Raw genomic sequence first — 113,985 nt, forward strand, 5'->3', positions numbered from 1 at the left:
CCGTTCCTGGTCGTGCTCGACGAGCCCAACTCCAACCTCGATCATAACGGTGATGAAGCCCTGACGCGGGCAGTGATCGGCGTGCGCGAGCGCGGCGGCATCGTCATCGTCGTCACGCACCGCCAGACCGCCATCGCCGGGGTCGATCACGTGGCGATGATGGCGGAAGGCCGCATTCAGGCCTTAGGACCGAAGGAGAGGATCCTGCAAAAGGTGCTCCGTCAAGGCGGCCTCCCCAGCGTCCAGCGCCAGACGGTGGCATCGTGAGCCAGGCATCGGAGACCATTCAGCCGGATCACGGCCGAACCTTGCGACGCCTCGGGCTCGTCGGCGGGGCCAGCGTCGCGCTCTTTGCCGGTACGGTCGGCGTCTGGGCCGTCGCGACGACCTTGTCGGGCGCAGTCGTTGCCTCCGGCCAGTTCGTGGTCGACGGCAATGTGAAGAAGGTCCAGCATCAGACCGGCGGTATCGTCGGCGAGCTCAAGGTCAAGGAAGGCGACCGGGTCGAGCAAGACCAGGTGCTGATCCGGCTCGATGATACGGTGACACGCTCCAATCTCCAGATCGTCACCAGGCAACTCGACGAGTTCACTGCTCGCCGTGGCCGCCTGCAGGCCGAGCGCGACCGCAGGCCGGTGATCACGTTGGCTCCTGAACTGATCGCTCGCCGGAACGAACTGGAGATCGCCGAGCTCATCACCGCCGAGCAGAGTCTGTTCAAGGCGCGACGCTCGGCCCGCGATGGCCAGAAGGCACAACTGCTCAAGCGCGTCGGCCAGCTGCGCGACGAGATTCTGGGATTGAAGGCGCAGGAGGTGGCGCGGGATCGCCAGGCCGGCTTGATCGAGGAGGAGCTTGCCGGCGTTCGCGGGCTCTACGAGAAGAACCTCGTCGCCATCAGCCGCAAGACTGCGCTGGAACGGGAGGCAGCCAATCTTGACGGCCAGAAAGGGCAGCTGATCGCGGCGGTCGCTCAATCCGAAGGCCGTATCGCAGAGACCGAGCTCCAGATCATTCAGATCGACGAGGTCCTGCGTGAGGAGGCGATGAAGGAGCTGCGCGAGATCCAGGGTCGCATCGCCGAATTGACCGAGCGCCGCGTCGCTGCCGAGGATCAGCTCAAGCGTGTCGAGATCAGGGCACCGAGCGCCGGATTTGTCCACCAGCTTGCAGTTCATACCGTCGGCGGCGTGATAACCCCGGCTGAACCGGCCATGCTGATCGTCCCGACCGAGGACGCCTTGCAGCTCGAGGCCCGGATTAACCCGCCGGATATCGACCAGATCGCGCTCGGCCAGGCAACGCAGGTCAAGCTTCACGCCTTCAACCAGCGCACTACGCCCGAGCTTAATGGGCAGGTCAGCCGCATCTCGGCCGATACCAGCCGCGACCAGCACACCGGCGCGACCTTTTACACGATCCGCGTGACGATCCCCGCCGAGGAATATGCCCGCCTCGCGCCGCAACATGTCGCGGCCGGCATGCAGGCCGAGGCCTTCGTTCAGACCGAGGACCGCACGCCCTGGCAATACATCATCAAGCCACTCAGGGATCAGATTGCGAAGGCGTTCCGAGAAAGATGAGTGTTGCGTGAGACAATCACGTCAGAGCCGGGAAATCGTGCTCGGGCTCACGTTATAACCGCGGGCGATTTCGAGGACTGGCTCGCCCCTTCCCTTTACGAGCAAGTGCTTCCCGCCGTTGATGGTGGGCCATTCCGAATGGTCGGCCAAGATTCACCTCTCGTGCCCTGGCTCGGCTGATACCTTCGCTGTTTCAAGCTGCGTGCCATAGCTGCCGGCCTCCGATCCGGCAGACAGTTTGAAACAGAACACACGCCCCTTGGGAATCCTCAACGATTTAGGCTCGACCAAAAAACGCTCTAGTGGCTTGATTACTTCCGGGGCTGCAAGAGCAGCTACACGGCGGCGTTGGTGTTGGCGGCCAGAACCGCCTCCTTGATCGCAGCGAAAAATCGATCCGCCTCCGACTCCCAGTTCAGCGTCTTCGCTGCCTCAAGCGCATATCGCTTGCAAGCGTCGATCTCGTCACGATCAAAGCCGTTGATCGCGTCCGCAATGGCCTGTGGCGTTACATCGGGTATCAAATGGCCAAGACCATGCTGACGTAGCAATGCACTCATCTCGGGTAAATCCGAGACGCACAGCGCAAGCCCCGCCATGGTGTATTCGAAGAACTTGTTGGGCAGAACATGAAGATTCTGCTTCGAATGACCTGGCAGCGCGAACAAGCCAATATCGAAGCTGGAAGCTTCTCTCACCAGGTCAATCATTGGCACGGGCGGGGCCAGCACGACACGTTCACCAAGGCCTTTCGCCTTGATAAGAGCAGCCAATGCCTCGATGTACTCGGCTGGCCCGGGACCTCGGATCGTCAGATGAAACTCGGGGCGCCAGAGCGCGACGCTGTCGATGCAGACTTCGAGTCCCCGACCGACGTTGACCACACCGTGATAGAGAACACGAATTTGCTCGCCGCATGGCCGCAAAGGATGCGCTTCGTAACGCGGCATATTGCGGATCAGCAACGGCTTTTCCGGCAAGGCATAAAGAGCGTGCAAGCGGTCGGCAATGCCCTGCGACACGCAACTGGTAACAGCAGAATCTGCGATACCCTCCCGTTCGATGGCCGCGATGACGGGACGTTGGGTTAGGCGCCAGAGCAGGCGGTGTGCATATTCGTCGACCGCGAGTTCGTGCGTATCGTAAACGTAGGGAACTCCCTGTTCTGCCGCAAGCCGCCGTGCAATCGGCAGCGCCGTCCAGTCGTTGGCGAGCCAAATATCGACCTTGTATCGACTGGCAAGATCGTAAAGTCTTTCGAAGCGATCGTTCAGCGTCCAGTATGTATTGTCGGCATGCTTCGGATCGATGTAGATCAGAGTCAGATCCTTAGCGCGCTTCGCCCGACGCAGAATGGGCGCGAGCATACGCCAATAAATCCAAGACAACGCCTTGTGAAACGACGGAAACCTAGCCGGCGACAGCACAGGTGACAGGTCATCAAGCGCATCAGCAGTTGCCTGCCCGCGCACCATTTGAGAACTACGGTCGGCTGCGCCTCTTCCCGAGGGGTCAGCGTTAGCGGTCTCTTGCTCGCACTTAACGGGAGAGAGACTGTTGTCAGCGTTGACCGATAGGCAGAGCCATTCCGGTGGACGTGATCGCGCAGCCGGCAAGCCGACTGCAATCACGTCCCACCCACGCGAATAAAACAGATCGCCCTGGCGCCGGACGCGCGGGTCGTCCGGAATAGCCGAAAAACAAATCAGTCCGATCCGCGGCTGTCGCGCCGCCGAAAGTAGCATGATCGAAGCGTCCCCCAAAAACATCGTCCCGCAACGCTGCAAGGCCAATTTCGGTCCCGGCGCCATGGATCGTGCGCTCATGACATCAGCACCGGAGCGTGGAATGAATACCTACTAAATCATGTCGGCAGTCCGGTTCGGCACGCAACGCGACGAGCCAGCGATTTGAGGCCGGGGATAGCAACAAATAAGCGGCGTGCAGTTGGAGAACTAGCCGCTCGACGCAGCACATGTCCACCCATCGCCCACAGCCGCATCTTGAGCAACATAAGTCGCATAGAAAGACGTTGCTTCGGGTTCAACCCAGGCAGAACCATTGCCTCCAGCTCAAAAACCCTCTTGCGAAAGGCGCGCTCCATATTCAACCGATCGGTGTCATAGGACTCGTTCAGCCGCCTGATCCATTCAATGAGATGCAAGTAGCCGTCTTTTTCGCGCTGCCACATATGCCGGAGCGCCTCCAAACCCGTATCTTCGATACCGGTCGAAAGCGCCGCTCCGAATGCCGCACGTGCGATCTCGCGTTGCTGCGAGGCCGATGCGATTTCTGCCTCATATTCGGTGAGCAGGCGAGGCATTTCGCAGTCTGACAGTGAGAAAAACGGAGAAATCTCGATCTCCGCAAATCGGATCACGCGGTCGAACGCTGCGGCAAAACGGCCGAGCAACCGCTCGATCTCTGATTGGAAGATCGAACGAAGACGGTCGAATTCTTCCATCAACCTGTGAACTTCGCTTCGGTAAACCGCCGCATCCGCAGCCTCAACCCGCAATAGAAAATCCTTGGAGCCCAATGGAACGGGCGTTGCCGGCTCCTCGATTCTACCAAATCGATAAATCGGCACAGTCGGGAGCATCGGCAGAGCCTCCTGCCCACTGCTGCGCTGCGGCTTTTGGGCAAGCCGCTCCCCGATCGCGCCGGCTACACCCTCGTAAAATGCCTGGTAGGTGAAACGGCCCGATCCGACCAGATGATCGAAAGCGCGCTGCGTCATCGCTTCCAGAGCCGGCAGGTCATTCAGGCGCTCGAGCACTTCATCGATGTTAGAGAAATCCTTCTCCAACCGTATGTAGTGCCGGTCGGGTACGATGGCGTCCGAATAGCGTCCCTTGAAGAGAACCATGGGCGTGCGCATCATTGCGCATTCGAAAACACGCGGAGAAATCTGCCCCATCTCGATTTCGCCGTCGCGGTCGACGACGGTCGGCAGGAAATCGGCATAACTCGGCGGAACGCCGCCATTGGCCGCCGTCATCTCCTTGAAACGGGCTTCAATACTGCCGTCGAAATCGAACACATTGGAGCCCGATTCCGAGCCGAGCATGGCTCGGCAATTTCCAATGAAATCGAACCACGCCGTGCCATAAATGCGACTGGCTTCGTCCATCGCAATATCGGTCGCGATGCCGCGGGCATCGCAAAGTTCTTTCATGCGCCGCCCGATCTCGAACTTGTCGAAGCCGAGGCGGCCATAACGGCCCCCGATATCCCGCCCACGGTAACCAATGAAGATCGGGCGCGAGGCCAGCGGCTTGGCAGCAGGCAGTTCCGCCATAAGGGTTTCTGGGACATAGCCCGTAAAGACCGTGATGAAGGTCACGCCCGGAAATTCCGACCGTGGATATACATATTCGAGGCTGTCCTGCGGAACGCACGTCAGGACGATATCAAAACCCAGGTCCTTGATCGCCGCCTTGAGTGTGTCTGTTTGATCGTATTCATCTTGGACAGCTAAGATTTTTACACCGGTGAATGCCGATAATTTTTTTCGATAACTATCAGAAACATAACCGTCAAAGCAAAGCCTAGCACAATAACTATGGAAAACAATGTCATATCCATCAAAATCGAATTCGAGAGACGCGTTATGCGTGACATGAACGAAATCGCTCTCGAAACCGGAGAATCTTTTGAACGCAATCAGATAGTCGAACGTCGTCTGAACATGCGTGCTCGACATCGAGTACGCGACCAACGCTCGTTTCACGCTCGACAAATGGAGGCCCTCTTTTCCGCGTTGGCGTGAGATAGGTGGAAGCGAGATCGACGGTCAAGCGTCGAACACCAATCCCTGAAACGGTGCTGCATTACGGCATCGTCAGCTCTGCCGCCGCCGAATTCGCGAACCTAGCCGAGGCGGAATTGCTTTGTAGGCTCGCATCTTCTATTCGCAGCATAGCATAGGGGCGCCCGGGTGGCTGCCCAGCATCGGAACGATCATGTCTCAGATTTTCACCGTCCTGGGCGCCAGGCCACAGTTCATCAAGGCAGCTCCTGTCAGTCGCGCGATTGCGGAAGCAGGCATGACGGAAGTCATCGCCCATACCGGCCAACACTTCGATGCACTGATGTCAGACGTGTTCTTCGAGGAACTGGAGATTCCGAAACCCGCCTACAATCTTGAGATCAACAGCCTCGGCCACGGCGCCATGACCGGCAGGATGCTGGAGAAGCTTGAAGAGGCCATGTTGGCCGAGAAACCCGATATCGTGCTTGTCTATGGTGACACCAACTCGACCGTGGCCGGTGCCTTGGCCGCAGCGAAGCTACACATTCCGGTAGCACATATCGAGGCCGGTCTACGCTCCTTCAACCGACAGATGCCGGAAGAAATCAACCGTGTCGTCACCGACCATGTCAGCGCCCTGCTCTTCTGCCCGACGCAGACCGCCGTCCACAACCTGACGCAAGAGGGCATTGTGGCTGGCGTCCATGCAACCGGTGACGTCATGTTCGACACAACAATCGCCGCGACCGAACGGGCGAAAGGGCGCTCGACCATCCTGGCCGACCTCGCAGTCCAGCCCAAGCGCTATGCCGTCGCGACGATCCATCGAGCGGAGAATACCGACGATCCCGCACGTTTTGCCCGTGTCGTTGCGTGGCTAGAGGAGGCGGCTCGGTCCATCCCCATTGTCATGCCGGTGCATCCGCGCACCCGGAAACTGCTTACGCAGCGCGGCGCAATGCCAACCGGACTGAAGCTGATCGACCCAATCGGCTATCTCGACATGGCTTGGCTGGTGAACCAGTCCGCGGCCACGTTCACGGATTCGGGCGGCCTGCAGAAGGAGGCCTATTTTCATCGCGTCCCCTGTGTCACGCTACGTGACGAAACGGAGTGGGTCGAAACGGTCGATGCCGGCTGGAACCGCCTCTGGACCACGTCAGACTATGCGCCCCGGCGTGATATCCCCGACTATGGCGACGGGCGATCGGCAATCACGATCGCGGAGATCCTGAAAGCGGCGATCTGAAGCACCCAGCCTTCAGGGATAGCGGCGGTGCGTCATGTGCACCTCATCGTTGACTCAGGCTGTCCGCCGGCAATAGGCGATCAGGTACAGCCTGCCGTCATGCTCCGCGAAGAACTCCGAGAGCGACGGCGCTGCCTTGGCGAGCGCGTTCAACAGCGTCGCCTTGGCGTCGTCGTAAGGATCGATCAGAATCGAAGCAGGCGTCGGCTCGGCTTCGGTCGGTACCGTGATATCCCAATGATCACCGGTGCTCGGAAAGTGCAGCAGGTCGAAGGCAGCCGGCCCGGCCTGTTCGATCCGATCGAGTTGCAACCCCGGCAGCCGCTCCATCAGGCGGCGCAGCGCCTCTTCCCCGAACAGCGAAGTATGGAAGGGCGGCACGACGTTCGGTGACGAGCCCTGGGAAATCTCAGCGTTCAGTCTCGTAAACTGCGGCACGACCGTCACCAGCCACCCGCCCGGCCTCACGAGCCCGGCATAACTCGTCAGAAATGCAGCAGGGTCCGGAATATGCTCCAGGACAGCGACGGACGAGACGACATCAAACAGCAGCCCCTGCGCCCGCAACGTCTCGGGGTTGCCGTCGAGAACCTCCAAATCGAACAGACTCTTGGCGATCGCGCCCGACTCGGGGTTGAGTTCGTTCAACGCCACCGTCCAGCTCGGGCGTTTGCTCTTGACCAGACCTGCGAAGGCGCCAAGCCCGCCGCCGACATCGAGCCATCGGCCCGCGGTAACATCCCCGGTCGCCTGCTCGACGATCTGCCCCAGCACGTCGGCCGGCGCAGAAAACGGCGTCATCCTGCCGCCCTGCCGCAGCAGCGGCAGTTCGAAGAGCTGACGCGTACGTGTGTAATAGGCGCCAGAATACAATTCGGCGAGGACGTGATCGGGGGGAAAAGGATCGACGCAGACAAAACCGCACGCTGCGCAGCGTGAGTGATTGAAGCCATATTTCTCGAAGAGCGGAGCAAGCGCGCCCGATCCGCAGGCCGGGCAGTTTTGGTGGTGAAGCCATGCGTCCGGATAGCCGCCGCGACCGATGCAGACAGCCTCGACCTCCTCCCGCAAGGTCTTGTAGCTCATGCTGGGTGGCGCGAGATCTCGCGGAAGAGGTCCGTTGGTCGAAACCGCCTTCGCCACGGTTCGGCCGCCGACGTCGCCAGCAGCCGGGACAGCTTCATACGAGACGCTCGCATCCAGGAAGACCGGTGCGCCGACATCCATGCCGGCGTCGTCGACACTGAAGATGTAGTGGAAATGGCGATACTCATAGAACTCCCAGCTTCCCGGCGTATTGGGTAGGAGTCCTAGCGACAGAAAATACTCCCCCTTGCGGAAAGGCACCGCGGGAAAGTGCAGCGTCAAAGCCCCGCTGCCGGCGGCTTTCCTGCGATCCCCGGCATCGGCGTAGCTCTCCCGGGTCTCGGTCGGCCTGATATTCTGTGTGAAGAACTGGGCGACCGGCGCGAGATCGTGACGCCCGTTCACAGCAACTGCCACGCCCAATGTTACCTCGGGCAGGTCTCCCTCGACGCGATAGCGGACACGGATTGAAAAGGACTTCAGGAGCGTCAGACGCGTGCTCGGCTCTCCAGCGGCATCGAACATCTCGACACTTTCGATGAATACCGGTCCACGGCGGAACACCTGTTTCGTCGTGCCACTCCCCTTTACGATCTGCTTGATCGTACTCGGCTCGTCCGCTTTCGCGGCGGAGAGGTCGTCCTCGACCGTGTCGAGCCAGCCGGCCGAATCGGCCTGCTCGTGCGCTGCCAGATCATAGGCCTGGACGACGTTGATAGCCGGGCCGACCATCTTGACCCGCCCCTTCTCCATCCACATCACCCGCTGACACAGTTGAGCGAGCAGGCCCGTGCCGTGCGAGACAAGAAGTACGGTACGGCCATTCGAGCAGAGCTGGCGGATGCGACGCATGCACTTCTGCACGAAGGCTGAATCGCCTGCGGCCAAGGCCTCGTCGATGATCAGGATGTCCGGATCAACCGCAGTTGCAATGGAGAAGGCCAGCCGCGAATGCATGCCACTCGAATAGGTCTTGACCGGCCGCTCGATGAAGTCTGCAAGCCCGCTGAAATCGATGATATCGTCGATCTTCCGGTCGATCTCCTGGCGATCCATCCCGTAAAGCAAACCGCTCAGATAGATATTCTCTCGACCGGAATATTCTGGATTGAAGCCGAGCCCCAACTCAAGGATCGCAGTAACGCGGCCCTCGATATCGACCTGGCCGGAGGTAGGCTCCAGCACGCCGGTGACGAGCTTCAACAGCGTCGACTTGCCGGCACCGTTCGAGCCGATGATACCAAGCACCTCGCCGCGCATGACATCGAAGCTCACGCTGTCCAGCGCCCTGAAAATCTGATGACGCGGGCGACGTGTCAGGACCTCGAGCGCCAGATCGATCGGCTTTGCGTAGACTTCATATTCCTTGACCAGGTCACGGACCTGTATAGCAACGTCGCTCATCGCGGAACCTTCAGACGACGCTCGAGAAGTGATGCCGGAGCCTGGAGAACACATAGGAGCCGGCAAGCACTGCAGCCCCCGAAAAGGCGATCAGCCCGAGCCAAGCAGCCGGTCTGCGGATGTTCTCGTAATAGATGATCTCCTGATAGCACCAGATCAGATAGCTGAACGGATTGAGATCGACGACGAATCTGAGCGCACCCGGGACCATGTTCGGAAGGTAGACGATCGGAACAAGATAGATGTTGATCGTCACGAAGATACGGACGAGCTCCGGTACATCGCGAAAATAGGGTGTGAGGGAAGCGAGCAGTATCGCCAGTCCCCAAAGCAGAGCGAGATGGATTCCGAAAACCACCGGCAGAAGCAGGAAGCTCCAAGGCAGATAGCCGCGCGTCACCACCGCGTAGACGACGACACAAGCAAAGAGCAGCCCCTGAACCAGAACCGAAGCGAGGACAGTCTTCGCGATCAGGACTTCCGTCGGGAAGGTGACCTTCTTCACGATCGCGGCGTTCGAGACGATGACGTTCGAGGAACGTGCCAGGACATCGGCGGTCATCAGCCAGGGCGCAAGACCGGAAAAGAGGTAGACGAGATAATCCGTCGGGCCCTTTTCCCCGATGCGCATGCTGAAAACGACCGAGAACAGAAATGCATAGACCGCGAATAGGAAGAGCGGATGCACAACGAGCCAGATCACGCCGGCCGCCTGCCCAGCATGCATGTCCGTCAGTTCCCGGTGCGTCATCTCGCGCACAAGCGCACGGTTGCGCCAAACCGATCTCAAGATGCGGCAGGCGCCGATACCCCCCTCGCTCGGGCTAGCAGTTCGGCGTATGTGTTGTGGCCCCTCCGTCTCGTCGCTCATCAGTTCCGCCGCTATCTCGCGCTATAAGAACGGGCCGGCATATCAGGAGTAGCGCTTCACGTCAGGCACGAAATGCACGTGGCTCATCATGCAGCGCATGATCGTCTCGCGATTGGCCTTCGTCCACTCGACGGTGCGGCGAACTCCCTCTTCGTGAGGTACTTGCTCGACGAAACCGAGCTTCTCGCGGGCTTTGTCGGTCGAGGCAAAGCGCTGGCCCGAGCGGTCCCAATCGCGGGCCGGGGTCAGGGCGATCGGCGTCGCGTTGCCGGTCGCGGCATTGATGCGCTCGGCCAACTCGCGGATCGATATCTCGGCGCCGGAGCCGAGATTGTAGATCTCGCCCGCCTCGCCCTTCAGTCCGCAGGCCATCAGGCCGCGCGCCATGTCCTCGACGAAGATGAAATCGCGGGTGGCGATGCCGCCGTTCTCGACCGGCAGGGCCTCGCCGTGCAGCGATTTCCAGATGAAGGTCGGCGTCACATTGCGCCAGACCGTCGCCGGGGTCCCGCGCCAGCGGCCGGCACCCAGGATTTCGCCGGGGCCGTAGACGTTCTGGAAGCGTGCCTTGACGAAGGGCATGCCGTGCCGCGTGAAGTAGTAGTTTCCGTACATCTCGCCGATCAGCTTCGAGATCGAATACGGGCTGTCGTGGAACAGCGAGACCGGCGCCTCTTCGGTTGTCGCCGTGGCGCCGTCGAAGGTCTTGGCCGCGACGGCGCAGCCGGCCGCGGAATAGACCACCTTCTTCAGCGACTTGATGTCCTTCAGCCGCTCGAACAGCTTCAGCGTTGTCAGGGTATTGTTATCGTGATCCATCAGCGGGTCGTGGATCGACGACTGGTTCCCGTGGAAGCAGGCAAGGTGGTAGGCGTAGTCGAGATCGCCGTCGAGCTCGGCCAGGATGCGATCACTGGTGATCGGACCCGAAACCAGCTTCACCGCCGGATCATCCGGGACGTTCACTGGGTCAGCCGAGAGGAAGTTGTCGACGATCGTCAGCTTGCGGGGCTTCTCGCGCAGAATCTGCTTGACTAGATTGGAGCCGACGAAGCCGGCGCCGCCGACCACCAGCACGTTCTTGCCAGCGAAGCTTTCGGTCATAGGAAATGTCCGTTTGGAAGAGGGAGGCAGAGCGAACCAGTCAGGCGAAGGCGGTCAGGCCTTCGCCGGCGGCGCCTTGAGGTGGCTGTAGATCGCGGTGACGCCGTGCTGGTCGTACCAGGCGAGCATCCGCCGGATGGTCTGCTCGAAGGAGTAGCGCGGCTTCCAGCCGAGGGTCTCGATCGTCTTCGATGGGTCGAGCACGACAGCGGGCACGTCGTCGGCGCCTGGCTCTACCTCCGGCACCGGCTCCGAGGGCGTAATGCCGAGATGGTCGACGACGATGTCGAAGATCTCCTTGATCGTATGGCCGGTGCCGGTCGAGACGTTAAACACACCGGACGGTGCGCCGTCCGCCATCACCATGTCCATGACCGAGAAGAAGTCGTCCATGTCGACGAAGTCGCGCACGGTCTTGGAGCAAAAGCAGCCCTTGCCGGCCTTCAGGCGGGTGTAGAAGGTCGGGATCGGGCCGATCGCGAGGCGCGGGCCGGTCACATTGGCGAGCCTGAGCGAGACGAAAGGCAGGCCGGAGACCGCAAGATAGTTCTCGCCGGCCTGTTTCGAGATGCCGTAGCTGGTGAAGGGGCGGGCCGGCGCATCGGCCGGGATCGGCAGCGTTTCGGGCCGGCCATAGCCAAGCGCAGTATGGAAGTTCACAAAGCGCTGGACGCCGGCCGCCTTCGCCGCCTCGACAACCTGGATCGTGCCCTCGACGTTGGTGCGCGTATCCTCGAGCCAGTCGTCCGGATCCTTGTAGGCCGCAGCCGAATGGACGACGTGGCTCGGCCTGAATTCTGCGAAGAGCCTGTCGACCAAGGCGCGATCCTGGACCTTGCCCTCGACGATGGCCAATCCCGGATGCGCCTCCGGCAGCGAGCCGCGATGGCCCGTGGCAAAATTATCGAGGATGAGCACCTCGTGCCCGGCTTCGAGATAGCGCTCGGTCAGGTTCGAGCCGAGGCAGCCGGCGCCGCCGGTGATCAGGATACGCATCGTCGCCTCAGCCCTTGGCCGCGGTCTTGATGTCGGCGCGAGCTTCCTTGAGGTGGGTGTAGCCGCCGACAACGCCTTCCCGCTCCCAGCGCTCGACCGAGAGCCGCGCGATCTCGTCGAGCGGCGTGAACTCGACGTCGCCGAAATCGGCGAAGGTGCGCGAGGGATCGAGCAGGATCGAGGCGGCATCGTCCGGACCGAGCGGCTTCACCTCGGGCTCCGGATAATCGTTGAGCTTCATCGCCTTCACGACGGCGTCATAGAGCTCCTTGATCGCCACGTCCTTGCCGGACGAGAAGTGATAGGTGCCGTTGCCCTTGCCGTTGGCGGCCTGGACGACGACCTTGGCGAGGTCGCCGGCATAGCAGAAGTCGCGGCGGGCCGGCGTGACGAAGCACTTCTTCCCCTCGGCGAGGCGGCCGTAGAAGATCGGCAGCGGGCCGGAGACGTTGCGCGGACCGATGACGTTGGCGAGGCGGAAGGTCACCCAATCGACGCCCGAGAACTGGACATAGTGCTCGCCAGCGGTCTTCGAGATCGCATAGCTCGAATTCACCGGATCGATCGGATGGTCGAGCGTGATCGGCTGCTGCAGCGGCTTGGTGCCGTAGCAAAGAGCCGTCTGGAAATAGATCAGGCGCCCGACCTTGTGCAGCTTGCAGCCCTTGGCGATGTTGGCGCCGCCAACCGCGTTGACCAGGGCGTCGGTCTCCCAATCCTCCGGATCCTTGTAGGAGGCGGCGGTATGCACGACGACGTCAGGCTTGAAGTCGGAGAAGAGCTGGTCGACCAGCTTCCAGTCGGTGATCGAGCCCTCGACTTGGATCAGACGCTCCTGATCAAGCAGGTTGTCGCGCCGGCCCGTCGAGAAGTTCTCGAGCGACATGACCGTATCGCCCCGCGCCAGAAACATGTCCGCCGCCGTCGAGCCGACCTGGCCTGAGCCACCCGTAATGAAGACCTTCATCGTCTGGTTCCCGTGAGTGCTGGAGTTACTGGGCCGCGACCTGCGCGGGCTCGACCTCGTCGAGCATGCGCCGGTACGAAGCAGCCCGGTCGTGGAAGATCTGCTGCCAAAGCTCGAGGCTGAGCAGCCCCCAGGTCTTGCGCGAGAAGCGCTCGGCCTTGTCGAAATTGGCAAGGATGGCATCCGAGTTGAAGAACTCGCGATGGCGGTTCTTCTGCGTCGCGAAGATGTCGGCGACCATGTCCTTGAGCTCGCCCGATAACCACTCCTTCAGCGGCACCGGAAAACCCATCTTGTCGCGGCGCTGCGCCAATTCCTGCGGCAGGTCGGCGGAGAAAGTCGACTTGATGAAGTGCTTCATCTGGCCGCCCTTGAATTTGAGGTCCGCGGGAATGGTCGCGGCAAACTCGACGACGGAGTGGTCGAGCAACGGCACGCGCGATTCCAGCCCATGCGCCATGGACATCCGGTCCTCGACCTGGAGCAGGGCAGGCAGCAGACACTTGAAGTCGAAATGCGTCATCGAGTCGAAATAGGCTTCCCTCTTCACGTTCCGCTCGGAATTGAAGACGGCCTGGAAGCGCGCGAAGACGCCGGAACGGTCGAGGGCCGACCAGTCGACCTCGTTCTCCATGTCGGCGGAGCGGTCGATGAGACGGAAATAGCGCTCGTCCAGCGGCCCGAACAGTCCCTTGGAGAAGAGCTGGCGGATCAGCGGCTTGTATTCCTGCAACACGGTCAGGTGCGGAATAATCGATTCCGGCGTCACGACGAAATTGCCGTTGCGCTGGGTGCCGTCGATCGATGCTTTCAGAGCCTGCTCGAGATAGGCGATCAGATAGCGCGCATAGCCGCCGAAGATCTCGTCGCCGCCCTGGCCCCCAAGGACGACCTTGACGTGGCGGGCGGCCAGCTCGGAGACCATGTATTGCGGAAACGAGCCGGGCCCGCCCACCGGCGTGTCTAGATGGTAGAGCACCTTCTCGATATTATTGCGGAAGTCGCTCGCCGTGATGTCGATCTGGTGCAGGTCGATGCCGCCGTCGCGGCAGGCCGCCTCGGCATAGACGCTCTCGTCATAGCCCTCGAACTCGGTGAACTTGCCGTGGAAGCCGATGCGGCCGGAGGCCTCCTCGCGGCCGGCGAGGATGCCGATCAGGCTGGAATCGATGCCGCCCGAGATATAGGCGCCGACGGGCACGTCCGAGCGCAGATGCACCTTGATCGAATCCGATAGGCGGGCCCGCATCTCCTCGCCGAACCAGCGCGGCGTATGGTCCCAATCGATATCGTAATGGACATCCCAATAGCGGAAGACCTTGACCTCGCCGTTCTCCACCGTCAGCGCATGGCCGGGGAGCAGCGCCTGAACATGCTTGAACAGCGTATTCTCGCCGATCGTGTACTGGAATGTCATGTACTCGGCGAGCGCGTCCGGATCGGTCGCGATCTCCGGCAGCACCGGCAGCAGCGCCTTCATTTCGGAGGCAAAGTAGAGCACGCCGTCGATGACCGCATAGTAGAACGGCTTGATGCCGAAGCGGTCGCGCGCCGCGAAGAAGCGGTCGCCGTCCCAGAGGGCGAAGGCGAACATGCCGCGCAGATGGCTCAAGCAGTCGACGCCCCATTTGGCATACGCCGCCAGCACGGTCTCGGTGTCGGAAGACGAGCGGAAAGACCAATCGGCCTTCAGCTCGTCCATCAGCTCGACATAGTTGTAGATCTCGCCATTGAAGGTGATGACCGTGCCGTCATTGCCGATCATCGGCTGGTGCCCCGCCGGCGACAGGTCTATGATCGCGAGGCGCCGATGGGCGAGACCGCAGACATCCGAAGGTGCGCGCCAGAAACCATGGCCATCCGGACCACGATGCGCGATCAACTGGTTCATGGCGGCCAGCGCACGGTCGAGTTTCGGCACAGGCTTACGCGCCAGAGAGACGGCTCCCGCGATTCCACACATGATAAACTTTCTGACCTCTGGAGCCCTGAGCGGAACGATGCCGCCGGAGCCGACAACCCGATCCTCAAACGCTGGGGCGGTCTTTAACAGGGCGATATGATCTTGTCATGCTAGCAAACCGGACCAGTTCCTTAGAGAGAGACGCCGACGCGGTCGCCCCATATGCCCAGGTTCACGATCCGCCACAACGTGAAGTCAAGCGGCCTCCTGCCGTCCAGCATATCCCTGGCCAGGGCACGCACCCCGTCCGCGTTCATCAATCCCGGATATCGTGCCAGCGTCTTCTCAATGCCATCCTCGACTAGGCCGCGCAACGGCCCCCGGAACCAGATCTGCTCCGGGGTCGCGAAGCCGAGCTTGTCACGCCGCTCACGCACGCTTTCCGGCAAGACATGCGCCATGCCGCGCCTGAGGACGCGCTTGGTGTCGCCGCCGACGATCTTGTGGTCATTGCCGAGGGCAAGGTCGAACTCGACCAGCGGATGGTCGAGGAAGGGTACGCGCGCTTCGATGGAATGGGCCATCGAGTTGCGGTCCTCCCAATGCAGAAGCATGGCGAGATTGGAACCGTAAGTCAGCGTCAGGCACAGTGTTCGCAGGTCCGTGACCGACGGCAGGCCGAGCTCGTCGCTGGCCAGCTCGAATGCCGTGCGCGGATTACCCTTCTGGCGCAGCAGATCAGTCCCCAGCCAGTCGTGCTGGGTAAGTGCGCGGTGCTGTCGCCGCAGCAGACCGCCAAGCCCGCGCGGCAGCAGGGGCACGAGATGGTGCTTGATCTGATCGGCGATCGACGTGCCGTGGTAGCGGTTGCGCTCAAGGATTGTGGTCAGCAGCTGTCCAAACTGGCGCCGCCGAGTCAGGTCGGCCATGTAGTAGGAAAACCCGCCATGGTAGCCGGCGAGCTGCTCGTCGGCCCCCTGCCCGTCCAGCATCACCTTGACGCCGACGCGCTTCGCTTCCTCGAACACACACCATTGCGCGAAAATCGAGGTCGAGCCGAAAGGCTCGTCCTGATGCCAGGTAATGTCCGAGGCGCGCTGGAACACGTCGTCAGCCTTCGGGAAGATGTAGTGCGGTTCAGTGTGCGCGTGAGCAACGACCGCATCCATGAACGGCTTCTCATCGACACTCTTCTCGGCATAGCAAGCCGAGACGGTGTTGACCTTCGCACCACCAGCGCTAGAGCCCATCATCTGCGCCATCAAGCCGACGATGGAGGATGAATCGAGACCTCCCGACAGGCAGGAGCCGACCAGAACATCCGAACGCAGATGCAGCCGCACCGATTCGGTTAGAAGCTCCCGAAAACGAGCGGCCGCTTCATCTTCGGGCAGAGAGATGTCCCCGGCCGTTGCCGGATACCAGCGGCGCGACCGCGCATCGATAGCGCTATCGCGGCTCGCATCGATCGCAACGCGTTCGCCGCCCCGGAGTTGAAACACGCCCTCGAACATCGTCTCCGAGGTATGATCGGATATGCCGGAGGCCAGGAAATCATGGACCCGGGCGATATTCATCCGGCGCGAAACGCCGGGAAGACCGAGCAACTGCTTGATCTCAGAGCCGAACGCGGCACCACGCGGCGTGGACACGATGTAGAGGGGCTTGATCCCGTAGCGGTCACGGGCTGCGAAGAGCTTCTTATCGCGATCGTCCCATATCAAAAAGGCAAACATGCCACGCAGCCGCGGCAATGCATCCTCACCCCAGAGCATATAGGCACGCAAAAGCACCTCGGAATCGGACTCGGAGACGAAGACCTCGCCCTTGGCCCGCATCTCCTCGCGCAGCTCGATGTAATTATAGATCTCGCCATTGAAGACGAGCCAATAGCGGCGCGCCGCATCGCACATCGGCTGCAGGCCGGCGTCGGAAACGTCGATGATAGCGAGACGGCGATGACCGAGGGCAACCGGCCCTTTCGGACTGGAATAGGTCTCCCAGCCGCGCCCATCGGGGCCGCGGTGAGCAACAATATCAATCCGTTGAGGGTCGGGCTCGAAGCCGATCGACCCGAATATGCCACACATGACCCAAGCCTCATCGCTACGGCCTCGAGCGATCTCGAAACGCCGGCAAAAACAATCTCGTGGTGCGTTATATTGACGGCACCGCCATCGGTCGAGGCCTGGAGTTGCCTCGGTTTTGCGGCCCCCTAGAAGCCAATTTCTGAAATGGGCGATGCCGTGCTTTCGAGCTGCGCATCCACCGGAGCTCCGGCGGCAGATGGTCAGGTTGGCCGGGTCGTGGCGAGCGCCTGAAGAGCTGTCGCGAAAACTTGAACCAACGCAAACCAATGCCCGCGGCAGTAGCGTGGTGCCCTGTCAAAAGCGACAGCCTGTCTCGCACGGGAGAGCTAAGGAGAAGGCAGAACACGCATCCCGATGCAATTGCTATGAGTGCAAGTTGCAGGGTATGACCTGCGGCCATCCTAGCCCTTCCGCTCGTGATACTCGGGCGCACGAAATGCGGTATCCAATGATCGATCCGACCCTCTACATCCGCGATCCGCTTCGCATCGAAGAAGGCATACCCATCTTCGATCAGACCGACGAATATATCGACAACTACGAGCGGATCGCCAAGGAGCATCTGGCAGCTCTTGCTACCGAAAACGGGAATCCGTTCATGGTATCACGTCAAATCGTGGAAACGATCGATACTATGCGCGAGCTCGTGGCACGGCACGTGAAGGTAGGGTCTCGCATCCTCGATGTAGGCGTCGGGACCGGGACGATGCTGGCACCGCTCGAGGGATACGAGCGTTTTGGCCTCGACGTCTCGCTGGCCTATCTCAAAGAAGCTAGAAGTCGCCTTGAAGAAGTCTGCCTCTCGCGGATCGAGACCGCACCTTTCTCCGATGCGAGTTTCGATGCGATCGTGACGACGGATGTTCTGGAACATGTTCTCGGCCTGGACCGTGCCGTTGAACAGCTGCACCGCATGTTAAAGCCGGGCGGTATCTTGATCGTAAATGTGCCGAACATGGAGCCGCTTGACAGTTACGTCGGCGGCACGTTGCCATACAAATTCGTCCATTTGCGCAACTTCAGCCTGAGCGGTCTGCGCCTCTATTTTGAGACGATCTGCGGCTACACATATGTGCATCACAGCTACAGCGGCTGGCTCTTCAACGCCGCCGCGTCGTTGAAAATGCGGATTCCCAAGAAGTCGGATCCGTTACGAGAAGCGCTACAGCGTCCCGAGGCGGCGATTGCAGAGCTCGACAGATTGAAAGCCTGCCTCACCTGCACCGAAGAGGAATTGGTTGATGACCTCATCGCCGTACGGGATCAATACCCCGACGTCGCCGATATCATTTTTCCACTCCTCATGCAGCCAGCCGAACTTGCCTGCGTCTTCCGGAAGCCCAACACTTAAGCAATTATGGGCTAACCTACGAGTGGCGCTTCGATTCTTCTGCCACCTGAGTTCCAAACACCCGTTGCAAGGACATAGAAGGCCCTACGCCTCGCCTTCTGGTATCGGCTTGATTTTCGTCCGTCCTGGAAATGTCGCAGCGCTTATCGAGCGGGGGGGTGGCGCCTGTCGTCCGCGGCCGAAACGCAGAACTGAGCCGACGCATATTGAACCAAACGTCGTCGACGATGGCGCATCCGATCACGAAACCGGCCTGAGGCGCCGGAAAAGGAATCTAGATTGTGAAGGTCCTCGTTGTTTCGAACATGTATCCGACGTTGGAGAACCCGATCGGCGGCATATTTGTCCATGAGCAGGTCAAAGCACTTCGTCTGACCGGCATCGATGCGAGGGTTGTTTCCGGCAAACCGCTATGGCTCTCGGGCCGTAGGCCACAGGCGGCATTGCGGCGTCGGCAGGATGAGATCGCCAAACGGCGCCATAGTTTCACTTGGCGCACGTATGACGGTGTGCCGGTAGCAGAGTTCCGCTATTTTGCCGGCGCCTTCGCACGGCCTTGGCTCTATCCCTGGATATATCGTAACGCGCTCTCCGCGTGGCTACCAGAGCTCGCCAACGATTTCCCTTACGAAGTGGTGCATACTCACACCGCCTTTCTGGATGGCCGCGCCGGCATATCCGCTGCCACGCATCGCGGCGTGCCGATGGTGCTGACGGAACATACGGGACCATTCTCCCTGGTAACAAAAGACTCGCTTTTCCGCGCCCACACATTGGCAGGGATGAGAGGGGCCGACCGCGTGATTGCCGTCAGCCACGCCCTTCGCCGCGAAATCGCTCGGAATCTGCCGCAGATGCGCGAGGAGGCAATACTCGTCTTACCGAACGGGGTCGATACGGGGTTTTTCGAACCTCAGTCTGAAGTTGACCAACCAGCGGCGAGCACGCTCGGTTCGACGCAGAACCCCAACCCAACGAATTTCCAGGGCGTGCTGCAAACGGCCAACCGTGAGCCGGTCCTCGCCCGTTTCATTGCCAGTCTGCGTGAGAGCCTTGCAGAGATCGGTGACAGGCCCATCACCGGCCGCGAGTTCGCGCGGTGCATCGAGACGGCGACGCTGATCGGCTTCGACGAAGAAGCCCGTCAAGCAGCCTTCGCGGCTGTGGGCCTGCCGGAGAGCTCCAGACGAGAAGAGGCGGGTGAGGAGCAGAGCGACGCAGCGGAGGATACGCCAACGATCACTGCACTGTGGGTTGGGCATCTCGTCGAGGTGAAGCGGGTTGACCGATTGCTGGATGCCCTCGCGGTGGCGATCCGGCGCAAGTCCAATTTGCGCTTGCGCCTTGTCGGCGGCGGCGAGCTTGAGACCGTCCTGCGCGCACAGGCCGAAACGCTCGGCATCGCGCGCTTCATCACGTTTTTGCCAACCATAGATCGCGAGGGCGTTCGCCGCGAAATGACACACGCCGATTTCCTCGTCATTTCGAGCGAAACCGAGACTTTCGGCGTTGTAGGTATCGAAGCAATGGCCATGGGCCTACCCGTGCTCGCAACCGATTGCGGCGGGCCGGCTGACTATATCACTGGACGCGAACTCGGCGAGCTCGTTGGCAACTCGACCGAAGATATCGCTATAGGTTTGCAGCGGATGGTCGACCGCATCGGCGAATTCGATCGTTCGGCAATACGCCGCCATGCCGTCGACGGTTTTGATTTCTCGGGCGTGGCTGCACGGTTGCAGGCGCTCTACGCTGAGCTCCTCGCCGGGAGCGGCTGTGAAAAGCTCGCGGCCATTTAACAGCGTTCAAGGGTGGGGCCCTTGGTATTCGCTTTTGAGGGTTCTGTAGGTTTCAGGTTTTACGTACACCTTCACCGCTGGAACCTGCTCATCTTGCCGATGTCAGCAGCAATGGTGGAGGGAGTGGGCCCAAGAACCTGTAGCACCCCCTGTACGACGGCGGGCGGATTGTGCGTCACGCGATGACAAGGTGTTGCTCGAACAAAACGGTGAACTGAGATTTAGCTGCAGCCCTTGCGCCGCGCCCCTGTGACGGGCATGGAAAGCATCTGCCAAGTCCTGCCTTCCCGCTGCTTCGAGCTCGAGATGAAAACGAAACCAATCTTCGGCGCCAGACCTTTCGGAAAGCGCGACAAGAGGATTCTGCTAGCCGCTTATTTTGACCCGAACGGCATTGAAACGATTCCAGAGAGCATTGTCGCTTGGCAGTCGCTGAGTCGGCATGAGATCGTACTGTGCAATCTATGGCCCGGCCGCGCAGGGACCCTGCGCTTGCCGGAGGCGCTTCGCCTGGACGATTTCGACGGGCTGATCATCCATCCCACGGTGAGTTATTCGCCAACAACCGTCGCTGACCTCGATGCGGGCCTCGAACGCGGGCTAGCCGCGTTCGAGGGGGTCAAGATCCTCATGAAGCAGGACGAACAGGTAATGGCTGGCCTCCTGCCTGAGCTGGTGCGGGGCAAGGGCTTCGATCTCGTCCTGACTTGCCTGCCGCCAGGCGAGCAGGAAAAGGTCTATCCGCGCAGCCAGATCGGCGATTGCCGGCTTACGCAGATGCTGACCGGTTACATCTCGCCCAAAATGCGTCAGGGGTTCTCAACTGCGACGCGCGATATCGACGTCAGCTATCGCGGCTCGATCCAGGCGCTCGCTTTTGGCCGACTTGGCTATGAAAAGCGCGGGATCGGATATGATGTAGCCGCCGCTCTCGCTGGCCGCGGCGAGATCACTTACGACATTTCAAGCCGATGGGAAGACAGGTTGTCGGGCGCCGCCTGGGACAATCTCCTCGCTCGTTCCGGCGTCGTCCTGGGCGTCGAGTCAGGCGCGAACCTGTTCGATTTCGACGGAGAGGTTGCGCTGCTATGCGAGGACTATGCGCGACGCCATGCCGGTGAGGATCAGGCGAGTTACGCTTATTATCAGCGTGCGCACGAAGAATTCCTGTATCGGAATGAGGGAAATGTCGACTACGCGCAAATCTCGCCGCGCCACTTCGAGGCTGCAGCGGCTGGCGCGGCCCAGCTCCTTTACGAAGGACGCTACTCGTCTATATTCCGTCCACACGAACATTTCTTTCCTTTGAGACGCGACCTCCAGGACTTCGACGCGGCAGTTGATTTCATCCGCGATCCCATTGCGCGTGCCCGCATGACCGAGCGCGCCTTCGAGGAGATCATTCTCGAACCCACCTATTGGTATGAGAGTTTCGTCACAGCAGCCGACGATGCGATCGACGAACGGCTGGCGACCAAGGGGCGGCAACCGGCGCCGGCATCCCGCGGCGCCCGACGCCCACTAGCCTATCTCCTCGCAGCGCATGATCCGACGATCGATCCACGCATCGGCTGGTTCGCGGCCTCGCTCGCAGCAACGCATGAAGTTGTCGTCCTTGGAACTTACCGCTTCAACGAAGTCGGCGACGGACCTTCTCTGGAGGAAGGGCCGGATGGGATCAAGTTGCTTCGCGTCGAGCGCACCCGCCACGAGGCGGGGTGGCTGCCGACCGCGCGCGCGCTTCCTCACGCCGTTTCGGAAGCGCGTGCGTTGCTGGCGACGCTTGTCGGTTACGCGGCTGCGCCTCAGGCGGTCCTGGCTGAACGGCTCGGCGCGCATGTGGCGGTGGAAGGTGAAATCCTACGCTTTCGCGAACTCTGCGGCTACATGGTCGACACAAACGCCGCGCTCCTCGACGCGATCGATGACCTCGGCCCTCCTGACCTTGTCGTGGCGGCCGACCTGGAGGCACTCTTCGCCGCGGTAGCCTGCGGCGAGGATAACGGCTGCCCCGTCGTCTTTGATGCACACGAGTATTGGCCCTTTTCCTTCACCGATTTCCAACATTGGGAGATTGCCTTCTGGCAGGCGGTCGAGACACGTCTTTGCGCCTCGACCGCGCTTCGGATCGCCGTCACGCCCCAGTTGGCCGAGTTGATGAGCCATGAATACGGCCGCGATTTTGCCAGCCTGCCAAACGCCGCCCTCCGCCAGGAAGGCGAGGGGCTCGACCTTGAAGCTGCGTTTACGCGCAGAGCATCTTCTGCCCGCCCACTTGTCGCGCTTTATCAAGGCGGCTTTGCGATGGGGCGCGGCCTCCCTGCGATCATCACCGGCTGGGCGCAGACGACATCTAACGCAATTCTCGTGCTGCGCGGGCCTGACAATCCATTCCGTCAGCAGATGATCGCCCTTGCCGCTTCGCTCGGCCTCGGCGAAGACCGCGTGTGCTTTCCGGAGCCGGTGCCGGAATCCGAATTGATTGAAGCCGCGCTCGAAGCGGATATCGGGCTTGTGCCTTACGATCCGGCCTATTTCGGCTATCGTTACTGTTCGCCGAACAAACTTTCCCAGTATGCTGCGGCGGGCCTGCCGATCCTATCGAGTCCGACGGCGTTCGTAGCGGATGTCGTTCAGAAGGAAGGCATCGGATTTGTCTCAGACTTAAACGACCCTCAGATATTCGCTGGACTCATCGATGATCTAGCTGGCCGCCGCCATGAACTGGTCGAACGCGGCAGGCGCGCGCGCAGCTTCTTCGATCAGCGCTTTAACTGGAACGTTCTCGCGGCGCCAATTATCGCGCGCATTGGCGAACTGCCCGCGCCTGCGCCATGGCACGAGCCGGACCTGGCTCGCTTCCTCACGTTGCGCGTAGCAAGCGGCCGCGATCGGAACGTTGCCGCCGTTTCGCCCACGCTGTTCGGCGGCCGGACGAAGGGGCAGGACATGCTCGTCGATGTCGCCGACGCTGAAGAAGGCGCTTCGATCATCGCGTGCTCGCCTCACCACCCTCGCCCACATGATGCGGATGCGATTCTGCGCGCCACGCGGCCTGGGGCCTATGCCGCCGCCTTGCAGGACACTCCGATGCCACATTGGTTCGAGGTGGATTTCAGTCGGCCACGCGTGATTGACCGGGTCGAAATTGGCTGGTTCAGCCCGGACCTTCTAGCGACCGACTATAAAATCCTCAGCCGACTCGGGCCCGGTGATGAATGGACGCCGCTCGTTGACATCACGCGTGCCGATGCTGTGGAGGTGCGCCACGGCTTTAGACCAGTTTTAGCGCGGTTCTTGCGCGTAGAGGCGTCGGCGTTCAAGGGAGAGCAGCAGCGAATGCTGGTCCGCTCGCTGCGGGCTTTCGAGCGCAACGGCCCACCTGTAACACCGGTGGAGAACGTTGAAAAAGCACCTGCCGAACCTGAGAAACCGGAGCTCATCGACGTCGCGAGCGTCGCGGCCGGCGCTCGCGTGATTGGCTCCTCGCCTTTTTTCTCCGCGCCGTACGATCCCTCCGCTGTGTTAGGTGAGCCAGGCCCGGACATTTACGCTGCCGCTCTCGCTGATACGCCAAAGCCGCATTGGTTCGAGGTCGATCTCGGATGTGTGCGCGCACTCGAGGGAATCATCGTCGAATGGTATGACAGCGAGCACGTCGCTCGATCCTGGCGCATCGCCGGGCGGGCACATGCAGAAGCGGGCTGGTCGCTTCTTGCCGAGGCGACGGCTAGTGAAGCGCGCATAACGGCTCTCGATCTTGATCCGGTCGAAGTACAGTTCCTGCGATTGGAGGCGGACAGCTTCACCGGGCAGGACCGCCTCCTCCTGCGCGGCTTCAAAGCATTAACACGACCCATGCTGCAATAAATAAGGTCATGCAGCAGCACTTGGAGCATTTCTAAAATTTCCTGAATCGCAGAATTGCTCCAAATTTTACTTTAACGCATTTTCCTCATGCCAGATGATGCCCATTTCACTGAAAATTTCTATCATCCAATCGTTAGCGGGCGTAGATTCGGCACTCATGACCTGACATGCCGATCTTTCTCCAGATTTGAATGGTGCCGTCACTGAAGGAGACAGACGATGCGCCCTTAGCGGGTTCACGGAGGAGCAGATTATCGGATGCTGAAGGAGCGGAGGCCGGAGCGGCGACGGCCGACCTTGAAGATCGACCGCTCAACGGTGCGCGACATGAGCAGGGTCATCACGTCATGGACGGAGCATTGAATCGGCCCCACTCCCTCTCGGCGCTCAGCAACATCACGCCCGCCGAGTTCGCCCTCAAATCTTCGCTGGAAAAACAGGCCGCCTGAGGCCAGAAATGAAACCCAGGACTCTCCCTCAATCCGGAGAAGAAATGGATCTCAGGTCACTCTAAGAAACCCCAATTTCTGTTTCAAAATCTATGCTTTGAAAACGGCCAGCTCGCCGACGAAGGCATACTCCACAGTATTTATTACTCAACTTCGGCCGCAGAGAGGCCGTAGAGTGAAAGAAACGCCCGTTCCTCATGTGACCAACACATCTGCGGCGCAAGTCGTCGTGCAGCCTCGCGCATAGCAATCTTATCGTCCGCTGCAATTCGATCTATTCCCGCAGCAATCGCCCGCGCATCAGTCATTGCATGAACAAGGCCAACGCCACCGTCGACCACGAAGCGGCGCAATTCAGGCAGGTCGTTGGCCAGGATCGGCACACCGGCTACGATGAAATCGAACAGCTTGTTAGGCGAGCAGTAGATCGTGTTCTTATCGACGCCCGGGTACGGAATAATACCAATGTCCGCCGAAGCAACCAACGCAATAAGCTCATTTTGGGGTACGGTCGGAAGAAAATGAACGCGACGACCGAGCAGATGGCGGGACTGCGCAAGCCCTTTCAGCGCCTGTTTTTCCTCTCCATCCGGCCCCATGAGCACGAGCATGCAGGCGGGGTCGCGCACATACGACATCGCCTCGATTAGCGTCTCGAGATTACGGTTTCCGAAAAAAGCGCCGTGGAAAAGAATGAGTTGGGGCTGCTCCCCGATCCCGAGCTTCTCGCGGAGACCACGTCCGCGCTGCTCTGTTCTGCTGGCTGTGACATCCGGTACGTTGAGAATGATGCCTGGCCGCGGGATATGGTTGCGGCGTGCCATTTCGTCCGCAATGGATTGGTTTACAGTCGTAACTATGTCGGCGAGCGGGGCCAGGCGCCGCTCCAGCGCGCGATAGATGATTCGTCGCCAAACAGGCAGGCGGCGCTGCTCAGCAAAAATTTCATGAGCGTCAAAATGCAACCGCGCACCTGTCAAATCCGCCACGGTGAGCGCAGTCGCGAGGACGGGCAGATCATGTGCGACCACGAGGTCGGCTGGGCGCATCATCGCCGCTTCCAGGAAGTGAGCGTGATGGACGAACAGCGCATCGGCCAGCGCTCCCAACGCGCCGAGGCGAGTAACCGTCGCGTCGAACGATGTCTGCGTAGGCATCTCCGGCCGTATGCGCAGAATCTCGATCTCCGGCCAGGCCAGCGCATCGAGATCCTGCGCTTCCTCCGCCGGATGGGGGCTCGCAACTACGGTGACACGCATCCCGGCTCGGACCAGGCTGCGCGCCTGAAGCAGGACACGCCGGTCGATCCGGTCGTCTGCAACGAGCATCGTGATAATGCGCGGCGGCTGCACGGGTTGCCGGCGCGGGGGTATCAATCCTCGTGCTTTCAGCCTCGTCGCAGCAGAGTGAAGGACGCCGCGGATGGCCCTCCGCACGATCCGTCCCAGCGCGAGCGCACCTTGCCAGCGAGCGGACAGAGGCTGAAAAATTCTCCACATCGCGGTTATTCCGCAGCGATCTGGTCGTCGGGTTCAGAACCAGTTCTAGCTTTCGCCGGCAGGGTCGCGTTGTGAAACTCCCATTCACAGGAATGGAAAAACCCAGCGCTTGCGGCGCGCAGACTGTCCGGCAATTCGATGATGATCGAGAAGCTGCGGCTCAGCAGATCGTGACGAAGTGCCGCATCGGCGTCCTCGACCATCGTCTCCCCCAGGATCGAAATCCCGACAGTGTAAGTGCCAGGGCCGAGCTGATTCGGATTAAGCAGCAACTCGACGCGGCGTCCGTCGCCAGCTTCGGCCTGGAAGCGGTCAGGGGGACTATAGAGCCGCGTGATCGCGCGACCCTGAAGATCGTGAATTGCAACGCCATAGGTGCAGGCAAACATCCCGCCAACAGCCGCCTCCAGGAACAGCGTGAACTTCGCGGGTTGAAGCGAGGTAAGGCGTTCGGTAGGCCCATTCGGTCCGCTGGCTGTAAACCCGACCACGGACAACTCGCCCGAACCCGCCCAGCGCGAAAGGCCGCCGGGCGCCGTGTTGCGGAAGGACCGCCCGTCTTCGTCGGGCACGGCCGGCGTCTCGCCCGGGATCGCATGAGGCAGAAAGCGAGGAAGCTGAAGCTGTAGTGTACGCGCGGCTGCCGACGGCGGCTCAGCGAATATCTTGTTCACATCGGAGTTGTCGGTTGCCTCGTGCGCCTTCAAGGCTTTCGGGGCCTCGACAAGATTGCCACCGCGGCTCACCTGCCGTCGCGTCGCAGATGGGTCGCCGCTGCCCGGCATCGCACCATATACCGCCTCCTCATAGGCTTTCACCACGTGAAAAGCCTCTCCCATAGCGGCCACGCGTCCGCCTTCAAGCCAGATCACTTCGTCGCAGAGCTCCAGAACCTGACCCATCGAATGCGAAACGAGCAGCAAAGTGCAGCCGCGCGAGATGATCTGCTCAACGCGTTGCTTCGATTTGGCCAGGAAATAGGCGTCGCCTGCTCCGAGCACCTCGTCAACAACCAAGACGTCCGGTCGGATCGCGGTGGCGGTGGCAAACATCAGCCGAGCTTGCATGCCGCTCGAATAAGTCTTGAAAGGCTGCTCAATAAATGAACCGAGTTCACAGAAATCAACAACATCGTCGAAAGCCTCCTCGGCCTCAGATCGAGAAAGACCATTGTAATACAGCGATGCGCGGATGTTATCGCGGCCGGTATAGTCAGGATGAAAGCCTTGCCCCATGGTCATCAACGCTTGGATGCTGCCGTTGACCTCGACGCTACCTTCGCTCGGACGAAAATTTCCCGATATGAGCTTCAAAAGCGTGGTTTTACCCGCCCCATTGCGCCCGATCAGGCCCATGCGTCGACCGCGACCCAGCGTGAAGGATACATCGTCGAGAGCAAGGAACTCGGCTGCCGGCGTGTTACGCCGCGTCAGCCAGACAAGGCCGAACGCGTCAAGCAACTGTTCGCGCGGCCCGCCGCCGAGCTTGTAGCGCTTCGTGACATTCTTGAAAGAGATTGCCGACGGCTCATCCATCTGCATGTCAGGCGTAATCCACGAAAGCAAAACGGGCGCGCCGGAAGAACGCGCGGCCGAGGAAGAACGTCCCCACGCCGAGGCACAGCGCCCCAATCATAGCCGAGGGCGCCGGCCACGAACCGAGCGAAAGTGGCGCCTGCAGGCACAATATGAAATAGGTTAGCGGGTTAAACCAGAGGATGAACTTCAACTGATCTGGCACCATCGCAGGTGTGTAGGCCATCGGGCTAAGTACCATCACGGCCATGTTCACGATGCCGACGGCCTGCTGGATGTCGCGTACGGCGAGCGCGATCAGCGAGAAGATCCAAACGAGCCCGATCAGGAACATGGTGAGTAGGATCCAGGTCATCGGCACCACGATGAGGGCGATGGGCGAGGCGGAGCCGAGATAGATTGCCGCCATGACGGTCATCGTCAGCGCGGCAAGCGAGGGAACCTGGCTCGCCAGCACCGAGCGCGGCGGCAGGAGTTCGGCGGGAAACACAGTATTCATAAGAAGCGCGCGCTGCCCGGCAATAACGCCGAGACCATTCGATAGACTCTCAGAAAACATGATAATCGGCGCGAGGCCGCTCATTACCAGAACGGTGTAGGTTTCCGGTGTCAAATTAGGGGCGCGAACGCGGAAGATCACAACATAAATTGTCGCATAAAAGCAAAGCATCGCGAGTGGGTAGAGGATCGCCCAAAGGCTCCCCAGGATTGAGCCCGCATAGCGCTGGCGAACGTCGTGTTTAACGGCGTTATACAGTCGTGGACCATACAGGCCGATCCAGCTGGTTCCGTTGTCACGCGACGAAAAAACTTCAAACATTCTCTAGTCCATTGCTGACGACGGACCGGTCACGGCCTCAAACCTTCATCCATTAACTCGGCTAATACGAGCTTAGCCGAACTGGGTCAAATAGCTCGCCACACGCTGCGTACATGGGCTACTCCTTTTGCGAGCAACTCACAACCCATATGGAGCTATCGCACAACTACTCAAATCGCTAGCTTTTGCTCTCGAAACCACAAGCATGAAACCGCACAGCATTCTCGAGCGAGGTAGACACCGGTTCGCGTGACGAAAATAGGGTGAACCAAAGGCTTGGGACGATTCCGCGTTTCGGAGATTGTGGAATTGCTCCAGAAAATGAGGGATCGCCTTGACGGCGGCGATCCCAAAAGTGCTGCGCCGTCAGTCGGGGCGCCGCACATTCAGAGCCGACTGGCTTCGACGAGGTCCCGCCATCGTCGCGATCGTGTCATAGATAGCAACGAGTTTGCGGCCTTCGACCGTCCAGTTGAGTTCCGCGAACGCTTTCGGAAGCTTGCGTCGCGCGGCCGCCAAGCCGGTTGCGTCGGCGCGAATTTCGCGCATCAGCCGCGCAATATTTTGGGCCGAACCGAAATCGCCGAGCCAGCCAATTTCATAGCCCGCAACGATATCACGTAGATATGGCAGGTCGCTGGCAAGAATCGGAATCTCGGACGCAATGAACTCAAACAGTTTATTTGGGCTGCAGTAACGATGCATCTCGTCAACGGCTCGATAGGGAATAATCCCGACGTCACAGAGCTGTGTTATTGTCGCCAGATCAGCACTTTCAACGCGCCCGTAGAAGATCACACGCTCGCTCACGCTGTGCGTCTTTGCCAACTCCTTCAGGGTGGCGACATATTCGCCGTAACCGACGACGAGCAGCACCGCGTCGCTATCGAGCCCCGCCATTGCCTCGATCATTGGCTCCAGGTTGCGTTCAGGTGAGAGCCAACCCTGGTATAAGAAGATGAATGCGTCGGGCGGCAGCCCTCGTTCTTCGCGCCCCTTGCGGCGCGCCTCGGCGCTTAGATCGGCCGACGTCTGTGCAGGGGCCTCGGAAGCGTTCAGGATTACCATTGGCTCAGAGATCCCGTGCGCCTCGGCGATCATTCGCGCCAGATAGGGGTTGACCGTGATGACCTGACTACAAGCGCGGACAAGCACTCGCTCCATCGCGAGATAACGCTTCTGTTCCTCAGGCGTAAAGCAGGACTGCACGGGATAGAATTCATGAGAATCATAGACAATGGGCACATTGCGCGCTTTTGCCGCCATGATGCCGACGCGTAACATCGGGAAATCATGGACATGAATCACATCGAATTCGTGTTCCAATACCTTTTCGAGAATGAAAGCCTCGAAGGCGTTGGCGCCGCCTCGCATCCGGTTGATGAGTCGGAGAGCCGGCCAAGCCAAGCGGCCTAAACGCTGCCCGAAGCGCTCGTTGAGCTTGCTCCGACGGCGATCTCGCCAATCATAGGTGTAGCGCTTAACCACGATCCCGCGATCCTCGTAGGCGTCGGGCTCGCGGCATTCGAACCCGCTGAGAAGGACCACCTGATGACCCGCGTCGATGAGGGTGTGCGCCTCCTGGAGAATGCGCCGATCGATCATCTGCGCATCCGGTGAGAGCATGAGAATACGCAACTTGAGACCGCGCTCCGTCATTTTCTCATCGTGACGAATTTGCGCTGATCGGCGAGACTGTCTTCGATGGACAGCACCTTCAATCCATTCGCCTCCGCCGTCTCAATGACATCCTTGTTCGAGAAGATGAAGGCACATGACGCGTATTGCGGATCGAGGGGTGAACGCGCCGGATGCAGAACGCCCTGCGGGATCGCCTGGTTCGGTAGATAGAAGTCGGCTGCCAGTACACCGCCGGGCTTCAGCAAATGAGCCGCCAGCCGCACGACCCATTGCGCGTTGTCGAAATTCTGATGGATGAAGAATTCGCGACCGACCACGGTATCGTAGCCGCCCTGCTGGGCCAGGATCTCATCGCGCTCGCCGAGATGGAAATACTGGCAGGTGCGCGGCGAATTTCCGCGCGCGATCGCGACTGCGAGCATACTGACGTCGATCCCAAGATAGTTGGCGCTAATGAGGCCCAGCTGCTTTCCGAGGAACCCCGCGCCGCAGCCAATCTCCGCGACGCGCTTGCCGACGAGGCGATCACCCTCGACCCATATCCGCAGAGAACCATTTAGGTTTCCGCTGGGGACCGTCGTCAGCGCCGAGTCGAAAACCTGCCGTCTGCCAAGCTGCGAGATGTCGGCAATAACCTTGAGACTTTCACTGCGGATCAGATGCGGCAAGCGGGCCTCGGTCGAGAGATAGAGCATCCACTCCCTGTCCCACTTATCGACCTGAGCATCGTCCGGAAGTGGATAGATGTCGAAATTCGCCATTTGTTCGCCGCGCCCTGCGGCCTCCCTCGATCCATGAGTACCGCGCAGAAAGCCAAGCTTGGCAACTTCGCGCCTGGGAGGTTGCCTCCCTTGTCTAGAATTGCGGTCCCTTTCCAGCCCAAGTGCGAATGATGGCGGCGATCGCCGCGCCTGCTTCGCCCTTCCCGTAGTCCGCGACATTAACGCTGGGCGCGTAGTTCGCCGGTTGAAAGACCGCTGTCCCGCTTCGATACGGCCGCTGGAATACGAAGCATCGCGACTGCGAGCATCGAGTTCGTGTCGGCATGAGCGAAGACCGTGCCGGGGTTTTCGTCCAGGAGCGCCCCTCGAAGCGCTCTATCCTACGCTCGGTCATGGCGTCGTGGACAACGAAGTCATGGCGAGATCATGTGTAGGGGAGGGAATGTCGAGCTTGTCGAAGACGACATCCAACATTGCCGCATCATAGCGCTGCCCCATGCGAACGAGAATTTGAAGGTGTCGTGGTCCTTCGCGCTGCACGCTCCGCAATGGTCGGAGATCGTTCGCGCTGGATAAAATTGCGGATGCACCGATCTAACTCTCCTATTGCAAATTGAAGTGCCAATCGATGCGGGTGTTGCGGCGGGGTGCCGGAAAAATCTGCTTGCGAATCTAAAAGGCCGTCCTCATCGACAGCAGAGCTAACTCACCGGCCCCAATCTTCAGCTGCCGATCATAGCTGCCTCGCTTCGCGCGCTCCAATCATTCGTTCTGTTCATACAAGAGCGAACAGACTGGGCGGCCATTTCGATCAAGGCCATACTGGCGGCTGTCGGAGAGATCAAGCCAAAATTCCATCTCCAGAAGTTGGGCCGGGCTGGGTCCAATCCTTCGAGATCTTGATGCCATATCCCCTGTAAGCCTCCAGCTCTGGCCACAGATCTTTCACCACCGCCCTATGCAATACCGGCGCATGCTCGACGAGGTCGAGCCCCGCCAGGTCCCGACTCAGCATATAGCACTGCCTTCAGAGCTCCCCTTTCAACGCGACGCTGGACCTCTCCGCCGCTGTTTCGACGCCTGCTTCCTCGAGGGCGAGTTTGATCCCCCGCAGATTGTTGTGGGTTGGCACGCGCCTGCCCTTTTCGAAGTCGCGGACGGTTGAAAGGCCGAGATGAGCGGCCTTGGCAAGGTCCTGCTGGCTCCAATCGAGGAACGCGCGGGCGGCGCGGCACTGGGCTGGTGTGATCATAATGTCAGCATAGCTTGATCAACGCTTTTCGTCGAGTGTCGACTATTCCAGTTGTCTGGTACCCCGACAGGAAGGGAACCGTCCGTCACCGACGATTTTCATCGCTGAAGGACGATGATGACCCTGATCCTGGAGTTCAAGCACAAGCTCACTTTCTACAAGCCGGGCATCCTGCGCTACGCGAATGAGGCTCCCGCGACCGCCCTTGCCCGTCAGCAGTTTCACTGAGGGGGCGCGATACACCGCACTTTGCCTCTTCCGCTCATCGTAGCTTCACAGGCGCTCACCTACGAGGTGCTCCTGGAGCTCCTGCCTTCGACCTCCCGGCTCAGCGCGGCCGAACTTGCCCAGGCATATCGAGCCTGGTGGTTCGGACGGCTTCGTGCTGCGTCTTGCTCCGCTCTCAGCGGGAGGGCCAGGCGATGACCAGCGCAGCGCGTTACCGGCGCTCAGCCGCAACCATTTCGGCCAGCCGGTCGGGGCCCTGCCCCCACGATCACCCCACTGAGCCAGTTGAGTTCCGCGCTCGATCGCGGTGTCGACGATCATGTGCTGTCTCAGTTGATCGGTCTGCACGAGCGCGGCCGCGTCGAGGATGCGCGCCGCGCGTTCGAGGCTGCCCTAGGCTCGCGGATCCCTAATAATTCCCTGTTACCAGAATAATTCCCTGTTACCAGGGAATTTGGAGCGATGGTGGCCGCCGACGAAGGGCGCATTTCCGCGCGCTGTCGCCCCATGCCGAGCTATGCCAGATTGCCTATCGGCCGCGACGATAGATGGCCTCTTGATCGTGCTACCGGAAACGCCATGCCTGACTCCGCCTCCCCCGACCGTCGCCTGATCGGCACCTTCGACTATGTCGTGATCGGGGCGGGTTCCGCCGGCTGCGTCGTCGCCAACCGACTGGCGGCCGATCCGGAGACCAAGACCCTGGTGCTCGAAGCCGGCGGCCTGGACGACTGGATCTGGTTCCACATCCCGGTCGGCTATCTCTTCGCGATCGGCAATCCCCGCGCCGACTGGCTGTTCCAGACCGAGCCACAAGCCGGCCTCGGCGGGCGGGCGCTGGCCTATCCGCGCGGCAAGGTGGTCGGCGGCTCCTCCGCGATCAACGCCATGGTCTATATGCGTGGCCAGGCCGCCGATTACAACGGCTGGCGCCAGCGCGGCCTTTCCGGCTGGGGCTGGGACGACGTGCTGCCCTATTTTCTTGCGCATGAGGACCATATCGCGCCGCCGCCCGGCGGGCTGCACAAGGCCGGCGGGGAATGGCGCGTCGAGCATCCGCGCGTGCGCTGGGCGATCCTAGATGCGATCCGCGATGCGGCGGAAGCCACCGGAATCGCCAAGATCCCGGATTTCAACACCGGCGACAATGAAGGCTCCTCCTATTTCCAGGTGAACCAGCGGCGCGGACGGCGGCTCAGCGCCTATCGCGCCTTCCTGAAGCCGCTGCTCGAGCAGAAGGAGCGCCATAACCTCCGACTCGAGACCCGCGTCCATGTCGAGCGCATCGTCTTCGAGGATGGTCGGGCGAAGGCGGTCGAATTCACCCATGGGCTGGGCACGCCGAGCGAGGAAAAGCTCCGGGTCGAGGTCAATGGCGAGGTCGTACTCTGCGCCGGTGCCGTCGCCTCCCCGCTCCTGCTCGAACGCTCCGGCATCGGCGGCGGAGCGCGATTGCAGAGCCTCGGCATCGAGACGCTGGTCGATGCGCCCGGCGTTGGCGAGAACCTGCAGGATCATCTCCAGATCCGGCCGGTCTACAAGGTCCAGGGCGTCAAGACGCTGAACAGCGACTATGCCAGGCTCTGGCGCCGGCCGCTGATGGCACTGGAATGGGCGGCTTTGCGCACCGGCCCACTCACAATGGCCCCATCGCAGGTCGGCGCCTTCGCGAAATCTTCGCCGCAATACGCGACGGCGAACCTGCAATATCATTTCCAGCCGCTCTCGCTCGACAGCTGGGGTTCAGGGCTCCACCCGTTCGACGCCTTCACGGCCAGCGTCTGCAATCTCAGGCCGACCAGCCGCGGCAGCGTGCATCTGCGCTCGGCCGATCCACGCGATGCTCCGGTGATCTCGCCGAACTATTTCGACACCGAGGAGGATCGGCAGGTCGCGGTCGACGCGATGAAGCTGACGCGCCGCATCGTGGCGCAGACGCCGCTCGCCCGCTTCCGGCCCGAGGAATACATGCCGGGCGAAGCGGTCCAGTCGGACGACGCCTTGCTCGACGCCGCCGCCAAGCTCGGGACAACGATCTTCCATCCGGTCGGCACGGCGCGGATGGGCAGCAACGATGATCCGGGCGCGGTTCTCGACGAGCGGCTGCGCGTGCGCGGTGTTTCGGGCCTGCGCATCATCGACGCTTCGGTGATGCCGGCGATCACATCCGGCAACACCGCCAATCCGACGATGATGATCGCCGAGAAGGGCGTAGCGATGCTCAAGGAAGACGCACGCCGGTAGGGGTTGTCGCGCCGGGCGGCATGGAATTGCCGCAAATCCCGGCCTATGAATCGGCTGCGATGACCGAAGATCTTCCGCCCCCATCAGCACCGGAGCGTGGCCCGCTCACACGTGGCTTGCTCGCGGTCCTGCGCGCCGTCATCACCGTCTTCGTCGTCCTCGACGAGCTCCTGCGGCCGCTCTACCGGCCGCTGCTGCGCCGGCTCGCGGAATTGCGCGTCATGCGCCGGCTCGAGGAGAGCATTGCTGCCCTGCCGCCGCCGCTCGTCCTGCTGGCGCTGGCGGTCCCCTTCGCCATTGCCGAGCCGCTGAAGCTCTTCGGCCTCGTGCTGTTTGCGCGCGGGCAGTTCTGGCCCGGGCTGGTGGTCACCGCCTTCGCGCATCTGATGAGCTTCGTCTTCGTCGAGCGGATCTATCATGCCGGCCGCGAGAAACTGCTGCGCTATCGCTGGTTCGCCTGGATCATGGGACAGGTGGTGCGCGTGCGCGACGGCGTGCTTGCCCGGGTCAGGGCCACGGCTGCCTATGGCTTGGCGATGCGGACACGCGATGCCGTGCGCCACTGGTGGCGCACGATGCTGGCCTAAGTCTTTTTGCCGCATTTTCTTCACGCGAACCGGTGTCCACTTCGCTCGAGAATGCTCTAGCGGCTGCGCGCCAGCAGGAAAAGCGCGCCGGCGGCAAGCGCCGAGAAGGCGATCAGCAGCAGCGTCGAGAGCATGACGCCGCCGCGCTCCAGCGAGACGGCGAAGACGAGCGGCGCCGCCGCCTTGATGACGAGCCCCGGCGCCGAGAGCTTGCCCATGGTTGCTCCAAAGCCAACCGGACCGAAGAGCTGGAGCGGCACGGTGCCGCGCACGATCGAGCTCAGCCCCATGCTGATGCCGAAGGCGATGGCGAAGAGCCCGGCGACGACCGGAAGCGAACCGCCGAGCAGCAGCAGGGCAAGGCCGAGCGGCATCAGGCAGCCCGAGACCCAGGCCGTCGTGACCGGCGAGACGGCGCGGCCGAACAGCATCTCGACAAGGCGACCTGCGACCTGCGACGGCCCGAGCATCGCGCCGATGCCGACCGCGACGGCCGCGCTGAGCCCGAAGCCCTGGAGCAGCGCGAGCATATGCACCGCCATAGCCGAGACGACGAAGCCCTGGAGCGAGAAGGCCAGCGCCAGCAGCAGGAAGGCGCGGCGGCGCGCATCGCCATGGAGATAAGCCAGCTCCGGCTCCTGCGGGGCTGGCGTAGCCGCATCCACGGCCTGCGCGACGACCGGCCGCTTCACCCGCCCGGGCAGGAAAAACAGGTGCAGGGGCAGGCAGACCAGGAACTGCGAGAGGCCGTAGAGCCGGTAGACGCCGCGCCAGTCGAACATCCCGAGCAGGCTCGAGGTCAGCGGCCAGAACAGGGTCGAGGCGAAGCCGCCGATCAGGGTGAGCTGGCTGATGGCGCGGCGCGCCTGGCTGCCGCGCGCCTGCGTCAGCGCGGCGAAGGCAGCGTCGTAGAACACGGCGGTGGTCACCGCCTGCAAGGCGACCATCGCGAGCGTGTAGCTGACGATGCCGCGCGCCTCGGCCAAGGCGAAGAGCGAGAGGCCGGCCAGCGCGGAGCCGATCGTCATCACCAGCCGCGTGCCGTAGCGGTCGATCAGGCTGCCAGTGACGGGCGCGACGGCGCCACCCAGCAAAAGGCCGATCGCGAAACCGCCGAAGGTCCATTCCGGCGCCCAGCCGAAATCAGCGGTCATACGCGGCGCCAGCACGGTGAAGGCATAGAACAGCGTGCCGTAGCCGAAGACCTGCGTCACGCCGAGCGCGGGGATCAGCGAAGGGCCGCCCGGCCGGAGGAATCTGGGCGAAGCCATCGCCGCCACCTGCTGTCGCTCAGACGATCTGGTTGCGCAGGTTCGCTTCGCCGCGTTCGAGGCGACCCAGATTGTCCAGGAGGATATCGACGACATTGCCTTCATAGGCGCGCGTCTCGCCAGCGCTGTGCGGGGTGACGATGACCTGCGGCATGCGCCAGAACGACGAGACCGGCGGCAGCGGCTCCTCATGGAAACAGTCGAGCCCGGCCCCCGCGATGCCGCTGTTGCCGAGCGCATCGAGCAAGGCCATCTCGTCGACGACGCGGCCGCGCGCGACATTGATCAGGAAAGCGCTCGGCTTCATCGCGCCGAGGATGCGGGCATCGATCAGCCCCTCCGTCTCCGGTGTCAGCGGGCAGGTCAGGGCAACGAAATCGGCGCCGGCCACAGCCTCTGCGAGCTTGCTCGGATGGATGACGGCCTCGACATGCGGTTGCGCCTCGGCGCTTCGGCGCACGCCGATGACGCGCATGTCGAAGGCGGCCGCCAATTTCGCCAGCCGCAGGCCGATGCGGCCGAGCCCGACGATGACCAGCGTCTTGCCGCCGAGTTCATCCTCGCGCAGCGCCCTGTCGCCGATCATCGGGCGCCAGAACTGCTTCGCCTGGTTGTCGCGGGCGAAATGGATCTGGCGGGTCAGCGCCAGGATCAGCGACATCGCATGCTCGGCGACCGCCCGCTCATTGCTGCCCTGGGCGCTGGCGAGGCGAATGCCGGCGGCGCCGATCGCCGGTTTGTCGAACTGGTCGGTGCCGGCGCTGATCGACTGGATGAAACGCAGCTTCGGCAATCGCGGCAGCAGGTCGTTGCGCCAGAGCCCGGAGACGACGAGCACATCGGCTTCCGGCGCCCGCTCGCGCAGATCGTCGAGGCTGTTGACCTCGAAGCTTTTCGCAGTGCGGCCGCGCGTCAGGAACTCGTCCCGAAGCTGATAGGCGGCATGGGCGAAGCCGATCGTCAGGTCGCCTTCCGGCGGCAGGAATGCCATGCGTCGTCTCTCCCCGATTCCTTGTTCGGCCGACGTTAGCCGCCATACCGGCTCCTGTCCCCGCATCCACCGCATGCAAGCTTCACGCTGATGGCGATGCTTCCGGGGCATCGACGGCCAGCGCGGCATGCAGGCGCGACCATGAGGCCGCGTCGCCAGGCAAACCGAAGCGCAGGCGATCCGGCGCATTCTGGAAGCGGCGAACATAGATGCCGTGCCGGCCGAGCCAAGCGAAGAGCGCCGCCGCCTGCGGTGTTTCGAGGAGGCGGAACAGGGTCGTGCCGCCGACGATCCGGCCATGCGGGGCGAGCAGGGCGTCAAGGCGGGTGGCATCGTGGGCACGCTGCGCGCCGGTTTCTGCGAGCCAACCGCCATCGGACAGCGCCATGGCGCCGACATGGAGCGCGGGACCGGCGACCGACCACGGACCGAGCGCTGCCTTGAGCCGCGCCATCGGCTCGGGCGCGCCGATGGCGAAACCGAGTCGCAGCCCGGCAAGGCCATAGGTCTTGCCAAAGGAGCGCAGCACGATCGTGCCATCAGGCAAACCCGGCACGATGCTGGCTTCGGGCGTGAAATCGGCGAAGGCCTCATCGATGACGAGGAGGCCGGCGCGGGCGGCGCAATGCGCGGCAAGGCTCGTGATCTCGGCCAGCGACAGCACGCGCCCATCGGGATTGTTCGGGTTGACCACGACAATGGTCGCAGCCACCTCGGCAGGCGTAGCGGCTTCGCTGACGGCATAGCCCGCCTTGCGCCAGGCATGGCCGTGCTCGGCATAGGTCGGGCCGAGGATCATGACCGGACCGGAGGGCGCCAGCCGCGGCAGCAATTCGATCAGGATCTGCGTCCCGGGCGCCGCGACGATGCCGGCTTGAGCCGGGACGCGATAGGCGGTGCGGGCAGCCGCGATCAACGCCGCCTCGTCATCCGCGCCCGGCAGGCGCGTCCAGAGGCTTAACGGCAGCGCCGGAAGCGGATAGGGGATCGGATTGATCCCGGTGGAGAGATCGATCCAGGGCTCAGGCGCTTCCGGAAAGAGCGCGCGGGCCGTGGCGAGATCGCCGCCATGCCAGATACCGTCCTCAGCCACGACCCTGCCCGCGCCCCCGCATGAACCTCTCCACCAGCCTGCCGCTGCTCGTGCTCGCCCTGACGATCGAGGCGGCGTTCGGCTATCCCCAGCGCTTCTATGCCGTGATGGGCCATCCCGTCACCTGGATCGGCAGGCTGATCGGCTGGCTCGACCGAGGACTGAACCGGGAGACTGGATCCTTCGCGGCCCGCAAGGCGATGGGCGTGCTGGCGCTCCTGCTTCTGCTCGCCGTCGTCATCGCGCTGTCGGCGCTGGTCCAGCACCTGTGCCTCTCCTTCGGGCTTCTCGGCCTGATCCCGCTCGCGCTGCTCGCTTCGACCTTGATCGCCCAGCGCAGCCTCTATGAGCATGTCGCCCGCGTCGCCCAGGGACTGGAGCGCGATGGGCTCGAAGGCGGGCGACGCGCCGTCTCGATGATCGTCGGGCGCAATCCGCAGACGCTGGACGAAGCCGGCGTCTCGCGCGCCGCCATCGAAAGCCTCGCCGAGAATTTTTCGGACGGCATCACCGCGCCGGCCTTCTGGCTGGGTGTTGGCGGCTTGCCGGGCATCGCCGCCTACAAGGCGATCAACACCGCCGATTCGATGATCGGCCACCGCACGCCGCGCCATCTCGCCTTCGGCTGGGCGGCGGCGCGGCTCGACGATCTCGTCAACCTGCCGGCATCGCGACTGACGGCACTGCTGCTGGTGGTCTCGGCGGCACTCGATCCGGCGGCGGATGCCGGCGGCGCCTGGCGGGCGGTGCGGCGCGATGCCGGCAAGCACGGCTCGCCCAATGCCGGCTGGCCTGAAGCCGCGATGGCGGGCGCACTGGGCCTGCGCCTCGCCGGGCCGCGCACCTATGGCGAGACCCGCGTCGACGACCATTGGATGGGCGATGGCCGGGCCGAGGCCAATGCCGTAGATATCCGCCGGGCGCTCGCGCTCTACAACCGCTCCTGCGGCCTGCTCTGGGCGCTGGCGGCGCTGTTCGCGGCCTTGACGCTGCTCTGAAAGCTCAGTTCGGCACCGGCACGGCCCGCCGCGCGATCGCCTGCAGATCGGCGCCCTGCGGCAGCGAGCCGAAATGACCGGACCAGCCGCCGGCCAATCGCGAAGCGACATAGGCGTCGGCAACCGCATGCGGCGCGTGACGGATCAGCAGCGAGGCCGACAGGGCCAGTGCCATGCGCTCGACGAAGCGCCGCGCCAGATGCTCGTGGCGGAGCACATCGACGAGGTCGGTTTCCAGTTCGGCGATAAACGCGTCGTAGCGGGGATCGCTGCCGCGGGCGGCGCGCAACTCGTCGAGCAAAGCCGGCACGCAATCCGGATAGCGGCGGATCGAGCGGAGCACATCGAGGCAGACGACATTGCCCGTGCCTTCCCAGATGCCGTTGAGCGGCGCCTCGCGATAAAGCCGCGCCATCAGATGGTCCTCGATGAAGCCGTTGCCGCCATGGCATTCGAGTGCCTCGACCACGACCGGCGTGGCGCGCTTGCAGTTCCAGTATTTCGCGATCGGCGCGCCGATGCGGCCGATGAGCTTCTCCGCCTCACTGTCGCCCTCGCGGTCGAGCGCATGGACGAAGCGGAAGGCGAGCCAGGCAGAAGCCTCCGCTTCGAGCGCGAGGTCGGCAATGACATTCGCCATGATCGGCTGGTCGATCAGCGCCTTCTGGAAGGCGCGGCGGTGCGCCGTGTGATGCGCGGCCTGCGCCACCGCATGACGCATCAAACCGGCCGAGCCGATGGCGAAATCGAGCCGCGTATAGTGATTCATCTCCAGCCCGGCGCGGATGCCATGGCCGGGCTCGCCGATGAGATGGGCGATCACGCCGCGGAATTCGACCTCGGAGGAAGCGTTCGACTTGTTGCCGCACTTGTCCTTGAGCCGCTGGATCTGCAGGCGATTGCGCGACCCGTCCGGCAGCCAGCCCGGCACAACGAAGCAGGAGACGCCCTCTTCCGTGCGCGCCAGCGTCAGGAAGACGTCGGAATGCGGAACGGAGAAGAACCACTTATGGCCGGTCAGCGAATAGGTGCCGTCGGCATTGCGGGTCGCCACCGTCTGGGTCTGGCGCAGGTCCGAGCCGCCCTGCTTCTCGGTCATCGCCATGCCGACCGTACCACCCCGCTTCTGCGCAGCCGGCAAGGGGCGGCCGTCGTAATCGGAGGAGGTGATCAAACGACCGAACTCGGCCCAGCGCGCGGGATCGCGCTGCAGGACGGGGATCGCCGAATAGGTCATGCCGAGCGGGCAGCAAATGCCGTTCTCGCCCTGGTTCCAGAGATAGGAGACCGCCGCCCGCGCCGCCTGTGCGCCGGCTCGTGGCTTGGTCCAGCACAGCGAATGGAACTCGTCGCGCATCGCGAGCTCCATCAATTCGTGCCAGGCGGGATGGAACTCGATCTGGTCGACGCGCCGACCCCAGCGGTCATACGTGCGCAAATCCGGCAGGCTGCGATTGGCCTGCCGCGCCAGATCCTGCACCGCTTGCGAGCCGACATGACCGCCGACTACGCTCGCCTGCTCGCGGAACCAGCCGGCGCCGAAGGCGTCGAGGATCGGCCCGAGCGCCGGATCGGCGGCGAAGGCGTCGTAATCCGCCAGCGCCGGGGCCTGATTCAGCACCTCATGCGTGTCGTAGCCGTAAGCATCGAGCGTGGTCATGCGGCCTGTCCTTCACGGGAGATCAATGCGGCGAGGGAGAGATCGGCGAGAGCCGCAGCGATCTCGCGACCGCGCTCGGGCGTGATCGGACGGTCCGGCGAGAGCGGACCTATCAGCGCCTCCATGAAGCCGCCGACGATCATCGCGGCGGCGGCATCGGGATCGACGGGCCGAAAGGCGCCCTGCCCTTCGCCCTCGACGACGAGCGCGCGAAAAATGCCGGCGATCTCGCGCCGGTAGTCGAGCCGCGTCGCATCGACGGCCGGATCGGCGGGCTCGGCGATCATCGACCAGGCAAGGCGGCGATTGGCGAAGGCGCGCCGGGCGAAGGCCTCGACGGCGGCGGTCAGGCGTTCGGAGACAGGCGCGTCGTTCGATGCGATCTCACGCAGCACGGCAAGCTCGCGCGAGGATACGGCCGCAACGATCTCGGCCATCAATTCGGCTTTGGAGGCGAAATAGGAATAGACGCTGCCGGTCGAGACACCACTGGCCGAGGCCACCGCGGCGATCGACGTCTCGTGGAAGCCGACCTCCGAGACGATTCCGCGCGCAGCGGCGAGGATGGCTTCCCGCTTTCCAGCCTTGCGCGGTTGTTTCGGTGCGATACCGGCCATACACGGTCCCGATATTGAATTTGAATTCGGATTCAATTTGAAGAGATAGCTAACCGCCGTCAAGGGCGGCAGTCGGGGGCCAGCAGCAGCGCAGAGCAACCGGAGGCTCAGGTCGCCGACGGCATGCTCCGGCGAGTCCTGATGTCGGGATTCGAGTCAGCCCAGCACTCAGGAAGGCGGCGCCTCGCCGGTTCCGGCTGCCTCGCCGCGGCCGGCCCAGCGCTCAACCGAATGATCGATGGCGAGCAGGACGAGCGCGAGCAGCGTTGCCGACGCCACGATGGCATAATCGCCGAGCCCGGCGGCGCAACCGAGCGCGGCGGTGACCCATATCGCCGCGGCCGTGGTCAGGCCCGTCGGCGTCGAATCGCCCCGGCGCAGGACGATGACGCCCGCACCCAGGAAACCGATCCCGGTCAGCAAGCCCTGGACGACGCGGCTGGCGGCGTCAGCCTCCTGCGGTTCGCTGAAGATCGTCGCGGCAGCGGCCGTGCCCAATCCGACCAGACCGAAAGTGCGGATCCCAGCCGCCCGCTGCTTGTTGGTCCGCTCCCAGCCGACGACGATGCCGGCAGCCATACCAGCCAGCAACCGGAGCAGCAGATCCAGCTCTCCCCACAGAAAACCACTCATGGCCCACCCCCGAAAACGATGATCGAGGGCAAGAACGCATGAGAACCGCTCGCGTTCGTTCCGTTGCGGAGAGCCGGCAGCCAGTGAGATATCGCTTTTAGAACTCGATCCCCTCCTGCGCCTTCACGCCGGCGGCAAAATGATGCTTCACCAGCGTCATCTCGGTGACGAGGTCGGCAGCCTCGATCAGCTCCGGCTTGGCGTTGCGGCCGGTGACGACGATGTGCAGGTCCGGCCGGCGGGCCGCCAGCGTCGTCACGACCTCGGCCAGCGGCAGATAGTCGTAGCGCAGGGCGATGTTGAGCTCGTCGAGCACCAGCAGCCTGATGTCGGGATCGGCCATCAACTCCTTCGCCTTGGCGAAGGCGCGCTCGGCGGCGGCGATGTCGCGGGCCTTGTCCTGCGTCTCCCAGGTGAAGCCCTCGCCCATGCTGTGCCAGCTCACTTGATCGCCGAAGGCTTCCAGCGCCTTGCGCTCGCCGGTCGACCAGGCACCCTTGATGAACTGCACCACACCGATCCGCCAGCCATGGCCGAGCGCCCGCAGGATCAGGCCGAAAGCCGCCGTCGATTTGCCCTTGCCGGGGCCGGTATTGACGATCAGCAGCCCCTTCTCGAGCGTCTTGGAGGCGACCTCGGCGTCCTGTACCGCCTTGCGCTTCTCCATCTTCGCCTTGTGGCGGGCGGCGTCTTCGGTGTTGGTCATTATCTAATCCGCATCATTTCACGCGCATCGGCAATCCGGCGACCATGAAGACCACGCTGGCCGCACGCGCCGCAAGCGCCTGATGCAGCCGCCCGGCTTCGTCGCGGAAGCGGCGGGCGAGCGCGTTCTCCGGCACGATGCCGAGCCCGACCTCGTTGCCGACCAGGACGAGCGGGGCGGAAACGCGCTCGCAAGCGGCGATCAGAACTTCGCGCGCAGCGGCCGTGTCGCGCTCCGCAAGGATGAGGTTGGTCAGCCAGAGTGTCAGGCAATCGACCAGAACCGGCCGGCCCGCCGGCTGGGCGGCGATCGCCTCGGCTAGGTCGAGCGGCGCATCGACCGTCTGCCAGCCGGCCGGGCGGCGGGCGCGATGCTCGGCGATGCGCGCGCGCATCTCGTCGTCATAAGCCTGGGCGGTGGCGATATAGCTCCAGGGCGCTCGACAAGCCTCGATCAGCGCCTCGGCATGGCGGCTCTTGCCGGAGCGGGCACCGCCGAGGACGAGGGTGAGGTGGGAAATTTCGTTCGGCATCGTGGAAGCAGGGTTCAAAAGACCATCCTGCATTGCACAGCGGCACGGCGAAGGCTAATGATCGTCGCTGACGGTGCCTCCGCGAGGAGGTGAAAAGGGAACGCGGTGCGAGACCGCGGCTGCCCCCGCAACTGTAAGCGGATGTCCTTCGCCATCGGCCACTGGAGCGCCCGCTCCGGGAAGGCGGCAAGGGACGCGAAGTCCGTGAGCCAGGAGACCTGCCGTCAACCCGCAGAGATCCAACCGGCTGCCGGCGGGGCGGCCACGGAGAACGCATATGAACACCGTTTCGGTTTCCACCCCCACACTCAGCGTTTCGGAACGCGTCAAGGCGGTTGCAGCCGCGCTCGTGATCGGCGTCGCGCTGATTTACACGACCGGCTTCGCGGCCTCGACCAATGTCCACAACGCCGCGCACGACACCCGTCACGGCCTCGCCTTTCCCTGCCACTGAGGGAAAGCATCCATGATCACGCGTGTTCTCACGGTCAGCATCCTGGCCGGGCTTCTGGCTGGCTTGATCGTCGCCGCCCTGCAGCATGTCACCACCACCCCGCTGATCCTCAAGGCAGAGACCTATGAGGCAGCACTCGCGCTGAAAGCGCCGGCGCTCGCCGCGATCGACGGCGAGGCGAAGATCATCCTCGCGCATGGCCCGGCCGGCGACGCCCCCGGCCACGACCATGCCGAATGGAAGCCGCAGGACGGCTTCCAGCGCACCCTCTTCACCGGCGCGGTGACGATCGCGACCGCGATCGGCTTCGCGGCGCTGCTGCTGGCCGGCATGATCGCGGCCGGCGACGGCATCGACCAGCGCAGCGCGCTTGTCTGGGGTGCCTGCGGTTTCCTCGCGCTCGGGCTCGCTCCGGCGATGGGTCTGGCACCGGAACTGCCAGGCGCGGCCTCGGCTGCGCTGGAACAGCGCCAGCTCTGGTGGCTCTGGACCGCCATCGTCACCGGGGTCGGGCTGTTCCTGTTCCTGCGCTTCGATCAGCCTTGGCTGAAGCTCGTGGCGATCGTCCTGATCCTGCTGCCGCATGTCGTCGGCGCCCCGCATCCGGCCGCGCCGGAGAGCAAGGTTCCGGCCGAGGTCGCCGCCCATTTCGCGTCGCTCTCGCTCGGCATCCAGGCCGCACTCTGGCTCGTCACCGCCTTCATGGTCGGCGTGCTCTGGCCACGGGCGACCCGCCGGGCCGCCGAAGCCTGAAGGCAAACCAATGTCCGAGGGTGACCTCACGATCCATGTCTGCACGGCCTGCCGCCGTGCCCGCGCCGATCTCCCGGAGGGTTACGACCAGCCGGGTCTGGCACTGGCCGAGCGCCTCGCCGCACAGCTCAAAGCCAAGGGCAGCACGATCCCCGTGCTGCCCGTCGAGTGCCTCTGCGTCTGCAAGCGGCCCTGCACCATCGCGCTCAGCGCCGACGGCAAATGGACCTATCTGATCGGCGATCTCGACACCGACACCCATCTCGACGAGATCGTCGGCGCGGCGGAGGCCTATGCCGCCAGCGCCAACGGCATCGTTCCCTGGAAAGAGCGGCCGCAGTCCTTCCGCAAGGGCGTGGTCGCGCGCGTGCCGCCTTTGCCGGCGCGCCAGCAAGGATGACATCATGAACGCTCCGCAGACCACGAACCTGGGCAAGACGCCCTGCACGATCATCACCGGCTTCCTCGGCGCCGGAAAGACGACGCTGGTGCGCCATCTCCTCGAGAATGCGCAGGGCAAGAAGCTCGCCGTGCTCGTCAACGAATTCGGCGATCTCGGCTTCGACGGCGAATTCCTGAAGGGCTGCGGCATCGCCGGCTGTAGCGACGAGGACGTCGTCGAATTGCCGAACGGCTGCATCTGCTGCACCGTCGCCGACGATTTCGTGCCGGCGCTTGAGAAGCTGCTGAACCGGCCCAACCCACCCGAGCATATCCTGATCGAGACCTCCGGCCTCGCCTTGCCGAAGCCGCTCGTCACCGCCTTCAACTGGCCGGCCATCCGCTCGCGCGTTACCGTCGACGGCGTCATCGCCGTGGTCGATGGCCCGGCGGTGGCCGAGGGCCAATTCGCGGATGATCCGGAAGCTGTCGCGGCGCAGAAGGCCGCCGACGCCTCGGTCGATCACGACAACCCGCTGGAAGAGGTGTTCGAGGACCAGATCCTCTGCGCCGACCTGATCCTGCTCAACAAGAGCGATCTCGTCGACGAAGCCGGCCGCGCGCGGGTGAAGGCCGAGATCGCCGAACACCTGCCGAAGGCGATCAAGATCGTCGAGACCGCCCATGGCAAGGTCGAGCCGGCACTGATCGTCGGCCTCGGCGCTGCCGCCGAAAGCGACCTCGCCGCGCGCCCTTCGCATCATGGTGAGGGCGAGCATGATCACGACCATGACGATTTCGACTCGGTTGCCCTGCCGCTGCCGGCCGGCTTGTCGCCGGAAGAGCTGACGGCGCGCGTCGCCAAGGCCGCCGAGGCCGAGGGCGTGCTGCGGCTCAAGGGCTTCACAGCCGTACCGGGCAAGCCGATGCGCCTCGTCGTGCAGGGCGTCGGCCGCCGCGTCGGTCATCATTTCGACCGGGCCTGGGGTGCGAGCGAGCCGCGCGACGGCCGCCTCACCGTGATCGGGCTCAAGGGCTTCGATCTCAAGGCCGTGGAAGCGGCTCTCGCGGGGGCGTAACATCGGCCGATGCACCTCCTCCCGACCAGCGAGATCAGGCTCGACGACGGCGAGGACGCCGTCGATCTCGCCCTGCCGCCGGGAGATGTGCTCGTTCTGTCCTTCACCGACAGCGACCTCTCGGCGCTGGCGGTGGCGGCAGGTGACAGCAACCTGTCGGTGCGGCTAGCGCCGCTCCGACGCCTGAAGCATCCCCTCTCGGTCGATTTCCTGATCGAGAAGACGGCTGCGCAATGCCGCTTCGTGCTGGTGCGCTGCCTCGGCGGGCTCGATTACTGGCGCTACGGCATCGAGCAGCTCGGCGCGGCTTGCCGCGAGCGCGGCATTCCGCTTGCGATCCTGCCCGGCGACGAGCGCGACGACCCGCGCCTCGGCGAGCATGCGACGGTGCCGGCGGGTTTCGCAGCCGAACTGCTGGCCTATTTCCAGGCTGGCGGCGGCGCCGCGAACATGCGGCGGCTGCTCGAGCAGACCGGGCGATACCTGGCCGCGTCGCACGACGCTCAGGACCTCGCTCCGCTCACGCTGCCCTCCTTCTTCGCGCTCAGCCGCAACGGCACGCCCCTGCCCTGGCGCGAGGCGCTCGCCGCCCTTTCCGCCGACAAGCCGCTCGTCCCAGTCCTGCAATATCGCTCCGGCGTCGCGGCCGGCGATACCGCCATGGGCGAGGCGGTCGCCGCCGCCCTCGCCGCCCGCGATCTCGCCCCCCTCCCGCTCGCGCTGACCAGCCTGAAAGACCCGTCGGCCACGGCCGAACTCGCGGCGCTGATCGCAATACGCAAGCCGGCTCTGATCGTCACCACCACCGCCTTTTCCGCGCGTGGAGGTGCCGATTTCGTGCTCGACGGCGCCGATTGCCCGATCCTGCAAGCCGTGCCGGTCGGCAGCCCGCGCGAAGCCTGGGACGCCTCGCCGCGCGGGCTTTCCGCCGCCGATCTCGCCATGCAGGTGGCACTCCCCGAATTCGACGGACGCATCGGCGCCGTGCCGGTCGCCTTCAAGGCCGAGGAGACCGACCCGGCGACCGGCCTGTCCATCCGCCAGCTCATACCGGATGCCGACGGCATCGCGGCACTGGCCGATCTGGCTAATGGCTGGATCGCGCTGGCCCGGAAGCCCGTCGCCGAACGCCGGCTCGCGCTGGTGATGTCGGATTATCCCGCACGCGGCGGCCGGGCCGGCTTCGCCGTCGGTCTCGACACGCCCGCAAGCGTGATCGCGATCAGGGACTTGCTGGCAGGCGCGGGATATGAGGTTGGCTCGTCCACCAACACCCCCTCGCCGGCCATCCCGGGCGACCAAGGGGAGACCCGGGATCCATGCCTGAGCCTTTCCGAGCTGCGTTCCGGCGTGGATCCCGGATCGGCGCCGCTGACGCGGCTTGTCCGGGATGACGATGAGGGACTGACGGAGGGGGCCTTGCTGATGGCCTCGCTCACCGCAGGCCCTGCAAGCCTGAGCCTCCCGCTTGCGGCCTATCGCGACTGGCTCGCGACCATCCCCGCCGCAGCGCGCGACGCCCTCGCCGCCAGCCACGACGAGCCCGAGACCGACCCGGCTTGCCGCAATGGCGCCTTCCATTTCCGCGCCGTGCGCTATGGCCACCTCACCGTCGCCTTGCAGCCGCCACGCGACGCCACGCCCGACCGCAAGGCGCGCTATCACGACCCCGACGCCCCGCCTGGCCACGGCTATCTCGCCTTCTATCTCGCGCTCCGCCAATCCGAAGCCATCGATGCCCTGATCCATCTGGGCACGCATGGCACGATGGAATGGCTGCCGGGCAAGGCGGTCGCGCTTTCCGCCGCATGCTGGCCACGGCTCGCGGTCGGCGGGCTCCCGGTGATCTACCCTTATGTCGTCGATGACCCCGGCGAGGCCGCGCCGGCCAAGCGCCGGCTGTCGGCCATCACGCTCGGCCATCTGCCGCCGCCTTTGGCTGAAACGGGAACCGCGGGTGAGACCGGCCTGCTGCGTGACCTCGTCGAGGAATTCTCGCAGGCGCAGGTGCTCGATCCGCGCCGCGCGGATATCGTCGCAGCCGAAATCCGCTCCCGCGCCGAAGCGGCCGGGCTCGCGGCCTCCTGCGGTGTTGCTGATGATACCGAGATGAACGAGGCACTGACGCGGCTCGACGCGCATCTCTGCGACATCGCCGAACTGCCCTTCCGCAACGGTCTGCACATTTTCGGGCAATCCGAGATCGACCCGGGTTCAGCCCGCAACGAACGTGAAAATCTGCTGCGCGCCCTCGACGGCCGCTTCGTCGTGCCCGGCCCCGCCGGCTCACCGCATCGAGGCCGGCCGGACGTGCTGCCCACCGGGCGCAATCTCTCGACGCTCGACCCCAGGGCGATCCCGACGCGTGCTGCCACCCGGCTCGGCCTGCTCGCGGCACAGGCGGTGGTCTCGCGCCATCTGCAGGATCACGGCGACTACCCCCGCCGGGTCGTCATGGACCTCTGGGCCTCGCCGACCCTGCGCTCGGGCGGCGAGGATATCGCCCACGCGCTCGCCCTGATGGGCGTCGAGCCGCTCTGGGACAACGCCTCGACCCGCGTCACTGGCTTCAGCATCATCCCGCAGCCGAAGCTCGCCTATCCGCGCCTCGACGTGACCGTGCGCATCTCCGGCACCTTCCGCGATACGTTTCCGGGGCAAATCGCCTTGCTCGACCAGGCCGCACGCGCCGTGGCTGCGCTGGACGAGCCAGATGACTGGAACGAGCCGGCCGCTGCCCGGCGGCGCGGCGAGCAGAGCGCGCGCATCTTCGGAGCCGCGCCCGGCCGCTATGGCGCGGCGATGGCGGACCGCGTGCTCGACGGCGACTGGGCGCAGCGCGACGAGCTGGGCGCGGCCTATCTCGCCGCCTCGGATCATGCCTATGGCGGACCGGAAGGGGTCGGCACGGCCGATCCCAGCTTTGCCGCGCGGATCAAGACCTCCGACGCCTTCATCCATGTCAGCGATACCGCCGGGCGCGACATCCTCGAAGCCAGCAGCGCCGCGGACGTCATCGGCGGACTTGCGGCAGCGGCGAAGGCGCTCGGCGCCGATCCCGTGCTCTACAGTCTCGACAGCTCGAACCCGGAAGCGCCGAAGGCGCGCACGCTGGCGCAGGACATCGCCCGCATCGTCCATGGCCGGTTGACGCATCCACGCTGGATTGCCGCCCAGCTCGCCCATGGCTGGCGCGGGGCGGCGGAACTAGCGGAGGCGGTCGACACGCTTTTCGTCTTCGCGGCGAGCACGGATGCCGTCGCGAATGGGCTGTTCGATGCCGTGTTCCAGGCCTATTGCGCCGATCCGCAGGTCTGGGCAGCACTGGAAGCGGCCAATGCGCCGGCTGCGGCCTCGATCCGTTCGCGATTGGCGGAAGCGGCGCGGCGCGGGCTCTGGAGCAGCCGGCGGAATTCTGTCGGTGCCTTTCTGGCGCGGGAGGCGGCAGAATGAATGCCCTTCCCAAGGAAGCCCTGCGGCGCGGCTGGTGCCCGAGCACGCTCAGGCCGATGGAGACCGGCGACGGCTGGCTGGTGCGGCTGCATCCTCCCGGCGCAAAGCTGACGCCCGCGCAATTGCGGCGTATCGCGGCGCTGGCGGGTGAGCATGGCAACGGGCTGATCGAGATTTCGGCTCGCGCCAACCTGCAGATCCGCGGCGTGACGGCCGAGAGCCATCCAAGGCTGGTCGAGCGGTTGCTGGCAGAGCAGCTCGTCGACGAGCACGAAGGCGACGGCCCCCACCGCGTGACGCTGGTCTCGCCGCTGGCGGGACGAGACCCGGACGGCCTGATCGACGCCGCCGCTCTGGCTGCACAGATCGAGCAGCGCGCTCGTACCGTACCCGGCCTGCCGGCCAAGCTTGGCATCGTCGTAGACGATGGCGGCGCACAGGCCCTCAGTGGCTTCTCCGGCGATATCCGGCTGGTTGGAGTGGGCACCGCGAGCGCAGCCTTGTGCCTCGCCGATCGTCTCTGGCTTGGCCCTATCCCGGTCACCGAAGCCGCACCAACCGTGGCGGCGATCCTGCGCGACTTCGCGGCGCGGCGAGCCGCAGCCCCGGATCACATCCGCCGCCTGCGGGACCTGTCACCCGAAGTTCTGACGAGCCTGACCACGCTGCCTGAAGCCACCGCCCCCGCATCGCGCCCGCCGCCACGGCGCGCGGGATTGTTCGCGCTCGAAGGAGATCGGTTCGCAGCGCTTATCGGCCTGCCCTTCGGCCGTTGCGATGCCGCCGTACTGGACCGGCTCGGTGCCGGGGCCGGCTTGGTTTCCGATATCCGGCTTTCACCCTGGCGCGGGCTCGCCTTCCGCGATCTCGATCGCACCGAAGCCGAGAGCCTGCTGGCGCGGGCCGACGGTCTCGAACTCATCACGCAGGACGACGACCCCCGTCTCTCGGTGCAGGCCTGTGCCGGCAGCCCCGCCTGCTCGCGTGCCGAAGCGCCGGCCATGGCGGATGCAGCAACGCTCGCCGAAGCTGCGGCCGACCTGCTGGCGGTAGGCGCGACGCTCCACGTCTCCGGCTGCATCAAGGCTTGCGCCCATCCGGCGGCTGCCGACCTCACCCTGGTCGGGCGAGACGGGCACTACGACGTCGTGCTGAGCGGGACGACGCGGGACAAGCCGGTCGCGACGCTTGACCTTTCGGCGCTGCTCACGCGATTGCAGCCCGGACAAGACATTCACGCGCGGCTGGCCAAGGCCCTGCGCACGACGGGATCGCAGGGTTGAACAAGGCATACGACTACATTCAGGACGGCGCGGCGATCTATCAGCGCTCCTTCGCCATCATCCGCGCCGAGGCCGATCTCGCCCGCTTCAGCGGCGCGGCCGAGCGCGTCGTCGTCCGCATGATCCATGCCTGTGGCATGACCGACCTACCCAGGGATGTCGAAATGTCCGCCGGGTTCGCGGAGGCCGCGCAAGCCGCGCTCAGGAGCGGCGCGCCCATCCTCTGCGACGCAAAAATGGTCGCCAATGGCGTGACTCGCACCCGCCTGCCAGCGAACAACGAGGTTCTCTGCACACTGGATGATCCGCAGGTTCCGGCGCTGGCGGCGCAGTTGGGCACGACCCGCTCGGCCGCTGCAATGGAGCTCTGGAAGCCCCGGCTCGCCGGCGCAGTCGTGGTGATCGGTAATGCCCCGACCTCGCTGTTCCGCCTGTTGGAAATGCTCGACGCCGGAGCACCCAAGCCGGCCGCCGTGATCGGCATCCCCGTCGGCTTCGTCGGGGCGGCGGAATCCAAGGCGGCACTGGCCAAGGACGGGCGCGTGCCCTTCGTCGTGGTGCATGAACGACGCGGCGGCTCGGCCATGGCGGCAGCCGCCGTCAATGCGCTGGCGCAGGACAAGGAATAGGCGATGAGCGGGACGAACAGGACCCTGCTCTACGGCGTCGGGCTCGGGCCGGGCGCGCCGGACCTGATGACGGTCAGGGCACACGAGATCATCACCACCGCCGACCGTCTCGTGCATTTCTGCAAGCGCGGCCGACGTGGCAACGCCCGCAGCACGGCGGATGCAATCATAGCGCCCGATCCGGCCCGCGAGATCGAACTCGCCTTCCCCGTAACGATCGAAGCCAGCGTCGGCGAGCCGGATTACGACGGGCCGATCGCCGCTTTCTACGAAGAGGCGGCCGAACGGCTCGCGGCGGAGATGCAGGCCGGCCGGACGCTCGCCGTACTCTGCGACGGCGACCCGTTCTTCTACGGCTCCTTCATGCATCTGTGGCGGCGACTTTCGCAGCGCTTTCCGACCGAGGTGGTGCCCGGCGTCACCGGCATGACCGGCGCCTGGGGCGAGGCCGGCGCGCCGATCACCTGGGGCGACGACGTCATGACCGTGCTGCCCGGCACACTACCGGAAGCCGAGCTGACGCGGCGCCTCGCCGATACCGACGCCGCCGTGATCATGAAGCTCGGCCGCAACCTGCCGAAGGTGCGCCGCGCGCTTGTCGCCGCCGGGCTGGAAGGCCGCGCGATCTATGTCGAGCGCGCGACGATGGCGCGGCAGGTCGTGGCGCGGCTCGCCGACAAGGCCGACGACGAGGCGCCCTATTTCGCGATGGTGCTGGTGCCCGGAGAAGGGCGGCGCCTGTGACGGGCTCGCTCACCATCGTCGGGCTCGGGCCGGGCACACCGGACTGGATCACGCCGGCTGCGCAGGCGGCGCTCGATGCCGCGACCGATATCGTCGGCTACGGACCCTATGTCGACCGAGTGCCCCAGCGGGCTGGATTGACCAAGCACGCCTCCGACAACCGCGTCGAGGTTGAGCGCGCCTCGCATGCGCTGCAACTGGCGGCAGAAGGTCGGATCGTCGCGGTGGTCTCGGGCGGCGATCCCGGGGTTTTCGCGATGGCGGCGGCGGTGTTCGAAGCACTGGAGGCCGGACCGGCGGAATGGCGTGCGCTGCCGATCACAGTCGAGCCCGGCATCACCGCGATGCTAGCGGCGGCAGCGCGAGCCGGCGCGCCCCTCGGCGGGGATTTCTGCGCGATCTCGCTTTCCGACAATCTCAAGCCCTGGGAGGTGGTGACGGCACGCCTCGAAGCGGTGCTCGCCGCCGATCTGGTGATCTGCCTCTACAACCCGATTTCGAAGGCGCGGCCCTGGCAGCTCGGCAAGGCTTTGGAATTGGCAGCGCAACAGCGCGACGCGGCGACACCCGTGCTGTTCGCCCGGGCAGTCGGGCGACCGGACGAAAACCTGCGCATCCTGACGCTGGCGGAAGCGGTTGCAGCCGCGAGCACGGCCGACATGGCGACGCTGGTGATGATCGGCGCGTCGAGCACGCGGCTGATCGCCCGCGAGGGCGCCGCGCCTTACGTCTACACGCCGCGTTCGGTGGCGAAGAGCCCTTGCGCCACCAGCCAGGGCAGGACCTGATCGATATGGTCGACGGCCTCGACATCGGGCTTGGGCGGGCGCTCCACCATCACTACCGGCAGGGAGAGCCGGCGCGCTGCCACGAGCTTGCCGACCGTCGCCGGCCCGCCCGAATTCTTGCTGACCAGGATCTCGACGCCCTCGCGGCGCATCAGATCCTCCTCGTCATCGGCGTCGAAGGGGCCGCGCTGCTGGATGACGTCGACATGCGGGACCGGCAAGCGGTCGCCGATCGGCTCGATCGCCCGCACAAGATAGCGATGCTGCGGAGCATCCGCGAAGGCGGGAAGCTCGAGCCGACCAACCGTGAGGAAGACGCGTCGCGGTTCGTCTCCCAACGCCTGCGCCGCGGCCTCGATGTCGGGCACGGATTTCCAGCGGTCCCCGGCGCGCGGCTTCCAGGATTCGCGCCGGATGGCGAGCAGCGGCACGCCTTCCGCCTTGCAGGCATGCTCGGCATGGAAAGGCATGATCGCGGCGAAGGGATGGGTCGCGTCAACGACGGCGACGATACCCTCGTCGACGAGATAGCGCCTCAGGCCCTCGACGCCGCCGAAACCGCCGGTGCGAACCGGCAGATTGGTCGGGCGGGGGTCGACGGTGTGGCCCGCCAGCGAGATAATGGCACGGATATCGGGAGCCTGATCAGCCAGGTGCTGGTCAAGCGCAGCAGCTTCGCTCGTTCCGCCAAGGATGAGGACGGTCATGTCGCCAGTTTTGCGTGAATCGGAGGCTCTGTCGAGCCATGAGACGCCCGCGCCCTGGCTCGCGCTGATCGGTCTCGGCGAGGACGGGGCCGTCGGCCTTTGCCGCGAGGCGCTTGCCGCGCTGAACGAGGCCGAGATCGTCTTCGGCGGCGAGCGGCATATCGCGCTGGTCGGCTCCGTTCCGGGCGAGTTGCGCCCCTGGCCGCAGCCTTTCCGCAACGCCCTGCCGCAAATTTTGAAAGAGCGCGGCCGCAAGGTCTGCGTTCTCGCGACCAGCGATCCGTTCCACTATGGCATCGGCAACAGCATCAGCCGGGCGATTCCGCCTGAGGAGATGCGGATCATCCCGCAGCTCTCCTCCTTCTCGATGGCCTGCACGCGGATGCGCTGGCCGCAGGAGGAATGCGCGCTGGTCTCGCTGCATGGCCGCACGCTCTACCGGATCGTGCCGCATCTGCAGCCGGAGGCGCGCATCCTCGCCCTGTCCTGGGACGAGACGACGCCGCGCGCCGTCGCCGAACTCCTGACCGCGCGCGGCATGGGCGCGAGCCGCATCACGGTGATGGAATCGCTCGGCGGGCCGCAGGAGCGGATCCGTGAGTGCCGCGCCGACGCCTTCGCGCTCGACGATATCGTGCCGCTCAACCTGATCGCCGTCGAGGTCGCTGCCACCCACGATTCCCGCATCCTGCCGCTGGCGCCGGGACTCGACGAGGAGTGGTTCGCCCATGACGGGCAGATCACCAAGTCGGAAATCCGCGCGATCACGATCTCGGCACTCGCCCCACGCGGCGGCGAATTACTCTGGGACGTCGGCGCCGGTTCGGGCTCGGTCGCGGTCGAATGGTGCCAGCGCCATCTGCGCAACCGGGCGATCGCCTTCGAGGCGAAGCCGGAACGGGCCGAACGGATCAGGCGAAACAAGCTCGAACTGGGCGGGCTTTCCGTCGAGGTGGTCGGTGAGGCACCGGCCGGCTTCGTCGGACGCGAAGCGCCGGATGCCGTGTTCATCGGCGGTGGCCTGACCGAGGAAGGCCTGTTCGACGCCGCCTGGGCGGCGCTGAAGCCGGGCGGGCGGCTCGTCGCCAATGTCGTGACGATCGAGGGCGAGGCGAAACTCGCCGCGCTCCATGCCGAGCATGGCGGTTCGCTGCGCCGCATTTCGATCGACCGGCTCGCGCCTGTCGGTGGCAAGCATGGCTGGCGCCCGGCCATGCCGGTGACGCAGTGGCGGGTCGAGAAGCCTTGAGCACCGGCCGCCTCATTGCCGGCATCGGCATCCGGCCCGGCACGCAGGCCGCGGATATCCTCGCCTGTCTCGACCAAGCGCTGGCGAGCGCAGGGCTTGCCGGCACGCAGACCCCGCGCTTCGCCACGCTCGCGAGCCGCGTCGCGGAGGCCGGCATGGTCGCCGCCGCCCATGAGCGCGCGGCCGAGCTCGTCGCCATTCCCGACGAAGCGTTGAAGGGTTTCGAGGCCGCCTGCGCGACACGCTCGACCCGGATCGCCTCGCTCTACGGCGTCGGCTCGGTGGCCGAGGCTGCGGCGCTGGCCGCGGCGGGACCCGGCGGCGAACTGGTGCAGCCGCGCATCGCAACCGCGCGCGTCACCTGCGCTCTCGCCAGAAGCCCCGCATGACCATCCATTTCATCGGCGCCGGCCCCGGCGCACCCGATCTCATCACCCTGCGCGGACGCGACCTGATCGCGGCCTCGTCCGTCTGCCTCTATGCGGGGTCGCTGATCCCCAAGGCGATGCTCGACTGGTGCCCGGCGGGCGCGCGCATCGTCGATACCGCCCCGCTCGCCCTCGACGCGATCATCGCCGAGATGGAAGCCGCGCATCGCGCCGGGCAGGATGTGGCGCGGCTGCATTCCGGCGATCTCTCGATCTGGAGCGCAACGGCTGAGCAGATGCGCCGGCTCGACCGATCAGGCATCCCCTATACGGTGACGCCGGGCGTCCCGGCCTTCGCCGCCGCCGCCGCCGTGCTGAAGCGCGAGCTGACCTTGCCGGGCGTCGCGCAATCGCTGGTGCTGACGCGCACCTCCGGCCGCGCCTCGGCCATGCCGGACAAAGAGAAGCTCGCAACCTTCGCCGCTTCGGGCGCGACGCTGGCGATCCACCTCTCGATTCATGTGATCGAACAGGTCGTGGCGGAATTGACGCCGTTCTACGGTGCCGATTGCCCAGTCGCAGTGGTGTTCCGCGCGACATGGCCGGATGAGACCGTGCTGCAAGGCAGGCTCGCCGATATCGCCGGAAAAGTCCGCGCCAGTGCGCTCGAACGCACCGCGCTGATCCTCGTCGGGCCGGCGCTGGCGGCCGATGATTTTGGCGAGAGCGCGCTCTATTCGATCGACTACGACCGCCGCTTCCGGCCACGGGGCGGACAATGAGCGCGCGCGGCCTGCTCATCGCCGCGCCGCGCTCCGGCTCCGGCAAGACCACGATCACGCTCGGGTTGCAGCGCGCGCTGGCGCGGCGGGGCCTTACCGTACGCGGACTGAAATGCGGGCCGGATTACATCGACCCGGCCTTCCATGCCGCCGCGACCGGCGCGCCGAGTGCCAATCTCGACAGCTACGCGATGACCGACGGCCTGCTCGGGCGGATCGCGGGCGAAGCGGCTCATGCCGCCGATATCGTCATTGCCGAGGGCTCGATGGGGCTCTTCGACGCCGTGCCGGGCCCTGAGGGCCATACCGGCGCCAGCGCCGATATCGCCGCGCTGACGGGCTGGCCGGTCGTGCTCGTCATCGACGTCTCCGGTGCGGCGCAATCGGTCGCGGCGGTCGCGCTCGGCTGCAAGCTCTACGATCCGCGCATCCGTGTCGCCGGCGTCATCCTCAACAAGGTCGCGAGCGCCCGGCATGAACGCCTGGTGCGACAGGGCATGGAGCGCATCGGCCTGCCCGTGCTGGGCGCCTTGCCACGAGAGGCGAGCCTGATCCTGCCGGAGCGCCATCTCGGGCTGGTTCAGGCCGGCGAGACCGCCGATCTGCATGCAAGGCTCGATGCGCTGGCAGAGGCTGTCTCGAACGCGGTCGATCTCGATGCGGTCATGGCAGCTTCTGGTGCCACCATGCTTCCGGCAACGCGCGACGGCGGGTCCCCGCCCTTGCCCGTGCCCGGACGGCGGATCGCGATTGCCCGCGATGCCGCCTTTTCCTTCGTCTATCCGCATGTCGAGGTGGGCTGGCGCGCAGCAGGCGCGGAACTCGTGCCGTTCTCGCCGCTCAGGGACGAGGCGCCGCCAGAGGATTGCGACGCCTGCTGGTTGCCGGGAGGCTATCCCGAACTGCATGCCGGCACGATCGCGGCGGCGAACCGTTTCCTCTCTGGTTTGCGCGCTTTCGCGGAGACCCGGCCCGTGCATGGCGAGTGCGGCGGCTACATGGTTCTCGGCCGCAGCCTGACCGATGCCGATGGTGTCGCGCATCAGATGGCCGGCCTGCTTTCGGTCGAGACCTCCTTCGCGAAGCGGAAGATGAATCTCGGCTATCGCCGGGCGGTCCTGGAAGCAGACGGCCCGCTCGGACCGGCGGGCGCGGCGCTGACCGGCCATGAATTCCATTATGCGAGCATCGCCGCGCAAGGCGAGGATCTGCCTTTTGCGGTGGTGACCGACCCGCATGGTTCGGCGCCGGCCCCGGCCGGAAGCCGGCGCGGGCTGGTGACCGGCTCGTTCTTCCACGCCATCGCCACGGCTGAATCGGCGTGAGCCAGGCACCGGTCTTCGATGCGGCCTTTGCCCGGCAGTTCGAGGACCTGCTGCGCTGGCGGCGCGATGTCCGGCGGTTCACGCGCGATCCGGTTCCGCTCGAACTGATCGACATGCTGCTTGCCCAGACACGGCTTTCTCCTTCCGTCGGACATGCACAGCCCTGGCGCTGGCTTTCCGTCGCGGAGCCGGCGCAGCGCGCGGCCGTGCAGGAAAGCTTCAGCCGCTGCAATGCGGATGCGCTTGCCTCCTATGAGGGCGAACGCGCAGCGCTCTATGCTCGCCTGAAGCTGGAGGGATTGCGGGAAGCACCCGTCCAGTTCGCCGTGTTCTGCGATCACGGCACCGAGCGCGGCCATGGCCTCGGCCGGACCACCATGCCGGAGATGCTCGATTATTCGGTGGTCGCGGCGATCACGCAGTTCTGGCTGTCGGCGCGTATCCACGGGCTCGGCGTCGGCTGGGTCTCGATCCTCGACCCCGGCGAGATCGGCAAAGCGCTCGATACCGCGCCGGAGTGGAAGCTCGTCGCCTATCTCTGCGTCGGCTGGCCGGAAGAGGAATGCGACGAGCCCGAACTGGTCAGGTCCGGCTGGGAACGCAGCTGAGCGTCGTCACATGACGCCCCAAAACGAAAAGGCCGGCCCGAGGGGCCGGCCTTCCGGATGCTGGGAACGGGAGCCGGTGGTTCAGCGGCGGAAGCCGCCGCCGATCACCCCGCCAAGCGCGCCGCCGAGGATGGAGCCGAAGGCTGCCGCCCCGGCACTGTCGCCCGTATCGCCGTCACGGGTCCGGACACGGCCCTGATAACCGGTGCTGGTCGTCCCGCGGCGCGGAGTGGTCGAGCCCTGATAGGTTTCGCCACGCTCGCGGGCGATATCACGCCGGTACATCTCGTCGCCGTCATAGGTGACGCTGCGCGTCGACTTGCCGTTCGGCTGGCCATCGCTCGCCGTCTTGCGCTTTTTCTCAGCCGCAGCCTTCTCCTCGGCGAGCACTGCCTGATAGGCCGTCTCGCTCTGGGCGCGGAGCGCACTCACCTGCATCGCGGTCAGGAAGCCGGTCTCCGGAATGCTGCGCGACTTCTGCCAGGCCTGGATCGCCTTGCGGTGTGCCGGGCCGAAATTGGCCGCCGCCTTGCCCGGCTGGAAGCCGCTGACGCGCAGGCGGGTCTGCACCTCGCGCCGATCCTTGGCCCCGAGCTTCATCGCGGTTTCGGTCTGCGCCGTGCCGATCTCCTGCTTCAGCGCCTCTTCGGTGACGCCAGGCGGCGTCGCCAGGAAACCGGCCGCCGGCTTCGCCGTCTCCAGGCTGGCGAGACGGTTGCGGGCGAAGGTCGCGAACTGCCCCGACGGGAAGGCGTCGAGATAGGCGCGATAGTCGGCTGCGGAATTGCCGCGCTCGGCGACTTCCCAGGTCTTGATGTCGATCTGGGCGCGATCGAGCGACGGGGCGGCCGGCATCGCCGGCATGGGCACGGCGGCGTCGATGGTCTTGGTCGCGGCCACGCCCGGATCGACCGCGGCGAGCTTCAGCGTCGGGTTCATCTTGAACTCGCCGATGATCGAGGAATTGGTCCAGGGCTTCTGCTTCTTGTTGGTGGTTTCCCAGACATCGGCCCGCACGCGGTCCATCACCGTGGTGATCGACACCTCGGGCGTCTCGATGTGCTTGAGCAGCGCGCTGGTGAAGGGGCTGTTGCCATCCCGCTCGCCATCCATCGCCGTGGCGCGCGGATCGGTCGCGAAGGCGATCAGGATGCCCGAAGCCGACTGCGTCTCGATCGCGGTCAGGCCGCGGGTGACGGCCCGCGACTTCGCGGCGAGCTGGGCGGCGAAGGGATTGTCGCGGCAGGCGTCGAGGATGACGATGTTGACGCGCTCGTCGCGCTGCATCTGGCGCAGGATGAGCTGGACATTGACCGCGCGGAAATCGAGATCGGCTTCCGAACGCAGCGAGGCGTCGACCGGGATGAGATAGTTGTCGTCGCCAACGGCGATGCCGTGACCGGCATAATAGACGAGGCCGGCCTTGGCGCCGTCGAGCTTCTGCGCGAATTCGCGCACGATGCCCGTCATCGCGTCCATCTTGAGATCGTAGCCTTCGACCACGTCGAAGCCGAGACGCTTCAGCGCAGCCGAGATGCCCTTGGCATCGCGCTGCGGATTGGCGAGCGGCGGCACCGCCGTATAGGCGCTGTTGCCGATGACGAGCGCGACCCGCCGCTCGGGCACGGCCGCGGAAGCGGGCGAGGCCAGCGCCACCGCTGAGAGCACCAGCGCAAAGGCGACAGCCATTCGGGCACGGAACCCCGGAACCAGAGACGCGAAGCTCACGACAACCTCCCCAATTCGGCAATCGGCTGCCCGCCCGCAACGGTCGGCGCAGCGCACGAATAAAAAACGCAGTAATATGGACGAAAGCCAGCCGCCGTTTTTACCGCAACACGCTCCGATGGTAAACCGGAACCTCTCTTCGTCGCGCGAACCGCGCTGCGGGTTCAAATCTGTTTCGCAGCGTGCGCCCGGCCGCCAGCATCGCGCCGCCCCGAAGACCGCGACATCCTCCGATTGCATGAGACGCGTGGCATAAGACGAAGGGATGAGAGCGCATCTACCCAGACCGCTTTGACGTCAGCGAGCGTTGACTTATGCCCGGAGCGCGGTGCAGCATGACATGCAAGGGGAACCGCATAAACAAGAAAGATAAAGCTGATGAGGGCTGACAACCGGCATGGCTGAAGACACTATTCTTTCGACTTCAGGTCTTACCAAAGAATTTGCCGGCTTTACAGCTGTGAACAGCGTCGACCTCAGCGTGCGCCGGGGGTCTATCCACGCTCTGATCGGCCCGAATGGCGCCGGCAAGACGACTTGCTTCAACCTGCTGACGAAGTTCCTCGCGCCGACACGAGGCTCGATCGTCTATAACGGCCGCGACATCTCGCGCGAAAAGCCGGCGGAGATCGCCCGGCTCGGCCTCGTCCGCTCGTTCCAGATCTCGGCGGTGTTCCCGCAGCTTTCGGTGCTGACCAATGTCCGCATCGCCCTCCAGCGGCGCAAGCGCGGCGACTCATTCGATTTCTGGCGCTCGGAGCGGGTGCTGAGCGAACTCGACGCCGAGGCGAGGAGCCTGATCGAGGCTGTCGGCCTCACGCCCTTCCTCGGCCTCACGGCGGGCGAGCTCTCCTATGGCCGCAAGCGCGCGCTGGAGATCGCGACGACGCTGGCGCTCGAGCCGGAGATGCTGCTGCTCGACGAGCCGATGGCCGGGATGGGCCGCGAGGATGTCGAGCGCATCGCGGCGCTGATCCGCAAGATCTCGAAGAACCGCACCATCCTGATGGTCGAGCACAACCTCTCGGTCGTCGCCTCGCTCTCGGACCGGATCACCGTGCTGGCGCGCGGACAGGTGCTGGCGGAGGGCGACTACGCCACCGTCTCGAAGGATCCGCGCGTGATCGAGGCCTATATCGGCTCGGGAGGCGGCCATGGCCACCACTGAGGCACTGAAGACGCCCGCGACCGGCACCGCCCCGCTGCTGAGGGTGAGCGGGCTCGAGGCCTGGTATGGCGAGAGCCATGTCCTGCACGGCATCGATTTCGACGTGGCGCCCGGCGAGGTGGTGACCCTGCTCGGCCGCAACGGCGCCGGCAAGACCACGACGCTGAAGTCGATCATGGGCGTGATCGGCAAGCGCAAGGGCTCGGTCGTGCTGGAGGGCACCGAGACGATCGCGCTGCCCTCGCGCGCGATCGCAAGGCTCGGCATCGGCTTCGTGCCGGAGGAACGCGGCATCTATTCCTCGCTCTCGGTCGAGGAGAACCTGATGCTGCCGCCGCAGGTCCGGCCGGGCGGGCTCTCGCTCGAGGCGATCTTCACGCTGTTTCCCAACATCAAGGAACGACTGAAGAGCCAGGGCACCAAGCTCTCCGGCGGCGAGCAGCAGATGCTGGCGATCGGGCGCATCCTGCGAACCGGCGCGCATCTGCTCCTGTTGGACGAGCCGACCGAGGGCCTCGCCCCCGTCATCATCGAGCAGATCGGCCGCACCATCGCGAAACTGAAACAGGACGGCTTCACCATCATCCTGGTCGAGCAGAATTTCCGCTTCGCCCAGACCGTCGCGGACCGGCACTACATCGTCGAGCAGGGCAAGGTCATCGACATGATCCCCAATGCCGAACTCGACGCCAATATCGACAAGCTGCACAGATATCTCGGGGTCTGACGGCCCGGGCGACAGGCCCGGACCGGAGGTCAAAAAAATCGGCGAAACGCCGGCAACCAAACGAGGGAGAACGACAATGAAGCTGAAGATGTTTCTGGCCGCGAGCGCGCTCGCGGCGGTGATGGCGAGCCCCGCCCTCGCCCAGCAGATCTCGGTCAAGGCCGGCGTGCTGAACGATCGTTCCGGCCTCTATGCCGACCTTTCCGGCGAAGGCTCGGTCATCGCCGCGCGCATGGCGGTGGAGGACTTCAAGGCCGCCGACAAGGGCATCAAGGTCGAGATCGTCTCGGCCGACCATCAGAACAAGCCGGATGTCGGCTCGACCATCGCCCGGCAGTGGTACGACCAGGACGGTGTCGACCTGATCCTCGACGTGCCGACCTCCTCGGTCGCGCTGGCGGTGAGCCAGATCACCAAGGAGAAGAACAAGGTCCACATCAACTCCGGCGCGGCCACTTCCGACCTCACCGGAAAGGCCTGCAACGCCAACACCATCCACTGGACCTACGACACCTACGCGCTGGCCCAGGGCACCGGCGGCGCCATGGTCAAGGCCGGCGGCGACACCTGGTTCTTCCTCACCGCCGATTATGCCTTCGGCCATGCGCTGGAACGCGACACCGCCGCCGTCGTCACCAAGGCGGGCGGCAAGGTGCTCGGCGCGGTGCGCACCCCGTTCCCCGGCACCGACTTCTCCTCCTTCCTGCTGCAGGCGCAGGCTTCGAAGGCCAAGGTCATCGGCCTGGCGAATGCCGGCGGCGACACGATCAACTCGATCAAGCAGGCGGGCGAGTTCGGCATCGTCGCGGGCGGGCAGAAGCTCGCGGGCCTGCTCGTGTTCCTGACCGACGTGCACTCCCTCGGGCTCCAGGCGGCGCAGGGCCTCGTCCTGACCGAATCGTTCTATTGGGACACGAACGACGGCACGCGCGCCTGGTCCGATCGCTTCTCCAAGCTGAATGGCGGCAAGCGTCCCACCATGGTCCAGGCCGGCGTCTATTCCGGCATGCTGCACTATCTCAAGGCGGTCGAGGCGGCGAAGAGCAAGGATGCCGCCGCCGTCGTCGCCAAGATGAAGGAACTGCCGACCGACGACCCGCTGTTCGGCAAGGGCTCGGTGCGGGCCGATGGCCGCAAGATGCATGACATGTATCTCTTCGAGGTGAAGAAGCCCTCCGAGTCGAAGGGCCCGTGGGACTACTACAAGCAGGTCGCGGTGCTGCCGGCCGACCAGGCGTTCCGGCCGCTCTCGGAAAGCGAGTGCCCGCTCGTCAAGAAGTGAGCGGCTGAACGCCACTCAGAAGCCCTCCGCCGTCATCCCGGGCGACCGCAGGTCGACCCGGGATCCATCGGAGAGCTCCGGAACTCTACGATGGATCCCGGCTCTGCGCTTCGCTTGGCCGGGATGACGAAGAGGTTCGAGAGCCCGCCCCACACATTGATCTGAGTTCCGCATGTTCGAGCTTCTAGGCGTTCCGCCGCAGGCGCTGTTCGGTCAGGTCCTTCTCGGGCTGATCAACGGCTCATTCTACGCCATCCTCAGCCTCGGGCTGGCGGTGATCTTCGGGCTGCTCAACATCATCAACTTCACGCATGGCGCGCAGTACATGATGGGCGCCTTCGTCGCCTGGATGTGCCTGAACTATCTCGGCCTCAACTACTGGGTGGCGCTGCTACTGGCGCCGATCATCGTCGGCGCGACCGGCATCGCGGTCGAGCGGCTGCTGCTCAAGCGCATCGCCCATCTCGACCATCTCTACGGCCTGCTCCTGACCTTCGGCCTGGCGCTGATCATCCAGGGTCTGTTCCGCAACCAGTACGGCTCGTCCGGCCTGCCCTACGCCATCCCGCCGCAGCTCGCCGGCGGCAAGAATCTCGGCTTCATGTTCCTGCCGAACTACCGCGCCTGGGTGATCGTCGCCTCGCTCGTGGTCTGCCTTTCGACCTGGTTCCTGATCGAGAAGACCAGGCTCGGCGCGTACCTGCGCGCCGCGACCGAGAACCCGACCCTGACCCAGGCCTTCGGCATCAACGTGCCGCTCTTGGTGACGCTGACCTATGGCTTCGGCGTCGCGCTCGCCGCCTTCGCCGGCGTGCTCGCCGCGCCGATCTACTCGGTCAATCCCAATATGGGCGGCGACCTGATCATCGTCGTCTTCGCGGTCGTCGTGATCGGCGGCATGGGTTCGATCATGGGCGCCATCGTTACCGGCTTCTCGCTCGGCCTGGTCGAGGGCCTGACCAAGGTGTTCTACCCGGAAGGGGCCGCGACCGTGATCTTCGTCATCATGGTGCTGGTGCTCCTGGTGAAGCCCGCCGGCCTGTTCGGCCGCCCGGCCTGACGCAAGCAAGGACTCAAGACATGACCGACCTTGCCTCGACCGACGCCCCCGCCGCCATCGTCACCGAGACCGATGACGGCGCGGCGCGCCTGCACCGCAACCTGTTCATCGCCATCGCCGTCGCGCTCGTCGTCGCGCCCTTCGTCGCCTATCCCGTCTTCGTGATGAAGGTTTTGTGCTTCGCGCTGTTCGCGCTCGCCTTCAACCTTCTGCTTGGCTATGGCGGGCTGCTCTCCTTCGGCCACGCCGCCTATTTCGGCATGGCGAGCTATGTCAGCGCCTACACCGCCAAGAACTGGGGCCTGACGCCCGAGCTCGCGATCCTGCTCGGCACCGCGGTCGGCGCGGCTCTCGGCCTCGTCTTCGGCGCGCTCGCGATCCGGCGCCAGGGCATCTACTTCGCCATGATCACGCTGGCGCTGGCCCAGATGGTGTTCTTCTTCTCGCTGCAGACACCGGGCTTCACCGGCGGCGAGGACGGCATCCAGGCCGTGCCGCGCGGCAAGCTCCTCGGCCTGATCGACCTCGCCGACGACCGTGTGCTCTACTGGCTCGTCGCGGCGATCTTCATGGGCGGGCTCCTGCTGATCTACCGGGTCATCCACTCGCCCTTCGGCCAGGTCTGCAAGGCGATCCGCGACAACGAGCCCCGCGCCATCTCGCTCGGCTACCGCGCCAGCCAGTACAAGCTGATGGTCTTCGTGCTCTCGGCGACGCTCGCAGGCCTCGCCGGCGCGACCAAGGCGATCGTCTTCCAGCTGGCGTCGCTCACCGACGTCTACTGGACGATGTCCGGCGAGGTCGTGCTGATGACGCTGGTCGGCGGGCTCGGCACCGTCTTCGGGCCGATCGTCGGCGCCATCGTCATCGTCGCCATGCAGAACTACCTCGCCACGCTCGGTGCCTGGGTCACCGTCGTCCAGGGCGTGATCTTCGTGCTCTGCGTCCTGCTCTTCCGCGAGGGCATCGTCGGGGTGATCTCGAAGGCGATCAGGAAGCCGCTCTGAGAGGTCTCTTCAGCGGATCAGCTTGGAGACCGGCCGGAACTGCGGATGCTCTGCGCTTCGCAGCCATTCGAACAACACCATCTCGGTGGTGACGATCTCGGCGCCGTGGCTCGCCATGCGGGCAATCGCGATCTCCCGCGATTGCGGCACCCGCGAGCCGATCGCATCGGCCACCACGACGACGCGGCGGCGATGCTCGAGCAGGGTCAATACCGTCTGGCCGACGCAGACATGCGCCTCGCAGCCGCAGACCACCAGTTCGCGGTCCCCGGCCACGGCCTCGAGGAAGGCCGGCTCGCCGCAAGCATCGAAGCTCATCTTGGTCACGGCCGGACCAACCTCCGCCAGAGCCGGAACCGTCGCGCCGAGGCCGCGCGGATACTGCTCGGTCAGGACCGCCGGAACGCCCAGCAACCGTGCCGCCTCGGCGAGGCGGCCGGCATTCAACAGCACTTTTTCACCGTCATGGATCGCCGGCATCAGCTTCGCCTGGAAGTCGATGACCACCAGCGTGGCATTCTTCGCGGTGAGCAGCGGCATGGCCCGGCCTTTCCTCTTCGTGCCGTCGGGGAGGCTTCATAGCGCGGCAAGGTGCCGCCTTCGTCAACAAACGTGAAATCGCTACGACCGAGCTTCGCTTGACTTGCCTAACGGCAGTCAACATGCAGATGAAATGGACGGCAAACCGATCGTTTCCTTCGCGACGACGCTGCATGTGCGTGATCATTGCCTGTGCCTGCATGTGCAGCGCGCAGCAAGGACGCTGGCGCGCCGTTTCGACGAGGCATTGCGGCCGGTCGGGCTGACGAACGGCCAGTTCTCCCTGCTGATGGCCCTGAACCGGCCGGTGCCGGCCTCGTTCGGCCCGGTCGCGGAGCTTCTGGCGATGGACCGCACAACCCTCACCGCCGCGCTGAAACCGCTGGAACGGCGCGGGCTCGTCAGCATCGCGGTCGACCCCGCGGATCGCCGCGGCCGATTGCTGACCCTGACACCTGACGGCATGACGCTCCTCGCCGCGGCCGTGCCGATCTGGCGGCAGATGCACGAGGCCATCGAGGCCGCCATGCCCGATACCGCGCCGGAGAGCCTGCGCAATACCTTGCGCAGCCTGGGCTGAACCACGGCAGCTTGCCCCGCCTCCGCCGCAGGGCGGCCCCGCCAACGTGTCTCTGGCGCATAGCGCCCACCGCGATTACCCTCCCGCCATTCCCTAGACGCAAGCAAGATCACAGCCATGGACAAGCGGCTCGACACTCCCGCCCCGGCCGCAGCCCTGACGCCTGCGGATATCCGTTCGATCCTGATCGGGGTCATGCTGGCGATGTTCCTGGCCGCGCTCGACCAGACCATCGTCGCGACGGCCCTCCCGACGATCGGCCGCGACCTCAACGACGTGACGCATCTGTCCTGGATCGTCACGATCTACCTGCTCGCCTCGACCGCGGTCACGCCGCTCTACGGCAAGCTCGCGGATATCCACGGGCGGCGGGTGACGCTGCTCGCCGGCATCGTCGTCTTCGTGATCGGCTCGATCGCCTGCGCGCTGGCGCCCTCGCTCTGGCTGCTGGTCATCGCGCGCTTCGTGCAGGGGCTCGGCGGCGGCGGCCTGATCGCGCTGGCCCAGACGATCGTCGGCGACATGGTGCCTCCCAAGGAGCGCGGACGCTATCAGGTCTATTTCGCCAGCGTCTTCATGTCGTCCTCGCTGCTCGGCCCCGTCCTCGGCGGTTTCCTCGCGGAAAAGCTGCACTGGTCGGTGATCTTCTGGATCAACCTGCCACTCGGGCTCGGCGCCTACTGGATGTCGAACGCGGCGCTGAAACGGCTGCCGCGCCACGAGCGCCCCCACAAGCTCGACGTGCTCGGCGCCATGCTGATGACGCTGGCGACGGTCTCGCTGCTGCTCGCCCTGTCCTGGGGCGGCACCGCCTATCCCTGGGGTTCGCTCCCGATCGCAGCCCTCGTCAGCGCCTCCTTCGTGCTCTGGGCCTTGTTCGCCTGGCGCCTGCGCCGGGCCGCGGAGCCGCTGATCCCGCTCGACATCTTCGGCAATGGCGTCGTCAGGCGTGGCACGGTGGCAGCCGGCTTCGGCATGGGCACCTTCATCGGCCTCACCATCTACCTGCCGCTGTATTTCGAGACGGTGATGGGGATGAGCGCCACCCATTCCGGCCTCGGCCTGCTGCCGCTGACCTGCGGCACCGTCATCGGCGCGACCAGCTCCGGCCGGGCGATGTCGCATCTCACCCATTACAAGCGCGCGCCGCTGGCCGGGCTTTTCGTCGCGATGACAGGTACGGCGGTTCTCGCAGCCTTCTCCGGCCAGATCCCGATCCTGCCCTTCAGCATCATCCTGGCCGTGGTCAGCATCGGCTTCGGCACGCTGCTTCCGGTCGCGACCGTGTCGATCCAGAATGCCGTGCAGGCGCATCAGCTCGGCACAGTGACGGCGGTGGCCAATTTCTTCCGCCAGATCGGCGGGGCCCTGATCGTCGCGGTGTTCGGCGCGATCGTGCTCGGCGGCGTCGGCGGGGTCGGCGCGCAGCTCTCTCCCGAGGCGCTGAAGCTCGGCACTGTCGACCGCGACACCATGGTCGTGCTGTTCCGCTATGTCTTCGGCGCGGCGAGCCTAGGCTTCGCCTTCGCCTGGCTGTCGCTGGCCCGGATGCAGGAACTGCCGCTGCGCGGCCGCGCGGTCGAGGCCGCCAAGGCGATCGGCGGCGAATAGAAGAAGCGCTCGCGCACCGTCAGGCCCGGAGGAAGCCCGGGCATGACAGCCAGCGACCGAGGCCTCAGTCGCGGAGAAGCTCGTTGATGCCGGTCTTGGAGCGCGTCTGCGCGTCGACCGTCTTGACGATCACGGCGCAGGACAGTGACGGGCCCGGCGTACCGTCCGGAAACGGCTTGCCCGGCAGCGAGCCCGGCACCACCACCGAATAGGGCGGCACCTTGCCGACATGGACCTGGCCGGTGGCGCGGTCGACGATCTTGGTCGAGGCCGAGATGAAGACGCCCATCGAGAGCACCGAGCCCTCGCCGACGATCACGCCCTCGACCACCTCGGAGCGGGCGCCGATGAAGCAGTTATCCTCGATGATGGTCGGGTTGGCCTGCAGCGGCTCGAGCACGCCGCCGATGCCGACGCCGCCCGAGAGATGCACGTTCTTGCCGATCTGGGCGCAGGAGCCGACCGTCGCCCAGGTGTCGACCATGGTGCCGGAATCGACATAGGCGCCGATATTGACGAAGGACGGCATCAGCACGACGCCCGACGCGATGAAGGAGCCCTTGCGCGCGGCGGCCGGCGGCACGACGCGGAAGCCGGCGGCACGGAAGCGGTTCTCGCCCCAGCCCTCGAACTTCGACGGCACCTTGTCCCAGAACACGCCCTCGCCCGGGCCATTGGCCATGATGACGTTGTCGGTCAGGCGGAAGGAGAGCAGCACCGCCTTCTTCAGCCACTGATGGACGATCCAATCAGCGCCCTGCTTCTCGGCGACGCGGGCCTGGCCGGCATCCAGCATCTCGATCGCCTGCTCGACCGCCTCGCGAACGGCGCCTTTGGTCTGGACGCCGATCTCGGCCCGGTTTTCCCAGGCGGCGTCGATGGTCTGGTTGAGATCGGCGAGGGACATCAGGTGGCTCCGGCGCTTCCAGAAAGATCGGCGCGAGCGATGGCGGATGCAGGCGCCTGCGTCAAGCCGAACGACGGCGCAGCAGGTAGGTATCCATGATCCAGCCGTGCCGCGCGCGGGCCTGCGCCCTGACCTCCGTGATCTCGGCCGAGAGCTCTGTGAGCGGACCGGCGCGCAGGATCTCGTCGGGCGTGCCGAGATAGGCGCCCCACCAGATGTCGAGCCCTTCGGGATCGATCTTGCCGAAGGTCTGCTCGCCGTCGAGCATGACGACGACGCTGTCCTGATCGGCCGGGAAGCCTTCCGAGAGCCGGCGGCCGGTGGTGATCAGGATCGGCGCGCCGATCGTGTTGAGCGGAACGCGGTGGCGCGCCGCCAGAACCTGGACGCTGCTGATGCCGGGATAGACCTGCCAGTCGAGGCTCAGGCCCGAAGCGGCGACGCGCTCCATGATGCGCAGGGTGGAATCGTAGAGAGCGGGGTCGCCCCAGACCAGAAGTGCGCCGGTCTGCCCGTCCTGCAGCTTGGCTTCGAACAGGGCGCGGTAGCGTGCGGCGATGCGCTCATGCCAATCGTCGACAACGCCTTGATAGTCGTTGCCCGCTTCGGCGCGGCGCGGGATTTCGACAGGAACCGTGCGGTAGTCCGACTTACGGATGAAACGGGCGCAGATCGCCTCGCGCAGGGCGCGCAAGGCGGCCTTCTCCTCGCCCTTGTCTGGAATGAACAGGATATCGGCGCGGTTCAGCGCCTCGATCGCCTCGATCGTCATGTGGTCGGGATTGCCGGCCCCGATGCCGATGATGAGGATGTTGCGCATGCCGCTCCGCCGTTCGCGGCGGCTTAGCATGCCCTGTGAGCGGAATGCGAGATCAGGCCCGACCGAGCACGACCATGCGGGCGAGATCGGGCTGCACGGCAGGCATGGCGTTCAGCGCCAGCGCCGCCTGAAGCGCCTCCAGATCCGCCTGGAGGCGCGGATGCCAGCCGCAAGGGCATGGCTGGTCACCGCAATGAGCATCCGCCACCTCTCTGTAGACAGAACCGACCGCTGTCGCCGCGAGCTCGAGCAGGGTGAGCGGCGGCAGACGAGTATCGCGCAGTGCCGCGCAAAAAGCCGTCATGAGCGCCTCCCGGATCTCGGCCCGGGCGGTCTCTAGCGATTCGGCCCTGCCCTGATCAGGCTGCACGTTCGATGCCCTTGATGGCGGCATGGCGGCGGCGCTGTGGCCCTTGCAGGGGCTTGGGCCCCTGCGGGAGCTTGGGCCCCTGCTCAGGCAAGGCGACCGCGAGCAGGTCGACAAGCCGCTGCATGCGCGGCGGCAGCGCCGCGTCGGCGTCGAGATCGCCCGGCCCCTTGGCGAGCGCGAGCGCCCGGCGCAGCTCCGGCCGGCTCGCACCGGTGCGGACGATCTCGCGGATGATGATCTCGTCGATGCGGCCGATCGCGGCCGCGACATCGACCTCGGTGACTCCACCCATTCCGGTCCCTCCGTCGGTTGATTCACTGATCGCGAGGGAGAGATAGGCGCGCCGATGATTCGATGCAAGGCCTTGTTATTACTACATAAATAGAACTATTTTAAGGTAACGAGCCACTCTCGCCCGCGAGCGTGACCGCATCGTGACACCGTCAGCGGCTAGAGGTCGCGGATGATTTCCAGGCGGGCGCCATGGGCAAGGCCGTCGTCGAGACGGGCATCGTCGGGACCGTAGAAGGAGACGGCATAGGCGCCCTGCCCGCGGCGGACGAGGTGCTCACCGAGGCTGGCAGCGGCCGGGCCGCATGGCTCTGTCAGGGACAGCGTCTGCCGGGCGATGCGGAACTGCGCGAGCCCGAATCCCAGTCCGGGGACGCCGCCCAGCGCAACCGGCTCCTGCCCGAGCAGGGCGCGATAGCGCGCGACCGAGGTCGCAAGGTCCTGCACCGCCACGGTGACGCCGGCGACCCCGGTGATGCCATTGGCATGGCGGCGGGCCGCGCCTTCGGGGACGCGCAGGCTGCGGGCCGTGACATCGGTGCAGAGGAAGGGGATATCGGGCTCGGGCGGGCGAGCCGAGCGCCAGGCGATGCGCGTGCCGTCGGGCTGGAGCCGGCCGCCGTCAAGCGGGCCGTCCATGACGATGCCGGCGGCACGGGCGCGGGCGAGATCGGCATCGAGATCATCCGGCAGCACGGCATAATCGACGAGGCGGGGCCGGCACGGTCCAGCACCTGCCACCAGCGATACTCCGGCAGCGGGTGCGGGAAGGCGATGATCTCGAGATAGGCGCCGTCCTCGAACACGACCAGCGCGTTGCGCGAGCCGCGCGGATGCTCGCCGCCGGGCAGCACCGTGAAGCCGAGCGCCGTATAGTCGCCGATCGCCGCGTCGAGATCGGTAACAGCGATGACGATATGGTCGATCGAAAGCGGCATGGTTCTCGTTCCCAATGCTGGTGTCAGGGGCTCTGCGCGATGGCTTCGATAGCAGACATACCACCGAGCTGCGGCGCGAAGTTCTCCCAGACCTTGCGCGCGCCGTCCTGCCAGCCCTGGCGACCCTCGGCCGGCACGACCTTGCCGCCTTCGGCCCTGGCCCGCGCCATCGAGGCTTCCTCGTCGGCCCGCATCAATTCGTCGAAATAGTCAATGCCTTCGGTCACCGCGGCAGTCAGCGCCTCGCGATCCTGCGGCGCCAGGCCCTCCCAGAACGGCGCGGCGAACATCACGACGCCGCTCGCCCAGATATGGCCGGTCTCGATCAGCACCGGCACGACCTCGTGCAGGCGGAAGCCGACATAGGCCGATTTGGTCAGGTCCATGCAATCGACCACGCCGGTCTTCAGCGCGTTATAGGTCTCCGGGATCGGGATCGGCGTGGGAAAGGCGCCGAAACCCGACCAGAGCGCGGTATGCAGCGGGCTCTGGATGACGCGGATGCGCTTGCCCTTGACCGAAGCAGGCGTGGTCAGCGGCTCCTTCGCCAGGAGATGGCGGGCGCCGTAATTGATGAAGCCCGGCACGACAAAGCCCTGCGCCTCGTAGAGTGTCTTGAGCTGGGCTCCGAGCGGCCCGGCCAGCACGCGCGCGAGATGGGCACGGTCGCGGAACAGGAAAGGCAGGTCCAAGATCTGCCCGGCGGCTACCCAACCGGAGAGCGAGGACACGGTCGAGAGCGCCGCCTGGATCGAGCCGAGGCGGAGGCCCTCCGCGACCTCCTTCTCGCCGCCCAGCGCAGCATTCGGCACGATCCGCAGGTCGAAGCGCCCCGGCGCCGTGCGCGCCAATATCTCCGCGATGCGCCGCCAGATCCTGGTTTCCGGCTTGTCCTCGCCGAGCAGCGACGCCACGGTCATGGGCCGGCCGGCGGCGAAAGCCCGGCCGCCCCTGAGGATGGCGGGCGCAGCGAGCGAACCGGCGGCGAATTGACGGCGGGTGATCGGCAAGGCGTGCCTCCTTCGGCGCTTGCAGCGGGATCGCGCGAAACGCGCCCCGCCGCAAGCCCCAGTGGATTTTGCCGATGCCTATCGGCTATCGGGAAGTGAGCCGCCGACGGAGACGATGATGACCGAGACCCATGAAATTGCCTCCGATCGTTTGCGCGCGACGGTGCGGGCCCAAGGCGGCGAACTGATCGCGCTTGCCGACGCGAACGGGCCGGCGCTCTGGAACGGCGGGCCGGACTGGCCGCGCCATGCGCCGGTGCTGTTCCCGATCGTCGGGCGGCTGACCGATGATACGCTCATCCATGAAGGGCGCTCCTACCGCCTGACCCAGCACGGCTTCGCGCGCGACAGCCTGTTCTCCTGGGTCGAGCGCAGCACCGACAGGGCCGTGCTGGAGCTGCGGGAGAGCCCGGAGACGCTGGCGATCTACCCGTTCCGGTTCGTCTTGCAGATGATCTACGCGGTCGCTGATGATACGCTGACCGTCACCTCGCGGGTGAGCAACCCAGCCGATGTGCCGCTGATCTGCGGCGTCGGCGCGCATCCGGCCTTTCTCTGGCCGCTGACCGAGGACATCGCGAAGGAAGCGCATCGCCTGACCTTCCCGCAGGCGGAGCCGGGCCAGGGCCTCGGCGTCGAGGCCGGCCTGCTCGGCCCTGCGATCCCCCTTCCCTTCTCCGGCACTGACCTGCCGCTCGACGAAAACCTCTTCGTCAACGATGCGATCGTGATCCCCGATACGGTGAACCGCTCGGTGCGCTTCGCGGCATTGGACGGGTCAGGGCGCGAGAGCCGCGCCCTGACCGTGAGCTGGGAGGGCTATAAGGATCTCGGCATCTGGTCGAAGCCAACAGGCGCGCCGTTCCTCTGCATCGAGCCCTGGTTCAGCATGGCGAGCCCGATCGGCTGGCAGGGCGAAATCGCGGAGAAGCCCGGCATCCTCAGGCTGGCGCCGGGCGAAAGCCGCGATTTCGTCTGGCGCGCGACGCTTTAGCGCGTCACTTCTTCTCGATGTTCCAGAACAGCATGACCGGCGCCGCCAGCACGCCGGAGACATTGGTGCGCCTTGCATAGGGCTGGTCGTACTGACCGAGCACGCGATAGGGCTGCATCTCGGCCAGGCGCTTGTGCAGAGCCTCCAACGCAAGCTTGCGGCCGGCTTCGTCGGGCGCATCGATGAAGGCTCCGCGCAGCTTCTCGGCCTCGGCATCGCAGGGCCAGCCTGACCAGGCGCGCTCGCAGGCCATGTTGGTGCCGATATTGGTCAGCGGCGACTGCATGGTCGCGCCTGACGCCGTCGTGACGAAGAGGTTCCAGCCGCCCTGCTCGGACGTGCCCTTGTTCTGCTGGCGTGTGGTGACGGTGCCCCAATCGGCGACTTGCAGATCGATATTGAAGCCGACCTTCCTGAGCGAGGAGGCCGCGACCTCCGCCATGCGGCCGATCGGAGCGATGTCGTTGCTGGTCGAAAGCACGAGCTTCTCGCCCTTGTAGCCGCTCTCCTTCAGCAGCGCCCGCGCCTTGTCGAGATCGGGCTTGGCATAGCCTTCCGTGCCCGCTTCCGTGCCGTTGGGGCCGCCGCAGATGAAATAGGAGGCGCAGCGCTTCCACCATTCCTCGTCGCCGAAGCCGGCCGAGAGGAAATCGGCCTGGTCCGTGGCATAGGCGAGCGCCAGCCGCGCCTTGGGATTGTCGAAGGGCGGGTGGAGATGGTTCGGCCGCAGCATCGCCTGGTTGGAGAGGTTGGCATAGCGGTCGACCTTGACCTGACTGCTGGTCGCGATGACCGGGATCAGGTCCTGGCTCGGCTGTTCCCAGATATCGATCTCGCCGGTCTGGAGTGCGGCAGCGGCTGTCGCCGCATCCGGCATGATCTGCCATTCGACGCGGTCGACCTTGACGACGCGTCCGCCGGCGAGGCCATCGGCCGGCTCGGAGCGCGGCACGTAATCGGGATTGCGGTCATAGACGACCTTCGAGCCGCTGCGCCATTCCTCGCGGTTGAACTTGAACGGGCCGGAGCCGATCGTCTCGGTAACCGGTTTCATCGGGTCGGACTTGGCGTCGGACTCGCGCATGATCACCGGGATCTGGCCGACCGCCGAGCCGAGCGCGAAGGGCACCAGCGCCAGCGGGCGCTTCAGCTTGAGGCGGAAGGTGGCATCGTCCACCGCCTCCATGCCATCAGTATACTCGGCAAGCTTGCCGCCGATGGTATCGCGCTTCATCCAGCGGGCGAGCGAGGCGATGACGTCCTTGGTCGTGACTGGCTGGCCGTCGTGGAATTTCAGGCCGGGGCGGAGCTTGAAGGTCCAGGTCAGCTTGTCCGGCGAGGTCTCGAAGCTCTCGACCATCTGAGGCTTCGGCTGAAGGTTCGAGTCCCAGGCGAAAAGCGTCTCGTAGATCATCAACCCATGCATGCGGGTGATGACGATCGAGGCCGCAACCGGATCGAGCGTCTTGAGATCCGCATGTGGCGCGACACGCAGAACGCGGTTCGAGGCCGGCTGCGACTGTGCCGCCGCCGGAAGCGGCAGGAGCGCGGCCGCCGACAGCAGCAGCGCAGCAGTGAAACGGGACAGTTGCATCAGCGTTCTCCTCCTTCGTCATCGGCCCAACGGCCCCGCCCCTCAGCGGAGCCGCCTCAGCCGGCGCGTTTCAGACTCGTTTCATCTGCAAGATCCTTGCCCGATGGCTGGCGACCCGCAAGTCACCCTCCGCATCGAGCCAGAGACACGGCCGCGACCGCCAGGGTCCGTGCAGAAGATCGGCGAGCGCACGGCCGTTCGGCAGCGGCGTCAGAGGCGACACCGTCCCGCCGGAAGGCCACGGCATCAGGGCCGTGCCATCCGCCCTGATCTCGATTTCGGTGCCGAAATTCGGATCGTGCCAGCGCCCGACCAATCGCGCATCGAGCGGCGTGTCGGCCGGCACGCGCCGGAGCGAACGCTGCACGCCGCCGATCAGGCCGGTGAGGCGATCCTCCCCGTCCTGTTTCAGGCGGATGTCGAGATAGGCCGGCAGGCTGCGCAGGCCGCCGTTGCCATCGGTGATCAGACGCTCGAAACCACCCATGTAGCTGATCGAATCGGCGGCAAGCTCGGCCCAGAACGGCCCCTCGTCGCTGGCGAACAGGCCGACTGGCGCTTTCGCGATCGTCGGCAGCTCCTGTTCGAGCAGCGCCGCCAGCACCGTCAGGGCAGGCCAGAGCGCCTCCTCCTCGCGATTCGACAACACGACGACGCCGACACCGTGGGCCGGCGACATCCAGAAATGGTTGCGATAGCCGGCGAGCGAGCCGCCATGGCCGACGATCGCGGTCTCGCCGAGCCGGCTGGCGACAAGGCCGAGCCGGTAGACGCTCTCGCTGCCATCAGCGAAATGGCGCGGCGCAGTCAGGCGTTCCAGCATGCCGGCGAGCGGGCCGCGCCCCGCGAGCAGGGCCGAGGCCCAGCCGGCGAGATCGGCGGCGGACCCCACGAGTCCACCCGATGCGGAAAAATGCGGGCCGTTATGGCCGCGCCGCCAGTCTACCCCGTCGTTCCAACAGCCGGTGGCGAGGCCGGGCACGATTTCCGACCCGTCATAAGGCAGGCGGAAGGCGAGGCCGAGTTCGCCGGAGAGTTCCGCGACGGTGTCCTTGTAGGGCTTGCCCGTGACCTGTTCGAGGATGCGCTGGCCAAGCCGCCAGCCAGTGTTGGAATAGGCCATCTCGGTACCGGGCTCGGCACTCAGCGAAGGCAAGCGGCAGGCGAGCGCGAAGACCTCCTCCGCATTCAACGTCGCGGTGAAGGGTACGCCTTGCTGCCAGAAGCACTCCATCATGTCCGGCAGGGCGCCGGTCATGTCGAGGGCCCGACTGAATTCGACCTCGGCGAGCGGCGCCGGCAGTTCGCTCAGCCAGCGGCCGAGCGGCGCATCGAGCGGGATGCCGGCGCGCAGCAATGCGACTGCCAGGACATGCTTGCTGATCGAGGCGAAGCGGTTGGGCGTCTGCGGCGTGAAGGGCACGCCGTATTCGATGCTGGCGAGACCGCCGGCAAAGGCTTCGCGCACCCCGTCGCGATCGAACAGCACGACAGCGCCGCCCGGCCCCGCCATGCGCTGCCAGTTCGCGACGATCTCCTGCGCGCGGGTCGCAGCGCGGGTCCAATTCACTGACATATTTCGCTCCCTCAGCCCTGCGGCCGGGTTTCGCCGAGCAGATTGCGCAAGGCCCGCATGAAGACGCGCGCGCCGGGACCGATCGCATCATCCGGGAAATCGAAATCCGGATTGTGCAGATGCGCGGTCTCGCCGGAGCCGAGCAGGAACATCGCCGATTTGGAGCGGCGCCCGAACAGGCCGAAATCCTCCGAGCCGCGCGAGGGCGGCGTCGGGCCGTGCGGCACCTTCTCCTCGTCCATCGCCCGGCGCAGCATCGCGACGGCCTCCGGCTCGTTCTCGCAATGGTGGAAGACGTCGTGATAGCTGATCTCGACGGTGAGCCGGCCGGCCTCGGCCGCCTCGCGCGCCAGCTTTTCGGCCGCTTCGCAGAGCGCGCCCATCTGCGCGTCGTTGACGGTGCGCAAGGTCGCCCAGATCTCGCCATGGCCCGGCGCGATGCCGAAGGCCTGCTCCCCGATCTCGACATGGGTCACGGTGACCAGCCGGAAATTGGCATCGAGCGGCCCGCCGGGTCCGAGCGCGGTCAGCGCCGGGATCAGCGTCGCGATCGCCGGGGCCGGCGAGCGGCCATGTTCCGGTGTCGAGGCATGCGAAGTCTCGCCGGTCAGGATGATCTTGATGCCGCGCGAGGCGCAGTTGGCGGCGCCTTCCGAGATGCGGGCATGGCCCACGGGCACACCAGGACGATTATGCAGGGAGAAGGCATAGTCCGGCACGATCTCCTCGAATTTCGGATCGGCCATGACGGCGGCGGCACCCGCGCCGGTCTCTTCCGCCGGCTGGAACAGCAGGATCGCGCGGCCCTTCTTCGGCGGGTTGCGCTGCAGGCCACGCGCCAGGCCAGCGAGGATGGTCATATGGCCATCATGCCCGCAAAGATGGCCTTTGCCGGGAATTTCGGAGCGATGGTCGCTGTCGGACAATTCCTCGATCGGCAGTGCGTCGAGTTCGGCACGGATCAGAACGGTCGGGCCGGGCTCAGTTCCCTCGTAGATCGCCGCGACACCATGCCCGCCAAGCTCGGTGACGATACGATCGGGGCCGGTCGGCTTCAGGAAATCGACGATGGTCGCGGCGGTCTCGCGCTCCTCGCCCGAGATTTCAGGGCGGCGATGCAGCCGATGCCGGAGATCGACGAGATCGACCATATCGCTGTTGGTCAAGAACACGGATGAAGCCTCCCAGGCGCAGTGCCGGCCGGCGGATCACCGGCTCTTGCCCGGAAAGGTTCGACAGTTCAGCCGCTTCGGCAACCCGCGTCATCGCCGGGGGCGGCATGCGCGAGCGCGAGATCAGTTACCGAGTTCGGCCTCGATCTCGGCGTCGAAGGCCTGCGCCAGCATCGCCCGGCAGGCTTCGGCCTGCTGGCGCGCCGAATCCAGCGCGATATGAGGGAGAATCTCGGCGAGATCGCGCAAGGCGAAATCGACGGCCGACATCAGGCCGAGCACCGGCTCGGCGGCGGCGGCCGGTTGTTGCGGAAGGCGGAACGCGATGACCTGACCCATAGGCATACTCACGCTGAAAGCGAATCGGCCTTCAGTGTGCCGGGGCAGGTTTCAGAAAGTGGTTAACGGCGGAATTGCGGCGGCACAGCCGGCTTAACCATAGCCATGCAGGCTCGCGCCATGGCGCTTCAGCCAGGCCTCCGCCGCCTCGGTACCGGGGCAGAGCTTGTGGGTCAGCGCCCAGAAGCGATGCGAGTGGTTCATCTCCTTGAGATGCGCGACCTCATGGGCCGCGAGATAGTCGAGCACCGGGGCCGGTGCCAGGATCAATCGCCAGGAGAAGCTAAGATGGCCTTGCGAAGAGCAGGAGCCCCAGCGGCTCGTGGTGTCGCGGATGGTGATCTTGCGGGCGGGGATGCCGAGCGTCGCGGTGTGGCGGCGCACCGCCTTCTCGAGATCCTCGAGCGCGTGTTTTCTCAGGAAATCCTTGACCCGGCGCGCGACATGGGCGGCGTCGCCCGCCACGGCGATGACAGGTGCGCCGTCAGCATCCCGGGCCGCCTGCGTCAACCCGCGCGCCTTCGACCAGTGGACGATGCGATGCGGCACGCCGCGGAAGGGAATGCTCTGGCCGGGCTCGAACGGCACGGGGCGCGGGCGCTTTGCCATGCGCGCGGCGATCCAGCCGCCATGGTTCTCGGCAAAGGTCCGGCCCGCCGCGAAATCGGCCCGCTCGGGCAAAGTCAGGGTGATCTCGCCGGTCGCCTGCGAGACGCGCAACGTCATCCGCCGCGCGGCGGCGCGGCGCTTGACCAGAACGGCATAGCGCGTGCCGGCATGCACGACCTCGATCCGGTCGGGGTCCGGCTGGCGCCTGAACAGGGAGATGCGCATTATCTGCGATTGTGCGGGATTCGGAGCGGTTACGGAAGAGCGGCAGCAGCGGCTTGCACCGGGGAAGGCCACGCGCGAAGCTTCCCGACATGGCAACCCATGCGCCCCCGCCGATCGCACCCGTCGAGATCATTCATTCCGTCGACGTGATTCCCGCCGATGACCAGGGCAATCACGGGGAGAGCTACAACTATCTCGACTATCTCTTCGTAGGAGACGGCCTGACGGCGCGGGCAAGGAGCTATCTCGACACGATCGAGACGGTGGTCCTGCACGGCCCGGCGCGCGCGCCGAACGGGGTCGAGCGCGTTGTCGGCACGGCCTTCGAAGAGGGCGTGCTCGCTTATCTGAAGCTGCGCTATCGCCGGATCGAGCGGCTCAACCCCGCCATCCGGACGGGGCGTCCCTATGATATCGTCTGGCAGGAGGGCGACGGGGCCGCCTGAGCAGCCCTACGCCGTGCAGGTTTCAGCCGACGACCTTGAGCGCCTTGCGCTGTTCCTTGGCGCTGTCGTCGCGACGATCCTTGGCCGCTTCCATGTCGAGGCTGACCATGAAATCGGAGATGCGCGGCTGGATCTCGGCGCGGAAGCGCGAGCCGTTGAAGACGCCGTAATGGCCGACCTTCGGCTGGAGATAATGGACGCGCTTGTCGGCGGGAATGTTGACGCAGAGGTCGTGCGCCGCCTTGGTCTGGCCGACGCCCGAAATGTCGTCATTCTCGCCCTCGACCGTCATCAGCGCGACGCGGCGGATGGCGGTGAGGTCGACCGGCTTGTCACGGTGCATCAATTCGCCCTTCGGCAGGGCATGCTGGACGAAGACGGTGTCGACGGTCTGGAGATAGAACTCGGCGGTCAGGTCCATCACCGCGAGATACTCGTCGTAGAAGTCGCGATGCTTCTCGGCGGAATCGCCGTCGCCGCTGACGAGATGCTTGAACATGTCGTAATGGGCGGTGACGTGGCGGTCGATATTCATCGCCATGAAGCCCGAGAGCTGCATGAAGCCGGGATAGACCTGCCGGAACGCGCCGAGGCTCGGGAAGGGCACGACGGTGATGCAGTTGCGGCGGAACCAGTCCGTGCCGCGCTCCATCGCGAGCTGGTTGACGGCGGTCGGCGAGCGGCGGGTGTCGATCGGGCCGCCCATCAGCGTCATCGAACGGGGCGCGCAGGGGTCCGATTCGGCCTCCATGCGGGCGACCGCGGCAATGACCGGCACGGACGGCTGGCAGATCGCCATGACATGGGTGTCCGGTCCCAACATCTGAAGCATGCCGATGACGTAATCGATGTAATCGTCGAGGTCGAAGCGCCCCTCGGAAAGCGGCACGAGGCGGGCATCGACCCAATCGGTGATGTAGACCTCGTGGCCCGGCAGGAAGGCCTCGACCGTGCCACGCAGCAGCGTGGCGTAATGGCCCGACATCGGCGCGACCAACAACACTTTCGGCTGCGGCTTGCGGCGGCTGCTTGGGATCTTGCGGTCGAAATAGACCAGCTTGCAGAAGGGGCGCTCCCAGACGACCCGCTCCTCGACGGCGACCTTGACGCCGTTCATCGTGGTCTCGTCGAGGCCGAAGGCCGGCTTGCCGTAGCGGCGCGTCATACGCTCGAACAATTCGCAGGATGCGGCGACCGTCCGGCCGAAGGGCGTGTAGGTGAGCGGATTGGCCGGGTTCTTGAAGGCCAGATGCATCGCATCCGAAACCCCGCGCACCGGGCTCACCATCATGTGAACCGCTTCGTAGGCATGGTAGGCAAACGACATGGCGGCCCCGTACATACGATGAATGTCCTTCCGGCGGCGCAACATGCAATGATGCGACGCAGCATCGCACCTTACGTTGATTTTGTTCTCATTCAACCCGGCTAAAGGCTAAGATTTTCCTGCGATGTGGATGAAGCCGGGAAAAAGCCCACGGCAGGCGCCGCGCAGGAGACCAGCAGACCTTGAGCTTCCCGGACTTCTCTGCCCCGGCCCTGGCGCGCTCCAGCCGCCATCTGCGCCTCGATACGCTGGTCAGGCTGCGCTGGCTCGCCATCGCCGGGCAGAGCCTCGCCGTCACCGGCGTGCATTTCGGCCTCGGCTTTCCCTTGCCCTTCGGCTGGTGCTTCAGCGTCATCGCGGTTTCGGCCTGGCTCAATATCGCGCTGCGCATCCGCTTTCCGCTGAGCCATCGCCTCAACGACAGGGCCGCGACCGCCCTGCTCGGCTTCGACATCGCCCAGCTCGCGGCGCTGCTCTTCATGACCGGCGGCCTGCAGAACCCGTTCGCGATCCTGTTCCTGGCGCCGGTGATGATCTCGGCGACGGCCCTGCCGCCGCAACGCACGCTCGTCCTGGGCCTGCTGGCGATGGGGCTCGCGACCTTGCTCAGCCGCTATCACCTGCCATTGCCCTGGGCCGGGAACGACCGGCCGGTGCTGCCGGCCTTTTACCAACTCGGCAACTGGGCTGCGCTCGTGCTCGGCCTCGGCTTCACCGGCATCTATGCCTGGCGCGTCGCCAAGGAGGCGCGCGACCTCTCCGACGCACTCGCCGCGACCGAACTCGTGCTGGCACGCGAGCAGCACCTGTCACAGCTCGACGGGCTTGCCGCCGCCGCGGCGCATGAGCTTGGCACGCCGCTCGGCACGATCGCGCTCGTCGCCCGCGAATTGACGCGCCTCGCCCCTCCCGAGGGCGAGATGGCCGAAGACATCGCCTTGCTGCGCGAACAGGTCGAGCGCTGCCGCGGCATCCTGGGCAAGCTCTCCAGCCTGCAGGACGAGGATGCCGGCCCGCTCGGCCAGCTCACCCTGCGCCTGCTCATCGAGGAGACCGCCGGGCCGCAGCGGCCCTTCGGCGTGCCCTTTGAGATCACCATGACCGGCGACAAGCCTGAGCCGGTCTGCCGGCGTAATCCCGGCATGATCTACGGCCTCGGCAATATCGTCGACAACGCCGTCGATTTCGCGCGTTCGACCGTGGCGATCACAGCGGAATGGAACCAGAGCCAGGTGGTGCTGGTGATCGCCGATGACGGCCCCGGTTTCCCACCGGATGTGCTGATGCGGGCCGGCGACCCTTATCTCTCGCGCGGAGCGGGTGAAGGCCGGGCCGGCGGGGGCCTCGGGCTCGGCCTCTTCATCGCCAAGACGCTGCTGGAGCGAGGTGGTGCCACGCTGGAATTCTCGAACCGGCCGGCTCCTGCGAGCGGTGCTTCGATCCGAATTACCTGGTCCCGCGACGATTTCGAGGCCGACTTGCCCAGCGATGGGGGTACCCAGGCGGGCGCATCGGCCTTAAATGAAGCTGACTGAGCCGGCCTCTTGGGGGAGAGCCGGAAAACCGAAACCCTAATGCGCGCCGCCGCAGCGCGCCGAGAAGCGGCAAGGAGAAGACGATGCAGGATGCAGCGAGCGAAACCGACAGGGCCGGGCCGGCCGACGACATGTCCCTTCTGCTGGTCGACGACGACAGGCCGTTCCTGACCCGCCTCGCCCGCGCCATGGAAGGCCGCGGCTATGCGGTCCGCATCGCCGACAGCGTCGCGGCGGGCATGGCTGCCGTGGAAGAAGCGGCACCGGCCTTCGCGGTGATCGACCTGCGCCTCGGCGACGGCAACGGCCTCGACGTGATCGCCCGCCTGAAGGAGCGCCGGCCCGATGCGCGCGGCGTGGTGCTGACCGGCTACGGCAACATCGCGACCGCCGTCAGCGCCGTGAAACTCGGCGCCTTCGACTTCCTCGCCAAGCCAGCCGATGCCGACGAGATCCATGCAGCGCTCGCGGCCCAGCGCGATGCCCGCCCGCAACCGCCGGAAAACCCGATGTCGGCTGACCGGGTGCGCTGGGAGCATATCCAGCGCGTCTACGAACTCTGCAGCCGCAATGTCTCGGAGACGGCACGCCGCCTCGGCATGCACCGGCGCACCCTGCAGCGCATCCTGGCCAAGCGCGCTCCGCGCTGATCCCGCAAAAACGTAAAAGCCCGCCGGACAAACCGTCCGGCGGGCTTTTGCTTGATCGTTCGCTTGTGGGGCTCAGGTCGCGCAGGCGGGCACGATGCGGGTCGCGCGGCGCTCGAGCGACACCGCGAACACAGCGAGACCCAGCGCCAGCAGCGGCACGACGGCGGCGACCGGCGCGATCGCGCCATAGCCCAGTCCCTGCGTGATCACCGCGCCGCCGAGCCAGGCGCCGAAGGCGTTGCCGAGGTTGAACGCGGCGATGTTGAGGCTGGAGACCAGCCCCTGCCCGGCGCCGCCGGCCTGCTGCAACACCCACATCTGGAGCGGTGCGACGGTCGCGAAGGCGGCGGCGCCGAGCGCGAAGGCCGCGATGACGGCACCAATCTGGCTGTGGAACGCGAAGCCCGAGGCGAACATCGCGATGGTCAAGAGCGCGATCGAACCGATCAGCGCCGGGGCAAGCCTGCGATCGGCCCAGCGCCCGCCGAGCAGGTTGCCGACGACGAGCCCGCCGCCGAAGACCAGCAGGATCGGCGACACGGCGGCCTCGCTGAAACCGGCAAGCTGGACGAGGATCGGCTGGATGAAGGTGAAGACCGCGAAGATGCCGCCGAAGCCGAGCACGGTCATGACGAGGCCGAGCTGAACCTGCGGCCGCGCCAGCACCTTGAACTCCTCGGCGAGCGAGCCGGGCACGACGCGCTCCCGATCCGCCGGGACGAAGACCGCGAGGACAGCCAGAGCGACGAGGCCGATTGCGGTCACCGCCCAGAAGGTCGAGCGCCAGCCGAAAGCGAGGCCGAGCCAGGAGCCAAAGGGGACGCCGAGCAGGGTCGCCAGCGTCAGGCCAGTGAACATGAGCGCGATGGCCGAGGCCTTGCGCTCCGGGGCGACGAGGCTGGTCGCGACGAGCGAGCCCACGCCGAAGAAAGTGCCGTGCGCCAGCGCGGTCACGATCCGCGCCGCCATCAGCCAGCCGAAGCTCGGGCTCAGCGCCGCGGCGAGATTGCCGAGGGTGAAGATCGCCATGAGCACGAGCAGCGTCGTCTTGCGCGGCAAGGAGCGGGTCGCGATCGTCAACACAGGCGCGCCGACGAAGACGCCGAGCGCATAGCCGGTCATCAGCAGGCCGGCGAGCGGGACGCTGATGCCGAGATCGGCGGAGACCTGCAGGAGCAGGCCCATGATGACGAATTCGGTGACGCCGATGCCGAAGGCACCGACGGTGAGAGCATAAAGGGCAATAGGCATGGAATGCCTCCGGGGAGCTTGTTCGGGCCCGGAGATAGCGCGGCGAGGGCTTGTGAATTAGACTGCATGAAAGATCAGCAATTGTGAGTTGAATTCACGATGCCACGCAGCGAGGTCAACCGCTCCGGCGAGATGGAGGTCTTCGCCCGCGTCGTCGAGCTCGGCGGCTTCTCGCCGGCGGCACGCGCGCTTCGGATGACGCCTTCGGCAGTGAGCAAGCTCGTCGCCCGGCTGGAGGCGCGGCTTGGCGTCAGGCTGATCGTCCGCTCGACCCGCAAGTTCATGCTAACCGAAGAGGGCACGACCTTCCATGAGCGGACCTTGCGCGTGCTCGCCGATCTCGACGAGGCCGAGCGGGCGGTCGCGGCCTGCCAGATTCCACGCGGGCGCCTGCGGGTGAATGCCAATGTCGCCTTCGGCTGGCATTATCTGCTGCCGGTCGCGCCGCGCTTCATGGCGGTGCATCCCGGCATCCAGCTGGACATCTCGATCACCGACGCGGTGATCGATCTCGTCGACGAACGCGCCGATGTCGCGATCCGGGTCGGCCCGCTCAAATCCTCCCAGCTCGTCGCGCGCAAGCTCGGCGAGAGCGTCTCGGCGATCGTCGCCTCGCCGGATTATCTGTCGGCGCATGAAGCGCCGGATCATCCCGACAAGCTTGCCGGCTGCGACCTCATCACCTTCAATTTCGCCCGGCATCGCGATACCTGGCCTTTCGTCATCGATGGCCAGCGCCTCTTCCTGCCGGCCCATGGCCGCGTCACGGTCGGCGACGGCGAAAGCGCGCGGCGCCTGGCACTGGCGGGACAGGGCCTGACCCGGCTCTCGCTCTTCCATATCGCCGATGACATCGCAGCCGGCCGACTCGTCCCCGTGCTGGAGGCTTTTAATCCGGGCGATGTCGAGGACATCCATGCCGTCTATGTCGGCCATGGTGGCAAGTTGCCGGCGCGGGTACGTGCCTTCATCGATTTCCTGGTCGCGGAGATCGACCTGCGTCGGTTCGCTACGATGCCGAAAGCAGCAATCGCCGCAGCCCGCTAGATGATTTTATCAGGCTGAGCCTTCGGGGTCCTCGATCAAGGCCAGCCGGCTCGAAGCCAGTCGCGCCAGCGCGATGGTCAGCATCTTGCGCCGCGCTGCGCTCAAGGGATGGCGCGGCGGCTCGCGCAGCAATTCGCCGCCATAGGCATCGGCGACGATCAGGCCGACATCGTCAGGCAGGATCTCGCGCGGGAATTCCGGCGCGACGGCGAAGAGGAAGCCGTCGCAATAGTCGCGGTAATCCGGCCATTTGCCGTCGACGCGGTAGTCGGCGATGCCCGACTTGACCTCGACGACCCAGAGCTCGCCCGAGGGCGACAGCGCGACGATATCGCCGCGCCGGCCATTGGCGAAGGTCATCTCCTTGACGATGGCATAGCCGCGCTCGCGCAAGTGGCGGCCGGCGCCGCGGCAGACCATGCGCGTGATATCGGGTCGCGCCGGTGGCGGGTTCAGGACGGAATCCGGAAGGGACATGCGCACATGTTCCCTCTTTGTTTCCGGAAATGCAAGCTTCGGCCAGCAGCCTAAGGCAGGTTCTCACGCAGGATGATCTCGATGCTGGGCGGCGCCGTTCCCTCCGAGGCCGGGCGGCCAGCGCGCAGATTGGCGAAGATCGCGATGCAGCTCATCAGCGCGGCATGGGGATGCTGGGTGATGACCGCATCCATCGTGCCGTCGAGCAGGAGTGCGCGCGTCTCGGGGGTCAGGCCATGGCCGACGAAGACGACATCCTGCTGCCGGCCCGCCTCCTTCAGAGCGCGCGCGATCCCCTCAGGTCCACCGCCGATATTGTAGATGCCGGCGAGATCCGGGTGCTGGGCCAACAGCGCCTTGGCCTGACGATAATTGCGGCCGTCGTCGTCGAGCCCCTCGCGCAGGCCGACGACCTCGATCTGTGGAAACAGCTCCTCGAAGAGATGCAGGAAGCCCATCTCGCGCTCCTCATGGGCGCGATAGCTCAGGCTGCCGGCGATGACCGCAACCTTGGCCGGCCGCCGGCCGATGAAGCGAGCCGCGAGATAGCCGGCCGTGCGCCCGGCCGAGCGATTGTCGAGCCCGACATAGGCGGCGCGGCGGGCATTCGCGATGTCGGAAATCAAGGTCACGGCCGGCACGCCGCGCTCGGCCAGGCTGTTGACCGCCTCGCGCACCGCCGGATGTTCCAGCGCCATGAAGGCGATGCCGTCGACATCGCGCCCGACCTGGCGGAGCTGCTGGGCCAGCAATTCCGGCTTGAAGCTCTCGATGAACTCGACGCGGGCGCGCATGTTGAAGGAAGCGAGCTGCTCCTGTGCCTCGGCGATATGGCGCCCGAGCATGGCGAGGAAACGGTTGCTGCCGGCCGGCAGCAGGAAGGCCAGCCGCATTGGCGTGAAGGCCTGCGCCGGGAGGGCCGGATCGAGCACATAGCCCAGTTCGCTCGCGGCCTTCAGCACGCGCTGGACGGTGGCCGCGCGCACGCCGGGGCGCTGGTTCAGCACCCGGTCGACGGTTGCGGTCGAGGCGCCGGACAGCGCCGCGACATCGGCGATGCGGGCCATCCGGCGGCGCTGCAGGCTTTCGCCACTACCGTTTTTCTCTGCCGTGCCCGTCATAGAATCACATCAAAAACCATCAGTATTTGAGTTTGACCACCATCATTCCAGCTTCCTAATCTGAGGGCAAGAAGACCGCAATCAATCAAATCGCATCAGCGATACCGGGAGGACCATCATGACGAACTTCACGCGCCGCACGGTGCTGCGTACGCTCGCCGCCGCCCCCGCAGCCTCGCTCATCGCCATGCCGCACATCGCGCGGGCGGCCGAGATCGAGCTGAAATACGGCAACAACCTGCCGCTCAGCCATCCGCTCAACATCCGCGCCCAGGAAGCGGCCGAGCGTGTCGCCAAGGAGACGAACGGCCGGGTCGAGATCAAGATCTTCCCGAACAATCAGCTCGGCGGCGATACCGACATGCTGAGCCAGGTCCGCAACGGCGGCATCACCTTCTTCACGCCGTCGGCGCTCGTCATCGCGACCCTGGTGCCGGTCGCGGCGATCAATGCGGTCGGCTTCGCCTTCGCCGATTACGACCAGGTCTGGAAGGCGATGGACGGCAAGCTCGGCGCCCATGTCCGCGAGGCCATCTCGAAAGTGAACCTCTATGCCTTCGAGAAGATGTGGGACAACGGCTTCCGCCAGATGACCACCTCGGGCAAGGCGATCGAGACCGCCAAGGAGATGTCCGGCCTCAAGATCCGCGTGCCGGTGAGCCCGCTCTCGATCTCGATGTTCAAGGCGCTCGATGCCGCGCCGGCGAGCCTGCAGTTCTCGGAGGTCTACACGGCGCTCCAGACCAAGGTGGTCGACGCGCAGGAGAACCCGCTGCCGATCATCCAGGTCGCCAAGCTCTTCGAGGTGCAGAAGAGCTGCGCGATCTCGAACCATATCTGGGACGGTTTCTGGTTCATCGCCAACGGGCGTGCCTGGCGCGGCCTGCCGGCCGATATCCAGAAGATCGTCGCCGGCGCCATCAACGATGCCGGCGTCGCCCAGCGCGGCGACATCAAGAAGCTCAACGAGACCGTGCAGGCGGATCTGCAGTCGAAGGGCCTTGCCTTCAACAAGACGGACCCGGATTCCTTCCGCGCCAAGCTGCGCGAGGCCGGCTTCTACAAGGAGTGGCAGGAGCGCTTCGGCAAGGACGCCTGGAGCCTGCTCGAAGACGCCGTCGGCAAGCTGGCCTGAGGGGTGCGGGCGGGCCTATAAGGCCCCCAAAGCACAAGACAGGAAACGCCCCGATGGATGCCCATAGCGCGACCCTTCCCGCTGCCGCCATGCCCGCAAACGGGCTCGGCCGCTTCGCCGGCCATCTCGACCGCGGCCTCGGCGGCCTGGTCGAGACGGTGGCGGCCGTGCTCGTGGTCGTCGAGATCATCATTCTCGGCGCCGGCGTCATGGCGCGCTATGTCTTCCATGCCCCGCTGGTCTGGTCGGACGAGCTCGCCTCGATCCTGTTCCTCTGGCTCTCGATGCTCGGCGCGGTCGTCGCGCTCCGGCGCGGCGAGCATATGCGGATGACCGGGCTGGTCTCCCGCGTCTCGCCGCAGACGCGGGCGCTGCTGGAGGCGGTCGCGATCACCGCCTCGATCGCCTTCCTGCTGCTGATCATGCCGCATGCGGTCGAATATGCCGAGGAAGAGAACTTCATCGTCACGCCCGCGCTGGAGATCAGCAATGCCTGGCGCGCGGCGGCGATCCCGATCGGCGTCGGTTTGATGCTGATCGCGGCCGGCTGCCGGCTGCTGCGCTTCGCCTCGCTGAAGCCCGCGCTGATCGCGATCGGAATCACCGCTCTGTTCGTGCTGCTGTTCTGGCTCGCCGGCCCCACGCTGAAGCCGCTCGGCAAGCTCAACCTGATCGTCTTCTTCGTCGGCGTCGTCGCGCTCAACGTCTTCTCGGGCGTGCCGATCGCCTTCTCCTTCGCGCTCGCTACCTTCGGCTATCTCGCCTGCACCACCTCGACGCCGATGCTGGTCATGGTCGGCCGACTCGACGAGGGCATGAGCCATCTCATCCTGCTCGCCGTGCCGCTCTTCATCTTCCTGGGCGCGCTGATCGAGATGACCGGGATGGCGCGCGCCATGATCCAGTTCCTGGCGAGCCTGCTCGGCCATGTCCGCGGCGGCCTGTCCTATGTGCTGGTCGGCGCGATGTACCTGGTCTCCGGCATTTCCGGCTCGAAGATCGCCGACATGGCCGCGATCGCGCCGGTGCTGTTCCCGGAGATGCAGAAGCGTGGTGCCAAGCCCGGCGACCTCGTCGCCCTGCTCTCGGCGACCGGCGCGCAGACCGAGACGATCCCGCCCTCGATCGTGCTGATCACCATCGGCTCGGTGACCGGCGTCTCGATCGCGGCTTTGTTCACCGGCGGCATGCTGCCGGCCGTGGTGCTGGGCGCGGCGCTCTGCTTCGTGGTCTGGTGGCGCTGCCGGGGCGAAGACCTCAGCAACGTCAAGCGCTATCCCAAGCGCGAAATCGCCAAGCTCGCTTTGATCGCAGCGCCCGCCATCGCCCTGCCCTTCGTCATCCGCGCCGCGGTGGTGGAAGGTGTCGCGACCGCGACCGAGGTCTCCACCATCGGCATCGCTTACGCGATCCTCGCCGGCATCCTGCTCTACCGCCAGTTCGACTGGCGCCGCCTGCCCAAGATGCTGATCGAGACCGCATCGCTGACCGGTGCGATCATCTTCATCATCGGCTGCGCCACCGCCATGGCCTGGGGGCTGACGCAATCCGGCTTCTCGCGCGACCTCGCCCAGGCGATGGCAGCGGTTCCGGGCGGGAGCTGGGGCTTCCTCGGCATCTCAATCGTCGCCTTCACCATCCTCGGCAGCGTGCTCGAGGGCATCCCGGCGATCGTGCTGTTCGGGCCGCTGGTGTTCCCGATCGCCAAGCAGGTCGGGATACACGAGGTCCACTATTCGATGGTCGTGATCTTCGCGATGGGCATCGGGCTCTTCGCCCCGCCCTTCGGCGTCGGCTATTACGGCGCCTGCGCGATCAGCAAGATCAATCCCGACGAAGGCCTGAAATACATCTGGGGCTACATCCTCGCCCTGATCCTCGGCCTGCTCGTCGTCGCTGCCGTGCCGTGGATCTCCATCGGCTTCCTCCGATCCTGATAATCAGAAAGCAACGCCCATGAGCCGCTTCTTTGGCCAGATCCGTCAGGCTGGCTACGTCGTCCCGGATATCGAGGCGGCGATGGACTACTGGAGCCGCGTGCTGGGCGTCGGACCGTTCTTCTACAATCCGAAGGTCCCGATCAGGAACTACCGCTACAAGGGCGAGACCTACGAGCCGCACAACTCGGTGGCGCTGGCCAATTCCGGCCCGCTCCAGATCGAGCTGATCCAGTGCCGCAACACTGTCCCGTCCATGTACAAGGACTTCACCGATGCGGGGCTGACCGGCCTGCAGCATGTCGCCTACTGGACCTCGGACTACGATGCCGACCTGGAGCGGCTCGTCGCCGAGGGCTTCAAGCCGGTGATGTCGGGCGAGGTCGGCGAGCGCGGCCGCTTCGTCTATTTCGACACGCATTACCATCCGGGCACGGTGATCGAACTCTCGGAGGTCGCCGGCCCCAAGGGCGAGATGTTCCGCCTGATCCGCGAGGCGTCCGAGACCTGGGACGGCAAGGATCCGGTCAGGCCCTTCCCGGACCTGAGCAAGCTCGCTGCTGCGGCAGCCTGATATCCCTTCGCATACCGACCCCATGACCAGCGAACGCTTCGAAGCGACCTATCTCATCGAAACCCCGCTCGACCCGGCCAAGGTCGCGGAGGTGATGGCGGGTGAGCAATCCTGCGGCACCTTCGCCCGCGTCGCCGGCGAGACCGACGAGTTGCGCGAGCGGGCGCGGGCCGTCGTCACGCGGATCGAGGAGCTGGAGCCCGCCACGGAGCCCAGCCTGCCTAATGCGTGGCTTGCGCGGAAGGGCGTCGGCGGGCCATGGCGGCGCGCGCGCATCACGATCTCCTTCCCGGTCGACAATGTCGGAGCCAATCTCGCGACGCTCGCCGCCGTGGTTGCGGGCAATCTCTACGATCTCGGCGAGGTCACCGGCCTCAGGCTCGAAAGCATCGCCCTGCCCTGGTCCTATCGCCAGCGCTTCCCGATGCCGACGCAAGGCATCGCCGGCACGCGGCGCCTGACCAGGGCGGCGAAAGGACCGCTCGTCGGCTCGATCATCAAGCCGAATGTGGGCCTCAGCTCCGCGCAGACGGCCGAGCTCGTCGCGAGCCTCTGCGAAGCCGGGCTCGACTTCATCAAGGATGACGAGATCTCAGCCGATCCGGTGCATGCGCCGCTGGCCGAGCGCATCCCGGCGGCGATGGCGGCGGTTCGCCGGCATCAGGACAAGACCGGCAAGCACGTCATGGTCGCCTTCAACATCACCGACGAGACCGATGCGATGCGCCGCCATGCCGATCTCGTCACGCACGAGGGCGGTTCCTGCGTGATGGCGAGCCTGAACTGGTGCGGTTTCTCCGCGATCGAGAGCTTGCGCCGCTCGACTGATCTCGCCCTGCACGGCCATCGCAACGGCTATGGCGCCTTCTCGCGCCATCCGCTCCTCGGCATCGGCTTCCAGGCCTATCAGGTGCTGTGGCGGCTGGCCGGTGTCGACCACATGCATGTCCATGGCCTGCAGGGGAAATTCGCGCAGGAAGACGAGGAGGTCGTGACCTCCGCCAGGGATTGCGTCACGCCGCTGACCGATGGCGCCGACGACCGGGTGATGCCCGCCTTCTCCTCCGGGCAGTGGGCCGGCACGGCGCAGGCGACCTGGGATGCGATCGGCCATGACGACCTGCTGTTCATGGCCGGCGGCGGCATTCTGGCCCATCCCGGTGGGCCGAAGGCGGGCGTCGCCAGCATCCGGCAGGCCTGGGCAGCCGTAGCCGAAGGCACCCCGATCACGGAGGCGGCGCGGACGCATCCCGAATTGCAGCAGGCGCTCGATACCTTCGGCGGCAAGGCGGGCTAGTGCGCCGTGACGACGAAGCGCATCCCTCTCTACGGCTGGTACGGCGACGATTTTACCGGCTCGACCGATACACTGGCGACGCTGGCCGAGCGAGGCTTTCGCGCTTTGCTCTTCCTGCGCCAACCGAGTGAAGCCCAGTTGGCGGCAGCCGGCCCGCTCGATGCGATCGGCATCGCCGGGGCGAGCCGAGCCATGGCGCCGGAAGCTATTGCGCAGGAACTGACGGAAATCGGGCGCTTCTTTGCCGAGCAGGGCGTCGAGCTGATGCATTATAAGTGCTGCTCGACCTTCGACAGCGCACCTCGTATCGGCAGCATCGGCGCGGCGGTCGCAGCGCTGAAGCCGTTCTTCCCGAACCCGCTCGTGCCGATCCTCGGCGGCCAGCCCAATCTCGGGCGCTTCTGCCTGTTCGGAAACCTGTTCGCGGCCGGCGGCGACGGCGCGATCCATCGTATCGACCGCCACCCGACGATGAGTCGCCATCCAGTGACGCCGATGGCGGAAGCCGATCTGCGCCGGCACCTTGCCGCGCAGGGGCTCGAAGGTATCGGACTCGTCGATTATCGCGCCTATGCCGATGGCTCGTCAGCACCGGCGACGCCGCCAGACGGAAGCCCGGCGGTCCTGTTCGATGTGGCAACCGAGGCCGACCTCATGGCGATCGGCGAATTGCTCGCGACGTCGCTGGTGAATGGGCCGATGCTCGCGGTGGGGGCAAGTTCGGTCGCCCGCGCCTTCGCGGCCGGGCATGGCAAGGCGGTCATTTCCGCATCAACTTCAGATGCGAAATATTGCGGGGCAGGACCGGTCCTCGCCCTCGTCGGCAGCCTGTCGCCGGTCACACGCGCGCAGGTCGAGGCAGCCAAGGGCTATACGATCCTCTCCGTCGATGCCGAACGGTTGTTGGCGGATAAAAGCTATGGGGCGGAGCTGCGCTCCGCAGCTCTGTCCAAGCTGGCTCAGGGCGACGTCATGCTGGTGACCGAACGGCCTGAGGGCGCCCCAACTGCGGCCAGCGCGGTTGCCGAAGCGACCGGGGCATTGCTCGCCGCAATCATCGCCGAGGCTCGCCTCGGCCGGCTCATCGTCGCGGGTGGCGATACCTCGACCATGGCGATCCGGTCGCTGCCGCTCTGGGGGCTGTCCTATCGTGGGCCTTGCGTGCCCGGTGCGCCGCTCTGCCGCGCCCATTCCGACGATCCGCGTCTCGACGGGCTCGAGATCGTGCTGAAGGGCGGGCAGATGGGTCCGCCCGGCTTCTTCAATAACGAGGCACGCGCCTAACCCGGCAGGCAGCCATCCGTGCCGGCGCCGCAGACCAGCGCACAGACCTTCTCGCCACCGGACAATGCAACCCGGCCCGACTGGAGCGCCGCCAGCGCCGCGGCGCCCGACAAGTCGGCGGCGATGCCGAATTCGAACCAGAGCGATTTCGCTGCCGTCTCCATCTCGGCGTCGGTGATCAGAACGATCTCGTCGACATTCCGGGCCGCCGCCTCATAGATCGCCTGATCGGTCTGGCGGCAGGACATGGTGGCGACGCGCGTCTCCAGCTTGTCGAGCGCGACGAGGCGCCCGGCGGCGAGGCAGGCGTGGAGCGTCGGCGAGCCCACCGGCTCGATGCCGATGATCCGGGTCTGCGGGCGCAAGGCCTTCACCGCCGTCGAGAGGCCGGTGATCAATCCACCGCCGCCGATGGCGACGAGGATCACGTCGACATCGGGCATGTCGTCGAGGATATCGAGGCCGAGCGTGCCCTGCCCGGCCACGACGACCGGATCACTGAAGGGATGGGCATAGGTCGCGCCGGTTTCGCGGGAGCGAGCCAGCGCGGCGGCATTGGCATCGTCCCAGATCGCGCCGACGATATGGACGTCGGCGCCCCAGTCGCGCAGCTTGGCGATCTTGTCCGGAGCGGCATTGGACGGCAGGAAGATCGTCGCGTTCACGCCGAGCACATGGGCCGAGCGGGCAATGGCGAGGCCGTGATTGCCGCCCGACGCCGTGACGACGCCGCGCGCCAGTTCGTCCTTCGACAGAGTCAGGAGCCGGTTCATCGCCCCGCGCGCCTTGAAGGAACCGGCGGCCTGCAACAGTTCGAGCTTCAGCGTGACATCGCCGCCGAAATCGCCGCCGCGCGTCCTGGCATAGGACAGCGTCGGGGTTTTGCGGATGTAGGGCGCGATGCGCTCACGGGCGGCGCGGATATCGTCGAGCGCGATCATCACAGGGTTCCGCGATAGGGCGCCGCGACGATCAGGCAGCAATTGCCCGGCTTCACGCGGCCCGGCTGCCGGCGGCCGTAGAGGATGCCGTCAGCGGCGTAATGCAGCGTCTCGGGTTGGCGCGTCGGGTCCCAGGTGCAGTGGATACGTCCGGCCGGCTCGCCGGCGCTGACCTTGGTGCCATTGGCATGGAAGGGCTCGAAGATGCCGTCCGCCGTCGCATAGACGTAAGCGGAGATGCCGGGCAGCTCGAGGATCTGCCCCTCGCTGCGCCTGGGCTCGGGTTTTTCGCGAACGACGACGCCGAGATGGTCGAGCACATTGGCGACGCCGCGCCGGCAGACCGCAAGCGCCTCCAGCGAGACGGTGCCGGCGCCGGCCATCTCGGTGCCGACCGTGACCAGCCCGGCGCGGCAGGCGGCAGCGGTCGCCGTGCGCGGCTCGCCGAGATTGCTGATCACCACGGTCATCGGCGCGTCGAAGGCCTGCACGGCCGCGACATTGCGCTTGTGCAGGGCGGGGTCGTCGGTCGGCTCGACGATGGCGCTCGGAATGATGTCGAGCGAGGAGCCGCCCGAGTGCAGGTCGAGGAAGGCGTCACCGATCGGCAGGATATGGTCGGTGACGAAGGCCGAGATCTGCTGGGTGATGGTGCCGCGCGGATCGCCCGGAAAGGTGCGGTTGAAGTTCAGCCCGTCGACCGGCGAGGTGCGCTGGCCGGCCATGACGGCGTGGACATTGTTCGCCGGCATCAGGATGAGGCGACCCTGGACGCGGCCGGGATCGAGATCGCGGATCAGGTCGCAGATCGTGATCGGCCCCTCGTATTCGTCGCCATGGTTGCCGCCTTCCATGATCACGGTCGGGCCGGTGCCGTTCTTGATCACCGCGATCGGCACGCGGGTCGCGCCCCAGGCGTCGTCATGCGGCGAATGCGGGATCATCAGGAAGCCGGTCTGCTTGCCCTCGCGATCGAGATCGACGGTGAGGAAGGCGCTGGATGGGCGTGGGGTCGGCTTGGGGCGCGCGGCGCTGGCTGTGCTCATGGGATCACGCAGGGTGCAGGACAGGGATCGGCGCCGGAGGCGGGCCGTCGGGAAGCATGGAAAAGCCGGGCGCGGCGGCGCGCCCGGCGGGAACCGCTACGACGTCACAGCGTCGGCAGCGGATCCATCGGCATGTCCAGGTATTTGCGGTGCAGCCGATCGAGCTCGCCATTCATGGAATTGAAGAAGATGAAGCCGTCGAGCCAGCGCACGAGATTATGCTGGTCCATCTGCACGCCCATATGGGCCGGGCTGCGGCGGATGACGAACTTGCGCTCGAACTCCTTGTTGGGGTTCTGCTTGGCGAGCGCCTGCGCCACGATCGAGTTGGTGGCGAGGAGATCGGCCTGGCCGGTGATGTAGGCGGCGGCGGCCGTCGCGTCGTCCTCGGTGCGCATCAGGCTGGCCTTCGGCGCCGCGGCCGAGATGGCGAGCTCCTGCGTCGTGCCCTTGGCGGCGGCGACGCGGGCCGAGCCGATCGTCTCCGGGCTCGACACCGTCGAGCTTTTCGCGCCGTAGACCGCGAGGAAGGTGTTGGCATAGGGCGCCGTGAACTGGATCTGCTTGGCGCGCTCGGGCGTCAGGCCCATCACCGAAATGACGATGTCGACCTTGTCTGTCATCAGGAAGGGGATGCGGTTGGCGCCGGTGATCTGCTGCATCTCCAGCTTCACGCCGAGGCCCTTGGCGACCATCTCGGCCATCTCGATGTCGAAACCGATGGCCTTGCGGTTGGCATCCTGCGAGCCGAAGGGCGGCGCATCGAGCGGCACGCCGATGCGGACGACGCCCTTGGACAGGATGTCCTGGAGCTTGTCGGCCTTGGCCTCGGCGGCGCCGAAGGCGGCGATGGCCAGGGCGGCTAAACCTGCGAACAGTGAACGCATCGTCTTCTCTCCCCTCGTTGATGTTGTTGGCGTTCCGCCTCAGTGCAGCACTGCGCTGAGGAAGGTCTGGAGTTCCGGCGTCTTCGGCTCGGCCAGCACGGCGGCCGCCGGCCCCTGCTCGTGGATGCGCCCTTCATGCATGAAGACGACGCGCGAGCCGAAGCGGCGGGCAAAGCCCATCTCATGGGTCACGAGGATCATGGTCATGCCCTCGTTCGCGACGGATTCGAGCACCTTGAGGACCTCGCCGGTGAGTTCGGGATCGAGTGCCGAGGTGACCTCGTCGAACAGCATCAGCTTCGGCCGCATGGCGAGCGAACGGGCGATCGCGACGCGCTGCTGCTGGCCGCCCGAGAGCTGCGAGGGATAGGCGTCGAGCTTGTCCTCCAGCCCGACGCGGGCGAGCACCTCGCGCGCGACCTCGCGGGCAGCCTGCGGCGCCTGCTTCTTCACGACGCGCGGGGCGAGCGTGATGTTGTCGCAGACCGAGAGATGCGGAAACAGGTTGAAGCTCTGGAAGACGATGCCGACCTCCTGCCGCAATTTGCGCAGGTTGGTCGCGGGATCGTTGACCTGCGTGCCGTCGACGCGGATCACGCCGGCCTGGATCGGCTCCAGCCCGTTGATGCAACGGAGCATCGTGCTCTTGCCCGAGCCGGAGCGGCCGATCACGGCGATGATCTCGCCCTTGGCGACGTCGAGCGTGACGTCCTTCAGCACCTGGACCGAGCCGTAGCTCTTGTTGATCCCATGGATTTCAACGAGCGACATCGAGCTTCCGCTCGATCGAGCGGCTCCATTGCGAGAGGGGGAAGCACATCGCGAAATAGATCGCGGCGACGGTGATGTAGACGGCGAAGGGCTTGTAGGTGCCGGCGGCCGTGAGCTGACCCTCGCGCGTCAGTTCGACAAAGCCGATCACCGCGGCGAGCGAGGTGTTCTTGATGAGCTGGACGAGGAAGCCAACGGTCGGCGGGATCGCGACCCGGATCGACTGCGGCACGATGACGTAACGCAGTTGCTCCCCAAGCGAGAGGCCGAGCGAGGCGCCGGCCTCCCACTGGGTCTTCGCGATGGAAACCAGCGCGCCGCGCCAGATCTCGCCCAAAAAGGCGCTGCCATAGACCGAGAAGGCTGTCGCCGCCGCGAGCCACGGATTGACGGAGATGCCGGTGAGCGGCAGGCCGAAGAAGATCACGAACAGCCAGACCAGCAGCGGCGTGCCCTGGACGATGTGGATATAGGCGGCGGCGAGCCAGCGCAGCGGCGCGAAGGGCAGGATGCGGGCGATGGCGATGACGATGCCGATCAGCGACGCCCCGATGAAGGCGGTCGCGGTCAGCGCCAGCGTCCAGCGCGCTGCCGCGATCAGGTACATCACATCGATGAGGCCGAATTCGCGGATCATCGTCTGACGAACGCCCAGTAATAGAGGCCCGCGAACAGGCCGCGGAAGGCGAAGGCGAGCCCGAGATAGAGCACGCCGATGACGGTGTAGACCTCGAAATCGCGGAAGGTGCGCGACTGTACGATCGAGGCTGCGTGGAACAGGTCCTCGACCGAGATCTGCGAGACGACGCTGGTCGCCAGCATCAGCAATACGAACTGGCTGGCCAGCGCCGGGAACATCGCCTTCAGCGCGGGGAACATCACGACATAGCGGAAGACCTGCAGGCCGGAGAGCCCGAGCGAATGGCCGGCCTCGACCTGCGCCTTTGGCACGGCCTCCAGCCCGGCGCGGACGATCTCGGTGGTGTAGGCGCCGAGATTGATGACCAGCGCGATGATCGCGGCGGTGAGCCCGTCGAGCCTGACGCCGAAACTCGGCAGGCCGAAGAAGATCAGGAAGAGCTGCACCAGCAGCGGGGTGTTGCGGATGACCTCGACATAGGTGCCGACGATGCGACGCAGCCAGACGGGGCCATAGACGCGGGCGGCAGCGCAGGCGATGCCGATGACGAGGCCGCCGACCATCGCCAGCGCGGAGAGCAGCAGCGTGATCCAGACGCCGTCGAGGATCGATTCCCAGGCGGCGAAGACATCGCGGAACTGCAGGCCGTATTTCATGGCCGGCCGCCTCGCGGCAGCGGCGCGACGCCCCCAGAACCTGCGATATGATGCGACGATCGTACCATCCGCCTCCCCTTTGACGGCGAGGCTAGGTTCGTTTCTTATTTGATGTCAAGCTTCATATATGAAACAGAGAGACATGAGCGACCTGCCGGATACCGAGAACGGAGACAAAAGCAGCTACGCGGCGCCGGCGCTGGAAAAGGGGCTCGACATCCTCGAACTCCTTGCCGAGGTCGGCGAGCCGCTCTCGACGCGCGAGATCGCCGAGCGACTCGCCCGCTCGAAGAGCGAGATCTTCCGCATGGTCTTCGTGCTGCAGCAGCGCGGCTATCTCGCCCGCGAGGCGGGGACCGACCGGCTCGAGCTGTCGCGGCGGCTGTTCGACCTCGGCATCCGCACACCGGCCGGGCGCCAGCTCACCTCGATCGTGCTGCCGGTGATGGAGCGCTTCAGCGAGGCGAGCGGGCAGGTCGCGCATCTCGTCGTGCTGAGCCGGGCCCAGACCGTGGTGCTGGCGACGACCTCGGGACATCTCGATGCCAGCGTCATCGTCAGGCCAGGCTATGGCCGCCCGGCGCTCGATGCGAATTCCGGGCTGCTGATCCTCGCCTTCCAGAGCAAAAGCCGCCGCGACGCGTTGATGCGGGAAGCATCGGAGGCCGACAAGCGGCGCCTCGAAGCTGCCGAGACCGAGCGCATATTCGCGGATATCCGCGCCCTCGGGCACCGCGTCGCCGCCAGCCGTGACATCATGGCGGTGACCGACATCGCCTGCCCGGTCATCGGCCCCGGCGGCCATGCCGAGGCGGCGATCCTGGTGCCCTGCCTGCAGCGCCACGGCATCGCGACCGACGAGGAGGCGATCCTGAAAGCGCTCAAGGCGAGTTGTGCCGAGGCCGGCTCGCAGCTGTCGCTTTAGCGGAGGCGCCGGCTGAAGCGTCAGGGGTGCCCTGAACCTTCCGACGATGGCCCTTCCCAATCCTGGGCCGCTCCGGCGAGATGCCCGACGAGAAGCTCTACAGCGCCCGGCCGGTCACCCTTGTCGAGCGCGGCGAGAATGGCGAGGTGGTCCCGGCAGGATTGCAGGATCTGTTCCGGCTCCAGTTCCCAGAAATCGGCGAATTGATGCATGCGCCGCAGCGCGTTCTGGCGCCTCACAGCCTGCAGGAAGAAGCGATTGCGCGACCATGAGGCGAGCGTTTCGTGGAAGGTCGAGTTGACCTCGAACCAGAGCTGCGGCGTGACCTCCCCGACCGGGCGGCGCATCAGCGCCTCATGCGCCGTGCGGAGCCGGGCGAGCTCGGCAGCATCGACGCGGTAGCCGGGCTGGCTCAGCGCCGCCGTCTCGATGGCGATGCGGAAGGCGTAGGATTCGAGAATAGCCTCCGGCGTGTCCAGGCTTTCGGTGAAGCGCCAGCCATGACCGCGCTGACGCTGGACCAGTCCTTCCGACGAAAGCCGCATCAGGGCCTTGCGCAGATCGCCCTTGGCCGCGCCGAAATGCGCCAGCATCGCGTTCTCGGTGACCTCGGTCGGGAGCTCGCCGCGTGCCCGCCCGGTCAGGATCCTCTGGTAGAGTTCGCCGCCACCGGCCGGGGCCGGCATATGCGCGGCGATCGCCACGTCGTCGACCGGCCGCAGCAGGCTGAAGCCCTGGCTCTGCTCGCGCGCCAGCAGCCCCATCTCGACCAGCTTCAGGAGCGCGCTCCGCACCGGCGTACGCGAGACGCCGAACCGCGCCGCCAGAGGCTTCACGCCGACAGGCGCGCCCGCCGGCCAGCCCTCGTCACGGGCCAGCCGCAGGATATCGCCGATGATCTCGCCGTGCAGGCTGCTGGCCATTCCCTGGTTTCGCCTCTTCCGGAGCGATTTGACAATCCGCGAAATGATGCGCCACTGTGCATCTTGGTCAATCAAAAAACACGATAGTGTCTCATGATCGAACCGTTTCCCTTCGTCTCCGTGTCAGGCTCGCCCTATGAGCGCGGCCGCAGCTATGGCGCCGCGGTGCCGGATCGCATCGCCGGCAGCGCCCGGTTCTATGCCGGCCAACTGGACGGGCTCGGCTCCAGCACGACGCTGCGCCGCAAGCTGATCGACGAGGCAAGGCAGGGAATCGCAGCTTTCGACGAGGCCTATCTGGAGGAGATGCGCGGCATCGCCGACGGCTCCGGCGTGCCGTTCGATGCGATCATCATGATCAACGCCCGCACCGAGATCGTCGCCAAGGCAAGGCTTCTCGCCAACCGTGCCGACGAGGAGGAAGAGGAAGACGAGGCCGATAATGACGGCTGCACCGGCGCGATAATCCTGCCCGAGCGCAGCGCCACCGGCGGCATCATCCAGGGCCAGAACTGGGACTGGCAGCCGGAATGCGCGAAGACCGCGATCGTGCTCAGGGTGCAGCGAAAGAACGGGCCGGACCTGCTGACCTTCGTCGAGGCTGGCGGGCTGGGCCGGCACGGCATGAACGAGGCCGGCATCTGCGTCACCGGCAATTACCTGCGCAGTGACCGCGACTATTGCCAGGAAGGCGTGCCGCTGGCGCTGGTCCGCCGCAAGGCGCTGGAGCAGGAGCATCTGGCGCTGGCGATCAAGGTGGTCGCGACCACGCCGAAGGCCTGCTCGACCAATATGATGCTCAGCCAGGACAAGGGTTTCGGCATCGATCTGGAATGCGCGCCGGACGAGGCCTTCCCGATCCTGCCCGAGGACGGGCTGATCGTGCATGCCAATCACTGGGCCAGCCCGACGGCGCTGGCGAAGCTGCGCGAGACCGGCATCGCCAGCGCGCCCGACAGCCCCTATCGCGACTGGCGCGTCCGCAAGCTCCTGAACGAACCGCGCCGGCCGCTCGGCCGCGAGGACCTGAAGGCCGCGCTGTTCGACGATTTCCTCTCGCCCTTCTCGGTCTGCCGCCCGCCACGCCCCGGCCAGCGCGGCGATATCACCGCCAGCGTGGCGATGATCCTGCTCGAACCGGGCAAGGGCGTGATGGAGGTGGCGCCGCTGCCGGCGCTTAACCGGCATTTCACCTGCTACGGCCTGACCGGCGAGCCCTTCGCGACCGAAAAGGCCGCCTGACCGAAATCGATCGCGCCGCTCGTCGCGGCATCTTGAGGGAGCCGATGCCATGAGACGCCCACTCGCCCTTGCCATCCTGCTCGCGGCCTGCGCGAGCCCGGCCGCAGCGCAATCGATCACCGTCGCGGTCGCCGCCGACATCCGCAGCAACAATCCCGGCGTGAACCGCGACGACAGCACCGACGATTTCGCGCTGCAGCTCGTCGAGGGGCTCGTCGGCTACAACGAGGGCGGCAATGCCACGCCGCTGCTGGCACAGAAGGTCGATCTCTCGGCCGACGGCAAGACCTATACCTTCACGCTGCGCGAGGGCGTGAAATTCCACAATGGCGCGACGCTGACCTCGGCCGACGTGCTGTGGAGCTGGAACCGTTACATGGACCCGAAGACCCAGTGGCGCTGCACCTCGGAATTCGACGGGCGCAGTGGTCTCAAGGTCGAATCCGTCTCGGCGCCCGATGCCAGGACCTTCGTCATGACCATCGACAAGCCGAACGCGCTGTTCCTCGACACGATGGCCCGAACCGACTGCGCGATGACCGCGATCCTACACAAGGATTCGGTCAAGGCCGACGGAAGCTGGGACAAGCCGATCGGCACAGGCCCCTACAAGTTCGGCGAGTGGAAGCGCGGCGAGTATTTCACCATGACCGCCTTCGACGGCTACCAGTCGCCGGGGCAAGGCAAGATCGACGGCTATGTCGGCTCGAAGCGCCCGCTGCTCAAGGAGGTCAAGTTCCTCGTCGTCAAGGATGCGGCGACCGTGAAGGCCGGCCTCATCTCCGGCGCGCTGCAGATGAGCGAGACGCTGCCGAGCGATGTCGAGGAACTCAAGAAGGTGCCGAGCCTCAAGGTCGCGGTCGCGCCCAACGCGGTCCGCCACATCTTCCTGATCCAGACCAAAGACGCCGTGATGGGCAACAAGAAGTTGCGCCAGGCGATCGCGGCGGCGCTGGACTATCCCGAGCTGGTCGCAGCCGCCTCCAACAACCTGGGCACGCCGAACAACTCGCCGATTTACTCGACCTCCGGCTATTTCGGCGAGGTCGAGAAGCAGGGCCATAAATACGACCCGGCCCGGGCCAAGCAGTTGCTGCAGGAGGCCGGCTACAAGGGCGAGAAGATCACCATCCTCGCCAACAAGCGTCCGACGGTCCCGAGCTTCCCGGCGGCGGTGGTCTGGCAGCAGATGCTGCAGGCGGTCGGGATCAATGCCGAGATCGAGGTCCTGGACTGGGCGACACAGCTCGACCGGTTCAACAAGGGCAACTACCAGATGCAGTCCTTCTCGTTCTCGGCCCGCTTCGACCCGGCCATCGCCTTCGAGCAGTTCTCCGGCCCGAAGGACAAGCAACCGCGCAAGGTCTGGGACAATCCGGACGCGCAGGCGCTGATCGACAAGTCGATGCTGATCTCGGACAAGGCCGAGCGGCAGAAGATCTTCGACGAGCTGCACCGCCGCGTCATCGACGAGGTGCCGCTGATCTTCCTCTATAACGGCCTCGATGCGGTGGCGATGAGCAAGGCCATCTCCGGCTTCCAGCCCTGGCAGTCCAAGCTGCGGATGTGGGAAGTGACGCTGGCGCAGTGAGCCGTTGCCCCTCAACCGGCCCGGCGTCAAAGCCGCAATGATCGAATGCGAATGCACCTCATTAGCAATAATGAGGTGCATTGCATCAATGCTGCATCTGCAATCCCTCTGCTCGCGCTGCAGCTTGACATGGCCTTCACGGCCAACCGAACATGACGGTCACATTGTCGGAAAGGTAGCTTATGCGTCTGTTTGCTGCGTCGCTCGCAACCGAGACCAATACGTTCTCTCCGATCCCGACATCCCGGGCCAATTTCGAGGCTTCCGCCTATTTCCCGGCGGGCCAGCATCCCGACCGGGCGACCCACACCACCGCCCCGCTCTATGTCGCGCGGCAGCGGGCCAAGCGCGACGGCTTCGAGCTGATTGAAGGGTCCTGCTTCTGGGCCGAGCCGTCGGGCACCTGCGCCAAGGCCGATTACGAGGAGATGCGGGATGAGATCCTCGTCCAGCTCAAGGCGGCGCTGCCGGTCGACGGCGTGCTGCTCGGCCTGCACGGCGCCATGGTCGCGCATGGCTACGATGACTGCGAGGGCGATATCATCGAGCATGTCCGCGCCATTGTCGGGCCGTCCGTGCCGATCGGCGTCGAGCTCGATCCGCATTGCCACCTCACCGAGAAGCGCGTGCGCCTCGCCGATGCGGTCATCCTCTACAAGGAATATCCGCATATCGACTTCGTCGAGCGGGCCGAGGAACTGGTCGAGATCATCCTCGGCACGATCCGCGGGCAGATCAAGCCGGTGATGTCGCTCTATGATTGCCGGATGATCGAGCTGGTGCCGACGACGCGCGAGCCCGGCCGCTCCTTCGTCGACCGGATGAGCGCGCTGGAAGGCAAGGACGGCATTCTCTCGGTCTCGCTGGCGCATGGCTTCCAGCAGGGCGACGTGCCGGAGATCGGCACCCGCGTGCTCGTCATCACCGACAACGACAAGGCGAAGGGCGATGCGCTGGCAGCAAAGCTCGGCGAGGAGTTCCGTTCGCTCAAGGGGCAGTTCGCCCCGCCGGTGACCCCGCTCGACGAAGCGCTCGACCGCGCACTCGGCGGCGCAGCGAACGGCCCACGCGTCATCGCGGATTCCACCGACAATGCCGGCGGCGGCGCGGCCTCCGACAACACCAACATCATCCACCGGCTGCGCGAGCGCGGCATCTCTGACGCCGCAGTCGGCCCGGTCTGGGATCCGGTCGCGGTCGCGTTCTGCCTGACGGCCGGCGTCGGCGCGACCATTCCGCTGCGCTTCGGCGGCAAAGCGGCCGCGACCTCCGGCACGCCGGTCGATGGCGAGGTGACGGTACTGGGCGCCATCCGCGGGGGCACGCAGAGCTTCGGCACCGCCAAGGTGCCGATCGGCGATGCGGTCGGCATCCGCATCGACGGCATCGACGTCGCGCTGCTCTCGCACCGCACGCAGGCGCTGGGGCTGGAGATCTTCACCAGCGTCGGCATCGACCCGACGCAGAAGCGGATCGTCTCGGTCAAGTCGACCAACCATTTCCATGCGGCCTACGGTCCGATCGCCAGCGAGGTGATCTACACTGATGGCGGTGGCCCTTCGCATCTCGACGTGCGCAAATATCCCTATCGCAAGATCAACCGGCCGCTCTGGCCGCATGATCCGCTCCCGCCGGGCCGGCTCGTCGTCTGACGCCTCGCGACCCGAAAGGAACAGGAGAGACGAAGCATGACCCGATGAGGGCCAGACGAGGCGAATGCCCGCGGTCCTCTAATGCAACGAGGAGGAGAACGACATGACCACGACACGCCGACGTTTCGTTCAAGGCGGATTGGCAACCGGCGCGCTCGTCGCCGCACCGGCCACGATCCGCGCCCAGACCACGCCTTCAGCAGCCCGCACCATCCGCGCCGTCCTGCACGGCGATCTTCGCGTCTTCGATCCGATCTGGACGACGGCGAACATGACCTCCTATCACGCAGGCATGGTCTACGACACGCTGTTCGGCGTGAACGACAAGTTCGAGCCGCAGCCGCAGATGGTCTCGAAATGGTCGCTCTCGGACGACCGAAAGACCTATACGTTCGAGCTTCGCGACGGCTTGCGCTTCACCGACGGCACGCCTGTCACCGCCAAGGACTGCGTCGCCTCGATCCGGCGCTGGGGCGCGCGCGATGGTGGCGGCCAGCACATGATGGCGCGCCTCGCCGATACGCCGGTGAAGGACGACAAGACCTTCCAGATCGTGATGAAGGAGCCTTACGGGCTCGTGGTGGAATGGCTCGCCAAGGCCGCGACCAATGTCTGCTACATCATGCGCGAGAAGGAGGCCGGAACCGATCCGAACCAGCAGATCAGCACGATCCTCGGCTCCGGGCCGTTCCTGTTCAACGAGGGCGCGGTCGTCCAGGGCCAGCGCTACGTCTACGACAAGAACCCGAACTACGTGCCGCGCTCGGAGCCTGCGGTCTTCACCTCGGGCGGCAAGGTCGTGAATGTCGACCGCGTGGTGTTCGAGAACATCGCCGACGAGGCGACCGCGATCGCCGCGATCCGGGCCGGCGAGATCGACATGATCGAATACCCCAATGTCGACCTGCTCGACTCGCTCGCCGGCGAGAAGGACATCAAGCTTGAGGTGCTGAACAAGCAGGGCCAGCTCGGCTGGTGCCGCGTCAACTGGCTCCATCCGCCATTCAACAACGTCAAGGCCCGCCAGGCCATGCTGCATCTCATCCACCCGACCGAGGTGATGAAGGCGACCTTCGGCGACGAGAAATATTTCCGCGGCTGCTCCTCGCTGTTCGGCATGGGCACGCCGATGGAGAACGACGCCAATATCGACTGGTTCAAGACCGCGCCGGACATCGAGAAGGCGAAGCAGCTCGTCAAGGAATCCGGCTATGACGGCCGCCCGGTCGTGGTGCTGCAGGCAACCAACATCGCCTATATGAACAACGCCGCCAACCTGGTCGCGCAATGGATGCGCCAGGCCGGCTTCAACGTCTCGCTGCAGGCCTCCGACTGGGGCGCCGTCGTCACCCGCCGCGCCGTCAAGGCCGCGCCGGACCAGGGCGGCTGGAACGTGTTCTTCACCTCCGGCTCGGTCAACGCCTTCGGCAATCCCGTCTCGCTCAGCGGCCACGCCGCCAATGGCGAGAAGGGCTGGTTCGGCTGGCCGAGCAATGAGAAGCACGAGCAGCTGCGCGACAAATGGGCCAGCGCCCAATCGGATGCCGAGCGCAAGCAGATCGCTCGCGACATCCAGCAGAACGCCTGGGATTTCGTGCCGCATGCGTATTTCGGCCAATGGTTCCAGCCGGCGGCCCTGCGCAACCTCACGGGCCTGATCGGGATGCCTGAACTGATCCCGTTCTGGAACGTCAAGAAGGGCTGATTTCAGCCCGGCCGCGAACCCACCCACGGAGTCCGCCCCTCGGCGGGCTCCGCTTGCCCAGCCGTCTTCAGCTGATCGTGCCGGCAGCGCGAGGGCGAGCACGCGATACCGTGCCCGAGCGGGGCCTGCCGACCGTCCCGCACCAGACAAGCAAGCCGACGGAGGACGACCGACGCAATGCTGAGTTATCTCGTACAACGCCTGGCATCGACCCTTCTTGTGATGACGCTGGTCGGCATCTTCGTCTTCCTGCTGCTGCATCTCTCGGCGGGCGACCCCGCCGCCATCATCGCCGGCGACTACGCCACGCCGCAGCAGATCGCCACGATCCGCCAGCGGCTCGGTCTCGACGATCCGCTGCTCGTCCAGTTCGGACGCTGGGCGCTGCGCGTCGTGCAGGGCGATCTCGGCGTCTCGATCTTCACGAGCACCCCGGTCTCAGCCCTGATCCTGCAGCGCCTGGAGCCGACCTTGTCGGTCGCGGTGCTGACCATGATCTTCGCGGTCTCGATCGCGGTCACGCTCGGCGTGCTCGCCGCCTGGAAGGCAGGCCGGCCGGTCGACCGCCTGCTGATGGGCTTTTCCGTGCTCGGCTTCTCGATGCCGACCTTCGTGGTCGGCTACTGCCTGATCTATGTCTTCGCGATCGAATTGCGCTGGTTGCCGGTGCAGGGCTATCGGCCGATCATGGACGGCATCGGCCCGTGGTTCCTGCACCTCGTGCTGCCGACGATCACGCTCGGCCTCGCCTATGTCGCGCTGATCGCGCGGATGACCCGCGCTTCGGTGCAGGAGGTGCTGGAAGAGGACTATATCCGCACCGCCAATGCCAAGGGTGTTCCGGCGCGAACCATGCTGATGAAGCACGCGCTGAAGAACGCCGGCGTGCCGATCATCACTGTGATCGGCATTGGCGTCGCCCTGCTGATCGGTGGCGTCGTGATCACCGAAACCGTGTTCAACATCCCCGGCATCGGCCGCCTCGTCGTCGACGCGATCTCGAAGCGCGACTATCCGATCATCCAGGGCGTGATCCTCGTCTTTTCAGGCGTCTATGTGCTGATCAACCTCGCGGTCGACCTCTCCTATTCCCTCATCGATCCCCGCATCCGGCATTGAGGAGGCGAGACCGATGACCGCAATCGATACCTCGACCGTCCCTGCGCCCGCCCCGGGCAACCGTCTGGCTCGCTTCGGCCGGTTCGCGCGCCGCAACCCGACGATGCTGATCGGCGCCGCCATCCTGATCTTCTTCGTCGGCATCGCGATCATCGCGCCCCTGATCGCGGGCGATCCGATGCTGAAGCTGCCGACGCGGCGCCTGCAACCGCCCTCCCCCGAATTGCGCTTCGGAACCGACCAGCTTGGCCAGGATGTCTTCGCACGCACCGTCTACGGCGCCCGTGTCTCGCTGATCGTGGGCCTGAGCGTCGCGACGATCTCGATCCTGATCGGCCTGACGATCGGGCTCTTCGCCGGCTATTATCGCCGGTTCGACGCGATCGTCATGCGCCTGATGGACGGCTTGATGGCGATTCCCGCGATCCTGCTCGCCATCGCCATGGTCTCCCTGAACCAGGGCAGCATCGGCATCGTCATCGCGGCGATCTCGATTCCGGAGCTGCCGCGCGTCGTCCGGCTCGTCCGCTCGATCGTGCTCAGCGTCAAGGAACTGCCCTTCGTCGAGGCGGCGCGAGCCTGCGGCGCGAAGACACCGCGCATCCTGTTCCGGCACATCATGCCGAGCACGATCGCGCCATTGATCGTGCAGGCGACCTATATCTGCGCCTCGGCGATCCTGGTGGAGGCCTCGCTCTCCTTCCTCGGCGCAGGCGTGCCGCCGGAGGTGCCGAGCTGGGGCAACATGATCGCCTCGAGCCGGCTCTATCTCGCCCGCGCGCCCTGGACGATCTTCTGCCCGGCGATCGCGCTCGCGCTCGTCGTGCTGGCGGTGAACCTGCTCGGCGACGGCCTGCGGGACCGGCTCGATCCGCGCCTGTCGCGGCGGCTGTAGCCTCAAGCCGGGATTGCACGCCGGGCATGCGTTCGCACGCCCGGCGAATCTCCAGCGCCGCGCTATGCTGTTCCCGCTAACGACGGCAACGAAGCTGGGAGCCTGCCGGAATGACCCGACCCGAGACGATCCGACTGGCGCTGCTGCCGACGCCCTTCGAGCAACTCCCGCGCCTGTCGCAGGCCCTCGCCCGCGAGGACAAGGGCCCCTCGATCTGGATGAAGCGCGACGACTGCACCGGCTTCGCCGGCGGCGGCAACAAGGTGCGCAAACTCGAATACCTCGTCGCGGAGGCCTTGAATCAGGGCGCCGACACGCTGGTCACCATGGGCGCGATCCAATCCAACCATGCCCGCCAGACCGCCGCAGCAGCCGCCCGCAACGGTCTGGCCTGCGTGCTGCTGCTGACCGATTCGGTGGCGAATCGCAGCGAATCCTACCGGACCAACGGCAACTGGCTGCTCGACCAGATTTTTGGAGCCGAGATCCGCCTGCTTCCGGCCGGCGGGGATGCGACCGCCATCGCGAACGAGGCGATGGCCGGGCTGACGGCGCAGGGGAAACGCCCCTATTTCATCCCGGTCGGCGGCTCCAATGCGCTGGGCAGCCTCGCCTATCGCGACGCCCTTCTGGAGCTGGCCGGGCAAGCCAAGGCCGTGGATTGCGGCATCGACCATATCGTCGTGCCGACGGGCAGCGGCGGCACCCATGCCGGCATTCTCGCCGGCGTCGAGGATGCCGGGCTTGCCTGCCGCGTGCAGGGCGTCAGCGTCTCGCGCTCGTCCGAGCAGGCAGGTGCCATCGTCTCCGGGTTGGTGAATGACATCTATGCGCTGGAAGGCCGGCAGCGGGGCCAGCAGGTCGCGCTTGAGATCGATGATTCGCAGGTCGGCCCCGGCTATGGCCAGCCGACGCCAGCGATGATCGAAGCGGTCGAGCTAGTCGCGCGGACGGAGGGCATCCTGCTCGACCCCGTCTATACCGGCAAGGCGATGGCCGGACTGATCGCGCTGGTCAGGGGCGGTACCATCGGCCCCGACGAGACCGTCGTCTTCTGGCATACGGGCGGCGCGCCAGGACTCTACGCCTATCCGGAAGTGTTTCAGGGGTAGAATCGACCGACGGAATCACTCCGTCGCATCGCTCCCGTCATGGTCGGGCTTGTCCCGACCATCCACGCCTTCCCTCATCAAAAATGCAGCATTCAAGACGTGGATGCTCGCCACAAGGGCGAGCATGACGGCACCCAATTTTGCGCCGTTTTGGCCGGCTCCGTGCCCCGCCAATGACGTGTGGACAGCGTCCCTCGGAGCGTGTCGAGAGAGCCTCTTCGGAGGCGCAGTTTACCCTCTGTTAACCATTTCCTCGATACACCGAAGCAACCGAAAATTTACCAAGATAACCGACGTGTTAACTCAACCCCGGCCCATCCGCCTCAAGGGGCGGTCCTATCTTGCGCTGACGCTGACCCCGGAGCTGCCCTTCGAGGACTGGCTGGCGCGGCTCGACGACCTCGCCTCGCGCTCCGCCGGCTTCTTCCTGCGGCGCCCCGTCGTGCTCGACATCACCGGGCTCGAGATCGACCGGGCGCAGCTGCGGACCTTCGTCAGCCAGCTCGGCTCACGCCAGGTACGGATCATGGGCATCGAGGGCGCCTCGCCTGCCCTGCTCGGCTCCGATCTGCCGCCGGCCATGGCCGACGGGCGCCCGACCTCCGATTTCGAGCCTCCGGCCGCCGCGGCCGAGGCGGCCAAGGCTGAGCTGGCGGTCGCCGAGCCGGTCATGCCGGATCTGCCCAAGGCCGTGCCCTCGATCATCGTGACGCAGCCGGTGCGCTCGGGCCAGTCGCTGGTCTTCCTCGAAGGCGACGTCACCGTCATCGGCTCGGTCGCCTCTGGCGCCGAAATCGTCGCCGGCGGCTCGATCCATGTCTACGGCACCCTGCGCGGGCGGGCGATGGCCGGCACGATGGGCAATGCGGCGGCGCGCATCTTCTGCCGCAAGCTCGAGGCCGAGCTGATCGCGATCGACGGCTACTACAAGACGGCCGAGGACATGGGCCCTGAATTCCGCGGCAAGCCCGTGCAGATCTGGCTCGACGGCGAAGCGTTCAAGGTCGAAGCGCTCGCCTGAGGCGAAGGCATCAACAATCATCAAGGAGCGGTCAATGGGCAAGGTCATCGTCGTCACATCGGGCAAGGGCGGCGTCGGCAAGACGACATCGTCGGCCGCGCTCGGCGCCGCGCTCGCCCAGGGCGGGGACAAGGTCGTGGTCGTCGATTTCGATGTCGGCCTGCGCAATCTCGACCTGGTCATGGGTGCCGAGCGGCGCGTGGTCTACGACCTCGTCAACGTCATCCAGGGCGAGGCCAAGCTCACCCAGGCGCTGATCCGCGACAAGCGGGTCGAGACGCTCTACCTGCTGCCGGCCTCGCAGACCCGCGACAAGGAGAACCTCACGGCCAAGGGCGTCGAGGCGGTGATCGGTGCGCTCAAGGTGAATTTCGACTGGGTCATCTGCGACAGCCCGGCCGGCATCGAGAGCGGCGCGACGCTGGCGATGCGTCATGCCGATATCGCGATCGTCGTGACCAATCCGGAAGTGTCCTCGGTGCGCGATTCAGACCGGATCATCGGCCTGCTCGATTCCAAGACGGTCAAGGCCGAGAATGGCGAGCACATGGAGAAGCACCTGCTGCTGACCCGCTACGACCCGGCCCGGGCCGAGCGTGGCGACATGCTGAAGGTCGACGACGTCCTCGAAATCCTGTCGATCCCGCTGCTCGGCATCATCCCCGAGAGCATGGACGTGCTGCGCGCCTCCAATATCGGCTCGCCCGTCACGTTGGCGGACCAGGGCAGCGCGCCTGCCGTGGCCTATTTCGACGCCGTGCGCCGGCTCAAGGGCGAGGCTCTCCCCGTCTCGGTCCCCGGCGAGAAGCGCGGCTTCTTCGGCAAGTTCTTCGGAAGGAAGGCGGCATGAAACTGCTTCGTCTCTTCTCCCGCGCCCGCTCGGCTCCTGCCGCCCGGGAAAGGCTGCAGGTCCTGCTGGCCCATGAGCGCGCCAGCAATGCCGGCAATTCCGATCTGCTCGGCAAGCTGCGCGACGAAATCCTGCGCGCGATCTCCAAGCACATGCAGATCGACGACGACAAGGTCAGCGTCCGGATGGAGCGCGGCGCCCAGGTCTCGACGCTCGCCGTCGATATTGAGGTCCCCTTCGACGCCGGCAAGAAGGCGGCCTGACGGCCGGACATTACCTCGGGCGTGCGACGGCTCTCAGCCGTTTGCGCGCCCGATGATCGCGTCGACCTCGTCGCGATCGATGCGGCGTCGATCGGACAATCGCCGAGCGATCGCTGCCTGGGCCGCCAGCATCGCCGGGCGATAGAGAATGGCCGTCGCCGCGTTGGCGCAGCGGGCCCGCAGCACAGCCTCATCCGGCGGTTGCAGCAGCGCGATATAGGGCGTCATCTGCTGGAGATCGTCCTCATGGGAGGCGATCTCACCCGGATACCATTTCAAGCCTTCCTCGTTCCAGTAGATCATCTCGCCGCAATACCCGGCGGAAAGGATCGTAATCTCGATCTCCGCGCGCCGGAGATCGATCGGATTGCCGCTCTGGAATCCTCGGCTGTAGGGCTCGAAACAGGTCTCGCCGGAGGAGCCATAAGGCGGCCGCAGCCAGGCATGCGTGATGTAGCGCCGGTGATGCCAGCCGACGATAATATGGCCGGCTTCGTGAAAGGCGCAGGCCGCGCGCCGGATATCGGCTGGGATGTCGCTGAGAATCGGCATTCCGACTGACTGTCACCGGCAGAAGCCTTTGCGCAACCGCAACGTAAGCCGACCGTCAGGGTTCGCTGCTTGGCGCGCCGGTCCCCGGGAGCAGCCCGCTGCCGTGCCCCTCGACGAGGATCTCGACGAAACGCGCCGCCAGACGGGCCAGGGGCCGGCTCCGCACCGTCATCAGGCATATGGTGATCGGCAGTTCCGGCGTCACATCCAACCTGACCAGCCCCTCGAAGCGCTGGGCCTGCGTCAGCAGGCTGTCGATCAGGATGACATCGCCCTGGCGTGCCAGCAGATGCGCGGCGGAAATGCTGTAGGGCACGGTCATGAAGGGTGCATAGTCGAGACCCGCCTTTTCATGAGCGCGCGCGATCAGCCAGCCCAGCGGCGATTTCTCACGATCGAAGCAGATCAGCCGGTGCTCCCGAAGCTCGGGCAAGCTGACCCGGCCGCGACGCGCCAGCGGATCGTCCGCGCGAACGAGGGCGATGATCGAGGCCTGGGCGAAAGGCGTCAGGGCGATGTCGTCGGTGACGCGGGGCGAGAACATCACGCCGAGATCGGCCGCGCCCTTCGACAGCTCCGTCGGTGCATCGCCCATGATCAGCTCGATGCGGGCGTGGGGATATTCCGTCACCAGTCGCCTGATCGCCTGCGCGATGAGCCCCTGGCCGATGCTGGGCGTCGAAGCGATCCGCAGCGGCAAAGCGCGCCCGGACCGCAGATCGCCGACGGCTGCGCGCAAGATGTGCCATTCGTCCTCGACATGGCCCAACGCCGACATCAGGCCGCGGGCCTGAGGGCGCAGGACGAGCCGACCGTCGCTGCGATCGAAGACCGGGATGCCGAGGGTCGCCTCGCTGCGGGCGATGATCTTGCTGACGGCCGATTGCGTCAGATGGAGCTGGCGCGCGGCCTCGACGGTGGTGCCGCAACGATCGACGGCGCGCAGCACCGTCGCGTGCGATGGCGTCAAGGCCTTCATGCGCCATCTCCCACGAGATGTTCGAGCAGGACGTGCGCCGCAGGGTCCAGCGGTGCGCCGTCGCGGTGATGCGCAAAGGCCGTGACGAGAGGGCTCTCGTCGAGCGGACGCACCGCCAGCCCCTGCGTCAGGCCGCTGCTGATGACGAAGCCGTCGACGACGGCGATGCCGACGCCCTCGCGCGCCAGATGGCAGGCACTGTCGGTATGGCGCACGGTGATCGCGATCCGGTCGGACAGGCCAATTCGCCCCAGCGCGTCCTGAAAGCTGTCGGCCAGACTGATGCCGTCGGGCCCGTAGCTGATCAGGCGCTGGCCTTCGAGATTGTCGCGCGCCAGCCTGTCGTGGCCGGCGAGCGGGTGAGCCTCGTCGAGCACGCAGACCAGCGGGCTGCAGCGCAGCACGATGTCGCGCAATCCTTCGGTCGCCATCGGGCCGTAGGAAATCGCGAGATCGACCTCATTGGCGCTGAGGTGGTCGCGGACATGGTCGAACATCACTTCGACGGCGGCTCGATCGGCCAGATCACGGCGTGCGCCGGCGATGGCCGGCGGCAGGATGCTGTGCGCCAATCCCGGCACCGTCGCGATCCGCAGGCGGTCGGCCATGCCGACGCGGATCATGTCGGCTTCGTGGTGCGCCCGGCGCAAGGCCCCGAAGGCCGGGCGCGCGAGCCGATGCAGCTCCAGCGCCTCGGGCGTCGGCGTCAGCCGGCCCTGGACGATCGCGACGAGGCTGAGATCGAGCTCCCTTTCGGCAAGACGCAATGCCTTGATCACGGCGGACTGGCTGACACCGAGGGCCTGGGCCGCTTCACCGGTGCCGCCAAGCCGGACGAAGGCATCGATCACCTGCAGCGCGCCGAGCCTCATCCAGGCTATTCCGTTTGGTTGATAAACTTGCCGAATGTTTCATTTGCGAGACTAGGCGCGCCCGTGGGAGGTTGCAAGCTGCCGCCGGCAGAGCGGCCAAGATCAGGGGATCTCCATGACCACGTTTCGCTCCATGGCATCGGCTGCCGCGCTCGCGCTTTCCATCCTCGGCCCGGCTCTGACCATCGCGCCCTCCAGCGCCTTCGCGCAGGGCGTTCTCAAGCTGGCGCAGACGCAGGACCTCGTCTCGCTCGACCCGATCGCGACCAGCGACAACCCGTCGATCTATGCGCAGCTCCTGATCTACGACACCTTGCTGCGCCCGAGCACGGATGCCAGCAAGCTGGAGCCCGGTCTCGCCGAAAGCTGGACGGTCAGCGATGACGGCCTGACCTATAGCTTCAAGCTCAGGCAGGCGAAGTTCTCGGACGGCACCCCCGTCACCGCCGCCGACGTCGCCTTCTCGCTCAAGCGCGCCGGCAGCGACGCGTCGAGCTGGAAGCGCTTCTTCTCCGGCATCGACGCCATCGAGACGCCGGACGAGCGCACGGTCGTGCTCAAGCTGAAGACCGTGTTCACCCCGCTGCTCAACAACCTCGCCCTGTT

102 protein-coding genes, 1 pseudogene and 1 riboswitch (2 of these 104 only partly in view) are annotated in these 113,985 nt (G+C 65.5%); of the genes and pseudogenes, 52 read left to right on the forward strand and 51 right to left on the reverse strand.

Going from position 1 to position 113,985, the window contains the following annotated elements:
- Positions 1 to 267 carry the final stretch of a type I secretion system permease/ATPase gene (locus tag ASE61_RS16895; protein ID WP_244492886.1) on the forward strand. It extends 1,470 nt beyond the left edge of the window, so only the last 267 of its 1,737 coding nucleotides appear in the window; the start codon falls outside the window, past its left edge; it ends in the stop codon at positions 265 to 267.
- Entirely contained in the window at positions 264 to 1,583 is a 1,320-nt protein-coding gene (locus ASE61_RS16900) for an HlyD family type I secretion periplasmic adaptor subunit (protein ID WP_061968793.1), read from the forward strand. Before ASE61_RS16895 ends, ASE61_RS16900 begins: the two co-directional genes overlap by 4 nt.
- A gap of 335 nt (positions 1,584 to 1,918) precedes the next feature.
- Here ASE61_RS16900 and ASE61_RS16905 read toward each other — a convergent pair whose 3' ends face one another.
- The gene (locus tag ASE61_RS16905) at positions 1,919 to 3,409 is read right to left on the reverse strand and encodes a glycosyltransferase (protein ID WP_082617490.1); all 1,491 of its coding nucleotides are present in this window, start codon (positions 3,407 to 3,409) and stop codon (positions 1,919 to 1,921) included.
- A 38-nt stretch (positions 3,410 to 3,447) separates the two neighbouring features.
- The gene (locus tag ASE61_RS16910; RefSeq protein WP_156407135.1) at positions 3,448 to 5,289 is read right to left on the reverse strand and encodes a hypothetical protein; all 1,842 of its coding nucleotides are present in this window, start codon (positions 5,287 to 5,289) and stop codon (positions 3,448 to 3,450) included.
- Between the two features lie 259 nt (positions 5,290 to 5,548).
- Between ASE61_RS16910 and wecB the strand changes: the two genes are divergently transcribed.
- Positions 5,549 to 6,586, forward strand: coding sequence for a non-hydrolyzing UDP-N-acetylglucosamine 2-epimerase (wecB, locus tag ASE61_RS16915; protein WP_061968799.1), 1,038 nt, complete (start codon positions 5,549 to 5,551; stop codon positions 6,584 to 6,586).
- 54 nt (positions 6,587 to 6,640) lie between these two features.
- Here the strand turns inward: wecB and ASE61_RS16920 are convergent, their stop codons facing one another.
- The 7 genes from ASE61_RS16920 to asnB (ASE61_RS16950) all read right to left on the reverse strand — a co-directional run bounded on the left by ASE61_RS16920 (position 6,641) and on the right by asnB (ASE61_RS16950) (position 17,007).
- A complete protein-coding gene (locus tag ASE61_RS16920) occupies positions 6,641 to 9,076 on the reverse strand; it encodes an ATP-binding cassette domain-containing protein (RefSeq protein WP_061968801.1) in 2,436 nt (811 codons plus the stop codon).
- A gap of 10 nt (positions 9,077 to 9,086) precedes the next feature.
- Complete coding sequence (locus ASE61_RS16925) at positions 9,087 to 9,947, reverse strand: ABC transporter permease (RefSeq protein ID WP_082617492.1); 861 nt, start codon at positions 9,945 to 9,947, stop codon at positions 9,087 to 9,089.
- Positions 9,948 to 9,989: 42 nt separating this feature from the next.
- Positions 9,990 to 11,051, reverse strand: coding sequence for an NAD-dependent epimerase/dehydratase family protein (locus ASE61_RS16930; protein WP_061968804.1), 1,062 nt, complete (start codon positions 11,049 to 11,051; stop codon positions 9,990 to 9,992).
- A 54-nt stretch (positions 11,052 to 11,105) separates the two neighbouring features.
- Positions 11,106 to 12,047 (reverse strand): NAD-dependent epimerase/dehydratase family protein, encoded by a 942-nt coding sequence (locus ASE61_RS16935; RefSeq protein WP_061968805.1) that lies wholly within the window; start codon positions 12,045 to 12,047, stop codon positions 11,106 to 11,108.
- Positions 12,048 to 12,054: 7 nt separating this feature from the next.
- Positions 12,055 to 13,014: an NAD-dependent epimerase/dehydratase family protein gene (locus tag ASE61_RS16940; RefSeq protein WP_061968807.1), complete on the reverse strand. Its 960-nt coding sequence runs from the start codon at positions 13,012 to 13,014 to the stop codon at positions 12,055 to 12,057.
- A gap of 25 nt (positions 13,015 to 13,039) precedes the next feature.
- A complete protein-coding gene (gene asnB / locus ASE61_RS16945; RefSeq protein WP_061968813.1) occupies positions 13,040 to 14,977 on the reverse strand; it encodes an asparagine synthase (glutamine-hydrolyzing) in 1,938 nt (645 codons plus the stop codon).
- A 131-nt stretch (positions 14,978 to 15,108) separates the two neighbouring features.
- Complete coding sequence (asnB, locus tag ASE61_RS16950) at positions 15,109 to 17,007, reverse strand: asparagine synthase (glutamine-hydrolyzing) (RefSeq protein ID WP_061968814.1); 1,899 nt, start codon at positions 17,005 to 17,007, stop codon at positions 15,109 to 15,111.
- Positions 17,008 to 17,455: 448 nt separating this feature from the next.
- Between asnB (ASE61_RS16950) and ASE61_RS16955 the strand changes: the two genes are divergently transcribed.
- The 3 genes from ASE61_RS16955 (at position 17,456) to ASE61_RS16965 (ending at position 24,027) form a co-directional block, all read left to right on the forward strand.
- Positions 17,456 to 18,358 carry a class I SAM-dependent methyltransferase gene (locus ASE61_RS16955; protein ID WP_061968816.1) on the forward strand — a complete coding sequence of 301 codons (903 nt, stop codon included), beginning with the start codon at positions 17,456 to 17,458 and terminating at the stop codon, positions 18,356 to 18,358.
- Between the two features lie 281 nt (positions 18,359 to 18,639).
- Positions 18,640 to 20,157, forward strand: a complete 1,518-nt coding sequence (locus ASE61_RS16960; protein ID WP_061968817.1) for a glycosyltransferase — start codon at positions 18,640 to 18,642, stop codon at positions 20,155 to 20,157.
- 306 nt (positions 20,158 to 20,463) lie between these two features.
- Positions 20,464 to 24,027 (forward strand): discoidin domain-containing protein, encoded by a 3,564-nt coding sequence (locus tag ASE61_RS16965; protein WP_162260114.1) that lies wholly within the window; start codon positions 20,464 to 20,466, stop codon positions 24,025 to 24,027.
- Positions 24,028 to 24,619: 592 nt separating this feature from the next.
- Here ASE61_RS16965 and ASE61_RS16970 read toward each other — a convergent pair.
- The 6 genes from ASE61_RS16970 to ASE61_RS16995 form a co-directional block, all read right to left on the reverse strand.
- The gene (locus ASE61_RS16970) at positions 24,620 to 25,804 is read right to left on the reverse strand and encodes a glycosyltransferase (RefSeq protein WP_162260115.1); all 1,185 of its coding nucleotides are present in this window, start codon (positions 25,802 to 25,804) and stop codon (positions 24,620 to 24,622) included.
- 176 nt (positions 25,805 to 25,980) lie between these two features.
- Positions 25,981 to 27,516, reverse strand: coding sequence for a polysaccharide ABC transporter ATP-binding protein (locus ASE61_RS16975; RefSeq protein ID WP_200959653.1), 1,536 nt, complete (start codon positions 27,514 to 27,516; stop codon positions 25,981 to 25,983).
- Position 27,517: 1 nt separating this feature from the next.
- Positions 27,518 to 28,330: an ABC transporter permease gene (locus ASE61_RS16980; protein WP_061968822.1), complete on the reverse strand. Its 813-nt coding sequence runs from the start codon at positions 28,328 to 28,330 to the stop codon at positions 27,518 to 27,520.
- A gap of 366 nt (positions 28,331 to 28,696) precedes the next feature.
- Positions 28,697 to 29,989 (reverse strand): glycosyltransferase, encoded by a 1,293-nt coding sequence (locus ASE61_RS16985; protein ID WP_061968823.1) that lies wholly within the window; start codon positions 29,987 to 29,989, stop codon positions 28,697 to 28,699.
- Positions 29,986 to 30,732, reverse strand: a complete 747-nt coding sequence (locus tag ASE61_RS16990) for a class I SAM-dependent methyltransferase (RefSeq protein WP_061968825.1) — start codon at positions 30,730 to 30,732, stop codon at positions 29,986 to 29,988. Before ASE61_RS16990 ends, ASE61_RS16985 begins: the two co-directional genes overlap by 4 nt.
- Positions 30,733 to 31,720: 988 nt before the next feature.
- The gene (locus tag ASE61_RS16995; protein ID WP_061968827.1) at positions 31,721 to 31,945 is read right to left on the reverse strand and encodes a helix-turn-helix domain-containing protein; all 225 of its coding nucleotides are present in this window, start codon (positions 31,943 to 31,945) and stop codon (positions 31,721 to 31,723) included.
- Positions 31,946 to 32,752: 807 nt separating this feature from the next.
- Between ASE61_RS16995 and ASE61_RS17000 the strand changes: the two genes are divergently transcribed.
- Together ASE61_RS17000 and ASE61_RS17005 are read left to right on the forward strand one after the other, a co-directional pair.
- A complete protein-coding gene (locus ASE61_RS17000) occupies positions 32,753 to 34,417 on the forward strand; it encodes a GMC family oxidoreductase (protein WP_061968829.1) in 1,665 nt (554 codons plus the stop codon).
- Positions 34,418 to 34,476: 59 nt separating this feature from the next.
- A complete protein-coding gene (locus ASE61_RS17005) occupies positions 34,477 to 35,004 on the forward strand; it encodes a hypothetical protein (RefSeq protein ID WP_061969167.1) in 528 nt (175 codons plus the stop codon).
- Between the two features lie 56 nt (positions 35,005 to 35,060).
- Here ASE61_RS17005 and ASE61_RS17010 read toward each other — a convergent pair whose 3' ends face one another.
- The 3 genes from ASE61_RS17010 to cobD form a co-directional block, all read right to left on the reverse strand.
- Positions 35,061 to 36,275, reverse strand: a complete 1,215-nt coding sequence (locus ASE61_RS17010; protein WP_061968830.1) for an MFS transporter — start codon at positions 36,273 to 36,275, stop codon at positions 35,061 to 35,063.
- A gap of 19 nt (positions 36,276 to 36,294) precedes the next feature.
- On the reverse strand, positions 36,295 to 37,266 hold the full coding sequence (locus tag ASE61_RS17015; protein ID WP_061968832.1) for a D-2-hydroxyacid dehydrogenase: 972 nt from the start codon (positions 37,264 to 37,266) through the stop codon (positions 36,295 to 36,297).
- 82 nt (positions 37,267 to 37,348) lie between these two features.
- On the reverse strand, positions 37,349 to 38,359 hold the full coding sequence (cobD, locus tag ASE61_RS17020) for a threonine-phosphate decarboxylase CobD (protein ID WP_061968834.1): 1,011 nt from the start codon (positions 38,357 to 38,359) through the stop codon (positions 37,349 to 37,351).
- Positions 38,360 to 38,379: 20 nt separating this feature from the next.
- Here cobD and cbiB point away from each other — a divergent pair, with 20 nt between their 5' ends.
- Positions 38,380 to 39,357 carry an adenosylcobinamide-phosphate synthase CbiB gene (cbiB, locus tag ASE61_RS17025; protein WP_061968835.1) on the forward strand — a complete coding sequence of 326 codons (978 nt, stop codon included), beginning with the start codon at positions 38,380 to 38,382 and terminating at the stop codon, positions 39,355 to 39,357.
- Between the two features lie 4 nt (positions 39,358 to 39,361).
- Here cbiB and ASE61_RS17030 read toward each other — a convergent pair whose 3' ends face one another.
- The 5 genes from ASE61_RS17030 to cobU form a co-directional block, all read right to left on the reverse strand.
- Complete coding sequence (locus tag ASE61_RS17030; RefSeq protein WP_061968837.1) at positions 39,362 to 41,017, reverse strand: acyl-CoA dehydrogenase family protein; 1,656 nt, start codon at positions 41,015 to 41,017, stop codon at positions 39,362 to 39,364.
- Entirely contained in the window at positions 41,014 to 41,634 is a 621-nt protein-coding gene (locus ASE61_RS17035) for a TetR/AcrR family transcriptional regulator (RefSeq protein WP_061968839.1), read from the reverse strand. The genes ASE61_RS17030 and ASE61_RS17035 overlap by 4 nt, the downstream gene beginning before the upstream one ends.
- Before the next feature lie 168 nt (positions 41,635 to 41,802).
- Positions 41,803 to 42,267, reverse strand: coding sequence for an MgtC/SapB family protein (locus ASE61_RS17040; protein ID WP_082617497.1), 465 nt, complete (start codon positions 42,265 to 42,267; stop codon positions 41,803 to 41,805).
- A gap of 97 nt (positions 42,268 to 42,364) precedes the next feature.
- Positions 42,365 to 42,973, reverse strand: coding sequence for a cob(I)yrinic acid a,c-diamide adenosyltransferase (gene cobO / locus ASE61_RS17045; RefSeq protein WP_061968842.1), 609 nt, complete (start codon positions 42,971 to 42,973; stop codon positions 42,365 to 42,367).
- A 13-nt stretch (positions 42,974 to 42,986) separates the two neighbouring features.
- Positions 42,987 to 43,505 (reverse strand): bifunctional adenosylcobinamide kinase/adenosylcobinamide-phosphate guanylyltransferase, encoded by a 519-nt coding sequence (gene cobU, locus ASE61_RS17050; protein ID WP_061968844.1) that lies wholly within the window; start codon positions 43,503 to 43,505, stop codon positions 42,987 to 42,989.
- Between the two features lie 54 nt (positions 43,506 to 43,559).
- Positions 43,560 to 43,746: riboswitch (cobalamin riboswitch) on the forward strand.
- A gap of 36 nt (positions 43,747 to 43,782) precedes the next feature.
- On the opposite strand from cobU, the gene ASE61_RS17055 reads away from it, so the two are divergent.
- The 9 genes from ASE61_RS17055 to cobJ are packed head-to-tail and all read left to right on the forward strand — an operon-like array spanning position 43,783 to position 53,069.
- Positions 43,783 to 43,959: a CbtB domain-containing protein gene (locus ASE61_RS17055; protein WP_061968845.1), complete on the forward strand. Its 177-nt coding sequence runs from the start codon at positions 43,783 to 43,785 to the stop codon at positions 43,957 to 43,959.
- A gap of 12 nt (positions 43,960 to 43,971) precedes the next feature.
- Positions 43,972 to 44,712: a CbtA family protein gene (locus tag ASE61_RS17060; protein ID WP_061968847.1), complete on the forward strand. Its 741-nt coding sequence runs from the start codon at positions 43,972 to 43,974 to the stop codon at positions 44,710 to 44,712.
- A 10-nt stretch (positions 44,713 to 44,722) separates the two neighbouring features.
- Entirely contained in the window at positions 44,723 to 45,112 is a 390-nt protein-coding gene (locus ASE61_RS17065; RefSeq protein ID WP_061968848.1) for a DUF1636 family protein, read from the forward strand.
- A gap of 4 nt (positions 45,113 to 45,116) precedes the next feature.
- Positions 45,117 to 46,172, forward strand: coding sequence for a cobalamin biosynthesis protein CobW (cobW, locus tag ASE61_RS17070; RefSeq protein ID WP_061968850.1), 1,056 nt, complete (start codon positions 45,117 to 45,119; stop codon positions 46,170 to 46,172).
- A 9-nt stretch (positions 46,173 to 46,181) separates the two neighbouring features.
- Complete coding sequence (cobN, locus tag ASE61_RS17075) at positions 46,182 to 49,625, forward strand: cobaltochelatase subunit CobN (RefSeq protein ID WP_061968852.1); 3,444 nt, start codon at positions 46,182 to 46,184, stop codon at positions 49,623 to 49,625.
- On the forward strand, positions 49,622 to 50,908 hold the full coding sequence (cobG, locus tag ASE61_RS17080; protein WP_061968853.1) for a precorrin-3B synthase: 1,287 nt from the start codon (positions 49,622 to 49,624) through the stop codon (positions 50,906 to 50,908). Before cobN ends, cobG begins: the two co-directional genes overlap by 4 nt.
- Positions 50,905 to 51,537 (forward strand): precorrin-8X methylmutase, encoded by a 633-nt coding sequence (locus tag ASE61_RS17085; RefSeq protein ID WP_061968855.1) that lies wholly within the window; start codon positions 50,905 to 50,907, stop codon positions 51,535 to 51,537. Before cobG ends, ASE61_RS17085 begins: the two co-directional genes overlap by 4 nt.
- 3 nt (positions 51,538 to 51,540) lie before the next feature.
- Entirely contained in the window at positions 51,541 to 52,281 is a 741-nt protein-coding gene (locus ASE61_RS17090) for a precorrin-2 C(20)-methyltransferase (protein WP_061968857.1), read from the forward strand.
- Positions 52,278 to 53,069, forward strand: coding sequence for a precorrin-3B C(17)-methyltransferase (gene cobJ / locus ASE61_RS17095; RefSeq protein ID WP_061968858.1), 792 nt, complete (start codon positions 52,278 to 52,280; stop codon positions 53,067 to 53,069). The genes ASE61_RS17090 and cobJ overlap by 4 nt, the downstream gene beginning before the upstream one ends.
- On the opposite strand, the gene ASE61_RS17100 is transcribed toward cobJ, so the two are convergent.
- A complete protein-coding gene (locus tag ASE61_RS17100) occupies positions 53,012 to 53,776 on the reverse strand; it encodes a cobalt-precorrin-6A reductase (protein WP_061968860.1) in 765 nt (254 codons plus the stop codon). The genes cobJ and ASE61_RS17100 overlap by 58 nt on opposite strands.
- On the opposite strand from ASE61_RS17100, the gene ASE61_RS17105 reads away from it, so the two are divergent.
- Genes ASE61_RS17105 through bluB form a run of 5 tightly spaced genes read left to right on the forward strand, consistent with a single transcriptional unit; the run spans position 53,775 to position 58,108 of the window.
- Positions 53,775 to 55,025 carry a bifunctional cobalt-precorrin-7 (C(5))-methyltransferase/cobalt-precorrin-6B (C(15))-methyltransferase gene (locus ASE61_RS17105; protein WP_061968862.1) on the forward strand — a complete coding sequence of 417 codons (1,251 nt, stop codon included), beginning with the start codon at positions 53,775 to 53,777 and terminating at the stop codon, positions 55,023 to 55,025. The two genes, ASE61_RS17100 and ASE61_RS17105, sit on opposite strands and share 2 nt — an antisense overlap.
- Entirely contained in the window at positions 55,022 to 55,414 is a 393-nt protein-coding gene (locus ASE61_RS17110) for a cobalamin biosynthesis protein (RefSeq protein WP_061968863.1), read from the forward strand. The genes ASE61_RS17105 and ASE61_RS17110 overlap by 4 nt, the downstream gene beginning before the upstream one ends.
- Positions 55,411 to 56,175: a precorrin-4 C(11)-methyltransferase gene (gene cobM / locus ASE61_RS17115; protein ID WP_061968865.1), complete on the forward strand. Its 765-nt coding sequence runs from the start codon at positions 55,411 to 55,413 to the stop codon at positions 56,173 to 56,175. Before ASE61_RS17110 ends, cobM begins: the two co-directional genes overlap by 4 nt.
- Positions 56,172 to 57,500 carry a cobyrinate a,c-diamide synthase gene (locus tag ASE61_RS17120; RefSeq protein WP_061968867.1) on the forward strand — a complete coding sequence of 443 codons (1,329 nt, stop codon included), beginning with the start codon at positions 56,172 to 56,174 and terminating at the stop codon, positions 57,498 to 57,500. The genes cobM and ASE61_RS17120 overlap by 4 nt, the downstream gene beginning before the upstream one ends.
- The gene (gene bluB, locus ASE61_RS17125) at positions 57,497 to 58,108 is read left to right on the forward strand and encodes a 5,6-dimethylbenzimidazole synthase (protein ID WP_061968868.1); all 612 of its coding nucleotides are present in this window, start codon (positions 57,497 to 57,499) and stop codon (positions 58,106 to 58,108) included. The genes ASE61_RS17120 and bluB overlap by 4 nt, the downstream gene beginning before the upstream one ends.
- Positions 58,109 to 58,189: 81 nt before the next feature.
- Here bluB and ASE61_RS17130 read toward each other — a convergent pair whose 3' ends face one another.
- Positions 58,190 to 59,836 (reverse strand): caspase family protein, encoded by a 1,647-nt coding sequence (locus tag ASE61_RS17130; RefSeq protein ID WP_162260116.1) that lies wholly within the window; start codon positions 59,834 to 59,836, stop codon positions 58,190 to 58,192.
- A 397-nt stretch (positions 59,837 to 60,233) separates the two neighbouring features.
- On the opposite strand from ASE61_RS17130, the gene ASE61_RS17135 reads away from it, so the two are divergent.
- The 5 genes from ASE61_RS17135 (at position 60,234) to ASE61_RS17155 (ending at position 65,080) form a co-directional block, all read left to right on the forward strand.
- The gene (locus ASE61_RS17135; RefSeq protein ID WP_061968871.1) at positions 60,234 to 61,004 is read left to right on the forward strand and encodes an ABC transporter ATP-binding protein; all 771 of its coding nucleotides are present in this window, start codon (positions 60,234 to 60,236) and stop codon (positions 61,002 to 61,004) included.
- Complete coding sequence (locus ASE61_RS17140) at positions 60,991 to 61,731, forward strand: ABC transporter ATP-binding protein (protein ID WP_061968873.1); 741 nt, start codon at positions 60,991 to 60,993, stop codon at positions 61,729 to 61,731. Before ASE61_RS17135 ends, ASE61_RS17140 begins: the two co-directional genes overlap by 14 nt.
- A gap of 76 nt (positions 61,732 to 61,807) precedes the next feature.
- A complete protein-coding gene (locus tag ASE61_RS17145; RefSeq protein WP_061968875.1) occupies positions 61,808 to 63,013 on the forward strand; it encodes an ABC transporter substrate-binding protein in 1,206 nt (401 codons plus the stop codon).
- 172 nt (positions 63,014 to 63,185) lie between these two features.
- The gene (locus ASE61_RS17150; RefSeq protein WP_061968877.1) at positions 63,186 to 64,073 is read left to right on the forward strand and encodes a branched-chain amino acid ABC transporter permease; all 888 of its coding nucleotides are present in this window, start codon (positions 63,186 to 63,188) and stop codon (positions 64,071 to 64,073) included.
- A 20-nt stretch (positions 64,074 to 64,093) separates the two neighbouring features.
- Positions 64,094 to 65,080 (forward strand): branched-chain amino acid ABC transporter permease, encoded by a 987-nt coding sequence (locus ASE61_RS17155; protein ID WP_061968879.1) that lies wholly within the window; start codon positions 64,094 to 64,096, stop codon positions 65,078 to 65,080.
- Positions 65,081 to 65,089: 9 nt separating this feature from the next.
- Here the strand turns inward: ASE61_RS17155 and ASE61_RS17160 are convergent, their stop codons facing one another.
- Positions 65,090 to 65,620 carry an isochorismatase family protein gene (locus tag ASE61_RS17160; RefSeq protein WP_061968881.1) on the reverse strand — a complete coding sequence of 177 codons (531 nt, stop codon included), beginning with the start codon at positions 65,618 to 65,620 and terminating at the stop codon, positions 65,090 to 65,092.
- A 133-nt stretch (positions 65,621 to 65,753) separates the two neighbouring features.
- Between ASE61_RS17160 and ASE61_RS17165 the strand changes: the two genes are divergently transcribed.
- Both ASE61_RS17165 and ASE61_RS17170 read left to right on the forward strand, forming a co-directional pair.
- Entirely contained in the window at positions 65,754 to 66,200 is a 447-nt protein-coding gene (locus ASE61_RS17165; protein ID WP_061968883.1) for a MarR family winged helix-turn-helix transcriptional regulator, read from the forward strand.
- Positions 66,201 to 66,317: 117 nt separating this feature from the next.
- Positions 66,318 to 67,811, forward strand: coding sequence for an MDR family MFS transporter (locus tag ASE61_RS17170; RefSeq protein ID WP_061968885.1), 1,494 nt, complete (start codon positions 66,318 to 66,320; stop codon positions 67,809 to 67,811).
- A 64-nt stretch (positions 67,812 to 67,875) separates the two neighbouring features.
- Here ASE61_RS17170 and dapD read toward each other — a convergent pair whose 3' ends face one another.
- The 6 genes and pseudogenes from dapD to ASE61_RS17200 form a co-directional block, all read right to left on the reverse strand.
- Positions 67,876 to 68,718: a 2,3,4,5-tetrahydropyridine-2,6-dicarboxylate N-succinyltransferase gene (dapD, locus tag ASE61_RS17175; RefSeq protein WP_061968887.1), complete on the reverse strand. Its 843-nt coding sequence runs from the start codon at positions 68,716 to 68,718 to the stop codon at positions 67,876 to 67,878.
- A gap of 61 nt (positions 68,719 to 68,779) precedes the next feature.
- A complete protein-coding gene (gene cobF, locus ASE61_RS17180) occupies positions 68,780 to 69,538 on the reverse strand; it encodes a precorrin-6A synthase (deacetylating) (protein ID WP_061968889.1) in 759 nt (252 codons plus the stop codon).
- A 52-nt stretch (positions 69,539 to 69,590) separates the two neighbouring features.
- Positions 69,591 to 69,908, reverse strand: a complete 318-nt coding sequence (locus tag ASE61_RS17185) for a hypothetical protein (protein ID WP_061968891.1) — start codon at positions 69,906 to 69,908, stop codon at positions 69,591 to 69,593.
- A complete protein-coding gene (locus ASE61_RS17190) occupies positions 69,898 to 70,200 on the reverse strand; it encodes a hypothetical protein (protein WP_061968892.1) in 303 nt (100 codons plus the stop codon). The genes ASE61_RS17185 and ASE61_RS17190 overlap by 11 nt, the downstream gene beginning before the upstream one ends.
- Before the next feature lie 158 nt (positions 70,201 to 70,358).
- Positions 70,359 to 71,137: pseudogene (locus ASE61_RS17195) on the reverse strand (VOC family protein).
- Between the two features lie 23 nt (positions 71,138 to 71,160).
- Positions 71,161 to 72,147: a TRAP transporter substrate-binding protein gene (locus tag ASE61_RS17200; protein ID WP_061968894.1), complete on the reverse strand. Its 987-nt coding sequence runs from the start codon at positions 72,145 to 72,147 to the stop codon at positions 71,161 to 71,163.
- A gap of 118 nt (positions 72,148 to 72,265) precedes the next feature.
- Here ASE61_RS17200 and ASE61_RS17205 point away from each other — a divergent pair, with 118 nt between their 5' ends.
- Positions 72,266 to 73,141, forward strand: a complete 876-nt coding sequence (locus tag ASE61_RS17205) for an aldose 1-epimerase family protein (protein WP_061969169.1) — start codon at positions 72,266 to 72,268, stop codon at positions 73,139 to 73,141.
- A 4-nt stretch (positions 73,142 to 73,145) separates the two neighbouring features.
- Here the strand turns inward: ASE61_RS17205 and ASE61_RS17210 are convergent, their stop codons facing one another.
- The 5 genes from ASE61_RS17210 to ASE61_RS17230 form a co-directional block, all read right to left on the reverse strand.
- Positions 73,146 to 74,735, reverse strand: a complete 1,590-nt coding sequence (locus ASE61_RS17210; RefSeq protein ID WP_061968896.1) for an ABC transporter substrate-binding protein — start codon at positions 74,733 to 74,735, stop codon at positions 73,146 to 73,148.
- 70 nt (positions 74,736 to 74,805) lie between these two features.
- Positions 74,806 to 76,311: a serine hydrolase domain-containing protein gene (locus tag ASE61_RS17215; protein WP_061968899.1), complete on the reverse strand. Its 1,506-nt coding sequence runs from the start codon at positions 76,309 to 76,311 to the stop codon at positions 74,806 to 74,808.
- Between the two features lie 11 nt (positions 76,312 to 76,322).
- The gene (locus ASE61_RS17220; RefSeq protein WP_061968900.1) at positions 76,323 to 77,483 is read right to left on the reverse strand and encodes an amidohydrolase; all 1,161 of its coding nucleotides are present in this window, start codon (positions 77,481 to 77,483) and stop codon (positions 76,323 to 76,325) included.
- 123 nt (positions 77,484 to 77,606) lie between these two features.
- Positions 77,607 to 77,822 (reverse strand): hypothetical protein, encoded by a 216-nt coding sequence (locus ASE61_RS17225; RefSeq protein WP_061968902.1) that lies wholly within the window; start codon positions 77,820 to 77,822, stop codon positions 77,607 to 77,609.
- A gap of 93 nt (positions 77,823 to 77,915) precedes the next feature.
- Positions 77,916 to 78,656, reverse strand: a complete 741-nt coding sequence (locus tag ASE61_RS17230; protein ID WP_061968904.1) for a M48 family metallopeptidase — start codon at positions 78,654 to 78,656, stop codon at positions 77,916 to 77,918.
- Between the two features lie 89 nt (positions 78,657 to 78,745).
- Here ASE61_RS17230 and ASE61_RS17235 point away from each other — a divergent pair, with 89 nt between their 5' ends.
- Positions 78,746 to 79,102, forward strand: a complete 357-nt coding sequence (locus ASE61_RS17235) for a hypothetical protein (RefSeq protein WP_061968906.1) — start codon at positions 78,746 to 78,748, stop codon at positions 79,100 to 79,102.
- Between the two features lie 22 nt (positions 79,103 to 79,124).
- Here the strand turns inward: ASE61_RS17235 and ASE61_RS17240 are convergent, their stop codons facing one another.
- Entirely contained in the window at positions 79,125 to 80,429 is a 1,305-nt protein-coding gene (locus ASE61_RS17240; protein ID WP_082617538.1) for a polyhydroxyalkanoate depolymerase, read from the reverse strand.
- 182 nt (positions 80,430 to 80,611) lie between these two features.
- Here ASE61_RS17240 and ASE61_RS17245 point away from each other — a divergent pair, with 182 nt between their 5' ends.
- On the forward strand, positions 80,612 to 81,964 hold the full coding sequence (locus ASE61_RS17245) for an ActS/PrrB/RegB family redox-sensitive histidine kinase (protein ID WP_061968910.1): 1,353 nt from the start codon (positions 80,612 to 80,614) through the stop codon (positions 81,962 to 81,964).
- Between the two features lie 83 nt (positions 81,965 to 82,047).
- Positions 82,048 to 82,614, forward strand: coding sequence for an ActR/PrrA/RegA family redox response regulator transcription factor (locus tag ASE61_RS17250; protein WP_061968911.1), 567 nt, complete (start codon positions 82,048 to 82,050; stop codon positions 82,612 to 82,614).
- Positions 82,615 to 82,686: 72 nt separating this feature from the next.
- Here the strand turns inward: ASE61_RS17250 and ASE61_RS17255 are convergent, their stop codons facing one another.
- Positions 82,687 to 83,865 (reverse strand): MFS transporter, encoded by a 1,179-nt coding sequence (locus ASE61_RS17255; RefSeq protein ID WP_061968913.1) that lies wholly within the window; start codon positions 83,863 to 83,865, stop codon positions 82,687 to 82,689.
- 99 nt (positions 83,866 to 83,964) lie between these two features.
- Between ASE61_RS17255 and ASE61_RS17260 the strand changes: the two genes are divergently transcribed.
- Positions 83,965 to 84,912, forward strand: coding sequence for a LysR family transcriptional regulator (locus ASE61_RS17260; RefSeq protein WP_061968915.1), 948 nt, complete (start codon positions 83,965 to 83,967; stop codon positions 84,910 to 84,912).
- Positions 84,913 to 84,921: 9 nt separating this feature from the next.
- Here the strand turns inward: ASE61_RS17260 and ASE61_RS17265 are convergent, their stop codons facing one another.
- Positions 84,922 to 85,389, reverse strand: coding sequence for an MmcB family DNA repair protein (locus ASE61_RS17265; RefSeq protein ID WP_061968917.1), 468 nt, complete (start codon positions 85,387 to 85,389; stop codon positions 84,922 to 84,924).
- Positions 85,390 to 85,439: 50 nt separating this feature from the next.
- Entirely contained in the window at positions 85,440 to 86,510 is a 1,071-nt protein-coding gene (locus ASE61_RS17270; RefSeq protein ID WP_061968918.1) for a LacI family DNA-binding transcriptional regulator, read from the reverse strand.
- A 118-nt stretch (positions 86,511 to 86,628) separates the two neighbouring features.
- On the opposite strand from ASE61_RS17270, the gene ASE61_RS17275 reads away from it, so the two are divergent.
- The 5 genes from ASE61_RS17275 (at position 86,629) to ASE61_RS17295 (ending at position 92,737) form a co-directional block, all read left to right on the forward strand.
- Positions 86,629 to 87,645: a TRAP transporter substrate-binding protein gene (locus ASE61_RS17275; RefSeq protein ID WP_061968920.1), complete on the forward strand. Its 1,017-nt coding sequence runs from the start codon at positions 86,629 to 86,631 to the stop codon at positions 87,643 to 87,645.
- An 89-nt stretch (positions 87,646 to 87,734) separates the two neighbouring features.
- Positions 87,735 to 89,582: a TRAP transporter large permease subunit gene (locus tag ASE61_RS17280; RefSeq protein WP_244492902.1), complete on the forward strand. Its 1,848-nt coding sequence runs from the start codon at positions 87,735 to 87,737 to the stop codon at positions 89,580 to 89,582.
- A gap of 19 nt (positions 89,583 to 89,601) precedes the next feature.
- On the forward strand, positions 89,602 to 90,156 hold the full coding sequence (locus ASE61_RS17285; RefSeq protein ID WP_061968930.1) for a VOC family protein: 555 nt from the start codon (positions 89,602 to 89,604) through the stop codon (positions 90,154 to 90,156).
- A gap of 22 nt (positions 90,157 to 90,178) precedes the next feature.
- Positions 90,179 to 91,453, forward strand: coding sequence for a ribulose-bisphosphate carboxylase large subunit family protein (locus tag ASE61_RS17290; RefSeq protein WP_061968932.1), 1,275 nt, complete (start codon positions 90,179 to 90,181; stop codon positions 91,451 to 91,453).
- A gap of 6 nt (positions 91,454 to 91,459) precedes the next feature.
- A complete protein-coding gene (locus tag ASE61_RS17295; RefSeq protein ID WP_061968933.1) occupies positions 91,460 to 92,737 on the forward strand; it encodes a four-carbon acid sugar kinase family protein in 1,278 nt (425 codons plus the stop codon).
- Here the strand turns inward: ASE61_RS17295 and ASE61_RS17300 are convergent.
- The 6 genes from ASE61_RS17300 to ASE61_RS17325 all read right to left on the reverse strand — a co-directional run bounded on the left by ASE61_RS17300 (position 92,734) and on the right by ASE61_RS17325 (position 97,678).
- A complete protein-coding gene (locus ASE61_RS17300; RefSeq protein WP_061968935.1) occupies positions 92,734 to 93,678 on the reverse strand; it encodes a threonine/serine dehydratase in 945 nt (314 codons plus the stop codon). The genes ASE61_RS17295 and ASE61_RS17300 overlap by 4 nt on opposite strands.
- Entirely contained in the window at positions 93,678 to 94,724 is a 1,047-nt protein-coding gene (locus ASE61_RS17305) for a succinylglutamate desuccinylase/aspartoacylase family protein (RefSeq protein WP_061968937.1), read from the reverse strand. Before ASE61_RS17305 ends, ASE61_RS17300 begins: the two co-directional genes overlap by 1 nt.
- Before the next feature lie 104 nt (positions 94,725 to 94,828).
- Positions 94,829 to 95,611, reverse strand: coding sequence for a transporter substrate-binding domain-containing protein (locus ASE61_RS17310; protein ID WP_061968939.1), 783 nt, complete (start codon positions 95,609 to 95,611; stop codon positions 94,829 to 94,831).
- A gap of 39 nt (positions 95,612 to 95,650) precedes the next feature.
- Entirely contained in the window at positions 95,651 to 96,382 is a 732-nt protein-coding gene (locus ASE61_RS17315) for an amino acid ABC transporter ATP-binding protein (protein WP_061968940.1), read from the reverse strand.
- Positions 96,369 to 97,019, reverse strand: a complete 651-nt coding sequence (locus ASE61_RS17320) for an amino acid ABC transporter permease (RefSeq protein WP_061968942.1) — start codon at positions 97,017 to 97,019, stop codon at positions 96,369 to 96,371. Before ASE61_RS17320 ends, ASE61_RS17315 begins: the two co-directional genes overlap by 14 nt.
- Positions 97,016 to 97,678 carry an amino acid ABC transporter permease gene (locus ASE61_RS17325; protein ID WP_061968944.1) on the reverse strand — a complete coding sequence of 221 codons (663 nt, stop codon included), beginning with the start codon at positions 97,676 to 97,678 and terminating at the stop codon, positions 97,016 to 97,018. The genes ASE61_RS17320 and ASE61_RS17325 overlap by 4 nt, the downstream gene beginning before the upstream one ends.
- A 142-nt stretch (positions 97,679 to 97,820) precedes the next feature.
- Between ASE61_RS17325 and ASE61_RS17330 the strand changes: the two genes are divergently transcribed.
- Positions 97,821 to 98,603, forward strand: a complete 783-nt coding sequence (locus tag ASE61_RS17330; RefSeq protein WP_061968946.1) for an IclR family transcriptional regulator — start codon at positions 97,821 to 97,823, stop codon at positions 98,601 to 98,603.
- A gap of 20 nt (positions 98,604 to 98,623) precedes the next feature.
- On the opposite strand, the gene ASE61_RS17335 is transcribed toward ASE61_RS17330, so the two are convergent.
- The gene (locus ASE61_RS17335; RefSeq protein ID WP_061968948.1) at positions 98,624 to 99,526 is read right to left on the reverse strand and encodes a GntR family transcriptional regulator; all 903 of its coding nucleotides are present in this window, start codon (positions 99,524 to 99,526) and stop codon (positions 98,624 to 98,626) included.
- A gap of 93 nt (positions 99,527 to 99,619) precedes the next feature.
- Here ASE61_RS17335 and ASE61_RS17340 point away from each other — a divergent pair, with 93 nt between their 5' ends.
- The 10 genes from ASE61_RS17340 to minE all read left to right on the forward strand — a co-directional run bounded on the left by ASE61_RS17340 (position 99,620) and on the right by minE (position 110,976).
- Entirely contained in the window at positions 99,620 to 100,768 is a 1,149-nt protein-coding gene (locus tag ASE61_RS17340) for a C45 family autoproteolytic acyltransferase/hydolase (protein ID WP_061968950.1), read from the forward strand.
- Positions 100,769 to 100,817: 49 nt separating this feature from the next.
- Complete coding sequence (locus tag ASE61_RS17345; RefSeq protein ID WP_061968952.1) at positions 100,818 to 102,359, forward strand: ABC transporter substrate-binding protein; 1,542 nt, start codon at positions 100,818 to 100,820, stop codon at positions 102,357 to 102,359.
- 182 nt (positions 102,360 to 102,541) lie between these two features.
- On the forward strand, positions 102,542 to 104,011 hold the full coding sequence (locus ASE61_RS17350; protein WP_061968953.1) for a M81 family metallopeptidase: 1,470 nt from the start codon (positions 102,542 to 102,544) through the stop codon (positions 104,009 to 104,011).
- A gap of 103 nt (positions 104,012 to 104,114) precedes the next feature.
- The gene (locus tag ASE61_RS17355; RefSeq protein ID WP_061968955.1) at positions 104,115 to 105,716 is read left to right on the forward strand and encodes an ABC transporter substrate-binding protein; all 1,602 of its coding nucleotides are present in this window, start codon (positions 104,115 to 104,117) and stop codon (positions 105,714 to 105,716) included.
- 177 nt (positions 105,717 to 105,893) lie between these two features.
- Positions 105,894 to 106,835 carry an ABC transporter permease gene (locus ASE61_RS17360; RefSeq protein WP_061968957.1) on the forward strand — a complete coding sequence of 314 codons (942 nt, stop codon included), beginning with the start codon at positions 105,894 to 105,896 and terminating at the stop codon, positions 106,833 to 106,835.
- A gap of 13 nt (positions 106,836 to 106,848) precedes the next feature.
- Positions 106,849 to 107,730 (forward strand): ABC transporter permease, encoded by an 882-nt coding sequence (locus ASE61_RS17365; RefSeq protein ID WP_061968959.1) that lies wholly within the window; start codon positions 106,849 to 106,851, stop codon positions 107,728 to 107,730.
- A gap of 110 nt (positions 107,731 to 107,840) precedes the next feature.
- The gene (locus ASE61_RS17370; protein WP_061968960.1) at positions 107,841 to 108,842 is read left to right on the forward strand and encodes a D-cysteine desulfhydrase family protein; all 1,002 of its coding nucleotides are present in this window, start codon (positions 107,841 to 107,843) and stop codon (positions 108,840 to 108,842) included.
- A gap of 286 nt (positions 108,843 to 109,128) precedes the next feature.
- Positions 109,129 to 109,863, forward strand: coding sequence for a septum site-determining protein MinC (minC, locus tag ASE61_RS17375; RefSeq protein WP_061969170.1), 735 nt, complete (start codon positions 109,129 to 109,131; stop codon positions 109,861 to 109,863).
- Between the two features lie 34 nt (positions 109,864 to 109,897).
- Positions 109,898 to 110,713, forward strand: coding sequence for a septum site-determining protein MinD (gene minD, locus ASE61_RS17380; RefSeq protein WP_061968962.1), 816 nt, complete (start codon positions 109,898 to 109,900; stop codon positions 110,711 to 110,713).
- Positions 110,710 to 110,976, forward strand: a complete 267-nt coding sequence (minE, locus tag ASE61_RS17385; RefSeq protein ID WP_061968964.1) for a cell division topological specificity factor MinE — start codon at positions 110,710 to 110,712, stop codon at positions 110,974 to 110,976. Before minD ends, minE begins: the two co-directional genes overlap by 4 nt.
- Before the next feature lie 33 nt (positions 110,977 to 111,009).
- Here the strand turns inward: minE and ASE61_RS17390 are convergent, their stop codons facing one another.
- Genes ASE61_RS17390 through ASE61_RS17400 form a run of 3 tightly spaced genes read right to left on the reverse strand, consistent with a single transcriptional unit; the run spans position 111,010 to position 113,379 of the window.
- The gene (locus tag ASE61_RS17390) at positions 111,010 to 111,528 is read right to left on the reverse strand and encodes a hypothetical protein (RefSeq protein WP_061968965.1); all 519 of its coding nucleotides are present in this window, start codon (positions 111,526 to 111,528) and stop codon (positions 111,010 to 111,012) included.
- A gap of 55 nt (positions 111,529 to 111,583) precedes the next feature.
- Entirely contained in the window at positions 111,584 to 112,507 is a 924-nt protein-coding gene (locus ASE61_RS17395) for a LysR family transcriptional regulator (RefSeq protein WP_061968967.1), read from the reverse strand.
- The gene (locus ASE61_RS17400) at positions 112,504 to 113,379 is read right to left on the reverse strand and encodes a LysR family transcriptional regulator (RefSeq protein ID WP_061968969.1); all 876 of its coding nucleotides are present in this window, start codon (positions 113,377 to 113,379) and stop codon (positions 112,504 to 112,506) included. Before ASE61_RS17400 ends, ASE61_RS17395 begins: the two co-directional genes overlap by 4 nt.
- 115 nt (positions 113,380 to 113,494) lie before the next feature.
- Here ASE61_RS17400 and ASE61_RS17405 point away from each other — a divergent pair, with 115 nt between their 5' ends.
- Positions 113,495 to 113,985, forward strand: the 5' portion of a protein-coding gene (locus tag ASE61_RS17405) for an ABC transporter substrate-binding protein (protein WP_061968971.1). The gene runs 1,036 nt beyond the window's last position; only the first 491 of its 1,527 coding nucleotides appear in the window; the start codon lies at positions 113,495 to 113,497; its stop codon lies beyond the right edge, outside the window.

Origin of the sequence: Allobosea sp. Root670, assembly GCF_001429415.1 — a bacterium.
Lineage (GTDB): Bacteria > Pseudomonadota > Alphaproteobacteria > Rhizobiales > Beijerinckiaceae > Allobosea > Allobosea robiniae.

Bases quoted from the DNA above. Each gene is read 5' to 3' on its own strand.
- ASE61_RS16905 (WP_082617490.1), bottom strand. From the start codon at position 3,409: ATGAGCGCACGATCCATGGCGCCGGGACCGAAATTGGCCTTGCAGCGT.
- ASE61_RS16910 (WP_156407135.1), bottom strand. From the start codon at position 5,289: ATGTCGAGCACGCATGTTCAGACGACGTTCGACTATCTGATTGCGTTC.
- wecB (WP_061968799.1), top strand. From the start codon at position 5,549: ATGTCTCAGATTTTCACCGTCCTGGGCGCCAGGCCACAGTTCATCAAG.
- ASE61_RS16920 (WP_061968801.1), bottom strand. From the start codon at position 9,076: ATGAGCGACGTTGCTATACAGGTCCGTGACCTGGTCAAGGAATATGAA.
- ASE61_RS16925 (WP_082617492.1), bottom strand. From the start codon at position 9,947: ATGAGCGACGAGACGGAGGGGCCACAACACATACGCCGAACTGCTAGC.
- ASE61_RS16930 (WP_061968804.1), bottom strand. From the start codon at position 11,051: ATGACCGAAAGCTTCGCTGGCAAGAACGTGCTGGTGGTCGGCGGCGCC.
- ASE61_RS16935 (WP_061968805.1), bottom strand. From the start codon at position 12,047: ATGCGTATCCTGATCACCGGCGGCGCCGGCTGCCTCGGCTCGAACCTG.
- ASE61_RS16940 (WP_061968807.1), bottom strand. From the start codon at position 13,014: ATGAAGGTCTTCATTACGGGTGGCTCAGGCCAGGTCGGCTCGACGGCG.
- asnB (WP_061968813.1), bottom strand. From the start codon at position 14,977: ATGTGTGGAATCGCGGGAGCCGTCTCTCTGGCGCGTAAGCCTGTGCCG.
- asnB (WP_061968814.1), bottom strand. From the start codon at position 17,007: ATGTGTGGCATATTCGGGTCGATCGGCTTCGAGCCCGACCCTCAACGG.
- ASE61_RS16955 (WP_061968816.1), top strand. From the start codon at position 17,456: ATGATCGATCCGACCCTCTACATCCGCGATCCGCTTCGCATCGAAGAA.
- ASE61_RS16965 (WP_162260114.1), top strand. From the start codon at position 20,464: ATGAAAACGAAACCAATCTTCGGCGCCAGACCTTTCGGAAAGCGCGAC.
- ASE61_RS16970 (WP_162260115.1), bottom strand. From the start codon at position 25,804: ATGCTCGTTGCAGACGACCGGATCGACCGGCGTGTCCTGCTTCAGGCG.
- ASE61_RS16975 (WP_200959653.1), bottom strand. From the start codon at position 27,516: ATGCAGATGGATGAGCCGTCGGCAATCTCTTTCAAGAATGTCACGAAG.
- ASE61_RS16980 (WP_061968822.1), bottom strand. From the start codon at position 28,330: ATGTTTGAAGTTTTTTCGTCGCGTGACAACGGAACCAGCTGGATCGGC.
- ASE61_RS16985 (WP_061968823.1), bottom strand. From the start codon at position 29,989: ATGACGGAGCGCGGTCTCAAGTTGCGTATTCTCATGCTCTCACCGGAT.
- ASE61_RS16990 (WP_061968825.1), bottom strand. From the start codon at position 30,732: ATGGCGAATTTCGACATCTATCCACTTCCGGACGATGCTCAGGTCGAT.
- ASE61_RS16995 (WP_061968827.1), bottom strand. From the start codon at position 31,945: ATGATCACACCAGCCCAGTGCCGCGCCGCCCGCGCGTTCCTCGATTGG.
- ASE61_RS17000 (WP_061968829.1), top strand. From the start codon at position 32,753: ATGCCTGACTCCGCCTCCCCCGACCGTCGCCTGATCGGCACCTTCGAC.
- ASE61_RS17005 (WP_061969167.1), top strand. From the start codon at position 34,477: ATGACCGAAGATCTTCCGCCCCCATCAGCACCGGAGCGTGGCCCGCTC.
- ASE61_RS17010 (WP_061968830.1), bottom strand. From the start codon at position 36,275: ATGGCTTCGCCCAGATTCCTCCGGCCGGGCGGCCCTTCGCTGATCCCC.
- ASE61_RS17015 (WP_061968832.1), bottom strand. From the start codon at position 37,266: ATGGCATTCCTGCCGCCGGAAGGCGACCTGACGATCGGCTTCGCCCAT.
- cbiB (WP_061968835.1), top strand. From the start codon at position 38,380: ATGAACCTCTCCACCAGCCTGCCGCTGCTCGTGCTCGCCCTGACGATC.
- ASE61_RS17030 (WP_061968837.1), bottom strand. From the start codon at position 41,017: ATGACCACGCTCGATGCTTACGGCTACGACACGCATGAGGTGCTGAAT.
- ASE61_RS17035 (WP_061968839.1), bottom strand. From the start codon at position 41,634: ATGGCCGGTATCGCACCGAAACAACCGCGCAAGGCTGGAAAGCGGGAA.
- ASE61_RS17040 (WP_082617497.1), bottom strand. From the start codon at position 42,267: ATGAGTGGTTTTCTGTGGGGAGAGCTGGATCTGCTGCTCCGGTTGCTG.
- cobO (WP_061968842.1), bottom strand. From the start codon at position 42,973: ATGACCAACACCGAAGACGCCGCCCGCCACAAGGCGAAGATGGAGAAG.
- cobU (WP_061968844.1), bottom strand. From the start codon at position 43,505: ATGCCGAACGAAATTTCCCACCTCACCCTCGTCCTCGGCGGTGCCCGC.
- ASE61_RS17055 (WP_061968845.1), top strand. From the start codon at position 43,783: ATGAACACCGTTTCGGTTTCCACCCCCACACTCAGCGTTTCGGAACGC.
- ASE61_RS17060 (WP_061968847.1), top strand. From the start codon at position 43,972: ATGATCACGCGTGTTCTCACGGTCAGCATCCTGGCCGGGCTTCTGGCT.
- ASE61_RS17065 (WP_061968848.1), top strand. From the start codon at position 44,723: ATGTCCGAGGGTGACCTCACGATCCATGTCTGCACGGCCTGCCGCCGT.
- cobW (WP_061968850.1), top strand. From the start codon at position 45,117: ATGAACGCTCCGCAGACCACGAACCTGGGCAAGACGCCCTGCACGATC.
- cobN (WP_061968852.1), top strand. From the start codon at position 46,182: ATGCACCTCCTCCCGACCAGCGAGATCAGGCTCGACGACGGCGAGGAC.
- cobG (WP_061968853.1), top strand. From the start codon at position 49,622: ATGAATGCCCTTCCCAAGGAAGCCCTGCGGCGCGGCTGGTGCCCGAGC.
- ASE61_RS17090 (WP_061968857.1), top strand. From the start codon at position 51,541: ATGAGCGGGACGAACAGGACCCTGCTCTACGGCGTCGGGCTCGGGCCG.
- ASE61_RS17105 (WP_061968862.1), top strand. From the start codon at position 53,775: ATGTCGCCAGTTTTGCGTGAATCGGAGGCTCTGTCGAGCCATGAGACG.
- ASE61_RS17100 (WP_061968860.1), bottom strand. From the start codon at position 53,776: ATGACCGTCCTCATCCTTGGCGGAACGAGCGAAGCTGCTGCGCTTGAC.
- cobM (WP_061968865.1), top strand. From the start codon at position 55,411: ATGACCATCCATTTCATCGGCGCCGGCCCCGGCGCACCCGATCTCATC.
- ASE61_RS17120 (WP_061968867.1), top strand. From the start codon at position 56,172: ATGAGCGCGCGCGGCCTGCTCATCGCCGCGCCGCGCTCCGGCTCCGGC.
- ASE61_RS17135 (WP_061968871.1), top strand. From the start codon at position 60,234: ATGGCTGAAGACACTATTCTTTCGACTTCAGGTCTTACCAAAGAATTT.
- ASE61_RS17140 (WP_061968873.1), top strand. From the start codon at position 60,991: ATGGCCACCACTGAGGCACTGAAGACGCCCGCGACCGGCACCGCCCCG.
- ASE61_RS17145 (WP_061968875.1), top strand. From the start codon at position 61,808: ATGAAGCTGAAGATGTTTCTGGCCGCGAGCGCGCTCGCGGCGGTGATG.
- ASE61_RS17150 (WP_061968877.1), top strand. From the start codon at position 63,186: ATGTTCGAGCTTCTAGGCGTTCCGCCGCAGGCGCTGTTCGGTCAGGTC.
- ASE61_RS17155 (WP_061968879.1), top strand. From the start codon at position 64,094: ATGACCGACCTTGCCTCGACCGACGCCCCCGCCGCCATCGTCACCGAG.
- ASE61_RS17160 (WP_061968881.1), bottom strand. From the start codon at position 65,620: ATGCCGCTGCTCACCGCGAAGAATGCCACGCTGGTGGTCATCGACTTC.
- ASE61_RS17165 (WP_061968883.1), top strand. From the start codon at position 65,754: ATGGACGGCAAACCGATCGTTTCCTTCGCGACGACGCTGCATGTGCGT.
- ASE61_RS17170 (WP_061968885.1), top strand. From the start codon at position 66,318: ATGGACAAGCGGCTCGACACTCCCGCCCCGGCCGCAGCCCTGACGCCT.
- dapD (WP_061968887.1), bottom strand. From the start codon at position 68,718: ATGTCCCTCGCCGATCTCAACCAGACCATCGACGCCGCCTGGGAAAAC.
- cobF (WP_061968889.1), bottom strand. From the start codon at position 69,538: ATGCGCAACATCCTCATCATCGGCATCGGGGCCGGCAATCCCGACCAC.
- ASE61_RS17190 (WP_061968892.1), bottom strand. From the start codon at position 70,200: ATGGGTGGAGTCACCGAGGTCGATGTCGCGGCCGCGATCGGCCGCATC.
- ASE61_RS17205 (WP_061969169.1), top strand. From the start codon at position 72,266: ATGACCGAGACCCATGAAATTGCCTCCGATCGTTTGCGCGCGACGGTG.
- ASE61_RS17210 (WP_061968896.1), bottom strand. From the start codon at position 74,735: ATGCAACTGTCCCGTTTCACTGCTGCGCTGCTGCTGTCGGCGGCCGCG.
- ASE61_RS17215 (WP_061968899.1), bottom strand. From the start codon at position 76,311: ATGTCAGTGAATTGGACCCGCGCTGCGACCCGCGCGCAGGAGATCGTC.
- ASE61_RS17225 (WP_061968902.1), bottom strand. From the start codon at position 77,822: ATGGGTCAGGTCATCGCGTTCCGCCTTCCGCAACAACCGGCCGCCGCC.
- ASE61_RS17230 (WP_061968904.1), bottom strand. From the start codon at position 78,656: ATGCGCATCTCCCTGTTCAGGCGCCAGCCGGACCCCGACCGGATCGAG.
- ASE61_RS17235 (WP_061968906.1), top strand. From the start codon at position 78,746: ATGGCAACCCATGCGCCCCCGCCGATCGCACCCGTCGAGATCATTCAT.
- ASE61_RS17240 (WP_082617538.1), bottom strand. From the start codon at position 80,429: ATGTCGTTTGCCTACCATGCCTACGAAGCGGTTCACATGATGGTGAGC.
- ASE61_RS17250 (WP_061968911.1), top strand. From the start codon at position 82,048: ATGCAGGATGCAGCGAGCGAAACCGACAGGGCCGGGCCGGCCGACGAC.
- ASE61_RS17255 (WP_061968913.1), bottom strand. From the start codon at position 83,865: ATGCCTATTGCCCTTTATGCTCTCACCGTCGGTGCCTTCGGCATCGGC.
- ASE61_RS17260 (WP_061968915.1), top strand. From the start codon at position 83,965: ATGCCACGCAGCGAGGTCAACCGCTCCGGCGAGATGGAGGTCTTCGCC.
- ASE61_RS17265 (WP_061968917.1), bottom strand. From the start codon at position 85,389: ATGTCCCTTCCGGATTCCGTCCTGAACCCGCCACCGGCGCGACCCGAT.
- ASE61_RS17270 (WP_061968918.1), bottom strand. From the start codon at position 86,510: ATGACGGGCACGGCAGAGAAAAACGGTAGTGGCGAAAGCCTGCAGCGC.
- ASE61_RS17275 (WP_061968920.1), top strand. From the start codon at position 86,629: ATGACGAACTTCACGCGCCGCACGGTGCTGCGTACGCTCGCCGCCGCC.
- ASE61_RS17280 (WP_244492902.1), top strand. From the start codon at position 87,735: ATGCCCGCAAACGGGCTCGGCCGCTTCGCCGGCCATCTCGACCGCGGC.
- ASE61_RS17285 (WP_061968930.1), top strand. From the start codon at position 89,602: ATGAGCCGCTTCTTTGGCCAGATCCGTCAGGCTGGCTACGTCGTCCCG.
- ASE61_RS17290 (WP_061968932.1), top strand. From the start codon at position 90,179: ATGACCAGCGAACGCTTCGAAGCGACCTATCTCATCGAAACCCCGCTC.
- ASE61_RS17300 (WP_061968935.1), bottom strand. From the start codon at position 93,678: ATGATCGCGCTCGACGATATCCGCGCCGCCCGTGAGCGCATCGCGCCC.
- ASE61_RS17305 (WP_061968937.1), bottom strand. From the start codon at position 94,724: ATGAGCACAGCCAGCGCCGCGCGCCCCAAGCCGACCCCACGCCCATCC.
- ASE61_RS17310 (WP_061968939.1), bottom strand. From the start codon at position 95,611: ATGCGTTCACTGTTCGCAGGTTTAGCCGCCCTGGCCATCGCCGCCTTC.
- ASE61_RS17315 (WP_061968940.1), bottom strand. From the start codon at position 96,382: ATGTCGCTCGTTGAAATCCATGGGATCAACAAGAGCTACGGCTCGGTC.
- ASE61_RS17320 (WP_061968942.1), bottom strand. From the start codon at position 97,019: ATGATCCGCGAATTCGGCCTCATCGATGTGATGTACCTGATCGCGGCA.
- ASE61_RS17325 (WP_061968944.1), bottom strand. From the start codon at position 97,678: ATGAAATACGGCCTGCAGTTCCGCGATGTCTTCGCCGCCTGGGAATCG.
- ASE61_RS17330 (WP_061968946.1), top strand. From the start codon at position 97,821: ATGAGCGACCTGCCGGATACCGAGAACGGAGACAAAAGCAGCTACGCG.
- ASE61_RS17335 (WP_061968948.1), bottom strand. From the start codon at position 99,526: ATGGCCAGCAGCCTGCACGGCGAGATCATCGGCGATATCCTGCGGCTG.
- ASE61_RS17340 (WP_061968950.1), top strand. From the start codon at position 99,620: ATGATCGAACCGTTTCCCTTCGTCTCCGTGTCAGGCTCGCCCTATGAG.
- ASE61_RS17345 (WP_061968952.1), top strand. From the start codon at position 100,818: ATGAGACGCCCACTCGCCCTTGCCATCCTGCTCGCGGCCTGCGCGAGC.
- ASE61_RS17350 (WP_061968953.1), top strand. From the start codon at position 102,542: ATGCGTCTGTTTGCTGCGTCGCTCGCAACCGAGACCAATACGTTCTCT.
- ASE61_RS17355 (WP_061968955.1), top strand. From the start codon at position 104,115: ATGACCACGACACGCCGACGTTTCGTTCAAGGCGGATTGGCAACCGGC.
- ASE61_RS17360 (WP_061968957.1), top strand. From the start codon at position 105,894: ATGCTGAGTTATCTCGTACAACGCCTGGCATCGACCCTTCTTGTGATG.
- ASE61_RS17365 (WP_061968959.1), top strand. From the start codon at position 106,849: ATGACCGCAATCGATACCTCGACCGTCCCTGCGCCCGCCCCGGGCAAC.
- ASE61_RS17370 (WP_061968960.1), top strand. From the start codon at position 107,841: ATGACCCGACCCGAGACGATCCGACTGGCGCTGCTGCCGACGCCCTTC.
- minD (WP_061968962.1), top strand. From the start codon at position 109,898: ATGGGCAAGGTCATCGTCGTCACATCGGGCAAGGGCGGCGTCGGCAAG.
- minE (WP_061968964.1), top strand. From the start codon at position 110,710: ATGAAACTGCTTCGTCTCTTCTCCCGCGCCCGCTCGGCTCCTGCCGCC.
- ASE61_RS17390 (WP_061968965.1), bottom strand. From the start codon at position 111,528: ATGCCGATTCTCAGCGACATCCCAGCCGATATCCGGCGCGCGGCCTGC.
- ASE61_RS17395 (WP_061968967.1), bottom strand. From the start codon at position 112,507: ATGAAGGCCTTGACGCCATCGCACGCGACGGTGCTGCGCGCCGTCGAT.
- ASE61_RS17400 (WP_061968969.1), bottom strand. From the start codon at position 113,379: ATGAGGCTCGGCGCGCTGCAGGTGATCGATGCCTTCGTCCGGCTTGGC.